The sequence below is a fragment of the Bacillus sp. 196mf genome, from assembly GCF_003217275.1.
GTDB lineage: Bacteria > Bacillota > Bacilli > Bacillales > Bacillaceae_G > Bacillus_A > Bacillus_A thuringiensis_S.
In genome coordinates this window covers 1-115,343 of the sequence record NZ_QJTG01000014.1, presented here as the reverse complement: position 1 = coordinate 115,343, position 115,343 = coordinate 1, and the positions used below count along the sequence as shown (strand labels likewise).

Sequence of the window (115,343 nt, the reverse complement as noted above, 5' to 3'; positions counted from 1 at the left end):
CATTCTTTCAGGCTACATATACATTTCAAGATAAAGAGATATCATATGGTCCACTGCAAACAAATGAAGTTGTTGTGCGGCAATGATAAAAAGGAACCTGTACAAAAGGTTCCTTTTTTAGTGAAGGTTGTGTTTTTTGAGTATTTTCTTTTGCTCTATTCCTTTTTTTCCTACATAGTTATTTTTGTAGCCAAAGTATAGAATAAATAAAAATGAAACAACATTTACAATTGCGTCGATTTGATCGTTTGTAATAAAGTGTATGCCGAAAGAGGTAAATAATAATTTTAATGATAATAGAAAACCAGCTAGTAAACGCATAGCATCTGATAGATTCTCTTTTTGTAGCATATAGATTACTCCTTTCTATAAAAGTTATATATTATATATATGAAATAGAGTAGGAAAGGTATACAAGCTTAAGCAGAAATGTACATTGCATATGTACATTTTTTATTTTGTAGAAAAACATTATTGATATAGAAACATATATTGGTATAAAAGGGGGAGAAGTATGAAACATAAAGGGAAAATTAGTGGATTATTACTTGGAAATACAGTGGCAGTTACAGAATGGATTGCACTTCAGGATGTAATTGCAAAACTGGATTCACGATCATTTTATACCGTCTTTATTATTTATATACTGCAAATGATACTAAGTTATTATTTTGGACATTGGTACGATAAAAGAGCGAACAAGCGTATGAATGTGGAAGTAGGAGGAATGGCAAGCAACGATTTTGTTGTTGATTTTTTTGGGAAAGTAGCCGCTTTATCTGAAAGAGATTCCCGTAATATTACAGTTTACATTCTTTCTGTAAAAGAATGGGAAGGATTAAAAGACACGTTGCAAGAAAAAAAATTGGGAGTGTTAGTACAAAAATTAGAGAGTACCATTGTAAAGACAATTCGGAAGGGAGATGTTGTTACAAAGTGGGATGAAAATAAGTATGTTATTGTAGCAATTGATAATGGTCATGAAACATCAACAATAACAAACAGATTAATGAAAAATATTGAAAGTGAAATAGAAGGTGATTTACTCAGTGTCACTCTTTTATTTGGAGCAGCTAGCTATCCAGTAGAAGGAAAAACGTTTGAAGAACTGTTGAGAAAGTCGCAAAATCAATTGTATCAGTATAGAAATTTGCAAGAAAATGAGTGAAGCTTCGATTTGAAGATATATGATAGGAAGAAGTTTTATTTGTAACATTTTTTTGACTTTTATTACAAAAAACGTTGCGTTTGTAATAAAAGTCTTTAAAAATATATGAAATAAGCATATAATTATGATGGTAGTGCCAATGCAATTTGCACAATGTGTTTTATTTTAAAAGTGTAGAGGAAAGCAAGCTCTACACTTTTCCTTTTTAGGAAATGAAAAGAATATTTGTAAGTTGTTGCGAGATATCGATTGTACTGTGTAAAATGAACAAAGAGATTATTTGATAGAAAGCTGGAAAGGGAATGATAGACGTGAGAGCGGAACGATCACCTTTTATCAGGTGAACTATTATAGTCTTATTAAGACTGAGGTGAAATTCTGTGGCCATTAAGGTAATACATAGTGTGAACAGGTTTTAAAAAACACGAAGAACTATACTTAAAGATGGATATGGAACTGCTAAATACTTCAAAAAGAATAATGTAATATTAAGTAATAATTCGTACAAACAATATTAATGATCTTCGTAAAAAAGATGCGAGTGTATAGAACAATTACATATTTTATAACTTTTTTATATTACACGATGGTCGTTTATAAATAGGAGGAAGAGATGTTGAAATATAGTAAATTAGCAATTATAACTGCATTATCAATGACTTTATTAGCCGGTTGTTTTGGACCGAAACCAGAAGAAGAATTATATGTAGCGTTTGAAAACGCTGCTAAACAAGAAAAAACAATGTTTGAAGATGCAAAAAAACTTGAGGCTTTAGAGAAAGAAGGACAAGAATTATATAACCAGATTGTGCAAGAAGGAAAAGATAATAATCAAACTGTTAAAGAAAAATTGAATCAAGCAGCAAAGAATACAACTGAACGAGAAAAAGTACTTACAAAAGAAAAAGAGGCTTTAAATAAAGCGCAAGAAGAAGTGAAGTCAGCTGATAAGTATGTGAAGAAAATTGAAGATAATAAGTTGAAAGATCAAGCTGATAAAGTGAAAAGCACCTATGAGAAACGACACGATTCATTTAATAAAATGTATGACAGCTATAATAAATCTTTAAAACAAGAAAAAGAGTTATACACAATGTTACAAGATAAAGGTACTAAATTAAAAGATATTAGTGAAAAAGTAAAAGTAGTAAATCAATCTTATAAGGATATTGAGTCAGAAAAAGATAAATTTAATGAATTCACAAAGTCTTATAATACAGAAAAAGTAGCTTTTTATAAACAAGCAAATATTAAAATTAAAGAAGAGAAAAAATAAAACAGTTTGGCCTACACTTGGCCAAACTGTTTTATTTTTTTGTATAAGTACGACTATACCATGGAACAGGTTCACTTAATTTTTTTTCTTGTTTCAATGCTTCAGGACCAATATAATCTTGAAGTGTTTTTTTTGCTACTGTTAAAGATAAGGTTGTTTTCGGATTTCGATAGGAGGATTCAAGATGACCAAGATGCGGTAGAATTCGAAAATCTTCTTTCGTAGGAGGGATGTGGAAAAAATAATCGCCTAAACGTATAAGGACATCAGATTGTTGTTGGCTAAAACGTGGGTTTCTAGAAAAATGTAATCCTTCTTTAATTGCTTTTTTTTCAGCAATCAAACGTTCTAAAGCTGTCTTTTTTAACCAGTATAAATATTTAGGATTAGTAGCTGCTTTAGCATGACGATTCACAACGAAAATAGATTGAGCTAGTCGATTAATAGAATGTTGGTTTTGTAATTGAGATTGTGGTTGTGAAGGTTTCATATTGAATCTCCTTTCAATTTTTCATTATTATACCATAAATAAAAGAGGTTTTTATTATATGCAAAAAGTGATTGTATATATTTTCAATATTAAAGCAATATTGTTACAAAAAACAACTATTTTGTATAATAGTAATAGAATATGTTTTTGAAATTTGATAATGAAAGAGTGAGAAGTTTGAAAGAAATATTAAAACAACAGTATGCCATTATAGATATTGGATCTAATACAATGCGTTTAGTTATTTATGAAAAGAAAAATGGAGGTTTTTATAAAGAGATTGAAAATACAAAAGTGGTTGCTAGGTTAAGGAATTACTTAATTGATGGTGTGTTGAATGAAGAGGGAATAGAAGTATTATTACAGACATTATTTCAATTTCAAGAAAGTACAAGGTTCCATCAGTTGCATCATGTACTTTGTGTTGCAACAGCAACAATTAGACAGTCTGAGAATCAAGAGGAAATTAAAAAGCTTATTGAAGGACAAACGGACTTTACTCTTAGAGTATTATCAGAGTATGAGGAAGCGCGTTACGGATACTTGGCGGTTATGAATTCTACATCGTTTTCAGAAGGAATAACGGTAGATATTGGTGGGGGAAGTACGGAAGTTACATACTTTAGAAATAGAGAGATTTTAGAGTACCATAGTTTTCCTTTTGGGGCACTTTCTTTAAAGCAACAATTTATTAAAGGTGATATTCCTACTAAAGATGAGTTAGAAGGAATGCAACGGTATTTAGAGTTTCAATTTCGAACGTTACCATGGTTAAGCAATAAGAAATTGCCTCTTATTGCAATTGGTGGTAGTGCGAGGAACTTAGTAAAAATCCATCAAAATTTAATATGTTATCCTATAGCAGGATTACATTTATACAAGATGAAAGAAGAAGATATTGAAAATGTAAAAGATGAATTAGGAAAATTGTCGTTCATAGAACTTCAGAAATTGGAAGGATTGGCAAAAGATCGAGCGGATACGATTATTCCAGCGGTTGAAGTATTTCATACACTTGTTCATGTTATAGAGGCACCGGCATTTGTATTAAGTAGAAAAGGGTTAAGAGAAGGTGTTTTCTATGAAGAGTTGACAAAAGATTTGGGGATTTCATATTATCCGAACGTAGTTGAAGAAAGTTTGCATTTACTATCACATGAATACGAAATGGATATGGAATTTGTAATTCAACTTATTAAACATGGAAGACTAATTTGCAAACAACTTGAGGAAATAGGGCTTATTTCTATGTCAATAAAAGACTGGGAAGTGTTCCATCAAGCAGCGAAAGTATTTAATATAGGCAAATATATAGACGAAGAAGCGAGCCGTTTACATACGTTTTATTTATTAGCGAATAAGACAATTGATGGCATGATGCATAAAGATCGAGTAAGGCTAGCACTTATTGCATCGTATAAATCAAAAATGTTATTTAAACAACATTTATCACCATTTGAAGGTTGGTTTGATAAAAGCGAACAAAAAAAAATCCGCCTGTTAGGAGCTGTTTTACAATTTTCAGCTACTTTAAATGTAAGGCAACGATCGCTTGTTGATACCATATCTATAACAGAAAACGAAGAAGGGTTAACGTTTAAAGTTTTATGCGAACAATCAGCATTAGCGGAAAAAGTGCAAGCTGAAAAACAAAAAAAACAGTTAGAAAGAGTATTAAAAACGAATATTAACTTGTTATTTGAACTAAAACATTAGGTTGTACGGATGTCTTTACAAAAAAATTATATTTTATAATATTGTAATTTGCTAAAATAAAAGTAACTAAATTATAGTAAAAAAGTTTCAAGGGGAAGTGTGAAGAGAATGGAATTATTGAAGGGGAATGCAGTAAATTTAAATGATACAGCTTATTACAATAATCGAGAGTTAAGTTGGTTAGCATTTAATGAACGTGTCTTACAAGAAGCGCAAGATGCAAATAATCCACTTTTGGAAAGATTGAAATTTATTAGTATTTTTAGTTCGAATTTAGATGAATTTTTTATGGTACGTGTAGCGGGATTAAAGGATCAAGTGAGTGCTGGATTTAATCAACCAGAAAATAAAGCTGGCTTAACACCAAAAAAGCAATTAAATAAAATTGCGATAAAAGCCCATGCACTAATGACAGTACAATATGATACATTTAAAAATTATGTATTACCAGCGCTTGAGTTAGAGGGAATTGAACGTTTAACATTCAATGATTTGACGAAAGAGCAGCGAGAATTTATAGAAGAGTATTTTGATGAGCAAATTTTTCCGGTGTTAACTCCTGTAGCTATTGATGCATATCGCCCATTTCCAATGTTATTAAACAAAAGTTTGAATTTGGCTACTCTTTTATATGATGAGAAGCAAGCGGAAGAAGAAAACAGGACGAAATTAGGAATTGTGCAAGTTCCTTCATTACTTGAGCGCTTCATAATTTTACCGAGCGAAGGGCAAAAGCATAAATTTATTTTATTAGAAGACGTAATTAGTAGCTTTACTCATAAATTATTTACGGGATATACAGTATCATCTGTTACTCGTTTCCGTATTACACGCAATGCAGATTTAACGATTCATGAAGAAGGTGCGAGAGATTTATTAAAGGTAATTGAAAAAGAATTAAAAAAGCGTAAGTGGGGGGCTGCTGTTCGTTTAGAGGTTGGGAAAGAACACATTGATGAAAGAGTATTAGCATTATTATATGAGGTTCTGGAAGTAAAAGATGAAGATGTATATATAATGGATGGTCCATTAGATTTAACATGTTTGTTTTCTTTATATAAAAAACTAGCTCCTTTATATGAACATCTTGTATATCCAGCTCTTATTCCGCAACCGCCTCAAGATTTAGGTGATGAAGAAGATGTATTTGAAAAAGCAATTGAGCATGATATTTTATTACATCATCCTTTTGAATCCTTTCAGCCGGTAGTTGATTTTGTTCGTGATGCGGCAGACGATCCGAATGTACTTGCGATTAAACAAACGTTATATCGTGTAAGTGGTGATTCACCGATTATTCAGGCGTTAAAGATAGCGGCTGAAAAGGGAAAACAAGTGACGGTATTGGTTGAATTAAAGGCAAGGTTTGATGAAGAAAACAATGTTCATTGGGCTAAAGAATTAGAACAGGCAGGCTGTCATGTTATTTACGGTGTAAGTCACTTGAAAACACATAGTAAAATTACGTTAGTTGTAAGAAGAAAAAACGGAAAAATTGAAAGGTTCGTACATCTTGGAACTGGAAACTATAATGATGCAACAGCGAAGTTATATACTGATTTTGGATATATTACATCAAGAAAAGACTTTGGGGTTGATGCAACCAATTTCTTTAATTATTTAAGTGGTTATACAACAAAGCCACATTTTCATCATTTATCGGTTGCTCCATTTGATATAAGAGAGCAATTTATGGATTTAATAGATGAAGAAATCCGTTATCATAGGCAATATGGAAATGGATATATTATCGCTAAGATGAATTCATTAACAGATAAACCATTAATTAAAAAAATGTACGAAGCATCACAAGCTGGAGTAAAGGTAGAGCTCATTGTTCGGGGAACATGTTGCCTACGACCTGGTATTCCAAATGTAAGTGAAAATATTCGTGTAGTTAGTGTTGTTGGAAGATATTTAGAACATAGCCGTATTTATTATTTCCATCATAATGGGGAGGAGAAAATATATTTATCTTCAGCTGATTGGATGACGCGAAATATGGAGAAGCGAGTGGAAATATCTTTCCCGATATTAGATATTGAAATGAAGGCACGAATTAAGGCGATTTTACAGCTTACATTAGCTGATAATGTGAAAACACGTGAACAAAATAAAGATGGTGATTACTATTATGTTATTAATGGTAGTACAGAAGAAATTGATAGCCAAGTGAAGTTGTTTAAGATGGCATATCAAAATACAGACGCTGAATAATGAAAAAAGTAAAAACCTCTTATGTCCATAAGAGGTTTTTACTTTTTTCTACTCATATGCTCCCAAAATGGAAGGCTGAGTAGAAACAATAGTTTTATTATAAGCGTGTAATAAGGTGGTTCGTTGAGAGAATAACATTTGAAAGAATCGTTATTTTAACTTAGTAATAGTATGGTTGCTGACATGGTCCACCGTAACAAGGATAAGGTGCTGGTGGCGGGAAAGGTGGTGGATAAGGTGGATAAAACGGTCGAGGGCCGAAAGCTAATGCTCCGCCGAGCAATCCACCAGCAATTCCAGCTAGAAAGGGAACGCCAAAAAACGGAAAGAAGCGTGAGTCGCCTACTGGACCAATAGGTGCTGAACGGACTGGGATTGGTTGATAATATGGATACATGAACATACCTCCTTTATTGGACTCACTTTCATCATATGGTAAATGAAACATGGATGAGCGCGTACAAGAAAGGATATGCAAGAAAATAGGCGAATTATTACGAATGTTGAAGTATAAAAAGTGTAATTTCAGGTTTTGACATAAAACGGAATGGGACACGTGTTCTTCCGAGGCCTCGATTGACATAGAGAGTTAAATCCTGAATTGTATAGAAGCCTTCAATATAGTCTTTGGCGAGTGCTGGTGTAATAATAGGTCCTAAAAAAGGAATTTGTACTTGTCCGCCGTGACTATGACCAGAAAGTTGCAAGTTGATTGGATATTTAGAAACTTTGGGCGCGATATCTGGTTCGTGAACAAGAACAATGTTATAAGTACTTTGCCGTGCATGCTCTAATGTTTTCTCTATTTTTGGTCTGCCTAGTAGTATATCATCGAGACCGAAAATAGAAATTTCACTATTATCCATTAAACGAATTCTTTTTTCACTATTTAGCAATAGTTCAAATCCAGATTCACGCATGATGTGCTCATAGTATTCAGTTCCATATCCACCGTGATCATGGTTACCATAAATAGCGAATTTACCGAAGGGGGCTTGTATATTTTTTAAAATGGATGCAACGAAAGGAGTGTCAGTATACGTTTGATAATTATCAATGAGATCTCCGGTAAAAAGGACAATATCTGGATTTACAGCATTAATTTTAGAAACAACTTTAGATAAATGTTGAAGCGAGAAATAGTATCCGAGATGTAAATCGCTGAATTGAAGAATTTTTATACCATGAAAACTTTTTGGGATGAGTTGTGATTTTAATGTGTGCTGTGTAAAAGAAATGAAATGGGGCTCTATATATTTAGCATAGTAGTATCCGATGCTACTGGTTATAAATGAATAGAGACAAGTACGCATACCAATTTTTAAAAAATTTCTTCTTGTAATGTGCTTCATAAAAATATGAGTATACCTCAATGTTTTTATTCCATTTATAGGCTACTCAAATCTCCTTTCAGTTTATTTAAAATATACTTTACATAATAAAAAAGTAGTATAGATTACGAAAAAAAATGAATAAAAAGAAAGTTCTTTACGCTAAAATATCAGAAAAGTTTAAAAATATAAAGATTTCTATTAAATAAAGTGATAAAATGAATGTGTATTCATTTTTTGGAGGGGATGTATGTGAAAGAAAAGGTAGTTATTATAACAGGTGGATCGAGTGGAATGGGAAAAGGAATGGCGACTCGTTTTGCAAAAGAAGGGGCACGAGTTGTTATTACAGGACGTACAAAGGAAAAACTAGAGGAAACAAAGTTGGAAATTGAACAATTTCCAGGGCAAGTATTACCTGTACAAATGGATGTAAGAAATACGGATGACATTCAGAAAATGATTGAACAGATTGATGAGAAGTTTGGTAGAATTGATGTTTTAATAAATAATGCAGCTGGAAACTTTATTTGTCCAGCAGAAGATTTATCTGTGAATGGCTGGAATTCAGTCATTAATATTGTGTTAAACGGTACGTTTTACTGTAGTCATGCTGTCGGAAAATATTGGATTGAAAAAGGTATAAAAGGGAATATCATTAACATGGTAGCAACGTATGCATGGGATGCAGGTCCAGGAGTGATTCATTCGGCTGCAGCGAAGGCAGGGGTATTAGCGATGACGAAGACGCTCGCTGTTGAGTGGGGGCGTAAATATGGAATACGAGTTAACGCTATCGCGCCAGGACCAATTGAACGTACGGGCGGTGCTGATAAATTATGGATTTCAGAAGAAATGGCTAAGCGTACGATACAAAGTGTTCCGCTTGGAAGGCTGGGTACGCCAGAAGAAATCGCTGGTCTAGCTTATTATTTATGCTCAGATGAAGCGGCGTACGTAAATGGAACTTGCATGACAATGGATGGAGGACAACATTTACATCAATATCCATTTTAAAAGGGATAAAAAATGAATGTTTGATTCATTTTTTATGGTTAAATGTGACGGAATTGTGACATATGAAAGAAAAGTGTTTACAAGAGGTCATATATACGTTATATTTAAGACCTCTTTTTTCTTCATAGTAGAATTGCTAATTCCCCTTAGCATTTTACCCCTCTAATCCCTTCAGGAAAACTGAAGGGATTTTTTATTATTTTTCCGTAAATATCATGTTATAATTTTTGAAAAGTAAAGGGAGGGAAGCACGTTGATAGATGCATTAGATGTAATGAGTAACTTGGATAAAGTCCTTCCTTATTATCAAGCTATTTTTAGTGCTGATGAGCATACTGTAATTGGATATGAAGTAGTAGGACGTATTCAAACAGAAGAGGGCATACAAAGTTTAGCTTCTTTCTTTCACGATGATTCGATTCCAAGTGAATTTCAACTGGAAGCGGATAATATTATAGTAGAAAAAGCTTTAAATCGTTATTTAGAAAGCGATCAAAAATTATTATTATTTATACATCGGAATGCTAATGTATTAATGAATGATGATGATGAAAGCTTGCTTCAACTTTTATTGAGGTATGAAGAACAAGGTTTAAATTTAAAACAAATTGTTTTAGAGATTACAGAGCATGAATGTAAAGAAGATATAGAGCAATTTAATCATTTGCTTATGTATTATCGTACATATGGTATTCAAATTTCGATTAATAAGGTCGGAACGGGCACAAGTAATTTAGAGCGTATTAGCGTGTTAGCACCTGATATTTTAAAAGTAGATTTAACGAACTTAAGGCAAACAGCACTTTTACAATCTTATCAAGATATTTTATATTCTTTATCATTACTTGCTAGAAGAATTGGTGCAACCTTGTTATATGAAGAAATAGATGCTTTTTATCAATTGCAATATGCTTGGAAAAACGGTGGAAGATATTATCAAGGTAATTATTTGAAAGAATGTTTACCTGATTTTATTGAAACGAATGTTTTGAAAGAGCGACTTGGTAATGAATGTCATCAGTTTATTCAGCATGAAAAGAAGAAGTTACAAAAAATTTATAATTTAACAGAGATGTTACGCGATCGAATTGGCGATGTTTTATCAAAACAAAAAAAGAATGAAGATATCAATGATTGGTTATTACAATTTAGTCAAAGTGTATCACAGTATAGTTTTCGCATATTTATTTGTAATGAAGATGGTTTCCAACAATCAGGAAATGTTATGAAAAAAGATGGAGAATGGATTGTGATGCCGGATTATTATATGAAGAACTGGAGTTGGCGCCCGTATTTTCTCGAGAATATCATGAAAATGCGTTTTGAGAATAAGGCAAGGCTTTCAGATTTATATGCAGATATCGAAACGGGCGAAATGGTACGAACATTTTCTTTTCCAATAGATGATGACAACTTTTTATTTATAGATTTATCATATGAGTATTTATATGAAGAAGATGTTTTATTTTAATGCACGAAGAGATTCGTGCATTTTTTGTTTGTTTTTATCATAAATTGGTAATAGTGAAAATGGTGATGAAAATGCTGTCTATCGTTGTAAAGATTTTACGAACGAAATCTGTCCTTTCTTTGCATAATCATTGTTACAATGAATACTACAAAGACAAGTTCTTTTAAAAGGAAGGTGAAAAAATGAGGAAATATGGAATATGGCTTGTTCTATTTGTATGTGTTGCCTTTCTAGTTGGTTATAGTGTTACGACTGTTTTAGGGAAAGAGGAAGTGGAAGTTGATCGGAAAGAAGTATTTACAACGATACAAAAAGGCTATGAAACCCAGTTTTCAATTCGTGGGAAGCATTTGCCGATGAATAAGATGATAGAGACGTTATCACCGTATTTTACAGATAATTTCCTTCAAGTATTTACAGATGAAAATAGCAGAAGTGATAAACAAAGTGGTGAATATTTACTTCCGGCAAAAGAAGCACCGTTTTCTTTTAATTCAGAAACGAAAATGTCGTATGATCAAGAGCATAAAAATTTATATGTATATGAGCGGACAAAAAGTGGACAATATCAAATTGTAACATTGAAAAGGGATCAAGATAAATGGAAGTTAGCAGGATATCATGAAAGTCAGGAACTTTTAACTGAAATAAAAAGGTTGCAACAATTATAAAGTGAAACTTTTAATTAGTGGGAGTTTTACTATCTACAAACAGCGGGATAAGAATAGGAATAGGTATTTACCTATTCCTATTCTATATTGAGTAGTTGTTGTAACTTTTCAATTTGAAAACCTGCAACTACTTCGCCATCAATTACGACTGTTGGAGTTGAATAGGAATCATAGTCGTTTAAAAGACGGTTGCGAGCAGCAGCGTCTTTTTTTACGTCAAATTCTTCATATGCAACGTTATTATGCTTCAAAAATTCTTTCACAATAACACATGGCGGACAATCAGGTTGTGTATAAACCTCAATTTTTTTCATTGTAATTCCTCCCTTTTTCTGTTTTTTATTATATTCTTCCAGTATAAAAACCGCAATAAAGAAGGGGAAATATGTTCTTTCTGTTTTTTCCTTCGCATTTCGACAAATTTTAGTTGAGTTTCTGGCTAATAACCTTTATCCTAGAGTGTGGAACATTTTTTCTGTTATGACGGATAGAATGAGTATAGCTGTAAAACCTATTGGTAGGAAGATCAGAGAAAGGAGAGATTTCATGTCTCTACTCCAAGGAATTTTAACTCGACTTGTTAGTCTACAAGAACAAGCTGAAAGCGGTGAAGTAGCACAACGCTATTTTGAAGTGAACGGTGAGCGCAAATGTAGCGTGAAATTTTTCGATAAAAGTGAAATGTATGAGTTAGAAGTGTATCAACAAGGTGAAAAACCTCAAGTGTACCAATTCGATAATATCGACATGGTTGCAATTGAGATTTACGATATCATTTCTTGATACATATAAAAAAGGTACTGCCATATGGCAGTACCTTTTTTAGTTCTATTACTTTCCAGCGTAATGTATAGAAGTTTTTTATTTTTCCTACAATGGTATTAAAATGAAAATTTAATCCGTGCAAGTTTGCTTATCCATGTGGATAAGTAGTCCCGTCAACCGGGTGAATATGTGAAGCTAAACTTCTCACAATTGCTGGGTTCTGCAAATAGCGGGAGAAATATAACTAGGAGGTTATCGTATGGAACGTTTACCAGTTGTGATTTGTCCTAATTGTCAAAGTTCTGCTGAGATTATTCATGTATTAACGGCTCAATCTAATCAAAATGTAATTTATACGTGTCAAGTTTGTCACTTTGTAATTCGAAATATTGAAACGAATAAAGGATAGGAAGTTATAATTTTAGTTTTTGTCCCATACAATGAGAATACGAAAAGTCTGTCTAATTGAAAGGACGTGACTCTGTGGACGGTGCACATAAATTTTACAATGTTTCAGAGAGACATTTAAATTTTGATATGGTCTTTAACCGTATTTGTAGTTTCATTGAAAAGGATCCGCGAAATTTGTATCGATTATCCATTGGGACAGACTCGCAAGCGCATCAAAAGGATACGAGGTTTATTACAGCAATCCATATTCATCGTGTTGGAAAAGGTGCCTGGGGTTGTTTACACCATAGATCAGTAAAAGATAAGCCAGCGACCTTACGTGAGAAAATATATTTAGAAACGCAGTTTAGTCAAGAAATCGCATGTCTATTTACGCCTACTCATATACAAACAATATGGGAGTTATTGCATCCTTATGCTCAAGATGGGGCTGGATTCATAATGGAAATTCATTTAGACATTGGGAATGATGGTTTAACAAGAGAATTTATTTTAGATATGACAGAAAAAATTCGAGCGATGGGATTAACTGCAAAAATTAAGCCGGATGCTTATGCGGCGTTTAGTTATGCAAATCGATATACGAAATGATTTTTTGTATGTTTATAATTGCTACATATCTTTTGGTAAAAACTGAATATTACATCTATTAAATAGGTTAAATTTTTTATATAATAAGAGTGAGTAACGATGCGAGTGTAAGGAGAGGGGTATATGCAAAGGGAAGTTGTTTTAACGAAGGAAGAAGAAAGTTTACTACTAGATATTTTATTTCAGCAAAATTATGCAAGTGAAATTTTAGCTGTGGAACTTACGGACATTGAGAATGGTTTGAAACAGACAGATGTGATGCAATATAAAAAAATCACAAGGTTATTTTACAGATTAAAAAATAAAGGGTATTAAGCGCTACCGGAATGGTAGTCTTTTTTTTGTGCTGTATGCTAAAATAGCTGTGTGATTGTATTTTTATTGAAATAAATTTAGGACAAAATAATAATGTGAAAACGCTGTCATAAAATGTGAATAGAGTTATGAACATAAGCAGGAAAAAGGGAAAATGGGGGATGTAATATGATTAGTATTCCGAAAGACGAATTTCAACAAATTCTTGTGAAGGATTTAATGATTTCATCGGAAAAAGTAGCTCATGTCCAAATTGGAAATGGTTTAGAACATGCTTTACTCGTTCTTGTGAAATCTGGATATTCGGCGATACCTGTCTTAGATCCAATGTATAAATTACATGGTTTGATTAGTACGGCCATGATATTAGATGGTATGTTAGGATTAGAGCGTATTGAGTTTGAAAGACTTGATGATATGAAAGTAGAGCAGGTGATGAAGGAAGATATACCTTTTCTTAAATTAGAAGATTCATTTGCAAAAGCTTTAGAAATGACAATTGATCATCCTTTTATTTGCGCTGTTAATGAAGAAGGCTATTTTGAGGGGATTTTAACACGTCGGGCTATTTTAAAATTGTTGAATAAGAAAGTAAGGCAACATAATCGATAACGTGAGAAAAGTGACTTCATAGAAACGAAGAAGTCACTTTTTTTCGTGCATATCACTTGTGTATGTATTATATTAAAAAAGACATAAAACATAAGGGAAGTTTGCGCTGGAAAATTGTATTTTCTGAATGAAAGCTTAATGGAATAAGGTGTATGGAAGCTAAGGAAAGAGGGAGAAAGTTGCAAATTGATGATTTTCAAATGATGGTTGTGTTAGCTCAGGAATCAAATATGAGAAAAGCGGCGGAACGTTTATTTGTTTCACAACCTGCGCTGAGTCAACGATTACAATCTATGGAGAAACAATGGGGAATGAAGTTTTTTATTCGCTCACAAAAAGGATTGACAATTACACCTGAAGGGGAAAAAGTTGCAAATTATGCCAAAGAAATGTTGCAAAAGGAAGAGGATATAAAAAGTGAGCTAGCTGTTTTTAGAACGGAAACTCATGGAACTTTAAAAATAGCTGTTGCATCAGTTATTGGTCAATATTGGCTCCCTCCTGTTTTGAAAAAGTTTGTGCATAAATATCCTTCTGTAAAGATATCGCTGTTTACTGGATGGAGTAGTGAAGTGCAAAAGCAGTTTTATGAAGGAGACGTTCATGTTGCTATACTGAGGGGAACACAAGAATATAAAGGTCAAAAGCAACAATTATTTGAAGATGAACTGTATTTAGTTGATAAAGAAATAAAAGATATTTCGATGCTAAAAGAAACAAATAGACCGTTCATTCAATTTAAAAGTGACTCAACTTATTATGGACAAATACAAAATTGGTGGTATGGTTTATTTTCTAATCCGCCTAAGCGAACGATTGTAGTTGACCAAATTGAAACATGCAAACAACTTGTTTTAAATGGTATAGGTTACGCCCTTTTACCTTCTACTGTTTTAAAGGAAGTACAGGAAAATATGTATAAAACACCTGTTCAACTGACGAGAGAAACATGGTTGTTAACAAGTGACTCGGCAAGGCAGTTGAAGCAAGTACAAGCATTTTTAGAAATTATAGAAGAAATTCAAAGGGAAAAATAAGATTATTATCTTGCTACTCGCTCTTTCGTTTGGTAGAGTAACATTATAAATGGATTTAGGAGGCAACAAGAATGAAAATGATGGACGCTAACGAAATTATTTCGTTTATTCAAAAAAGTGAAAAGAAAACTCCTGTAAAGGTATACATAAAAGGGGATTTAAAAGAAGTAACATTCCCTGAAACAGTACAAGCATTTGTGAATAAAAAATCAGGTGTATTATTCGGAGAATGGTCTGAAATTAAGACAATTCTTGATGAGAATAATAAGCACATCGTTGACTACGTTGTAGAAAACGATCGTCGTAATTCTGCAATTCCAATGCTTGATTTAAAAGGTATTAAAGCTCGCATCGAGCCAGGTGCTATTATTCGTGACCATGTTGAAATTGGTGACAACGCTGTAATTATGATGAATGCAACAATTAACATTGGTGCTGTAATTGGTGAAGGTTCTATGATCGACATGAACGCAGTACTTGGTGGACGTGCAACAGTCGGTAAAAACTGTCACGTAGGTGCAGGTGCTGTACTTGCAGGTGTTATTGAGCCACCTTCTGCAAAACCAGTTATCGTTGAAGATGATGTAGTAATCGGTGCAAACGTAGTTGTTTTAGAGGGTGTTACAGTAGGTAAAGGTGCAGTTGTAGCAGCGGGAGCTGTTGTAACAGAAGATGTGCCTCCATACACAGTTGTTGCAGGTACTCCAGCACGTGTAATTAAAGAAATTGATGAGAAGACAAAAGCAAAAACAGAAATTAAACAAGAGCTTCGTCAATTAAACCCAGAGAAATAAAAAGTAAAAAAAGCGTAAGAGCGTAAATGGGCTCTTACGCTTTTTATAGATAGAGGTGCAAAAATGACAGTAAGCAAATTTGTCCAAATTCGTAGAGATCTACATAGAATTCCAGAAATTGGATTTAAGGAATGGAAAACACAACAGTATATTTTAGATTATATAGGAACACTTTCTCTTGAATTTGTGGAAGTGAAGACATGGAAAACGGGTGTAATCGTTAAAGTAAATGGAAAAAATCCAGAAAAAATAATAGGTTATCGTGCAGATATAGATGGTCTGCCAATTACAGAGGAAACTGGATATGAGTTTGCTTCTATTCATGAAGGAATGATGCATGCATGTGGCCACGATGTACATACAACAATCGGTTTAGGCCTTCTAACGAAAGCTGTGAGCGAAAGAATAGATGATGACCTTGTATTTCTATTCCAGCCAGCAGAAGAAGGACCAGGCGGTGCTCTTCCTATGTTAGAAAGTGAAGAGTTAAAAGAATGGAAACCAAATATAATTCTTGGTCTTCATATTGCACCAGAATACGCTGTAGGGACAATTGCAACGAAAGAAGGACTGTTATTTGCTAATACTTCAGAATTATATATTGATTTAAAAGGGAAAGGTGGCCATGCTGCCTATCCGCATACTGCAAATGATATGATTGTTGCAGCGAGTCATCTTGTTACACAGCTTCAATCCGTTATTAGTCGCAATGTAAATCCTCTTGATAGTGCAGTAATTACAATCGGGAAAATTACAGGTGGTACGGTTCAAAATATTATTGCAGAAAAATCTCGTTTAGAAGGAACGATTCGAACATTATCAGTGGAATCAATGAAGCGTGTGAAAAGCAGAATTGAGGCAATTGTTGCAGGTATCGAAGCTTCTTTCCAGTGTGAGGTGATTATAGATTACGGAGCAATGTATCATCAAGTATATAACCATGAAGAGTTAACAAGAGAGTTTATGCAATTTGTACATAAACAAACAGATATGAATGTTATTACATGTACTGAGGCAATGACAGGTGAAGATTTTGGTTATATGCTTCGAGAAATCCCTGGATTTATGTTTTGGCTTGGAGTAAATTCAGAATATGGTTTACATCATGCAAAATTAAAACCAGACGAAGAAGTGATTGAAAAGGCAATTACATTTTTAAGCCAATATGTAAAGTGGAAAGGGAATAGAAAATAAAACTTCCGCTTTATTGAAGGTTCCAAAAAACTTTTTGTTATGAGGTGTAAGTAACGCTCGTATAGAGTGATTTTAGACATTTACATACAAATGAAAGAATAAAGTTAATTGGAGTGTTTTAATAATGAGCAGGGGGTTTTTAGCCACTGCTCATTATTAATTATGTGACTAACTTATATATGTTTACTTTTAGTATGAAAAGTGTGTAAAATCAATGTGAAACATAGAAAAAAGGGTGGGGAATTACGTGCAAATTAGCAGTGCGATTTTATGTTTCGTCTTATATGCGTATGTTATTATTGCGGCGGTTTATTTTGGGATAAGTTTTTATGCCTATCGTTTAGTAGATAATAATGAATATGACGAAACATACAAATGGGTGAAGAGATATTTATCACCTGTACTAGAAATTATGAATGGGTTTGTGCTCTTTTTATTTATTGGATTAATTGCTTTCTCAACGAGTTTAGTAGGGAATAAAACTACGTTATTTGTATTGGGTATCATTATTTTTATGTTGTTAGGAATAAGGATTGGTAATACGGTCTTTTGGAATGAAAGAAAAGTAGATGGTTGGACGGGAATGTTAATTCCATGCATGTTAGCTGCAATCGTGACAAATATAGAACATGAATATTATCAATTACATTTTTGGCTTATTATCGTTTTAACAATTCTTTCTGTTTTGTATATAAGCACAGTAGTACTAACATATATTGCACATGAAAAAGGTGATGTTAAAGGCACTCGTTTCTTTAGAGGACGGGCATTATTTTGGAGTGTGCCGACGATGGCAGTTATCGCGCTTATTGCGATATTAGTAAATGGATATCAATTTTCTAGTTGGCAACTATTTTTAGAAAATTGGTGGATCTTTATCTTTTCGTTTATTGCTTTTTTAGGTGCAACGCATTATTTATTCCATCAACATCATTACATATGGGCGTTGTTATTTGCATTCATACAGCTTCTATTTGCCTTTTTTGGTCAAGAAACATTATTATTCGTTTTTGAAACATTTAGTTCGTTTGGAAATATATTTGTATTTGCTATGTTACTTGTTGGTATCGCTTTTTACTTGCAACAATATTTTTATATACAAAAACAAAAATAAGAGCTAATTACAGTTTTTGTGACGCATATAAAGTGTGTTACACTGAAAATAAATAGTACTTGAAGTTATTGGAGGAATTCCTGTGGGTGAGAAAGAAAAAGAATTTGCTGTCATTGGACTTGGTCGCTTTGGTGGAAGTATTTGCCGAGAACTAGCTCAATTAGGTATGGAAGTAATGGCAATCGACTCAGATGAGGATAAAATTAATGAATTTGCAAATATAGCTTCGCATGCTGTAATTGCAGATTCAACAGATGAGATGGTATTAAAAAGCCTTGGTATTCGAAATTTTGATCACGTAGTCGTTGCTATTGGAGATAATTTAAATTCAAGTATTCTAACTACTTTGATTTTGAAAGAATTGGGTGTAAAAAATATTACTGTAAAAGCTCAAAATGATTATCATGAAAAAGTGTTAAGTAAAATAGGTGCAGATCATATTGTGCATCCAGAACGTGATATGGGAAAAAGGATTGCTAATAATATTGCATCAAGCAATGTGTTAGACTACCTTGAGCTTTCAGATGAGCATAGTATTGTAGAGATTATTGCGAATAAAAAAATTGATGGGCACTCTTTAATTGAATTAGATATTCGTGCGAAGTTTGGATTGAATATTGTAGCAATTAAACGAGGTAAAGAAGTTATCGTATCCCCTCGGGCTACGGAGAATATTCAAGCAGGAGATATATTAATTGTCATTGGTCATGACGATGAAGTGGATCGATTTAAACACTTTTTAAGATAAGAGAAAAGGACAATGCCTTCATAGCATTGTCCTTTTTCTTATATTTCCATAATGATTGGTAAAATCATTGGACGGCGTTTCGTTTTCTCATATAGGAATGGAGCTAATGTGTCTGTAATTTCATTTTTAATTTCAGACCATTGTGTTGTTTTACGCTCCATTACTTTTTCTAAATGAGTTGTAATTAATGTTTGTGCATCATTGATTAAATCGCTGCTTTCACGCATGTAAACGAAACCGCGTGAGATGATATCAGGTCCTGCTGCAACTTTAAATTCTTTCATATCAATGCTTACAACTACAATTACAAGTCCTTCTTCAGAAAGGATACGACGATCTCGTAATACGATATTGCCGATATCCCCAATACCGTTTCCATCAATGTAGACCGAACCAGATGGGATTTTTCCAGCTACGCTAGCTTCATCAGAACGTAAAGCAAGAACATCGCCATTATCCATAATGAAGCAATTTTCTTCAGGGATACCACAATCATTTGCTATGTTCATGTGCATACGCTGCATACGATATTCACCATGAATTGGCATGAAGTACTTCGGTTTAATTAGACGTAACATTAACTTTTGTTCTTCTTGTCCACCGTGTCCACTTGTATGGATATTTGAAAGTTTCCCGTGAATTACATCAGCGCCAGCGCGGTACAACATGTTAATTGTACGACTTACGCTAATTGTATTTCCTGGAATTGGTGAAGAAGAGAAAACAACTGTATCTCCAGGAATAATTTGAATTTGGCGGTGTGTACCGTTTGCAATACGTGAAAGTGCTGCCATCGGTTCACCTTGACTACCTGTACATAAAATAACAACTTTATTAGCTGGTAAGCGGTTTAGTTGAGATGCATCTATGAATGTATCTTTCGGGCAACGAATATAACCAAGGTTTTGTCCGATTTCAATCGCTGCTTCCATACTTCGACCAAACACAGCTACTTTACGGTTGTTTTCAACAGCAGCTTCAATAACTTGTTGTAAACGGTGAATATTTGATGCAAAGGTTGCGAATATAATCCGTCCGTCTACTTTACGGAAAATGTCTTGAATGCTATCACCAACGCGACGCTCAGACATAGTAAAGTTTGGAACTTCACTGTTCGTACTATCAGATAATAGACATAGCACGCCATCTTTACCGATTTCAGCCATTTTTGTTAAATCAGCTGGTTCACCAACTGGTGTGAAATCAAATTTGAAATCACCTGTATGAACAACTTGACCTTGAGGTGTTTTCACAACAACGCCGTACGAATCTGGAATACTGTGAGTTGTACGGAAGAAGGATACAGACGTTTTTTTGAATTTAATAACGTCATCTTCTTGAATTTCGTAAAGTTTTGCTTTACGAAGTAAGCCGTGTTCTTCCAATTTGTTTTTGATGAGTGCAATTGCTAATTTTCCGCCGTAAATCGGGATGTTCACTTGACGTAATAGGTAAGGGATTCCGCCGATATGATCTTCGTGACCATGTGTAATGAATAACCCTTTAATTTTATCTTCGTTTCGCACAAAATAAGTGTAGTCTGGTATTACATAATCGATTCCGAGAAGTTCGTCCTCTGGAAATTTAATTCCAGCATCAATTATAATAATTTCATCTTGAAATTGAACAGCGTATGTATTTTTACCGATTTCACCAAGCCCACCGAGAGCAAATACAGCAACTTGGTCGTTTTTTAGAAATTTCATATCGCTATACGATTTCCGCTAATGTTAAATCAGCGTTTTCTTTTTCATATTCAAGATGAGCGCCAGTAACAGACTGAACAAACTCGATATTATATGCGAACTTATTTAATTTTGTACGAACATCCTTTTCAGACGTAGCCTCTAAATATAAAACTTTTGTATTTTCACGTACTGGAACCTCAGTTAATTTTTCTTGATAAAATACTTTAAAAATCATTTGGAAAACCTCTCCTTGTCTATGTTTTGCATTATCTGTTACTTATTATAAAGCAAACAGTCACGATTTTCATGTTTTTTCGAATGAGAATGAAGAAAAAGCCCGAAATGGGCACAATTTAAGCGATTGTCTTTTTACGGACTAGACCGTTTAAATAACGCTTGAGCTTTTTCTTCAGCTTCTTCAGCATGATTACTCCTTCCTTTCCTTATTTTAAACATGCATATTACTAGTGAGAATTCTATCTCTGATATAAGAGATAGGACAAAAGTGAATGGTGAGTCTTGTCCTTTCCCATACAGTGAAAGTTATTCTATAGTAACGATTAGTAGCCGTTAGTTATAGGTATAGTATGAGGAAGAATGGAAAAGAAAATTCATCCGAACAAGTATCCACATGTTTTACTAATATATATATGCAAAGTTTACAAATAAGGTCAGAAAGGGAACGCTTTCTTCACAGATGTTTAATATGTTATACTTTTTTTTAGAATTTGAAAAGTGATATTCAAAATAGGAATATAGAGTGCCAGAAAGGATTTTGACAAATGAATGATAAAATTGTCTTTTTTGATATTGATGGAACATTATTAGATCATGATAAAAAAATTCCACAATCTACACGAGATGCAGTAAAACAGTTACAAGAAAAAGGTGTACATGTAGCAATTGCGACAGGGCGCGCGCCATTTATGTTCGAAGATATTCGTAAGGAACTTGATATACATAATTATGTTAGTTTTAATGGACAATACGTTGTCTTTGAAGATGAGGTAATATTTAATAATCCGTTACATCCAGATGCTTTACATAAGTTTACTCAGTTTGCAAAACAAGAAGGATATCCACTTGTATATCTTGACCATCAAGATATGAGAGCATCAGTGGAATATCATGATTATGTGAAAGAAGGCTTTGGAAGCTTAAACTTTGAGCATCCAGCATATGAGCCTAATTTTTATGAGGAACGTAATATTTATCAAACACTACTTTTTTGTGAAGTAAATGAAGAGGAAAAGTTTATTAATCATTATCCAGATTTTCATTTTATTCGTTGGCATGCATATTCAATGGATATCATTCCGAATGGTGGTTCTAAGGCAAAAGGAATTGAGAAATACATTGAAAAGTTAGGTTTTAATCGTGATCAAGTGTATGCATTTGGAGATGGTTTAAATGATTTAGAAATGATTGAAGCCGTTGGCACAGGTATTGTGATGGGAAATGGCCATGAAGACTTGAAAAAACTTGCAAATCATGTGACAAAGGATGTTAGTGAAGACGGTATATATCATGGACTAAAGTGGGCTGGATTGCTATAAGTGAATATGGAACCCATTTCATAATAAAGAGGCGGAAGTTAATCTTCCGCCTCTTTATTATTATCGCTCTAGAGGTTTGGAATCATCAGGAGCGGCAAAAGGATTTTCTTTATTGATATGGTCATAGAACATAACGCCATTTAAATGGTCAATCTCGTGTTGGAATACGATTGCTGGTAAACCTTTTAAACGCAATTTTACTTCTTCGCCGTTAATAGAAGTTGCTTTTACTGTAATTCTTGTATAACGAGGAACATAACCAGGTACTTCGCGGTCTACAGATAGACAGCCTTCACCACCCTGTAAATATGTACGTTCAACAGAATGGCTAATGATTTTTGGATTGAATAATGCATGGCTATATAATGTACCATCCGCATCGGTTACATGAACTGCAATCATTTTTTTGGAAACACCGATTTGCGGAGCCGCTAATCCGATTCCAGGGCGTAAACTATATTTTTCAGCCATTTCAGGATCTTGGCTATTTATTACGAATTCAATCATTTCTTTTAAGGTAGTTGTATCTTCTTCGCTTGCCGGTAATGACACCTCTTCTGCAACGTCGCGCAAAATAGGATCTCCTTCGCGAATAACATCTTTCATTGTAAGCATATGTAATCTCTCCTTTCCTCTTTAGTCTACCAAAGGAGAGGGAAAAAGTCATCGGCAAGAAAGGGTAGGCATTTTGGAAATCGTTCTATTATAGAGTAGTTATGTATGTGATAAACAGAAAAAGACGGCAAAGCCGTCTTTTTCTTTCCATAGTTGTTTCGTTTTACATTAGCGAATGCAAGCAGCACCAACGATAATTAAAAGAATAAACAACACAACGATTAAGGCGAAGCCGCGTCCAGACCCGCCACAAGAACCGCCATAACCGTAGGAAGGATATGAACAAGTTGGATAGCAATATGAGTATCCGTACATGAGATGACCTCCTTTATCATTTCCCGCTAATACTGCGGTTACTATAATGTATGGAAGAGGGGGTGGAAATGTATAGGTATTTACCTAAAAAAGGAAGAGTAGTTTGTATATTTTTGTTACGAAGAGAGAAAAACTAAAGAGAATTAAATCGTTTACATATTATTCTAAGAGAAAAAATAAGTGAAAAAGGGAATAATATAACAGTAGGTCAATGCTTACTAATACAGATGTAAAAAATAAAAACACGTTTGTGTAGTAGAAACCTGCATATTATTTATAAAAAAACGTATTCAAAGTAATTGACATCGTAATTAGAATAGTTGTAAACTAAAAAACGTGATCAAGATTGTATTAATATGTTTCTGAAAAAACATTAGTACAGATTGTTAGGTACACAAAATTATTCTCAACCGACAGACAAACATGTTGGTTTACATCGTTGCGCTTTTTAAACTGGAAAATAGCCAGTGAAAGCGTTTCAGAATATGGTTCAAGAGAGGAAGAGGTGAACGGAATGGGTACTAAAACAAAAAAGACCCTATTTAATGTTGATGAGCAAATGAAAGCTATCGCAGCTCAATTTGAAACATTACAAATTTTAAATGAAAACGGTGAAGTTGTGAATGAAGCAGCTATGCCTGAATTATCTGATGATCAATTAAAAGAATTAATGCGTCGTATGGTGTATACACGCGTATTAGATCAACGTTCTATTTCTTTAAACCGTCAAGGACGTTTAGGTTTCTACGCACCTACAGCTGGACAAGAAGCTTCTCAATTAGCGAGTCATTTCGCACTTGAAGCAGAAGACTTCATCTTACCAGGGTACCGTGATGTACCACAATTAGTATGGCACAGATTACCATTATACCAAGCATTCTTATTCTCTCGTGGACACTTTATGGGTAACCAAATGCCTGAGAATGTAAATGCATTAGCTCCACAAATCATTATCGGTGCGCAAATCATCCAAACTGCTGGTGTTGCGTTAGGTATGAAACTACGTGGTAAAAAATCTGTTGCAATTACTTACACTGGTGACGGTGGTGCTTCACAAGGTGACTTCTACGAAGGTATGAACTTTGCAGGTGCATTCAAAGCTCCAGCAATCTTCGTTGTTCAAAACAACCGTTATGCAATTTCTACTCCAGTAGAAAAGCAATCTGCAGCTAAAACTGTAGCACAAAAAGCAGTAGCAGCAGGTATTTACGGAATTCAAGTAGACGGTATGGATCCATTAGCTGTATACGCAGCAACTGCTTTCGCTCGTGAGCGCGCAGTAAATGGCGAAGGCCCTACTTTAATCGAGACTTTAACATTCCGTTACGGTCCACATACAATGGCTGGTGATGACCCAACTCGTTACCGTACAAAAGATATCGAAAACGAATGGGAACAAAAAGACCCAATCGTACGCTTCCGTAAGTTCTTAGAAGCTAAAGGCCTATGGTCTCAAGAAGTTGAAGAGACAGTAATCGAAGAAGCAAAAGAAGATATCAAACAAGCAATTGCTAAGGCTGACCAAGCTCCAAAACAAAAAGTAACTGATTTAATGGAAATCATGTACGAAAAAATGCCTTACAACTTAGCTGAACAATATGAAATTTACAAAGAAAAGGAGTCGAAGTAAGCCATGGCTCAAATGACAATGATTCAAGCAATCACTGATGCTTTACGCGTTGAAATGAAAAATGATCCTAACGTACTTGTATTTGGTGAAGACGTTGGTGTAAACGGTGGTGTATTCCGTGCTACTGAAGGTTTACAAGCTGAATTTGGTGAAGATCGTGTAATGGATACTCCACTTGCAGAGTCTGGTATTGGTGGACTTGCAGTTGGTCTTGCACTTGAAGGATTCCGTCCAGTTCCAGAAATCCAATTCTTCGGTTTCGTTTTTGAAGTAATGGATTCAATTTCTGGTCAATTGGCTCGTATGCGTTACCGTTCTGGTGGACGTTGGACTGCTCCAGTAACAGTTCGTTCTCCATTCGGTGGTGGTGTTCATACTCCTGAACTACATGCTGATAGCTTAGAAGGATTAGTGGCTCAACAACCTGGTCTAAAAGTTGTTATTCCATCTACTCCATACGATGCTAAAGGTCTTTTAATCTCTGCGATTCGTGACAACGATCCAGTTATCTACTTAGAGCATATGAAATTGTACCGTTCATTCCGTCAAGATGTACCAGAAGGCGAATACACAATTGATTTAGGTAAAGCTGATATCAAACGTGAAGGTACAGATGTATCTGTTATCGCTTACGGTGCTATGGTTCACGCTGCATTAAAAGCTGCTGAAGAACTTGAAAAAGAAGGTATCTCTTTAGAGGTTGTTGACTTACGTACAGTTCAACCATTAGATATCGAAACAATCATCGCTTCTGTTGAAAAAACAGGTCGCGTAGTTGTAGTTCAAGAAGCTCAAAAACAAGCTGGTATTGCAGCTAACGTTGTAGCGGAAATTAACGACCGTGCAATCTTAAACTTAGAAGCTCCAGTTGTACGTGTTGCAGCTGCTGATACAGTATTCCCATTCTCTCAAGCAGAGAGCGTATGGTTACCAAACCACAAGGATATTGTTGAAGCTGTAAACAAAGTAATGAACTTCTAATTTTTAGTTTTTCATGTGCAAAAGAAATCAGCACATGCTGGTTTCTTTTGTACATATTCCATAATAATGAAATGAATCAGGGGGCTGAATTCCGTGGCATTTGAATTTAAACTACCAGATATCGGTGAAGGTATCCACGAAGGTGAAATCGTAAAATGGTTTATTAAACCAGGCGATGAAGTAAATGAAGACGATGTACTTCTTGAAGTACAAAATGATAAAGCAGTAGTAGAAATCCCTTCTCCTGTTAAAGGTAAAGTACTTGAAGTACTTGTAGAAGAAGGAACAGTTGCAATCGTAGGAGATACATTAATTAAATTTGATGCTCCTGGATACGAAAACCTTAAATTTAAAGGTGACGATCATGATGAAGCTCCAAAAGCTGAAGAAGCAGCAGTAGAAGCTCCAGCAGCGGAAGCTACTCCAGCAGCAACTGCAGAAGTAGTAAATGAGCGCGTAATCGCTATGCCATCTGTTCGTAAATACGCTCGTGAAAAAGGTGTAGACATTCATAAAGTAGCTGGTACTGGTAAGAACGGCCGTATCGTAAAAGCTGACATCGATGCATTTGCAAATGGTGGACAAACTGTAGCAGCAACTGAGGCTCCAGCAGCAGTAGAAGCTACTCCAGCAGCAGCGAAAGAAGAAGCACCAAAAGCACAACCAATTCCAGCTGGTGAATATCCAGAAACTCGTGAGAAAATGAGTGGTATCCGTAAAGCGATTGCGAAAGCAATGGTTAACTCTAAACACACAGCTCCTCACGTAACATTAATGGATGAAGTTGATGTAACTGAGCTTGTTGCTCACCGTAAGAAGTTCAAAGCAGTAGCAGCTGACAAAGGTATTAAATTAACTTACCTTCCATACGTTGTTAAAGCTTTAACATCTGCATTACGTGAATACCCAATGTTAAACACTTCTTTAGACGATGCATCTCAAGAAGTAGTTCATAAACATTACTTCAACATCGGTATCGCAGCTGATACAGACAAAGGTCTATTAGTACCAGTTGTTAAAGATACAGATCGTAAGTCTATCTTCACTATTTCTAACGAGATCAATGATCTTGCTGGTAAAGCACGTGAAGGTCGTCTAGCTCCAACTGAAATGAAAGGTGCTTCTTGCACAATTACAAACATTGGTTCTGCAGGTGGACAATGGTTCACTCCAGTTATCAATCACCCAGAAGTAGCAATCCTTGGTATCGGCCGTATCGCTGAAAAACCAGTTGTGAAAAATGGTGAGATCGTTGCAGCTCCAGTATTAGCATTATCTCTAAGCTTTGACCATCGTTTAATTGACGGCGCAACTGCTCAAAAAGCGTTAAACCAAATTAAACGTCTATTGAATGACCCACAATTATTAGTAATGGAGGCGTAATAACAATGGTAGTAGGAGATTTCCCAATTGAATTAGATACAGTCGTTGTTGGTGCAGGTCCTGGTGGATACGTTGCGGCAATTCGTGCAGCACAATTAGGTCAAAAGGTAGCAATCATTGAAAAAGCTAACCTTGGTGGCGTATGCTTAAACGTTGGATGTATTCCTTCAAAAGCGTTAATCAATGCAGGTCATCGTTATGAGAATGCAATGCATTCTGATGACATGGGTATCACTGCAGAGAACGTAAAAGTTGACTTTACAAAAGTTCAAGAATGGAAAAACGGCGTAGTTAAGAAATTAACTGGCGGTGTTGAAGGCCTTCTTAAAGGTAACAAAGTTGAAATCATTCGCGGTGAAGCTTACTTCGTAGATGCTAATACATTACGCGTTATGACTGAAGATGCAGCTCAAACTTATACGTTTAAAAATGCTGTTCTTGCAACTGGTTCTACACCAATCGAAATTCCAGGATTCAAATACTCTAAACGTGTTATCAACTCTACAGGTGCTTTAAGCTTACCTGAAATTCCTAAAAAACTTGTTGTAATCGGCGGCGGTTACATCGGTATGGAATTAGGTACTGCATATGCTAACTTCGGTACAGAAGTTACTGTAGTAGAAGCTGGCGACGAAATCTTAGCTGGTTTCGAAAAAGCTATGAGCTCTGTTGTTAAACGTGCTCTACAGAAAAAAGGTAACGTAAATATCCATACAAAAGCTATGGCTAAAGGCGTTGAAGAAACAGAAACTGGCGTAAAAGTTAGCTTTGAAGTTAAAGGTGAAATCCAAACTGTAGAAGCAGATTACGTATTAGTAACTGTAGGTCGTCGTCCAAACACTCAAGAAATCGGTCTTGAGCAAGTTGGAGTTAAAATGACTGACCGCGGCATCATCGAAATCGATGAGCAATGTCGTACAAATGTACCAAACATCTATGCAATCGGTGATATCGTTCCTGGACCACCATTAGCTCACAAAGCTTCTTACGAAGGTAAAGTAGCTGTAGAAGCAATTAGTGGCCATGCATCAGCTATCGATTACATCGGAATTCCTGCAGTATGCTTCACTGATCCAGAATTAGCATCTGTTGGTTACACTAAAAAACAAGCTGAAGAAGCTGGAATGACTGTAACTGTATCTAAGTTCCCATTCGCTGCTAACGGTCGTGCATTATCATTAAACAGCACTGACGGTTTCCTACAACTTGTAACACGTAAAGAAGATGGTCTTCTTGTAGGTGCTCAAGTTGCAGGTGCAGGTGCTTCTGATATTATCTCTGAGATTGGTTTAGCTATCGAAGCTGGAATGACAGCTGAAGATATCGCTCAAACAATCCATGCTCACCCAACATTAGGTGAAATCACAATGGAAGCAGCTGAAGTTGCTCTTGGAATGCCAATTCACATTGTAAAATAATTTAAGTAATGTAAATAGCCCCTCTCTTATTGTAAGAGAGGGGCTATTTTTATTTTCATCAAATGACTTGCAAGGTCTTTAAACGTACTTGTCGAATGAATATATAATACTTTAACAAATGATTTAGGCGTAACTTACTTCAAAGGTAATATATATCATCCTATAATATGTAATTGATTCAAACTTAACCCCATATATTAATAAAATAGAGCATGTCAAAGGAGAAGGTTCCATGAAAATATTACATGTTATATTTTATCATTTACTACTATGGAGTGGCTTTTCCACTGTATTAACATTATCGAATGGTGATAAGTTTCATTATAAAGTTATTCTTTTTTTCGTATTCCTGTATTTAGCCTATGTAATAGCGTATTTTGTATTACACGTAAGAAAGCAAGCGTTATTTCTTACATGTTCGAATTGTATACTATTTTTAATCGTATTATTTATTTTTTAAATTAACGTTTATAAAAATACATTGTTCTTCCATTAAATAATTGTAACTCTCCTTCTAATTTCTTCGCTAAAAAACGGCAAAATTCATTTGCTTTCCCTTTGTCACCATATGTTGCATTAGGTGGTAAAGAAACTTGGATGAAAAATTGTTCATTTTCTATACCAACACCAATATAAATTGAGTCATACCGGTCGTGATTAGATTGAAGTTTTAATGTTGTTGTAGATGTATCTAAAATTTCATAAGGAAAAGCGGTATTTGTATACGTGTAATTAATTTGGGCACCAGTTTTAGAAGTAACTGTTTTATAATAATGAAAAAGTTGTTTTATATCATCTATTGAAACAGATTGTTGGTTGGATTTTGGTACAAGCGTAATAAAGGCGTGTTGCATATAAGTTCCCCCTAACTTAGTAGAATACTATCATTCTACATCCTACTGAATTTTTTGACAATTAAAAGGAGTATTACATGTTTTGTTTAATATACTATTAATGAAACGTGATGTAGAAAGGTGGAAACCAATGTTTGAAAAATTGTATGATGAGCATGAAAGTGTGAAGGTACGATTTTTAGGGTTTATGACACATGATACACGTTATGATTTTGGTGTTATTTATACAAATATGTTTTTTGGAAAACCGCTCATTGTTTGTATGCAAACAGGAAGGTCTACTTTACTCGGAAGAGATGATGTAGAGAATGTTCAATATATACAGGAGATTTTTAAATTAGGATCAGAAGAGGAAGCGAAGGAGTTAGCTCAGTTTTTCAAATTTCTAGTTCCGTCAACTTCTTTACATGCGGAATATGAAGAATAATTAATGTGAAACAGTCGTACTTATAAATATGGCTGTTTTTTATTTGAATATCGCATACTAATTAAAATTTAAAATATTTAATGTGTTATACTAAAAACCTATTGACGTAAAAAGTATAACATATTAAAATAAAGACAGAAAGTTAAGCGGTTACAAAAAAGTTTTTGGGATTATAAACTTAGGGGGAAATGAAAAATGGGAACAATCGTATGTCAAGATTGTGAAGGTACAATTGCACACTTCGAAGATGAGAAAGTAACGGTACTTTACGGGAAATGTGGATCTTGCGGATGTGATCACACAGAGCATACAAAAGCCCAATAATTGATAGGAAATGGACAGCTAAAAGTTTTTAGGACCATAAACTTAGGGGGAAATGAAAAATGGGAACAATCGTATGCCAAGTATGTGAAGGAACAATCGGACATTTTGAAGATGAGAAAACGACAGTACTTTACGGAAAATGTGGAACAAATTGTGACTGTGCTAGAAAAGATAATGCGAAAGCTTAATGATAGATAAATAGATTACTATTAAAACTCAGGGGGAAATGAAAATGGGAACAATCGTATGCCAAGTATGTGAAGGAACAATTGGACATTTTGAAGATGAAAAATCAACAGTCCTATACGGGAAATGTGGATCTCATTGCGAATGTGACCATAAAGAACATACAAAAGCTTAATAATAAGAAAAAGCGCCTACATGTGTAGGCGCTTTTTTAATAAATTGTAGTTGTATGGCCAACTGTTGCAACGATTGCATCATCTCTAATTGGAATAAAGCTTATGGATGTCTGTGGTGTACTAGAAGAAGCGTATTGGCTCATTATACGGCTATCTATACGGGTAATAGTATCGGTCAAGAAAGCTGAAATAAAAGCGTAAGGGACTCGTCGTTCATTTAATGAATAAATAATTTCTTCTTTTGTTTTTACACCTACGCCATGTCCGTAAAAAAAGAAATTTCCTAAATAGATTGTGTTTTCTCCTTGCCACTCAATCGTAGCTGGATTCACTTGTGGATTTTTAAAGTAAACGAGGTCACCTGGAACAAGATCGCCACCGTTTTTTGTTATGAGTCTTAGATCTTGATCGTAGTCCCATGTATAAAGTAAAAGGTTTGCAAATAGACGATTGAAAGTTTCTTCCTCATACAATGATAATAAAGCTTTATAAAAAATAATGATCATAGCGGTTGCGCATTCAGTTCCATATAGTTTTCCGTTTTTGAAAATATCTTGTATGGCAATAGAAGGTGGTATGTTTGGAAGAAGCTCGAATCCTCCAAGGGATGTTCTTTTCCAATACTGGGGGTTGCAAAAGGATTGTTGAAATGTGCGAAACTGAAATCCACTTTGAAAAAGTTCTAGTGCAGAGATAATAATATTAACTCGTAAATTGAGATCAAAGCTGAGTTCATCAGCTGTTCGGAAGGAATAAACTTCTTGATTTCCTGCCATTATTGATAAAATTTGTTGTTTCTCTGCTGCAAATGGCTCATATTCATTTGTAATATAAGGATGTACAATAGAACGGCCTATTACAATCATAATAGTATCCCCACCTATACGTTACATTCTTTAGTATCGTATGAAGAAAAGGAAAAAAGGTGAAAAAAAAGCCTATCAACTGATAGGCTTGTACTCTTTAATAACACGTAATGTTTGTAATGTCATATCTTCAGGACCTTGTACAGGTAAACCTGCTTCTAAGTTTTTACGAATATACTCTAAGTTTTCTTGTGTAATAATTTCCCCCGGAGTAAAGATTGGAATCCCTGGCGGATAAACCATAACAAAATCAGCTATAATACGACCCGCTGCATTTTCAAATGGAATGACTTCTGTTTCCGAATAAAAAGCATCTCGAGGAGAAAGTGCTAGCACTGGAATTTCTGGAATCTCTACTTGTACTTGAACACCTTTATCTGCCCTATTTCTAAATGTTGCTGCTAAATCTTGTAATGCTGCAATAAGTGTATTTGTATCACTTTCTGTGTCTCCTAAAGTGATAAGACATAGTATGTTGTATAGATCTGAGAGTTCTACTTCAATGTTATATTGCTCTCTAAGCCATACTTCAGCTTGGTGGCCGGTAATACCTAAATCTTTTACAGATACAATTATCTTTGTAGGATCATAGTTAAAGGTAGCATCTGTACCTAACATTTCTTTTCCAGGACAGTAAAGATGCTCAATAGAATTTATAGCATCACGAACATGTTCAGCTAATTGTATTGTTTGTTCTATGAGTGCTGTTCCTTCTGTAGCAAGACGTTTTCTCGCAACATCAAGTGATGCTAACAAGATGTAAGAAGTTGATGTAGTTGTAAGCATGCTAATAATAGATTGGACATGTTTTACATTCACCAAGCCTTCTTTCACATTAAGAATAGAACTTTGAGTTAAAGAGCCTCCTAATTTGTGAACACTTGTTGCTGCCATGTCTGCACCAGCTTGCATCGCTGACATCGGCAATTCATCGTGAAAATGAATATGAACACCATGAGCCTCGTCGACTAGTACAGGGATGTCATAAGAATGTGCTAATTGTACAATCTGTTCTAAGTCTGCAGCAAATCCAAAGTACGTTGGGTTAATAACAAGTAAGCCCTTTGCATCTGAGTGCTCTTCAAGTGCTTTTTTGACAGATTGAATTGTGATTCCATGAGAAATACCGAGTTTCGGATCGATTTCAGGATGCATGAAAATCGGTTTTGCACCTGAGAAAATAATAGCTGACATTACTGATTTATGCACGTTTCGTGGTACTAGGATTTTGTCACCAGGACCGCAAACGCTCATCACCATTGTCATAATAGCGCCACTTGTACCTTGAATAGAAAAGAAAGTATGATCTGCACCGAATGCAGCGGCTGCTAAATCCTGTGCTTCTTTAATCATACCTTTTGGATGATGTAAATCATCGAGTGGCGCAATATTAATTAAATCAATTGCTAATGCATTATGCCCAATAAATTCGCGAAATGTAGGATCCATGCCTTGTCCTTTTTTATGACCAGGAATATGGAATTGAATTGGATTTCGCTTACTGTGCTCAACTAAAGCGGTAAACAATGGTGTTTCGTATTGGGACAATCTATACACCCCTTCTTCTTCATAATATTTAATTTGTTTTATATAATCCTGCTCTAAAAAAGGTAAGTCCTTTTTTTAGAATGAGGCTTGTTTTTCTGCCATTCAAAAAATCGGTTTTGAGATGGTAGCTTCACTTTATTTTCTATAAAACAAAAGCATTATATCACCAATAATTATAGATGTATAGAAAAAAATATTTTTAAGATGAGTATGTTTAATAGTTAGCCTCAACTAATGAATGGAGGAAGACAATTCCATTAAAATGAATAAATAGTGTATAATGCAGAGTGGCTATAATGAAGAATAAAACATTCTCTTTAAGATAGCATAATGAAACAAGAAGAAATGATAAATGAGGTGCGAAATGGAATATCAATATCCGTTAGATTATGATTGGTCAAATGAGGAAATGGTTATTATTGTGAAGTTTTATGAAGCAATTGAGAAAGCTTATGAAAAAGGAATTATAAGAGAAGAATTAATGGGTTTATATCGTCGTTTTAAAGAGATTGTTCCATCGAAAGCAGAAGAAAAGAAAATTGATAAAGAGTTTCAAGAAGTAAGTGGATACTCTATATATCGTGCTATTCAAAGAGCAAAGGAAGTCGAAGAACAAAAGCTTGTAAAAATGTAAAAAATATTTTGAAAAATAAAAACTGAAGTGATATAATGTGATAACAACTAAAAACGGACAATATAAATTGTCCGTTTTCTACTATCGATTACAAAGTGCATATAAAGGAAGGAGTGATTGCATCGTAGATTCAATCTTAGCAAGGAATTGTTCGTTGGTCATTGCTGAAAACTCCTCTGGTGATATATGAATACCAACTAATAATTCTGCTTTTTTTACAGTAGCTAGTCGTTCAATCATCTTTTGTAAGTCTTCGGTTTCAAGTGTTTTATGTAATTTCACACTTGGTTTAGTATGGTCAATGGACCAAACGAAGTCATTTGGAATATTTGTTTTTAAATCATTTAAATGTTCTAAGAAGGCATGAGCCGTCTCAACTTTTTGTGGACACTCATAGATTAAACCAAAGTATATGAAGGCATGAGTACCCCATAAGCCGATTTGGAAATGCGGTAGCATTTTATATCCTCGTTTATTTGTTGAAAAAGCAACCCAAGTATCGTTTGGTGGATTGACTTTGCGACGTGCGTGTTTTGCAACATGATAAAAAAAGTTCTCATCAGTGTGTTGGGATAAGTATTCTGCAAATTGTTCCCCTAAAGCTTCTAGCTTAGGATGAATGTTCGTTTTAATTGCACTCATTCGTTCTTCGAGACCATCAACTGTAAAGACATCAAAATCAGTTGACTTGAATGTTTGTATTGTCATGATTGTTCCTCCAACTCCTATTTTGCTTTTATTTTAGCATAGCTTGTACTATTCATAAAAAAAACAGCACAAAAAAATTTAAATAAAAAAATATAATTTTGTTGCATAGATGATTTATCCAACATAGTATAGTATAAAACAAAAAATCAGAAAATTGAATTAATTCTAGTCCGAGGGCAGACGAATATTGGGAGGAGGCAAATAATATGAGACAGGTGATTAATGCGTTAAAGAGAACAGATGCCGAAAAGAGAATACCGGTGCTACGTTTGGAGCTAGATTATGAATTAGCAACTTTATATGATGCGATGATGGAAGATGATAAACAGAAAAAAGAAGAGTGTGTACAAAAGTTAGAAGTGTTAAGACTTGAAATGATTCGTTTAGAAGCGTAATAATAGTATATGTATAAAAAATTAGTTGGTGCGAACCTTATAAAGGGTTCGTTTTTTCTGTGAACAGTAAAGATCGGAGTGTTTAAACATGCAAGAAGTATGGAAAGACATCGATGCACACGCCAAACGGTGGATTCGGGATGCAGGAGAGCATTTAATAGCATCCATGAAAAAAGCACTTATTATAGAAACAAAATCCAATGCAGCTGACTTAGTTACAAATATGGACCGAGAGATAGAACAGTTTTTAATTGGGAAAATTAAAGAAACATTCCCGAATCATAATATTTTAGGAGAAGAAGGTTATGGAGACGAGATAACTTCTTCTGACGGGGTTGTTTGGTTAATTGATCCAATTGACGGCACGATGAACTTTGTTCATCAAAAAAGAAATTTTGCAATTTCAATTGGGATTTATGAGAACGGTATCGGAAAGATTGGACTTATTTATGATCCAGTACATGATGAACTATATCATGCAGTCAAGGGATCCGGAGCTTTTTGTAATGATATATCAATTCCTCCATTGGAAAAAGGAACTGTAGAGCAAGGTATTGTAGCTTTAAATGCGATATGGCTTACAGATAATCCATTGCTTAATATGGAAAGTATGATGGCACTTGTTAAGAAAGCAAGGGGCACGAGATCGTATGGCTGTGCAGCGTTAGAGATGGTGTACGTTGCAACAGGAAGAATAGATGCATATGTAACGCCGAGATTATCACCATGGGATTTTGGCGGAGGACAGATAATTGTAGAAGAAGTTGGAGGGAAGGTAACGACATTCTCTGGAGCGTCACTTTCTATCATAGAGAAGAGCAGTGTGCTAGTTGCAAAACCAGGAGTGTATGAAGAAGTGTTATCTTTTATATCAGAGCCACAAAAAAAGTAAGAGGCTATGTATAAGCTTCTTACTTTTTAGCGTTATTGTGATTTGCGCATTTTTCTTTTTGTTACAAAACCGTATCCAACTGCAACAAATGTACCGATAATGCAAATAATAATACCGATTGGACTATTTTCAGCAATCATAATGCCGATACCGATTAAGAAAATAACACCGATAATTGCGGTTAATAAAAAGCGATATTGAATGTGTTCCATTTCTTCACCCTCCAATCTCATTTTACTTTCACAAAAGTAAGAATACAACTATATTTTCATTCTTGCTTTTATTTTAATTGCTATTGTATCCCCTTCGCTCTTATAATAGAGAAGGATTAAAAAGACATTAGGAGTTGGACATGTTGAAAAAACGACAAGATTTACGTAATATAGCAATTATTGCCCACGTTGACCATGGTAAAACAACACTTGTTGACCAGTTATTACGTCAAGCGGGGACATTCCGTGCGAATGAACATATTGAAGAACGCGCAATGGATTCAAATGATCTAGAAAGAGAACGCGGTATTACAATTTTAGCGAAGAATACAGCGATTCACTATGAAGATAAAAGAATTAACATTTTAGATACACCAGGTCACGCTGACTTCGGTGGAGAAGTAGAACGTATCATGAAAATGGTTGATGGTGTTCTACTTGTTGTTGATGCATATGAAGGTTGTATGCCACAAACACGATTTGTTTTAAAGAAAGCTCTTGAGCAAAACTTAACTCCAATCGTTGTTGTAAACAAAATTGACCGTGACTTCGCTCGTCCTGATGAAGTAGTTGATGAAGTAGTTGACTTATTCATCGAACTTGGTGCAAACGAAGATCAATTAGAGTTCCCAGTTGTATTTGCATCAGCAATGAACGGAACAGCAAGCTTGGATTCAAATCCGGCAAATCAAGAAGAGAATATGAAATCATTATTCGATACAATTATCGAACATATTCCAGCACCAGTTGATAACAGCGAAGAGCCACTTCAATTCCAAGTAGCACTTCTTGATTACAACGACTACGTTGGACGTATTGGAGTTGGACGCGTATTCCGCGGTACAATGAAGGTTGGACAACAAGTTGCTTTAATGAAAGTTGACGGAAGTGTAAAACAATTCCGCGTAACGAAATTATTCGGTTACATTGGATTAAAACGTCAAGAAATTGAAGAAGCAAAAGCTGGAGATTTAGTAGCTGTTTCAGGTATGGAAGACATCAACGTAGGTGAAACGGTATGTCCGGTTGAGCATGAAGAGGCTTTACCATTATTACGTATTGATGAGCCAACGCTACAAATGACATTCCTTGTAAATAACAGCCCATTTGCAGGTCGTGAAGGTAAATTTATTACATCTCGTAAAATTGAAGAGCGTCTTCGTTCACAATTAGAAACAGATGTAAGTTTACGTGTAGATAATACAGATTCTCCTGATGCATGGATCGTATCTGGACGCGGGGAATTGCATTTATCTATCTTAATTGAAAACATGCGTCGTGAAGGTTATGAACTACAAGTATCTAAGCCTGAAGTAATTATTAAAGATATCGATGGCGTAAGATGTGAACCTGTAGAGCGCGTACAAATCGATGTTCCTGAAGAATACACTGGTTCTATTATGGAATCAATGGGTGCACGTAAAGGTGAAATGTTAGATATGGTGAATAACGGAAACGGTCAAGTTCGCCTTACTTTCATGGTTCCGGCACGTGGTTTAATTGGTTACACAACAGAATTCCTAACATTAACTCGTGGTTACGGTATTTTAAACCATACATTCGATTGCTACCAACCAGTACATGCTGGACAAGTGGGTGGACGTCGCCAAGGTGTTCTAGTTTCACTTGAAACAGGAAAAGCATCACAATACGGTATTATGCAAGTTGAAGATCGTGGTGTAATCTTCGTTGAACCAGGTACAGAAGTATATGCTGGTATGATCGTAGGAGAACATACTCGTGAGAACGACTTAACAGTTAACGTTGTGAAAATGAAACAACAAACTAACATTCGTTCTGCAACGAAAGATCAAACTTCAACAATGAAAAAACCACGCTTAATGACTCTAGAAGAGTCATTAGAGTACTTAAACGATGACGAGTTCTGTGAAGTAACTCCAGAATCAATTCGTTTACGTAAAAAGATTCTTGATAAGAGCGAACGTGAAAGAGCTGCTAAGAAAAAGAAATCTGTAGAAGCATAAAAAAACAGCTACCTTTAAGGTAGCTGTTTTTTTTATGTTTATTTTTTTAGAATATTTACTCTTTTTAGTGGACAGTATTTTTTTCGCAGGTTACTCTTGTATTAAGTACATAAAGAAATTTTGTTTTTTATGAGAAGGGGGGATAAATAGTGTTAGAAAGAATGTCTTTTTTTGCGAAATTATGTAAAGTTGATGAAAATCCAGAGTTAGGAATGTGGTTACTTTATGGGACGATTATTATATTAAGTGCTCTCGTCTATAATTTAGGATTTGCTAGAAAGTTGTCTGTACTAAAAAATATAGTAATATACATATCATTAGCAATTGGATGTACAGTATTAACCTTTTTTGCTGTATTTTTACCTGTTGGAGAAGGGCTTGTTGTAGCGGCAATTGTACTTGGAATTTATAGATTGCGTTTGCGTCAAGCGAAACAACAAAAAGCAGGGTGAGGGGGCGAAGTTTTATGCGTTCAGTACAAGATGCACTATATAATTGGTTAACAATTAAAACAGTTGCGGAAGCACGTCCGGATGATAGTGCTGCAAAAGAAACGTATTTGTTATTTCAAAATATGATATATGAAGAACATAAATTAAAAGATGTGGAAGTTAAAAAGAACGAGGAAATGTATTTAATTACATATGAAATGAATGGGGAAAGGAAATCTGCAAGGTTTCCGCTAGAAGCCATTGATTGTTTCTTGGATCAGATGAACCGCGAGCCAGAAAAATATAAATAAGTCCTTATCTATATGAGTAAGGACTTATTTACATTTTACCAATCGTCTTCGACTTTTTTATCACGATATAATCGGAAATTACCACTTGCATGACGTTCCATTGTACGCTCTGCAATTCGTTCCGAACATTCCATGCACATATATGTATGAATAGGGCGATTACGCAGTTTTTTTGCCGTAGGATTTTCATCATCTAACATATCTTTTTTATCACAAATCATACATTTGACTCTCATTTCGTCACCTCAATACGAATTCTATCAGTATAATTATATCATGGAAGTATAATGTTTTTGAATAATAGTGGGAAAAAATAATATTTTCGCAATTCGAAAAATAAGTTATGATAAGGATATACCAAGTATGTTTGGAGGTGAAAATATGGCGAATGTAGTAGAGCCTACTTTAACAGAGGGTTTAGTACAAACGTTGCGTAAAGAGTGTATTGTGATGATAGCAACGACAGATTTCGAAAAACAAGTTCCTAACGTAAGTGCTATTTCTTGGGTGTATGCAGTGAGCAAAACTAGTATTCGATTTGCAGTAGATCAACGTTCACGTATTGTGGAAAATATAAGGCATAATACAGGTGTAGTATTGACTATAATGGCGAATGAATCCGTATTTTCCATAAGTGGTGCAGGTGAAATTTTGACAGATAGAATGGAAGGTATTTCTTTGAAATTAACTGTAATAGAAGTTAATGTGCAAGAAGTACGTGATGTTATGTTTTATGGAGCGAAACTTGCAATTGAACCAACATATGAAAAAACATACGATCTTCGGGCGGCCAAAAAGCTGGATAACGAAGTGCTAGTAGGAATAAGAGAATTATAAATGTGCTAAATAAGAAATTCGTTTATTCACTTTTGTAATCGGTTATTGTGATTTAACGTTAATAATTATAATAAAAAGTAATATATTGAATAGAAATGAATAAAGAATAAATAAAAGGTTTAATGACTATGATTTTCGATTCTACCTCGTTTACACGGTACATATAATTATAACAATGGTTCGTCCATATTTTATGGATGAAACCCTTGTTCTACAAATTTAAAAGTGGAGTCAGGGGGTAACAGGTTGGATAAAATTTATGTGTTAGATACGAATGTACTTTTGCAGGATCCTTTATCTATTTTTTCATTTGAAACCAATGAAGTAGTGATTCCAGCAGTTGTATTAGAAGAGGTTGATTCGAAAAAACGTTATATGGATGAAGTAGGACGAAATGCTCGTTATGTATCTAAGTTAATAGATAAATTTCGTGAAATAGGAAAGCTGCATGAAAGTATCCCGCTAGAAAATGGCGGAACATTTCGTATTGAATTAAACCATCGTTCATTTGTGCAACTACAAGATATTTTTGTAGAAAAAACAAATGATAATCGAATTTTAGCTGTAGCAAAAAATCTATCTTTAGAAGAACAGGAAAAAGAGGACGGGAAGTCTGTTATTTTAGTAAGTAAAGATGTACTCGTAAGGGTAAAAGCTGATGCAATTGGTTTGAAGGCTGAAGATTATTTAAGTGATCGCGTAATTGAAGTAGAAAATATATATTCTGGCTTTTTAGAAGGATATATATCAAAAGAACAATTGGATTATTTTTATGAGAAAGGTGAATTGCCTCTATCTGAAATTGCGAATCACCCTTTTTACCCAAATCAATTTGTAGTAATGAAAGATGCATTAGGGGGCTCTAGTTCTGCGCTTGGCATTGTGGATCACTTAGGTAAGAAGGTAAAGAAACTTATTTTTCACAATGAACAAGTGTGGGGGATACGACCACGAAACGTGCAGCAAATTATGGGGTTAGAATTGTTGCTTCGTGAAGATATTCCGCTTGTAACATTAACGGGGAAAGCCGGCACAGGAAAAACGTTACTTGCGTTAGCTTCGGGACTTATGCAAACAGAAGACTTAGGGTTATATAAAAAATTACTCGTTGCAAGACCAATTGTCCCAGTCGGAAAAGATATCGGTTATTTACCAGGAGAAAAAGAAGAAAAGTTAAGACCATGGATGCAACCAATTTTTGATAACCTAGAGTATTTATTTAATACGAAAAAGCCAGGAGAGTTAGATGCTATTTTAGCTGGAATGGGTTCGATTGAAGTAGAAGCCCTTACTTATATACGCGGGAGAAGTATTCCAGATCAGTTCATTATCATTGACGAAGCACAAAATTTAACAAAGCATGAAGTGAAAACGATACTAACTAGGGTAGGGGAAAAGAGTAAGATTGTATTGATGGGAGATCCTCAGCAAATTGATCACCCATATTTAGATGAATATAATAATGGCTTAACGTATGTTGTAGAGAAGTTTAAAGAACAGCGCATTAGTGGTCATGTGAAGTTTGTTAAAGGGGAGCGATCTAATTTAGCTCAACTAGCAGCAGATTTATTGTAAAAAGGAGTGAGCTTAAGCTCACTCCTTTTCTTTAAATAATTGTAAATTTACGGATGTTCCGGATTGGATTTTGTCGATTAGATCCATCATTGAAATAGAGATGAACAGGTCCGTCTTCTTTTAATGGCTTTCCTTCTTTTGAAAAACCTAGTATAGCATTTTTGACAGTTTCTAATGGAAGTGTCATTGTATGATCTACAGTTTCAATTTCAACTTGCGTAGCGTCCTCTAAAATTTCAGCGTTAGCAAGGAATGGATGAAATGGTATACCAAATGTTCCAGTAATTAGCTGTTCTTTTTTATATTTCTTTACACTTTGTTGTATCGGCGGGAAGGCAGCACCATCACGAATTTCACGATCCCAATGTTCTGAAGTGTTTTTTAAATAAGTTTCTAGTTCAGACGTGTTTTCTCTAGTTTCATCAAAGTAAGTTGTCAAATCTACTTTTCGATCATCAAAGATCCAAACAGTTGGATCAATAGTGATTGGAAAACGTACTTTTCCGTTAATAAATAAAATTTCGCTCATTGTTGTTCCCCCATTTGTGTTATACTCCCACTTTTCAGTATAATAGCATTAGACACTGTTGTCACAAAAAATGTTTCTATTGCAATTTATTAAAACTATCGCTAATATTAATAGATAGGATAGAGGAGAGTAGGACGGAAACGGAGGGAATCAATTTGGCGTCTGAGACAGTAGCAAATCATCAGGAAAAGGCACTAGCCCTTCTACAAGCGGATGCAGAGAAGATTTTAAGACTTATTAAGGTGCAAATGGACCATCTTACAATGCCGCAATGTCCATTATATGAAGAAGTGTTAGACACACAAATGTTTGGACTATCCCGCGAGGTCGATTTTGCAGTTCGCCTTGGTCTTATTGCAGAAGAACAAGGGAAAGCAATGTTAGGTGAGCTCGAACGTGAGTTATCTGCACTTCATGAAGCGTTTACAAACAAACAACAATAACGGGTTCAAATAAGGGGGCTCAAACTAAATTAGTTTGAGCTTTTTATTTGTATAATAAAGCAGGAAGAATCAATGTACATATGGAATACAACAATAATTAAATTGAAACAGAAAGAGGAAATGAAATGAAAAAAGTATGGAAATCAATGGATTATTCATTGTTACTTCCTCTTGTTATCTTATGTGTGCTGGGAGTTATAATGGTATATAGTTCGAGTTCCATTGTTGCGATTTCGAGGCATAACTGGCCAGCAAATTACTTTTTTAAAAAACAATTAATAACTTTAGCTATTGGAACGGTATTGTTAGCAATTGTGGCTTCATTACCTTATAAGTTTTGGAGGAAACGAATAATTTTATCGGCAATGGGGCTAGGAAGTATTGCTTTACTAGCAGCAGCCTTGATTTTTGGTAAGGAAATAAATGGTGCAAAAGGTTGGATATTAGGTATACAGCCGGCTGAATTTGTTAAATTATCAATTATTATTATATTAGCTCGCTTTTTTGCAAGAAGACAAGAGACAAATACACCTGTTTTTAAAGGATCGGGACTTACACTTGGTTTTGTTGGAATGGCAATGTTTTTAATTTTAAAGCAAAATGATTTAGGTACCGATTTGTTAATTGCAGGAACAGTCGGGATTATGTTTCTTTGTTCAGGGGTACGGATTAACTTATGGATTAAACGAATTGTTTTAACTTCTATAGTATGGATTCCGGCGCTATATTTTCTGGCTAATTATAAATTAAGTGGTTACCAAAAGGCACGTTTTTCAGTTTTCCTTGATCCATTCAATGATCCTCAGAATGATGGATTCCAATTGGTAAATTCTTTTATTGGAATTGCTTCAGGAGGGCTAAATGGTCGGGGATTAGGAAATAGTGTGCAAAAATATGGATATTTACCAGAACCGCAAACAGATTTTATTATGGCTATTATATCTGAAGAGTTAGGTTTTATTGGTGTAGCTATTATTTTAATTTGCTTGCTACTTATTATTATTCGTTCATTCAGGATTGCTCAAAAATGTAAAGATCCGTTTGGAAGTTTAATTGCAATCGGAATTGCAAGTTTAATGGGAGTGCAAACTTTTGTTAATGTTGGTGGTATGTCTGGATTAATACCGCTTACGGGAGTACCTTTACCGTTTATTAGTTATGGCGGGAGTTCCTTAATAGCTAATCTACTTGCGATGGGAATACTACTTAATATTGCTAGTCATGTAAAACGAGAAGAAAAACAACAGAATAGTGTAATAAAAGAAAGAGAACAAAATGGACCACATCTTGTAGTTGTAAAATAAAAAAAACATCGTGCTTTAGAGCAGGATGTGTTTTTTATTTTCAAGTAGTTTTAAATATGATGTATTAATTTCTCTTTCAGTTAAAAGATATATCACATTCGTTTAAATGTGATATACAATTGAGTTGTTAGAAAAGGAAGAGGTATGCTATACTATTTTTGTGAAACAAATTGCACAGAAAACTTATCATTTGTTAAAAAATAAGGTATGATGGATAAAAATAAAGTGAAGCTTTCTAAGTATAATATAATGTGGAAAGTGAAGAACTTCACGCTTTTTAAGGTGTGTATATATTTTATCTCTAGAGTGGTAGGAAAGTAGAGGGGGAAAATCATGACAAAGCTGCAACGTATTCAAAAAGTATTGGTAGCTAACCGTGGAGAGATTGCAATTCGTGTGTTTCGAGCTTGTTCGGAACTTGGATTAAAAACAGTTGCAATCTATTCGAAAGAGGATAGTGGTTCTTATCATCGCTATAAAGCCGATGAGTCCTATTTAGTTGGGGAAGGAAAAAAACCAATTGATGCTTATCTAGATATTGAAGGCATTATTGAGATTGCAAAAAGTAATCATGTAGATGCAATCCACCCTGGATATGGTTTCTTGTCAGAAAATATTCAATTCGCGAAACGTTGCGAAGAAGAAGGAATTATCTTTATCGGTCCGAAAAGTAAGCATTTAGATATGTTTGGAGATAAAGTGAAAGCAAGAACACAAGCGCAGCTAGCACAAATTCCAGTTATACCTGGTAGTGATGGTCCAGTAGATTCATTAGAAGAAGTCGAAAAATTTGCTGAAAAGTATGATTACCCGATTATTATTAAAGCGTCCCTTGGTGGTGGCGGTCGTGGTATGCGTATTGTGCGTACTAGTGAGGAATTAGGAGAATCATATAATCGAGCAAAATCAGAAGCGAAAGCAGCCTTTGGTAATGATGAAGTTTACGTCGAAAAATTCGTTGAAAAACCTAAACATATAGAAGTACAAATTTTAGCAGATGAAGAAGGCAATGTTGTTCATTTATACGAGCGTGACTGTTCTGTACAACGTCGTCATCAAAAAGTTGTAGAAATAGCACCGAGTGTATCACTTTCAGATGATCTGCGTCAGCGTATTTGTGATGCTGCTGTGAAGTTAACGAAAAATGTAAACTATTTAAATGCAGGAACAGTAGAATTCCTTGTAAAAGATGATGAGTTTTACTTTATTGAAGTAAATCCACGTGTTCAAGTAGAACATACGATTACAGAGATGATCACAGGAGTCGATATCGTTCAATCGCAAATTTTAATAGCTGATGGACATGCATTACATAGTAAAATAGTAGGTGTTCCGAAGCAAGAGGAAGTGGTTGTACACGGATTTGCAATCCAATCTCGTGTAACAACTGAAGACCCACTAAATAATTTTATGCCGGATACAGGAAAAATTATGGCGTATCGATCAGGCGGTGGTTTTGGTGTGCGTCTTGATACAGGAAATAGCTTCCAAGGTGCAGTTATTACACCATACTACGATTCTTTACTTGTAAAAGTTACAACTTGGGCACTTACTTTTGAGCAAGCTGCTGCAAAAATGGAACGTAACTTAAAAGAATTCCGTATTCGTGGTATTAAAACAAATATTCCATTCCTAGAGAATGTAGTAAAACATAAAAACTTCTTATCAGGAGAATATGATACTTCGTTTATTGATGTGTCACCTGAACTATTCTTATTCCCGAAACGTAAAGACCGCGGAACGAAAATGTTAAATTATATTGGTTCAGTAACAGTAAATGGCTTCCCAGGAGTAGGGAAAAAAGAAAAGCCAATATTCCCAGATGCTCGTATTCCATGTTTAAAACATTCAGAGCCAATCCAAAATGGAACGAAACAAATTTTGGACGAGCGTGGAGCAGATGGATTAGTAAAATGGGTACAGGATCAAAACCGTGTACTTTTAACGGATACAACATTCCGTGATGCACATCAGTCATTACTTGCAACTCGTATTCGTACAAAAGATTTACATCAAATTGCAGAGCCAACAGCGAGAATGTTACCAAACCTATTCTCAGCTGAAATGTGGGGCGGTGCAACGTTTGATGTCGCGTATCGTTTCTTAAAAGAAGATCCATGGGAACGATTACTAGATCTTCGTGAAAAAATGCCGAACGTTTTATTTCAAATGTTACTACGTTCGTCAAACGCAGTTGGCTACAAAAACTATCCAGATAATTTAATTCAAAAATTTGTGGAGTGTTCTGCTCAAGCAGGCATTGATGTGTTCCGTATTTTTGATAGTTTAAACTGGGTAGAAGGTATGAGAGTTGCAATTGATGCTGTACGAGATACTGGTAAAATTGCAGAAGCAACAATGTGCTACACAGGAGATATTCATGATCCATTACGTAGTAAATATGATTTGAATTATTATAAAAACTTAGCAAAAGAGTTGGAAGCATCGGGAGCTCACATTTTAGGTATTAAAGATATGGCTGGCTTACTAAAACCAAACGCAGCATATGATTTAGTTTCAGCATTAAAAGAGACGGTATCGATTCCGATTCACCTGCATACGCACGATACGAGTGGAAATGGTATATTAACGTATACGAAGGCAATTGAAGCAGGTGTTGATATTGTCGATGTAGCAGTGAGTTCTATGGCTGGTCAAACGTCACAACCGAGTGCGAACACATTATTCTATGCACTAGGTGGAAATGAAAGACAACCAGATGTTAATATCGATTCTTTAGAAAAGCTATCTCATTATTGGGAAGATGTACGCAAATACTATGCACCGTTTGAAAGTGGTATGAATGCACCTCACACAGAGGTATATATGCATGAAATGCCAGGTGGACAGTATAGTAATCTTCAGCAACAAGCGAAGGCGGTTGGTTTAGGAGATCGCTTTGATGAAGTGAAAGTAATGTACCGTCGTGTGAATGACATGTTTGGAGATATTGTAAAAGTAACACCATCATCAAAAGTTGTTGGCGATATGGCGTTATTTATGGTTCAAAACCACCTGACAGAACAAGATGTTTTAGAGCGTGGACATGCTTTGGACTTCCCTGGATCTGTTGTTGAAATGTTCTCTGGTGATTTAGGTCAACCGTACGGTGGTTTCCCGAAAGAATTGCAAAAGATTATTTTAAAAGGGAAAGAGCCGTTAACAGTAAGACCAGGTGAACTACTAGAGCCAGTAGATTTCGACGCGTTAAAAGAAGAATTATTCCATAAACTTGGACGCGAAGTAACAATTTTTGATGTAGTTGCATATGCATTATATCCAAAAGTATTTATGGACTATGAAAAAGTTGCTGAGCTTTATGGAAATGTATCTGTACTTGATACACCGACATTCTTCTATGGTATGAGACTAGGTGAAGAAATTGATGTGGAAATTGAACAAGGTAAGACATTGATGGTTAAACTTGTATCAATTGGAGAACCACAGCCGGATGGAAATCGTGTCCTTTACTTGGAATTTAATGGTCAACCACGTGAAATTGTCGTGAAAGACGAGAGTGTGAAAGCAACAGTTGCACAACGTGTGAAAGGAAACCGTGAAAATCCAAATCACATTAGTGCAACAATGCCAGGAACGGTAATTAAAGTAGTTGTAAAAGAAGGCGATGAAGTGAAAAAAGGCGATTCTATGGCAATTACAGAAGCGATGAAAATGGAAACGACAGTTCAAGCGCCGTTCAATGGTAAAGTGAAAAAAGTATATGTTAACGATGGTGATGCAATTCAAACGGGTGATTTACTTATTGAATTAGATCACTAAAATAAAAAAAGAGCTGTGTAAATATACAGCTCTTTTCTTTATTGCAAAAAATCCCTTGCCGAATTGGCAAGGGATTTTAGTTTTAAATTATTTTGTTTGTTTAGAAGTTGATCCGGCTTCTTTTGCATTCACTTTACTTCTTGTTCCTAACATAACTAAATAGCATAGTACGGCAAACAAGCAAGAAATGAATAGAGAATGTAACAATGCCATTGCTAAACTAGCGTTTGTAAATACAACTAAAATTCCTACTACAGCTTGAAGTGTAACAAGGATAAATGAAATGATCCATCCCCAATATACTACAGGTTGCTGTTTGTAATGACGAATAGCGAGAATCATCGCGTAAAGTATCCAAGCGAAAATTAACATTGCTGCAACTCTATGGCCCATTTGAACCCATTCATGTAGTTGAGTTGGCATAGGTCTGTTTTTGCTACATAAAGGAAAGTCTGGACAGGCTAAGCTAGCTCTTTCGTGACGTACTAAAGCACCTGTGTAGACGACGATATAACTGTAAATTGTTACACCATAAATATGAAATTTCATTTTTTTGTCCATAATAAGAGAACGTGCATCAAATTTTTGGTCAATTTCAAAGATAAGACACGTTAATAAAATGACAGAAGCAAATGAAATTAAGGAAATACCGAAATGGATAGCAAGTACAGCTGGCATTTGTCCCCAAACAACTGCTGCTGCTCCCATTAATGCTTGTGCAACTAAAAATACGAAGGATAAAATTGCTAACGTTTTTGTTTCACGCACATGTTTATAATATTTCCAGGACAAAATACAAAGGAGAGTGACAAGAATTCCAGCTGATCCTGATGTTAATCGGTGGCTAAGTTCAATAATAGTTTCCATTGATAAATTAGATGGAACAAATTCACCGTTACAAAGTGGCCATGATTTACCACAACCTTGACCAGAACCTGTTTTTGTAACTAAAGCGCCTCCTAATAAAACTATTAATAAATCAAGGCTTGTAATGACTGCTAACCATTTAATAAAGCGTTGCAATCTCTTTCACCATCTTTCTGCTATGAAGTTATTGCGAAATATTTTCATTCCATTATGTATAGAATAAAACGCGCTAGTTCCTATGATATATAAAAAATAATAAAATAGCAAAGAAATGGAGGGGAAAGGAAAGGGGGAGAAAACAGGTGTAAAAACAGGGTTCCTAAGGAAAAAATTAGGTGAAAAATAGGCTATTTTGAAAAGAAATGGGGAGAATACGTGTTAAATAGGATAAAATAGTTTATTATAGAAGGTAACATCATGTTATGATAAGGACAAGTCAGAATGAAGTTTTTTATATTCGACACAAAAAGTTCATGTTTTCTTCACAAAATGTTCGGGAAATATGATTTAATATATTGGAGTATGGGCGTAGATTAGTAGTAGAATGGGTTAACAATGTTTCTACTGTAATAATATTGCTATATAGAAGCGAATTATTTCATTTGAAATAGGCGCAAAAAGAAAGATGAAAGTTTTAAGAGGGGGTTAGAGTGATGAACCATGCAACAAGTGAGCTGCATGATGAGTCCGCTGTTACAAGTGTACCGGAAACAACTCGGATACAAGATTTAAAAGCACTCGTTAAAATGGGGATTGTAAACTCAAATACACTTACTGTATTTACAGGATTTTGGTTGGCATTACACTTTAATGGATTAAGTGTAATGGACAATCTGGATAAGTTATTCTTTACAATCGTTGGTTCTGGATTAGTTATGGCAGGGGTATGTTGCTTAAACAACTACATTGATCGAGACATCGATCCATTAATGGAAAGAACAAAGACCCGTCCAACGGTTACTGGAAAATATAAACCAGGATTTGCACTTACATTTGGACTAGTCATATTACTTCTTGGTTTTGTATTTTTATTATTAACAACACCAATGGCAGTCTTAATGGGATTTATTGGTGCTTTCACATATGTTGTTCTATATAGTTTATGGACAAAGAGAAAGTATACACTAAATACTGTTGTAGGTAGTATATCTGGTGCAGTTCCACCTTTAATTGGATGGGCAGCAATCGATCCATCTTTAGGTCATCCAATTGCTTGGATGTTATTTTTAATTATGTTTATTTGGCAAATCCCACATTTCCTTGCATTAGCGATGAAACGTGTTGATGAATATCGAAATGCAGGAATTCCAATGCTTCCTGTAGTTCATGGATTTGAAATTACGAAACGCCAAATTATGATTTGGACAGTATGTTTATTACCACTACCATTTTATATGAGTGGACTAGGGATAACATTTATGGTAATTGCAACACTGCTTAACATCGGATGGATCGCTTTAGGATTTTATGGATTCCGTAAGAAAGATGACATAAAATGGTCTGTGCAAATGTTTGTTTATTCCCTAAATTATTTAACAATCTTATTTGTATCAATGATTGTAGTTACATTCTTCTAAGACAACGACATAATTGGATTTCTTTACGTTGAGATTTACTTTACTTAACTATAAAGTACAATCTAATTCACAAGGAAAGTGGGGGTTGTTTGTATGAAGAAACAGTGGCGACTGCTTTCGTTCGTTTCACTGCTGGCTTTACTGTTAGGGGGATGCGGTAAAGCCTTTCAATCTACTTTAATTCCGCAAGGAGAAGTAGCAAAAATGCAATATGATTTACTTCTACTGGCAAGTGCAATCATGGTAGGAGTAGTACTAGTAGTTACTATTATTTTCTTGTATGTAATTGTGCGTTTCCGACAAAAAAAAGGTCAGGAAGATTATATTCCAGAGCAAGTTGAAGGAAATCACAAGCTAGAAATTATATGGACAGTTATTCCGATTATTCTTTTACTAATCTTAGCTGTTCCAACGGTTACATATACATTCAAACTTGCTGATGTAAGTGCGATGGAGAAAAAGAATATTGATAAAGATACTATCGTTGTTGATGTAACAGCGAATCTTTATTGGTGGGAATTTTCTTATAAATCAGAAAAGATAGTAACTTCGCAAGATTTAGTCATCCCCACAGGTAAGAAAGTGTATTTAAATTTGAAGGGTGCCGATATTAAACACTCATTTTGGGTTCCATCTTTAGCTGGGAAAATGGATACAAATACAGACAATGTGAACAAAATGTGGTTAAAGGCAGATAAATCGGGCACTTATAATGGTTTTTGTACAGAATTTTGCGGCCCATCACATTCTTTAATGCAATTTAAAGTGAAAGCTTTAGATGAAAGCGAGTACAAAAATTGGCTTGCTGATATGAAGAAGATTGATGGGAAGAAAGAAGTAGCTTCAACAAAGGCGCAAGAGGGCCAAGAAATATTTAATAAAAGCTGTATTGGTTGTCACGCAGTTGGATCTAATGATAGTAGACCACCTTCCGCTCGTATCGCACCAAACTTAGCAAACTTTGCGGATCGCGATATGGTTGCCGGTATTGCCGAAAACAATGAAGAAAACTTAAAAAAATGGCTGAAAGATCCTGAAAATATGAAGCCAGGAAACAAAATGACTGGCAAATATGGCAACTTAACGGATGATCAAATTGATGCATTAAATGCATACTTACAAACGTTAAAAGTTGAAAAGTAAAGAGGGATTATTCGCGAAGGGGAGGTTGAAAACGTGAGTTCTGTAGCAAAAAAACAGGGGATGGGTGCTGTCATATGGGATTATTTAACGACAGTAGACCATAAAAAGATTGCCATTCTCTATTTAATTGCAGGTGGATTGTTTTTTGTAATAGGCGGAATAGAAGCTCTATTTATTCGCCTTCAATTAGCGATTCCTAACAACGCTTTTCTTGTTGGGGATGCTTATAATCAAGTATTGACGATGCACGGTACAACAATGATTTTCCTCGCAGCTATGCCACTCGTGTTTGCATTTATGAACGCCGCTGTACCACTTCAAATTGGTGCACGTGATGTAGCGTTCCCGTTTTTGAATTCACTCGGATTTTGGTTATTTTTCTTTGGTGGAGTATTTTTAAATTTAAGTTGGTTTTTAGGTGGAGCACCTGATGCAGGATGGACATCTTATGCATCTTTAGCTTTAGCCTCTAAAGGTCATGGTGTTGATTTCTATGTACTCGGTTTGCAAATCTCAGGTATTGGTACATTAATTGGAGGGATTAACTTCCTTGTCACCATTATTAATATGCGTGCGCCAGGAATGACGTATATGCGTATGCCGATGTTTACATGGACGACATTTGTAACATCTTCGCTTATATTATTCGCTTTTCCACCGTTAACTGTAGGATTAGGACTTTTAATGTTAGATCGTTTATTTGGAACAAGTTTCTTTAATCCAGCATTGGGTGGGAATACAATTATATGGGAGCATTTATTCTGGATTTTCGGTCATCCAGAAGTATACATTCTTATACTCCCAGCTTTCGGAATATTCTCAGAAATCTTCGCGACATTTTCGAAAAAACGATTGTTTGGTTATTCATCGATGGTGTTTGCGACTGTATTAATTGGATTTTTAGGATTTATGGTATGGGCGCATCATATGTTTACTGTTGGACTTGGTCCAGTTGCTAATGCTATTTTCTCAGTTGCAACAATGGCGATTGCGGTTCCGACTGGTATCAAAATATTCAACTGGCTCTTTACAATGTGGGGCGGAAATATTCGTTTTACGACACCGATGATGTGGGCAGTAGCTTTCATTCCATCATTCGTCATGGGTGGAGTTACAGGGGTTATGCTAGCATCTGCACCAGCTGATTATCAATTTCATGATAATTATTTCGTAGTAGCACATTTTCATTATGTAATCGTTGGCGGTGTTGTATTTGGTTTACTTGCAGGAGCTCATTATTATTGGCCACTGATGTTTAATAAAGTATTAAATGAAACATTAGGAAAGATAACGTTTTGGCTATTCTTTATCGGTTTCCATTTAACGTTCTTTATTCAGCATTTCCTTGGCTTGATTGGTATGCCGCGCCGTTACTACACATATCTTGAAGGGCAAGGGTTGGAAATGGGGAATATGATTAGTTCTATCGGAGCGGTGTTTATGGCTCTTGGGACGATTGTTCTTCTATTCAATGTAATTAAAGCGACAGTATCAAAAGAAAAAGCTGGTCGTGATCCGTGGGATGCACGTACATTAGAATGGACGATGCCAGCACCGACACCAGAATATAACTTTAAACAACTACCATTTGTTCGCGGATTAGATCCGTTTTGGATTGAAAAACGTGAAGGTAATAAAGAGATGACAGCAGCGGAACCAATTGGTGATATTCATATGCCAAATCCTTCGTTTTCACCATTTGTCATTTCTTTCGGATTGTTTATAGCGGCATTTGGTGCAATGTATATGCAGGGCGGAAAAGATAAGTTCTGGTTATTAGTAGCAATTATTGGTTTAATCATTACATTTGGCGCAATGTTCCTACGTTCAGTAATCGATGATCATGGATACCATATTCATAAGGAAGATTTAGATGATAAGGGGGGCAAGGCATAATGCATGTAGATGAAAAATTAACGAATGAAACATTTCCAGCAGAGCCTGAAAAAGCAACCCTTGAAGGGAAAAATAAGTTTGTCGGTTTTTGGTTATTTCTTGGAGGCGAAACAGTGTTGTTCGCTTCCTTATTCGGAACATATTTAGCATTAAAGAATTCTACAAATGGTGGACCAACATCTCAAGAAATGTTCCAAATGCCACTCGTTTTCATTATGACGATGCTTTTATTAACGAGTAGCTTAACAAGTGTATATGCGATGTATCACATGAAAAACTTTAACTTTAAGAAAATGCAACTTTGGTTACTAGTAACTGTATTACTAGGTTTAGGATTTTTAGGGTTTGAGATATATGAGTTTTATCATTATACACATGAATTTAAGCATACTATGAGAAGTAGTGCGTTTGGCTCTGCATTTTATGCTCTTGTTGGTACACATGGACTCCACGTATTGTTTGGGTTGTGTTGGATTTTAACATTAATCTTTAGAAATGCGAAGAGAGGTCTAAATTTATACAATGCACCGAAGTTTTATGTTGCATCAATTTATTGGCACTTTATTGACGTAGTTTGGGTGTTTATTTTCACTGTAGTATATTTAATGGGAATGGTGGGATAAACAATGGCGATAAAGCAAACAAATAATCCTAAAGTTGATCTTGTTTATCGGAAGAGAAAAAGTGCGGAGGAAATGAAGCATCAAGTTATTACGTTTGCATTAATGATTTTTTTAACATTAGTTGCATTTGTAGCAGTGGCGTATCCAAAAACTTTTAGTCCGACTTTCTCTGTGCCATTTATTTTACTATTAGCAGTGGTACAAGTAATTTTTCAATTGTATTATTTTATGCATATGAGCCATAAAGGACATGAAGCAGCAAGTTTCTTTCTTTACTCTGGCCTGCTAATAGGGTTAATTACAATTTTAGCTTTTATGACAATTGTGTGGATTTGAAAAGTGAAATATAAGGGAGCTTGTGTTGTCACAGCTCCCTCTTCATATTATGGGATAACCTTACGAAGGTAGGTGTGAAAATGAGTAACTTGTGGATATTTGGTTTTCAGGCTTTATGGAGTCCAATTTTTTTATTATTTATGCTTTCGATTCTTATTGGGTACTTCTTAATTATTGGACCTTATAGAATGCGATTTGAAAATGCGACGAAGGTAAGTAAGAAGCAAATTTTTTATTTTACGACTGGTATTGTTCTTTTGTATTTTGTAAAGGGAGGGCCTATTGATTTAATTGGCCATATTATATTTAGTGCTCATATGTTTGAAATGGCAGTCATGTATATTGCAGTTCCACCGTTACTGTTGCTTGGTATACCAACTTGGTTATATCGTTACATTACTTCTTTTAAGTTCGTTCAAATTATATTAAAGGTATTTGCTAAACCACTTATTGCGTTGTTTGTATTTAACGGCCTGTTTTCTTTTTATCATTTACCAGTTGTTTTTGATACGGTAAAACAAAGTCAAATTGCTCATCCTATTTGTCTCGCTATATTGTTTTTTACAGCAATCATGATGTGGTGGCCGATGTTAAATCCATTACCAGAATATCAAACGTTAAGTGATATAAAGAAACTTGGTTACATGTTTGCTAATGGTATATTATTAACGCCAGCTTGTGCGTTAATAATTTTTGCGACAGCCCCGTTATTTGCAACGTATACGGATCCGGCTGCTTGGATGAAAGCGATGGAACTATGTGTACCAGCGGGCACTTTATCAGATTTAAATATAACGGGACCGGAATTTTTGCACTGGATGCCAGTAGTACAAGACCAGCAAACTGGTGGTATCATAATGAAAATTGTCCAGGAAATAGTGTACGGTACAATTATAGGCTATGTATTCTTTAGATGGGCACGTAGAGAACGTGAAAAGGATAAGGAGCAGTTACAGCAATTGCCGCCGTATTTACAAACTAAGTAAAAAAAGTGTATGGGATTCCATACGCTTTTTCTTTTTTAGTTTTAGCTTTTTATAAAAGATTGAATTTTCTAATTATTTATGTTAAGTTTGTGTAGGCGTGTACTAAAAGTGGATATAAAATTTACTACTAGCTTTCATACGCAATAATTCCATATGTAGTGCAAGTTTTTTAGAGAGTTACAAATATATATTGTTATCTTTAATAAATACGAACTATTTTAAGGGGGAATTTAAATGGGTAGTAGTGGAAGTATGGTAAAGCCGATTAGTGGTTTTTTGACAGCGCTAATTCAATATCCAGTACCAGTAGTAGAGTCACGTGCAGACATTGATAAACAAATTCAACAAATCATAAAAACAATTCATTCGACCAAATCAGGTTACCCTGGATTAGAATTGATAGTATTTCCTGAATATAGTACACAAGGGCTCAATACAAAAAAATGGACTACAGAAGAATTTTTATGTACAGTGCCTGGGCCAGAAACAGACTTATTTGCTGAGGCATGTAAGGAATCTGAAGTATATGGTGTTTTTTCAATAATGGAAAAAAACCCTGATGGTGGAGAGCCATATAATACAGCAGTTATTATTGATCCACAAGGTGAAATGATTTTGAAGTATCGTAAGCTAAATCCTTGGGTGCCAGTCGAGCCTTGGAAAGCTGGAGATTTAGGCTTACCTGTTTGTGATGGACCTGGAGGAAGTAAATTAGCTGTTTGTATTTGTCATGATGGCATGTTCCCTGAAGTAGCTCGTGAAGCGGCCTATAAAGGTGCAAATGTCTTGATTCGTATTTCTGGGTATAGCACACAAGTTAGTGAACAATGGATGCTAACCAATCGTTCAAATGCATGGCAGAATTTAATGTATACATTGTCGGTAAACTTAGCGGGTTATGATGGTGTATTTTATTACTTTGGTGAAGGACAAGTATGTAATTTTGATGGGACTACTTTAGTACAGGGGCATCGAAATCCTTGGGAGATTGTTACTGCTGAAGTATATCCAGAACTAGCAGATCAGGCTAGATTAGGATGGGGATTAGAAAATAATATATATAATCTAGGTTCAAGAGGATATGTAGCAACTCCTGGTGGGGTGAAAGAAAATCCATATACGTTTGTAAAAGATTTAGCTGAAGGTAAATATAAGGTTCCTTGGGAAGATGAGATTAAAGTAAAAGATGGATCTATTTATGGATATCCAGTAAAAAAAACGATTCATTCTTAGGGGAGGGAAAAAACAAGCGCATCATATTGATGCGCTTGTTTTTGTTAATCAATAATTTGAAGTTCTTTTAACTCTTTTTCGACATTTTGTAGGAGTTGTTCACTTTTTTGAAGTACATTCGTTGGGAAAGTCTCATCATCGCCATATTCAACGCCGTGAGGATAATAATGTTTTCCTAATAAGGGAGGGAGTAGTTTTACTTCAGCGTGTCTACTGCCAATGTCACCTTCAACAGCAACGCCTTGCACTCGCAAATAATAAACATCCTTTAATATTTCAAATTTATAATCGTATGTAACCCGTTCATAATCCCACTGTCCAGCAAGTACGAAGTGGTTGTTTTCCATGATTTCAGTTAAAAGAGTTAATTCAACGACGGCTCCATTAAATTTCGTATTTGTAAATTGCATATAATACCTCCTTTTTTAATGTTACACCATTATTTTTATAATAGTATGAATAATAAGAAAGTGCAATTCATATTGAGAGAAAAGGGATAATCCAGACTTTTTTCACAAAAATATGATATAGTGAAAAGAGTACGGTACACACAAAAAGAAAGAAAAGGATTTGTGTATATCTCAATTTTATGTTTTGTTCAGGAGGTATATCGTTTGAAGAAATTATTGCGTATCGTAATGATTACAATTTTAATTTTAGCTGTTGATTTATACGGGAAATTACTCGTTTCACAATATATATTAACCCCATCTCAATCAAAGCAAGAAAATAAAATTGTGAAAAAGAAAAAGCAAATTAAGGAAGACTCCTCAGACACTGTTTTAAATATGATTGGTGAAGACTCTGAAAATTTATTAGCGAAGTGGGGAGAACCCTCTCGAATAGAGCCATCTGCATACGGATATGAATGGTGGGTATACAATCAGGATTTAACTCAGTATGTTCAATTCGGAGTTTCTGAACGTAAAGTTATAACGGCGTACGCTGCTGGTGAACAAGTTAAGGTTCCACCTTATTATATAAATGAAAAATATGAAGAAGTATATAAAAAAAGTCCGCTTTCGCATGAAATTTCATTAAAAAGAGGGAAAAATAGTTATCAATTTGAACTATCTGATACCGAAGTCATGGAACAACCGTTAATACCTGTAGAAGATGGATGGGCGCAATTGTATTTTGATCAATTTACACATGAGCTTGTGGGTGTTCGTTATATGGATGACGAAACTTTATTACGCCAAAGACCATATCAGCTCGTTTATTCAGGTGAATTAATAGCAGAACAACCACTGACTCCAGAAAAGATAAAACAAGTAGAAAATGGGAATATGCAACAAATTTTTGATTTAACAAATATCATTCGAAGTCGTCATAAATTACCATTATTAACATGGGATCAGGAAACGGCAGATGTTGCTGTTGGTCACAGTAAAGATATGAAAGACAATAATTATTTTTCTCATGACTCACCTACATTAGGTACGCTAGGAGATCGTTTGCAGCGCGGGAAAGTAGGATTTCAACTTGCTGGTGAGAACATAGCGGCGCAACATAGTGATGGAATTGCGGCAGTGCAAGGTTGGTTAAATAGTGAGGGGCATAGAAAGAATTTATTAAATGAACAATTTACAGGATTAGGTGTTGGTGTATATGATAAATTTTATACACAAAACTTTATTCGAAAATAAAGCGAAACTGTAAGCGGTGGGGTGTTACATCACCTAATTAGTTACTTCGTATTCACTGAATTGTAGGTGGGAATCTGACCGTATGCAAATAGCAGAAAAAAAGGTGCATGAATTGTCTAAAAATAGGCGAACCATGCGCCTTTTTTTTCTTACTATATAGTAGATATACATGGAGAGGTGAGGATTATGCCAACAACAAAAGGGCCGTTACATCCATCGGTTCAACAGTTTAAAGAATTTGTAAACCATCACCCTAAAATGGTTCATGAGGTTAGAAGTGGTCACAAAACTTGGCAACAATTTTATGAAGAATGGTACTTACTTGGTGAAGAAGATCCAATATGGGCAACTTATAGACCGGATGGAGCGCCTGCGTTTTCTTCGGTAAAAGAAAATAAAAAAGAAAAAGATAATCGAACTGAAGAGGAAAAAACTGCTGATGTGATGGGGCAAATGCTTTCTTTTTTTAAAAAGTTGGACGTGGAACAAATGCAGAACCATTTAGCTAATGTGACGAGTGCTATTGGGAGCGTGCAACAAGTTATTCAGCAATTTCAAGGTAACCGTACGCAGCAAGAACAAAGTACTTCAGAAAATAACCCGTTTTTCTTTCAAAAGGATTAGGGGGAAAGATGATGAGAGCAGAAATTATGGAGTTTATAAAGGCTAATGAGGATTTATCTCGCTATATTAGAGAGCAACCGTACTGGTATAGAAAATTAACACGAAATCCTGAAGAAAAAGAGGCTTTTGAGTTAGCGGCGATGCAACATTTCAAAAAAACAATACCAGATAAAGTGGAAAAATTTCAAAATCAATTGGCTGTTGCTTCGATCATGATTGATATGTTTCAGTATATGAAGCAACAAAATGCAACTTAATTACAAGTGAAAAATATGTCCGTCATGCAGAACTTTTGTTACAATAGAGATTGATTATTTAAAAAGGAGTTGCAGCATGACGGAAATTTGTTTAGTACGACATGGACAAACTGATTGGAATTTTCAAGAAATTATTCAGGGGCGAGAAGATATTCCGCTTAATGAAGTTGGTAAGAAGCAAGCGAGTCAAAGTGCAGCTGCTTTACAAGAAGAAACGTGGGATATCATTATAAGTAGCCCGTTAATTAGAGCGCAAGAAACGGCTAATGAAATCGCAAAGGCGGCTGGATTACAATCGATTTTATTAGATGATCGATTTGTTGAACGGAATTTTGGAGAAGCTTCAGGGAAGCCAGTTGCGACTGTTAGAGAGTTGATTGCTGAGGGTAAAGTAGAAGGTATGGAGCAAGATGAAGAGATTGTAGCTCGTTGCTTTGCTGCTTTAGAAGATGTTGCAACAACTCATTTTGGCAAACGTATTATTATTGTTGCTCACTCACACGCGATAAAAGCAATTTTACATGCCATTGAACCAGATGAAATTACATTTAAGACACCATTAAAAAATGCGTGTATTAGTTATGTGAAACAAAATAGTGGGAAATGGGATGTTCTTAAATATAATATAGCGGAACATATTACTGTATAAGTGTGTACGGATATAGTGTGAAAATAGTTTCATTATATCTTTCTTTTGAGTAAGTCACTTCAATTAGTAGTTCTAATCTAAATGTGGTATGATGGATACTCGGAGGTGTCTCTCATGATTGTAGCGACGCTAGAAAGCGTATTAATATTAGATAAGGCAGAGCAGCTTGCAAAAGCGATTATCTGTTCAGATATAGCAGAAGATTATCGTAAGTATTATAGAGAATTACATGAAGATATGGAACTTCAGACGTTAATTCAGCAATTTACAGCGATGAAAGAACGGTATGAGGAAGTACAGCGTTTTGGAAAATACCATCCTGACTACACTACCGTATCGATGAAAATGAGAGAATTAAAGCGTTCTGTGGACTTACATGATAAGGTTGCAGCTTTTAAAAGAGCAGAAACTGCTTTGCAGAAGTTATTAGATGAAGTTAGTGTAGCAATCGGTTCGGAAGTGTCTTCTTCCATTAAAGTGCCAACAGGGAATCCATTCTTTGATGCTGGTGGCTGTGGTGGAGGTTGTGGTACTGGCGGAGGTTGTGGTTGTAAAAAAACGGGGTGATGTACCCCGTTTTTTAGAAGTTGGAAGGAAACGTATACAGAGTTTGTCCTGTAATGTTATAAATTTCTGATTGGTTTTCATAGAATATAAAATATATGTTTTTAAAAGGAGAAGATGGAGAAGATTATGTTCGGGCAACGACAAAGTATGATTGTTTATTTACATTCATTGAAACATGCCAAGATTTTAAGGAAATATGGTAACATACATTACATATCAAAACGATTAAAATATGCTGTAGTATATTGTGACATGGAACAAATTGAGCATATGATGCATAAATTGAACAAACTTCCTTTTGTGAAAAAGATAGAACAGTCGTATCGCCCGTATTTAAAAACGGAATTTGAAAATTCCCGTCCTGATCGAGCAAAAGAATACGATTATAGCTAATAGAAAAAATCCCCTGCTAAATTTAGCGGGGGATTTTTTAATTGAAATAAAGTGTTATTTCATCGGAGGAATGAAATTGTTCATTCGTAAAATACCAATTAAATGATTAAAAAATAGTTCTTTTTCTGGGAAAGTTGTAGATGGCTTTACAGTAAAAGTAGCCACTTTTTTTCCGAGTTGCTCTGCCGTTTCTTCAAATAAAATGACACGTTTACTTTTTTTATTTTCAAATACAGGAATGCCTTCACGACATATGTATAATGGTTGGAAATCACCAGTAGTAGTTGGTTTTAATATTACAACAAGCGAACACACTTTTTTATCGTTTTTTATCGTTTCAAATTGTAACATATGTGCTATACGTTCTTGATTTGTTTTGGCAATTTCAAGTAATTCATATAAATCAGAGTAGCCTTCTCCGAGTTCTATAAAGCGTTGAATCATATTTTTTCCTCCTCTTTCTTTTACTGTACCATTTCACTTTTTAAATGAAAAGCACACAAAGAAAAAAACCCTGCATAGCAGGGCCCTTCTTATACTAGCATGTACTAGTAAGAAGGCAAAGGGAGAGGAGAAACCGGAGGAAGAACTTATGGGGAAACGTAAGTCTTCTCCGCGGTTGGCAACAACATCGAAGGTGATGTTGTTATAATTATTTATGTCCAATCTAAATGAAGATATACATAATGAAATTAAATTTTATGTCAGGCTTTTTATTTTTCTTTTTTTTATTTTGTGATAGGATAAAAAAGATAAAGTGGAACTAATATACATATTGGATTCATATTAGTGAATGATGAGATGAATACATAAAAATAATGAGTGGTTATTTGATGCTGAGTTTTCTAATATTTTGGTGAATGTAATTTGTTAACGGTTACCGAAGTGGGAATGGCTTTCTATAATCGCTCGATAGATTGAAATAAAGGTAGTGACAACAGATGAGAGTAGTTTCAGGAAAATGTAAAGGACACCCACTTAAAGCGGTTCCTGGTAATACAACACGTCCAACGACAGATAAAGTAAAAGAATCTATTTTTAATATGATAGGTCCTTATTTTGATGGTGGTATCGCCCTTGATTTATTTGGTGGTAGTGGTGGCCTTGGAATTGAGGCTTTGAGCAGAGGGATCGATAAAGCGATTTTTGTTGATAGGGATAGTAAAGCGATAAAAGTAATTCATCAAAATTTAGAAAGTTGTAGAATACAGGAACAAGCTGAAGTATATCGAAATGATGCGGAACGTGCAGTAAAGGCGCTTATAAAACGTGAAATGTCATTCGATCTTATATTAATAGACCCACCATATAAAGAGCAAAAAATTGTATCTTTAATTAGTGTAATGGATCAACATGGATTGCTACATAGTGATGGATTAATTATGGCAGAGCATGGTAATGATGTGGTTTTACCTGATTCAATAGGAAAGCTTGTAAAAGTACGAGCTGAGAATTATGGGATTACTGCAATATCGATTTATAAGTATGAAGGTGAGGGGACAGAATGACAAGTATAGCTATTTCTTCAGGAAGTTTTGATCCAATTACCCTTGGGCATCTGGATATTATTAAAAGGGGAGCAAAAGTATTTGATGAGGTGTACGTAGTCGTTTTAAACAATTCATCTAAAAAACCATTCTTTTCAGTTGAAGAGCGATTAGAACTAATTCGAGAAGCGACAAAGGATATCCCGAATGTAAAAGTAGATTCGCATAGTGGGCTGTTAGTAGAGTATGCAAAAATGCGTAATGCAAATGCAATATTACGTGGTTTACGAGCAGTTTCTGATTTTGAATATGAGATGCAAATTACTTCTATGAATCGAAAATTAGATGAAAATATTGAAACATTTTTTATTATGACAAACAACCAATATTCATTTTTAAGCTCGAGTATTGTGAAAGAAGTTGCGAGGTATGGAGGAAGTGTAGTAGATCTTGTGCCTCCTATTGTAGAGCGTGCTTTAAAAGAAAAGTTTCAAACCCCGTTAAAGTGAACGGGGTTTTTCTTTATACGTGCGAAAAAATAATAAAATAACATATAAATATAGACAAAATAATGTAAAAATTGGTCCGTAATGTATAAAAGATGTCCAAATTTCATGTAGTATAGAAGGATGCTTGGATAAAAATACAGGAATATCTTTTTGCATAGGTGAGAAAGAACTTACTTTCTCATAAAATGGTGTCCAAAATATAAATGTAAAAATAGGGGCAAGAATACTTTGAATAATTCGTGCGAAAAAATAGGGTTTAAATCGGATGTCTGTTTCAGCTAATATGCTAGCAACTTGTGCCTGAATAGAAAGACCGCTAAATGCTAAAATGAAGCTTGTTACCATAGCTTGTTGTAAGAGGGGTGTTTCATTTATTTGACTAATCATTTGGCTTCCGAGTGTCATTTCGAAAACACCTGATAATATAGGTATACTAAAATCTGTACTTAGTTGGAAGAATGATAAAATATGTTGCATAATAAAAGAAAGAGCTGCTGTAATGTGGAATACAGTAATCATTTTATTTAACACAGAGAATAAAATAATAAATCCGCCAATCATAAGTAATGTTTGAATAGAAGAAACGATAGCATCCCCAAGTAATTTACCGATTGGTCTTTTTTCTTGTAAGCGTGTCTCGTGAAGAATTAAAAAAGGGTTTTGAAAGCGGCGTTTTTTTGTAGTGTGTGTATTATTTTTGTAAGCGGTATTATGGCCGTAAAAACGCATAATTAATCCGACAGCAAAGTTACTTAAATAATGGGCAGCCGCTAATATAATCCCTAATTTTGGATTATTAAAAAAACCGATAGACACAGCACCGAAAATAAAAAGTGGATTAGAAGAATTTGTGAAAGAAACGAGGCGCTCCGCTTCAATCTGAGTTAAAAGGTTGCTTTTTCGTAGTCTAGCGCTTAGTTTGGCGCCTGCAGGGAAACCTGAAGCCATTCCCATTGCCCAAACGAATCCACCTATCCCTGGAACGCGAAAAAGTGGGCGCATGAGTGGTTCTAATATAACGCCAATAAATTTTACAACACCGATACTAATTAGAAGTTCCGCAATGATGAAAAACGGTAGTAGTGAAGGGAATACAACTTCCCACCATATATTTAACCCGCGAATAGAAGCTTGTAAAGCGGCTTGGGGGTGGAGTACAAGAGAAAAGGTTAAAAAAAGCGTTGATATGGTAAGGAAAGCGGTTTTCCATTTTTCATACATGTAAGTAAATCCCCCTTTGTCCCAAAAAACGTTCATTTCAGTATACGTGGATACGTAGTGAATTTAGACCATAAGTATGAAAAAGGAATGAAAAAAATTAAAGGGTGAGAAAAATGAAAGAACCAAAGATTGGTTTAGCACTTGGGTCTGGAGGAGCGAAAGGGTTTGCTCATATTGGTGTAATAAAGGTTTTAAGGGAAGCTGGTATCCCTATTCATATGATTGCAGGAAGTAGTATGGGGGCGCTAATAGGTACGTTTTATGCGGCAAGTAGTAACGTTGAAAGATTGTATAAATTGGCATCTGTTTTCAAGCGGAAGTATTATTTAGATTTCACGGTACCGAAAATGGGATTTATTGCTGGAAAACGTGTCAAAGATATGATTAAAATGTTTACATATAATAAAAATTTAGAAGAGTTAGATATCCCGACGGCTGTTGTGGCTACTGACATATTGAAGGGGGAAAAAGTGGTTTTTACAAGTGGACCAGTTGCAGATGCGGTGAGGGCTAGCATATCTGTTCCTGGAGTGTTTGTACCAGAAAAAATAGATGGACGATTATTAGTGGATGGTGGGGTTATTGATCGGATCCCAGTATCGGTTGTGAAAGAATTAGGGGCCGATATTGTTATCGCTGTGGATGTGTCTCCAATTAAGGTGAATGGCGATGTTACGTCCATTTATGACGTAATCATGCAAAGTATAGAAATTATGCAGCATGAGCTTGTAATGAATCGGCAAATTGCATCGGATTTAATGATGCGACCAGCTGTAGAGCAATTTAGTTCACGTGCTTTTACAAACATTGAAGACATTATTCGAGTTGGAGAAGTAGAAGCGGAAAAACATGTTTCAAATATTTATTTATTAATTGAGCAGTGGAAGGAGAAACATAATGTTTAAGCGTTTTCGGTTTATATATGCAATCTTAATAGGGGTTATATTGGCGATGTTACTTGTTTACGTGCGTTTACCGTATTATGTAACAAAACCAGGAATGGCTGCCAAATTAGAGCCTTACGTTCAAGTTGAGGGTGGAACGAAAGAATCTGGTGATTTTATGCTTGTTACGGTTTCAATGGGACCAGCAAATGTGGTGAATTTAATAGCGGCACAGTTTAATAAATATACACATATTTCAAAAGCGGAAGAAATATTGCAAAAAGGTGAGAGTAATGAAGAATATCAATTTCGCCAAAATTATGCGATGAAAGATTCACAAAATGCAGCAATTTATAATGCATATAAACGTGCAAATCGCTCCGTTTCTTTTGAAAATAAAGGTGTATTAGTTGCTGGTGTGGCAAAAGGAATGCCGTCAGAAGGAAAGCTTAAGCTTGGTGATGTTATTATAGCTGTTGATGGAAAAACATTTGAAAAGACGGAGCAATTTATTGAATATATGACTGGGAAAAAAGAAAGCGATGCTGTAAGTATTGAGTACATGAGAAATGGAAAACAATTGAAAGAAAATTTAAATGTAAAGAAGATTCCTAATGGGAATGGACGTGTCGGTATAGGTGTTTCTATCGTTACGGAAAGAGAATTAATGGTCGATCCGAAAGTGAAAATTAATTCTCATGAAATTGGTGGACCATCCGCAGGTTTAATGTTCACATTAGAAATATATAATCAACTTGTGGAAGAAGACTTAACAAAAGGACATGAAATAGCTGGAACAGGTACAATTAATGAAAAAGGAGAAGTTGGCCCGATTGGTGGTATAAATCAAAAAGTGGTGGCTGCTAGCGATGCTGGGGCTGAGGTGTTCTTTGCGCCAAATGAAAAAGGAGCGGAGAAATCGAACTATAAAGATGCACTTGAGACTGCAAAGGACATTAAAACAAAAATGAAAATTGTACCAGTGGATACGCTGGATGATGCGTTAACATATTTAGAAAAGATGGATAAGGAAAAAACCTCTCTGAAATAGAGAGGTTTTTTTATAGGAATTTTGTAGTTGTTTCATCATAGCGAATAGGATGGTGTGTTATATCCTGTTTTAATAGTTGCGTGCGTAACGGTTCGTGCATGATGGAGAAATATACAGAGTTTGCTTTTTTCTCTATATCTAAAGCAGCATGGTCAAATGTTTTTGTATGAGTAAGGATTGGAAGTTCGATTTTTTTCTTGTTTTTTGAAAGATAAGTTTGTCCTTTTTGTGACATGCCTAGCAGGCGGATATATGGTGCATGTTGTTCTATATTTGCACTACGTATTTCCTCTTTTGTTGTGTTTGTTAAAATGTGTGTACAAGCTCTTTGTAGTCTAGTCCATGTATAACGTTTTGTTTTTAATGCTTCCATGAATGAATAGAAGGAGGAACTGTTTTGTATTTTTGATAAAATACGATGCTCTAAACCTTCTTCTATTTCATATATATGTCGTAAGTCTCCTGAAGACATTGTCATGAGTTTATATTTAAAAAATGAAAAGTATTGTTCCCAATTATGTAATATCCCGTAGTTTTGTTTGTAATTTGCTAAAAGCGAAGTGGTTGCCTGTGGGAGAAAAGGTTCAATTGTTGTAAATGATCCTTCTTCGCTAAAGAGTTGTTTCCGAATGCTTGTCGCGCTTGCAATATGTTGGTCATTAAATGTTTCATCATGATAATGAGAGGCGAATCTTTTTATAGTTTGAGCTTGTATAGAGCTATTTTGTGACAGAATTGCTTTCATATATTGGAAGCCTAAAATATTATTTGGTTGTGACATATCTATGTTTTTTTCGGATGTTAAAATGTGTGAGAAAGCATCCGATGTTGCTTTTGCATAACTATTTCCAGCGTCCATGAATTGTTTTACAAGGCAGTTAAAAGTCTCTTCTTCGTTTTTTTGTACGGAGATGGTATTATAAAAATTTTCGATTTGTCCATCCTCACTACCGAAACAAATTTCAGAAACACGTAGGGCATTTAAAATGGAAATAGCACCATTTGCGAAGGTTTCAGCCTTTTGTGTTGCAAAGACGTATGGAAGCTCTACAACAAGGTCTACGCCGTTTGCTAAGGCCATTTTAGTGCGATACCATTTGGAAATGAGTGCGGGCTCACCACGCTGTAAAAAAGGACCACTCATAACGGCAATTATTATATCGGATTGTGTTAACTTTTTTGTCTCTTGCACATGATAAAGATGACCGTTATGAAAAGGGTTATATTCAACAACAATACCACCAGCTTTTATGGTAATCTCTCCTTTCGATGTAGCATCTTTTTGAAAAACGTGATACTCTATATATTATTTACTATGATGACTTCATTATAGTGTAAAGAAAAAACATTGACAAATATAAAATGGCTAGCTATAATTTTGTTTGTTGCCTTGAGGTGATATGATATGAAATGGTCCATCCATCAATTGAATAAATTGAGAAATAAAGGATTGACATTGGATGAGATGGTAGATGTAAGTGAGCTAAAAGAGGTCGAGAAAGATATTCGTGAAATTAATCCTGTTCATGTAACGGGAAGAGTTGATTTTGGCTCCGGTAAGTTTACGTTTCATCTACATATAACTGGAAGCATGGTTTTACCATGTTCTCGCTCTTTAGTAGATGTGACATTACCATTTGACATTAAAACAACTGAGGTGTTCCAAACTTCACAAGAAGAATTTGAAACTGAAGCTGAAATTCATTGTTTAGAAGGAGAAGTACTTGACTTACTGCCCGTAATCAAGGAAAATATACTTTTGGAGATTCCAATGCAAATTTTCAGTGATGATGTTTCTGGTGGAGCACCGACGCAAGGTCAAGACTGGCAAGTGATTTCGGAAGAAGACAAAGAAAAGACTGTTGATCCAAGATTGGCAGGACTTGCAAAGTTTTTTGACAAATAATCGGAAGACTGGTTCAGGCCTTCATATGAAAATAACTATTTCTTTTAAGGAGGTGGGAAGAATGGCTGTACCTTTTAGAAGAACTTCTAAAACAGTAAAAAGAAAGCGTCGTACGCATTTCAAATTATCAGTACCTGGTATGGTAGAGTGCCCAAGCTGTGGTGAAGCGAAATTAGCTCACCGTGTATGTAAAGCATGCGGTACTTACAAAGGTAAAGAAGTAATCAGCAAGTAATTGCAGGAAAATAAACGCAGAAGATATCTTCTGCGTTTATTTTTTTTTGTCTTAATCTTTAGTTGTTGTATTCTATCTTTTCTAGTAACTGCATATGCTTAATAAAAAATGCATAGGGAGGACTAGAGAAATGGCGACAACAAGACAAGATGCTTGGACTGATGATGAAGATTTGCTTCTGGCAGAAGTAGTACTCCGGCATATTCGAGAAGGTGGAACACAACTTTCTGCCTTTAAGGAAGTGGGGAAAAATTTATCTCGTACACCAGCAGCATGTGGATTTAGATGGAATTCTTACGTAAGAAAGCAATATAAAGAACGTATTGAGGAAGCGAAGCAACTTCGTAAAGTAGAAAATTATGAAGTGAAAGAGACAAAAGTGTTAGAACCTACGTCAATTACGTTGAATGATGTTATTGATTTCTTGCAAAATTATAAAGATGAAAACTCTTTAACGGTGTTGCAACAACAAGTTGAATCATTACAAACAGAAAGAGAGCGTCTTCTGGAGCGATTATCAGTATATGAGGAAGAGTATAGAACATTGCTTGATTATATCGATCAAAAAAGAAGTGTAATGGTAGCGGAAAGAAACAATGCTCGCTCGACTGAGAAGTTAGAGAAGCTTAAGAAATAAAAAAACAGCTGTTATACAGCTGTTTTTTTTATTTCTTAAGCCGATTCTTCATTTGTAACCGCATTCAAATTTGTTTCTGGATGCCAAATATAAAAATCTCCATCAGTTACTGATACGGGGCTGAAATTTAATTTATCCCAAAAACCAGCTGAATGAATACGCGCTATCGTTTTAATAGGAAATTGCAGTTGTTTCGCATGATTTACAAGCATTTGTCCGAATCCTTGTTTTTGAAAAGTTGGTAATACTTCAAGTTTATAAAGTTCTAGGTAAGGACCTGTAATTTCGAATGGTTCTCCGCCGTTTCTTTTCATATATAGACTCATACGTGCGATTAGTGATCCGCCATAATAAATACCGTAAAATGGAGATTCACTGTCGTTTTCAATAATGTTTGCTTGCAATTCTTCCAGCATAGATAGTTCCTGGGCTCCGCACCCTTTAAATTTTTTGAATTCATCTAACGTTTTATAATTGATGAGCAAGCGCTCAACTTTTGGGAATCCCATTACATCACATCCTTTTCTTATCTCGTTGAATGCAGAAAAGTAAAAATATTTATAATAATAGTATAACTCATTTTTTTATTTTTATGAAGAAGATAGTATATTTCTTTTATTATTTTTTTGAGGATTTGCTAAACTAAGAGTATAAGTGTATTAATAGGCAGTATATACATAGTGAAAAATGAGAGTTTATTTGTTTGGCAGAGGACAACGAAATTATAGGGCGTGCTCATGTACTTTAAAAAGATATGAAAAAGGGGGGAGGCAAGGGCACTTAATGTGAATCCCTTGTGTGAAAATGAAAATTGGAATTGTCGGACCAGGTGCTATTGGTCTATTGTATACATTTTATTTACAAAAAAGTAACCAAGATGTTACGTTGTTTACAAGAACAGCTAAGCAGGCTGAAGAATTAAATGAAACAGGTGTAACTTGTATTAGAGATGGAAGATGGGAAACAGTATATCCGCCTGTTTTACCGATAGAAAGTATGGTAGCGCAAAATTTAGATTATATATTTATTGCTGTGAAGCAATATCATATAGATGACATACTACCGTTTGTGGAAGGTGCATCATCATTAATCTTTTTGCAAAACGGAATGTCGCATCTCCCAAAGATGCTGCAAATAGGGAGTGAAAATATAGCTGTTGGTATTGTAGAACATGGTGCGAAAAAAGAGGGAGGGCACATCGTTCATCATACTGGAGTAGGTGTAACGAGATTTGGAGTGGTTTGTGGCCAATCTATACATTTTAAAAAAATATTTCATTCTTTTCCTGTTGCTTATTTTCCAGTTCAAATAGAAACAGATTGGGAAGAGATTATGCGCAAAAAATTAGTAGTAAATGTATGTATCAATCCGTTGACAGCGTTATTGGGAGTAAAGAATGGTGAATTAATCAAGAATCGTTTTTTTTATCAAATGATGGAGCAAGTGTTTCAGGAGGTCGCATTTCTTATTAGAGGAGAAAAAGAAATGGTATGGCAAATGGTACGAAATGTGTGTGAAGGAACGTCTTGTAATACATCCTCTATGTTAGCGGATGTAAGAGCGAATAGACAGACGGAAATTAATGCGATTGTTGGGTATGTATTAGAAGAGGCTAAGAAACAGCAACGACCAGTTCCGACACTTCAATTTTTGTTCGATGCAATAAAGGGGTTAGAAACAAGAGTATAAGTGTTATTCTTTGCTTTTAAGTGAAACATTGACTACAATGTGGATTGGTGAGAGAACTGGATACGAAAGGAAGAATTATATGGAGATAAAAGAAATCTCTGTTCCGCAACAAGGTGTTGTAGCGGACTATATGAACGGTAAAAAAGAGATACAGTCATGTTTTGATTATATGTTAACAGAAGATGCTTTTAAACAACGTTTACATGATTTGCGTGAAAGGGAGTTTTTCCGCCAAGATTTAGTAGCGCATTTATTAGAATATAATACAAAATTACAAGCGGGAGAATCTACACTTCAAAATGTAAAAGCGCTTGGAGATGAAAATACATATGTTGTTATAGCTGGACAACAAGCGGGGTTATTAACTGGACCGCTTTATACAATTCATAAAGTTATTTCAATTTTACAGCTTGCAAAGGAAAAGGAAGAAAGTTTAGGAGTTAAAGTTGTCCCTGTCTTCTGGATTGCGGGTGAAGATCATGATATGGATGAGATTAACCATACTTTTGTAGCAAAAAATAAAAAGATGAAAAAAACTATTTTTTATGATCGTAATCCGAAAAAGGCGAGTGCTTCTGAGTCTGAACTTTCTGTTGAAGATTGTAGAAGTTGGATTGAAGAGATTTTTAAAACATACCCAGAAACAAATTTTACAAAGGATGTATTAAAATTTGTTGATGATGCTTTGAAAAAATCGAATACGTATGTAGATTTCTTTGCTCATCTTATTACGAAAATCTTTGCTAATTCTGGTTTAATCCTTGTTGATTCACATCATCCTGAATTAAGAAAGTTAGAAATTCCATTTTTTAAGCGAATTATAGGTAAGTATAAAGAGGTGCAAGAGGGGCTTCGTAATCAGCAGGAAGTAATTAAAGAACTAGGATACAAACCGATTATTGAAACGAAGTCTCATGCAGTGCATATATTCATGGAAATAGATAATGAACGAGTATTGCTTGAAGAGCATCAAGGTAAGTTTGTTGGAAAGGATGGGGCGCATTCCTTTTCATATGAAGAGTTGATTGAAGAAATGGAGAGAAATCCGGCACGTTTTAGTAATAATGTTGTAACGCGTCCTCTTATGCAAGAGTATGTATTTCCTACGCTCGCATTTATTGGAGGTCCAGGGGAATTAGCTTATTGGAGTGAATTACAACAAGTATTCCATACTGTCGGTTTTCAAATGCCACCTGTCGTTCCTCGTCTTACAATTACTTATGTGGAGAGAGATATAGCGACAGATTTATTCGATCTGCAATTGAGAGAAAGTGATCCGTTTTTAAATGATGTCGATAAACTGCGTGAAAACTGGTTGTCTAATCGAGTAGAGGAACCGATTGATGATCATTTTGAAAAGGCGAAAAAAGAAATTGCCGATATTCATATATCTTTACAGCAATTTGTAAAGAAAATAGAGCCAGGATTAGGTGCGTTTGCAGGGAAAAACGAATTGAAAATTAATGAACAAATTGAACTGCTGGAAAGAATGTTGAAAAGAAATGTTGAGAAAAAGTATGAGGTTCAGCTAAATAAATTCCGCCGTATACAATTCGCACTTCGTCCATTAGGTGCGCCGCAAGAACGTGTGTGGAATGTATGTTATTATTTAAATCAGTTTGGTTTGGATTTCGTTGATCGTGTAATGGAAAACCCTTTTTCTTGGGACGGAAAACATCATGTTATAAAACTATAAAATCTTGCTCTTTGGAGCAGGATTTTATTTTTATTCCGTTGAATTTACTGTGAAGTGATTTTTTTCTGAATTATCAATCAAAAAGTGTTGGATATGGTAATTGTGTTGGATACTTAAATATATGACAAAATAGCACAAAATGTAAACGTATTATTCGCTTTTTCGACAGTTTTTTATTTAAATTCCCGCAAAAGATGATAAAATTTAGTATATAATAAAAGAAAATAGCGATTTGTATAGTATGTTGCCTTTGTTGGTAAGTTAAATGAGTCGTTCTTTCGTATTATTTCATTCTCTAAGCGTGAAATATGTGCTTAGAGGAAGGGATACATTCAACATAATTAATTGGAAAAAGAGTAGGTGCAACAATGTTTAAACACGTAACAGTGCTTTTAAAGGAAACAGTAGACGGCTTAGATATAAAGCCAGATGGTACATATGTAGATTGTACACTGGGGGGAGGAGGACATAGTTCTTATTTATTATCCCAATTAACTGAAGGTGGAAAATTAATAGCGTTTGATCAAGATGAGATAGCGATTCAAAACGCGAAAGAAAAGTTCTCTTCATACGGTGAACAGTTTATAACAGTAAAGAGTAACTTCCGTTATTTAGCTGAAAAACTGCAAGAAATAGGTATAACAGAAGTAGACGGTATTTTATTTGATTTAGGTGTTTCATCCCCACAATTAGATACACCAGAACGAGGCTTTAGTTATCATCATGATGCACCGCTAGATATGCGGATGGATCAAGATGCCCCATTAACAGCGTATGATGTTGTAAATAGCTGGTCATATGAACAACTTGTAAGGATTTTCTTCCAATACGGTGAAGAGAAATTTTCAAAACAAATTGCAAGAAAAATTGAAGCTTATCGTGAGAATAAAGCTATTGAAACGACAGGAGAATTAGTAGAGCTAATTAAAGAAGGTATTCCGGCTCCTGCTCGTAGAACGGGTGGGCATCCTGCTAAGCGAGTGTTTCAGGCAATTCGTATAGCTGTAAATGATGAATTAAAAGTATTTGAAGAAGCATTGGAATCTGCTATTGAGGTGGTTAAGCCAGGTGGAAGGGTTAGTGTTATAACATTCCATTCATTAGAAGATCGTATTTGTAAAACAACGTTTAAGCGAAATAGTACAACGCCACAATTGCCGCCAGGATTACCGATTATTCCTGAAGAATTTAAGCCGAAATTAAAGCTTATTACAAGAAAACCGATTTTACCTTCTGATATAGAGTTAGAAGAAAATAATCGTGCGCGTTCTGCGAAGTTGAGAATCGCTGAAAAACGATAAAAGGGAGAGAGAGGTATGACTAATTTAGCTGTAAAGTACAAACAACAAGCGCAAGAAGAGGTGCAAATTCAAACGCCCCCACAGCAGATGGCTAAGCCGAAGGTTAAAGCGAAAATTACAAGAATCGAAAAACTGTTGTATGTAGCGTTTATTGGCTTTTTATTGTATGCCTGTGTCGCGTTTATTGGAAATAAAGCAGGCCTTTATCAAGTTAATGTAGAAGCAGCGACGATAGAAGAAAAAATTGTACAGCAGCAAAAAGAAAATCAAGAATTACAAGCTGAAGTAGAGAAGTTAAGTCGCTATGAACGAATCGCTGAAGTTGCAAAAAAACATGGGCTAGAAATTAATGCGAATAATGTGAAAGGCCTCAAATAAGGCAATAGGTGTGAAGGAACGATGAAGAATATGACTAAATTTCATACCAATAAGGGAGCAGGTTATTTTATGATATTTTTCCTCCTGCTCTTTTTGCTGTTATTAGCCCGATTTTTTTACATACAATCAACAGGAACAGTTCATAATCAGGATTTAGATGCACTTGCTAAACAAAAGCATAGTAAAACAGGAGTTCTTGAAGCGAACCGAGGAACCATTTATGATCAAAACGGTCATGTGTTAGCGCAAGACGCAAACTCTTACAAAATGGTAGCTGCACTAAAAGGTGCTAACTCAGTTGAGAATAAAGAAGATACTGCAAAGAAAATTGCAGGAGTACTTGGAAAAGGCGAAGAGGATATTTTAGCCACGTTAAATAAAGATAAAAGTCAAGTGGAATTTGGGAAGATAGGTAAGGGCTTGACGAAAGAAAAGAAAGAACAAATAGAAGCATTGAAATTGCCAGGGGTTTCTTTTATTACCGAAAATGCGAGAGTTTATCCAAATGGTGATTTCGCATCTTATGTTATAGGGCATGCGAAACCGAATGAAGATGGAATTGCAGTAGGTCAATTTGGATTAGAAAAAAGTTTGGATAAATATTTAGGAGCTTCAAATGGAGAGGTAGCTTATACAGGTGATCGTAGGGGGGTATCTCTTGACGGTGGGAAAGTGAATGTGAAGGCACCTAAAAATGGAGATAATGTATATTTGACAATGGATCAACGTATTCAAAGTTATTTAGAAGACGCGATGAAATCGGCGAGTCAACATTATGAGCCGGAAAGTTTAATTGGAATTGTGGCGGATCCGAAAACGGGGAAAATATTAGCAATGTCTAGTAAACCTAGTTATGATCCGAACATAGAGAATAATAAATATTTTTATAATGACGCAATTGCCAATGCATTTGAACCGGGATCAACAATGAAAATTTTCACGTTAGCGGCAGCTATTAATGAAGGTGTGTACAAAGGGCAAGATTATTATCAGTCCGGGACATATCAAGTCGGAAATAGGAAAATAAAAGATCATAACGGTGGTGCTGGTTGGGGCTCTATCACGTTTGATGAAGGGGTAGAGCGTTCTTCAAACGTAGCGTTTGCAATTTTAGGAGATCAAAAACTTGGTCCAGAACGTTTCCGAAAATATATTCATAGTTTTGGATTAGATGAAAAAACGAACATTGATTTATCAGGTGAAGGATCGAATACAATTTTATTTGATCAGCAAATACAACAAGTGACAACAGCTTTTGGACAAGGTTCCACTGTAACACCAATTCAGCTTGTACAAGCTGCAACGGCCATTGCAAATGATGGGAAAATGATGAAACCTTATGCAATTGATAAAATTGTAGATCCAATAACAGACAAAGTAAAATTAGAACATAAGCCAGAAGAAGTAGGAAAACCTGTTACAAAGGAAACAGCAGCGCAAGTAAGACAGTTATTAGAACGTGTTGTTACATCTCCGAAAGGTACAGGGACAGCTTATAAAATTGATGGATATTCAGTTGGTGGTAAAACAGGTACAGCGCAAATTCCGGATGGAAAAGGCGGCTATATGACAGGAAGACAGAATTATATATTCTCATTCTTAGGTATGGCACCAATGGACGATCCACAACTTGTTGTGTATGTAGCTGTTAAACAGCCGAAATTAAAAGATGATGAGAACGGCGCACAACCTTTAGCTGATATTTTTAAATATGTAACAAAAAATAGTTTAGAGTATTTAAAGATTAAGCCAAATGAAGTGAAAGATCCGAAAAAACATCTGAAAGAACAACAAACTACTGTTCCAGATGTAACTGGTAAAACGATGGCTGAAGCGGGGAAAGCGATTGATAAAGCAAAACTTCGTCCAATCGTACTAGGTGAAGGGAAAGTACAGCAACAAGTACCAAAAGCGACTGAACAAACATTAAAAGGCGACCGAGTCTTCTTGGTAGGAGATAAGCCTACAATGCCAAATATACAAGGATGGGCACTGCGTGATGTTATGAATTTAGCGAAGACATTACAGCTTAACTTGAAACCTTCTGGTACAGGATACGTAACAGAACAAAGTGTGGCGGAAGGAACATTATTACAACCTGGTACAGAATTAGGTGTCACACTCGTACCGCCACTCGAACCACAACAAGAAGCAGAAAAGCCGTAATGGTAAAAGAGAAGAAGTTCTAATTAAATAAGTACAAGCATATATTGGAACAAGCTAGGCGTAAGGGAGGCTTGTTCCGATATGCGTGTATCAAATGTAACAGTTAGAAAACGACTTATTTTTATACTTATATCAGGTATACTTATTTTCACTATTATCGATATTCGTCTTGGATATGTGCAATTTTTTCTTGGGAATATGTTAACGGATCGTGCGAAAGATTCATGGAGTCGTAATATTACTTTTGAACCCGAACGTGGGAAAATTTTAGACCGAAATGGTGTGGAACTTGCCACGAATAAAAGTGCTCCAACTGTCTTTGTTGTACCAAGGCAAATTGAAAAACCAGCAGAGACTGCAGAGAAGTTAGCTGCAGTATTAGGTGTGGAAAAAGATGAGATTTATAAAAGAATTACAAAAAAAGAATCGATTGTAAGGTTAGATAAAGGCGGAAGGAAAATATCACATGACAAAGCGAAAGAAGTACGAGGATTAAGTTTGAAGGGCGTGTATATCGCAGAGGATTCTATCCGGTACTATCCATTTGGAAACTTTTTATCACATGTATTAGGTTTTGCTGGTAGCGATAACCAAGGTCTTATGGGACTAGAAAAATATTATGATAAAGAGCTAAATGGAGACAAAGGTCATGTGCGTTTTTTTGCAGATGCGAAAGGGCAAAGGATGCCTAATGTTGGTGATGATTTCAAAAAACCAGAAGCCGGTTTAAATTTAGGATTAACAATCGATGCGCGTATTACAAGGATTATGGAAAGAGAAATGAATATTGCGGAGTCAACTTATAATCCAGACGGTATGATTGCAATTGCAATGAACCCTAAAAATGGTGAAATTTTAGGGATGTCTAGTCGGCCGAGTTTTGATCCAGCGGATTTTCAAAGTGTCTCTCCAGAAGTGTATAACAGAAATCTACCTGTGTGGAGTACGTATGAGCCTGGTTCAACATTTAAGATCATTACCCTAGCTGCAGCATTGAATGAAAATTTAGTAGACTTAGAGAAGGATACGTTTTATGATGATGGAGCAGCTGAAGTCGGTGGAGCTAGATTGAAATGCTGGAAAGCAGGAGGTCATGGCAGTCAAACGTTTTTAGAAGTCGTTCAAAACTCATGTAACCCGGGATTTATTGAACTTGGTGATCGCCTTGGTAAAGACCGATTATTTAAATACATTCGTAATTTTGGTTTTGGGCAGAAGACTGGGATTGACTTGCAAGGTGAAGGCAGTGGGATTTTATTTAATTTAGATAAAGTTGGTCCAGTAGAGCAAGCGACAACTTCATTCGGCCAAGGGGTTTCTGTTACACCAATTCAACAAGTAGCAGCTGTAGCGGCGGCTGTAAATGGTGGAACATTGTATCAGCCGTATATAGCTAAGGAGTTTATTGATCCGAAAAATAATCAAGTTGTTAGTAAAAAGACACCTGTTGAGAAAAGAAAAGTTATTTCCAAGGAAACTTCAGAAAAAGTTCGTTATGCATTAGAGAATGTTGTAGCGAAAGGTTCTGGTAAAGGTGCTTATATTGATGGATATCGTGTAGGTGGAAAAACGGGTACTGCTCAAAAGGTGAAAGATGGTAAATATTTAGAGAATAATTATATTGTATCTTTTATCGGATTTGCTCCAGCGGATGATCCAGAGATTGTTGTGTATGTTGCTGTTGATAATCCAAAAGGGGTTACACAGTTTGGTGGAGTGGTAGCAGCTCCAATTGTCGGGAATATCCTTCGAGATGCGCTTCCTGTTATGGGAGTGAAACCGAGAAAAGAACAAGTTGAAAAAGAATATAAATGGGGCGATACACCAACTGTGGAAGTTCCGAATTTAATTGGAATGAAAAAGAAAGATTTACAAACACAACTCGTCGATTTGCAGCTTGATATAAGTGGAGATGGAGAGAAAGTAATTAAGCAATCACCAGAAGCGGGAGCTAAAGTAAAAGAAGGCTCAAAAATTAGAATTTACTTCGGGAATTAAAGGTAACATAGTACGTTTTATGGTACAATTGGTGGAAGTGAGTTCTTTATAGAACAGTTACTTAACTTGAGACAATAAGTGTCTCAGTCATAAATAGGCCAGTAGCAATTACCTCCTTATATAGGAGGTAATGTGTTGCTTACTGAAAAAAAGATAAATAAACAATGTAGAGAGGGTTTAGTGAAATGAAGTTGCATACACTTTTATCATGTTTGCATGATTTTCCAGTTGTTCCAAAAGAAAATCCAGAAATCACATCTATAGAAGCTGATTCACGTAAAGTGAAAGAAGGAAGCTTATTTGTATGTATGAAAGGATATACGGTTGATAGCCATGATTTTGCTAAGCAAGCAGCGGCACAAGGAGCGGCTGCTATTGTTGCGGAAAGACCAATTGATGTTGACGTTCCAGTTGTACTTGTGAAAAATACTTTTCGTTCGTTAGCGGTTTTAGCTGATTATTTTTATGGTCAACCGACACACAAGTTACATTTAATCGGAATTACAGGTACAAATGGAAAGACAACAACATCGCATATTATGGATGAGATTATGCGAGCACATGGTCATAAAACAGGGCTAATTGGAACGATTAATATGAAAATCGGTGATGAAACATTTGAGGTGAAAAATACAACACCAGATGCACTAACACTTCAACAGACGTTTTCAAAAATGGTTGAACAAGGTGTGGACAGCACGGTAATGGAAGTTTCGTCACATGCGTTAGATCTTGGTCGTGTACACGGATGTGATTACGATGTAGCGGTGTTTACGAACTTAACACAAGATCATTTAGACTATCATAAAACGATGGAAGAATATAAACATGCAAAAGGGTTACTATTTGCACAGCTTGGCAATAGTTATAATCATAATCGTGAAAAGTACGCTGTGCTGAATAGCGATGATAATGTAACAGAAGAGTATATGAGAAGTACTGCAGCAACTGTTGTAACATATGGTATTGATACAACAAGTGACATTATGGCAAAAAATATCGTTATGACGAGTGGCGGAACTACATTTACCCTTGTCACACCGTATGAAAGTGTAAATGTTACGATGAAATTAATAGGTAAATTTAATGTGTATAACGTACTTGCAGCAACAGCAGCAGGACTTGTTTCGGGTGTGAAATTAGAAACAATCATTGCTGTTATAAAGGAACTAGCTGGGGTTCCAGGGCGTTTTGAAGTTGTTGATGGAGGACAAAATTATACAGTTATTGTTGATTACGCACATACGCCGGATAGTTTAGAAAATGTATTAAAAACTGCAAAACAATTTGCAAAAGGTGATGTGTATTGTATCGTTGGTTGTGGTGGCGATAGGGATCGAACGAAGAGACCGATAATGGCAAGTGTTGCAACAAAATATGCAACTCATGCAATTTACACATCAGATAATCCAAGAAGTGAAGATCCAGCGGCTATTTTAGATGATATGGTACATGGTGCAAGTGGAAATAATTATGAAGTGATTATTGATAGAAAAGAAGCGATACACCATGCAATCACTAAAGTAAAAGCAGATGATATCATTATTATTGCTGGTAAGGGTCATGAAACGTATCAAATTATTGGTAAAGAAGTTCATCATTTTGATGATCGAGAAGTTGCGAAAGAAGCAATTACAGGGCGTTTAAACAACGAAGAGTAACAACGTGAGAGGAGGACTACATGTGCTTGAGCAAGGTTTATTAGTAACGGCTGGGGTAGCATTCTTAATTTCTGTTGCCCTTTCGCCATTGTTTATTCCATTTTTAAGAAAATTAAAGTTCGGACAGAGTATTCGTGATGAGGGACCAAAGTCACATCAAAAAAAATCAGGGACACCGACAATGGGTGGTATCGTCATATACGTATCTATGATGGTAACTTCACTTATTATGGCGATTAAGTTTAATTATTTAGGTGCAGAGGTTTCGTTATTACTATTAGTGACGTTTGGTTACGGATTAATCGGATTTTTAGATGACTACATAAAGGTAGTTAAGAAGAGAAATCTTGGTTTAACATCAAAACAAAAATTAGTAGGGCAGCTTGTTATTGCTATTGCATTCTTTTTAATTGGAAAAGGGCAAGCGTTCCACACATACATTATGATTCCGGGAACGGATGTTAAGTTTGAATTAGGTTGGGCGTATTTTGTACTTGTACTATTTATGCTTATTGGTGGATCAAATGCAGTTAACTTAACTGACGGTTTAGATGGTTTATTATCAGGAACAGCTGCTATTGCATTTGGAGCATTTAGTATTATTGCTGTGGCACAAGAGCAATTTGGAGTAGCGATATTCTGTATGGCAGTGGTAGGAGCTGTACTTGGATTTTTAGTATTCAATGCGAATCCAGCAAAAGTGTTTATGGGAGATACAGGTTCATTAGCTTTAGGTGGAGCCATTGCAGCTGTAGCGATTTTATTAAAACAAGAATTGCTACTTGTAATTATTGGCGGAGTATTCGTCATGGAAACTTTATCGGTTATTATTCAGGTCATTTCATTTAAAACAACAGGAAAACGTGTCTTTAAAATGAGTCCATTACACCATCATTATGAATTATGTGGTTGGTCAGAGTGGCGTGTTGTTGTGACGTTTTGGTCTGCAGGATTTTTATTAGCTGTGTTAGGAATTTATATCGGGGTGTGGATGTAATTGAAAACTGTAACTGAATTTCAAAATAAGAATATTCTTGTATTAGGCATTGCAAAAAGTGGTTATGCAGCAGCTACATTGTTACAAAAGTTAGGGGCGAATGTCATTGTAAATGACGGAAAGCCTTTAGCTGACAATGTACTTGCTGCAGAATTACAAGCAAAAGGAATGGACGTTGTATGCGGTGGCCATCCTTTAGAATTATTAGAGAGAAATATTTCTCTTGTCGTTAAAAATCCAGGAATCCCGTATTCTAATCCAATATTAGTTGCTGCGAAAGAAAAGCAAATTCCAATTGTTACGGAAGTTGAATTAGCATATCGTATTTCAAAAGCGCCATTTGTTGGAATTACAGGATCTAATGGTAAAACGACGACAACAATGCTGACATTTGAAATGTTAAAAGAAGGACAAAAGCATCCTGTTATTGCAGGGAATATAGGAACTGTAGCTTGTGAAGTAGCACAGGATGCAAAAGAAAATGAAGTTGTAGTTACAGAACTTTCATCGTTCCAATTGATGGGAGTAGAATCGTTCCAGCCTAAAATTGCAGCGTTCTTAAACTTATTTGAAGCCCACTTAGATTATCATGGGACGAAGAAGGAATATGGTTTAGCAAAAGCAAATGTTTTTAAAAACCAAACAGAAAACGATTATAGTGTAATAAACGCGGATGATGCAGATGTGATGGCTTTATCTGCGGATACTAAAGGTCAAAAAATCTTGTTTTCGACAACGAAAGAAATTGAAGATGGCGCGTGTATAAAAGATAACGCTCTTTATTTCAAAGGTGAAAAAGTTGTTGAAGTAAGCGATATCGTTTTACCTGGTCAACATAATCTAGAAAATATTTTAGCTGCGATGAGTATTGCGAAATTATTAGGTACTTCTAATGAAGCAATTACGGTCGTGTTAAAACGTTTTACGGGTGTAAAACATCGTTTAGAATATGTAACAACGATTAACAACCGTAAGTTTTATAATGACTCAAAAGCAACGAATATGTTAGCGACTGAGAAAGCACTATCTGCGTTTACACAACCGATTGTGTTACTAGCAGGTGGGCTTGACCGCGGAAATGAATTCGATGATTTAATTCCGTATTTCAAAAATGTAAAAGCGATTGTAACATTTGGACAAACAGCTCCCAAACTAGTAAGAGCGGCAGAAAAAGCGGGATTAGATATAATTGAAAGTGTCGATACTTTAGATGAAGCAGTGGTGAAAGCTTATGCTCATTCTAAAGAAGGTGATGTTGTTCTTCTTTCTCCAGCGTGTGCAAGCTGGGATCAATTTAAAACATTTGAAGAAAGAGGAGACATTTTTATACAAGCTGTGCATAAACTTATATAAAGTAAATCAAAACATCAGTAGGCTAACACCTACTGATGTTTTGTTACATAGGGCAAAAGGTTCTGCCTAAAGAGGTGGTGTTTGTGGGTAATGAAGAAAACGCCTGATTTTATGCTCATCATCGTAACACTTTCATTGTTGACAATCGGAATGATTATGGTTTATAGTGCGAGTGCAGTTTGGGCCTCTTATAAAATGGGGGACTCATTCTTTTTTGCAAAAAGACAATTACTGTTTGCGGGTCTTGGTGTAGTAGCTATGTTTTTTATTATGAAAATTGATTATTGGGTGTGGCGTACGTATTCAAAAGTAATTTTGCTAGTTTGCTTCATTCTTCTTATTCTCGTTCTTATTCCTGGAGTAGGTCTTGTTCGAGGAGGAGCACGAAGTTGGATTGGGATCGGAGCATTTTCGATTCAACCATCAGAATTTATGAAGTTTGCGATGATTATTTTCTTGGCGAAGTTTTTAGCGGAACGGCAAAAATTGATCACATCTTTTAAACGTGGTTTATTACCGGCTCTTAGTTTTGTGTTTCTTGCTTTTGGGATGATTATGTTACAGCCAGACCTTGGGACAGGAACGGTAATGGTTGGGACATGTATCATTATGATATTTATTTCGGGAGCGAGGGTCTTTCACTTTGCAATGTTTGGTTTGATTGGTGTAGCGGGATTTGTAGGATTAATTGCATCAGCACCGTATCGAATGAAACGCATTACATCATATTTAGATCCGTGGTCAGATCCGCTTGGAAGTGGATTTCAAATTATCCAATCATTACTCGCAATTGGACCTGGTGGATTATTTGGGCTTGGACTTGGACAAAGTAGACAAAAATTTCTTTATTTACCTGAACCACAAACTGACTTTATATTTGCGATCTTATCCGAGGAATTAGGTTTTATTGGTGGTTCATTTGTGTTATTATTATTTAGTCTATTATTATGGCGCGGGATTCGTATCGCATTAGGAGCGCCAGATTTATATGGTACGTTTTTAGCAGTAGGTATTGTGGCGATGATTGCGATTCAAGTAATGATTAATGTTGGTGTTGTAACAGGACTGATGCCTGTTACGGGTATTACCTTGCCGTTTTTAAGTTATGGTGGATCAAGTTTGACATTAATGTTAATGGCAGTAGGTGTATTATTAAATATAAGTCGCCATTCTCGCTACTAAACCCTGTTTATAAGACAGGGTTTTTCGTATGTGTGTAAAAATGCAATATGTATATAGAAATAAATATAATGGAAATAAGAAAAGAGAAGCGGAGGAGTTAGTAGTGCGTGTATTAGTTAGTGGTGGGGGTACTGGTGGTCATATTTATCCAGCTCTTGCTTTAATTAGAGAAATAAAAAAGTTAAATCCAGAAGCAAGATTTTTATATATTGGTACGGAAAATGGACTAGAGAGTACAATCGTTCCAAAAGCAGGTATACCATTTCAGTCTATTGTTATAAGTGGATTTAAACGAAAAATATCATTAGATAATGTGAAAACAGTAATGCGTTTTCTAAAAGGTGTACAGGATAGTAAACGATATATTCGTCGTTTTAATCCGGATATCGTAATTGGAACGGGTGGATATGTATGTGGACCAGTTGTATACGCTGCAGCCAAATTAGGTATTCCAACTATTGTACATGAACAAAATAGTGTACCAGGTGTAACGAACAAATTTTTAAGTCGTTATGTTGATAAAGTTGCTGTTTGTTTTGAAGCAGCTACAGAGCATTTTCCAGAGTCAAAAGTGGTAATGACAGGTAATCCGCGAGCATCAGAGGTAATGGATCAAAATGGAATGAAAGGGAAACGTTCAGTTGGGCTTTCTCTTCCTAAAAAGTCTGTACTTATATTTGGTGGAAGTCGTGGAGCTAGACCGATTAACGATGCCTTCGTTGAAGCAATTGAACAGTTTGGGAACAAAAGCTACGAAATACTATATGTAACAGGTGAAGTACATTATGACAAAGTGATGGAAGCCGTGAAGCAAAAAGGGAACCCGAACAATGTTATTATTAAGCCGTTCATTCATAATATGCCAGAGGTACTAACTGGTGTAGACCTTGTTGTTTCAAGGGCTGGGGCAACAACACTTGCAGAATTAACAGCGTTAGGAAAACCAAGTGTGTTAATACCGAGTCCGTACGTAACAAATAATCATCAGGAAAAGAATGCACGTTCAGTTGTTGATAAAGGAGCGGCAAAAATGTTACTTGAAAAAGATTTAACAGCTGAAACGCTTATTCGTGATATTGATGAGATTTTATTGGATGCACAAACATTACAAAATATGAAGCTAGCTGCTAAGCAACTAGGTATTCCAGATGCAGCAAATAAGCTGTATGAAGTAATGAATAAGCTTGTAAAAAAATAAAGTGAGGCTTTAATCGGTGGGGAGTGATTCTTTCTCGTTGATTATTACCTTTCACTAATCGGATGTTTACTGGCATCCCGATTCTCGCCTAACTTCTTTGTTACCGCCGAATTTTGATTTAGGAGCTGTACTGCCCGTAAATAGAGGGATAACGTTAGGTGAACGCCCTGCATATTATTGTCATAAGGAGACTTAATATGGGGGAGATTGTCTATGGAACAATTAGTAAATGAGCTTATAGAAGCAGACGTTGGTCATGTTTTAGTTAACGAGTCGTTAGCACGTTATACAACTATGAAAATAGGTGGACCAGCGGATATTTTAATTGTGCCAAAGCATGTAGCCGGTATTGAAAAAACATTACAGTTAGTAAAGCAATACAAAACGAAGTGGACTGTAATTGGGCGCGGTTCAAACCTTCTTGTATCTGATCAAGGCATAGAAGGTGTTGTTATTCGTTTAGGAGAAGGATTAGATCACTTAGAGGTCGAAAAACATAAGGTAAGAGTTGGTAGTGGATATCCTCTTATTAAATTGTCAACTTTACTTAGTCGTCAAGGGTTAGCTGGATTGGAGTTTGCAAGCGGTATTCCAGGAAGTGTCGGTGGTGCAGTATATATGAATGCAGGTGCACATAAATCGGATATATCGAGTGTATTATCGAAGGCTCTCATTCTGTTTGAAGACGGTACAATTGACTGGTTAATGAATAAAGAACTGGAGTTTTCTTATCGGGCATCTGTATTGCAAACGAAACGTCCTGGTATTGTTTTAGAGGCGGAGTTTCAATTACAGGCGGGAAAACGTGAAGAAATTGTACGTAGCATGCAAAATAATAAAGATTACCGCCGTGAAACGCAACCATGGAATCACCCGTGTGCAGGAAGTGTATTTCGGAATCCAATCCCACATTTTGCAGGAGATTTAGTAGAAAAAGCAGGGCTTCGTGGTTATAGGATTGGTGGAGCTCAAATTTCTGAAATGCATGGCAATTTTATTGTTAATACCGGGGGAGCTTCAGCGCAAGATGTATTGTCCTTAATTGAATTAATAAAACATACAATTAAGGATAAATTTGATGTAGATATGCATACAGAAGTAGAAATCATTGGAAGATAACGGTTATTCGTTCCGCTCATTATCATTTATGTTATAATAAGAAGATAAGAACGGCATGAGGAACATGCCGTTCTTTATGTTACATAGGGGGATCGTACATGAATAATAGTAAAGTGATTAAACTACAAGATCGTGTACCAAAATTGAAAAATCAAAAGAAAAAAAACAAAAAAAATGTTAATCATCGATTGATTTTATACATATCAATTTTATTTTTATTAGTGCTCTTTTTAATTTATTTTCGGTCTCCGCTTAGTAATATAAAAAAGATTAGTGTGTTTGGAAATCACTATATGACGGATGAGCAAGTAATGAAGGATTCAGGCGTGACATATGATACAAGTTATTTCCGAGTGACAGCACATAAAGCTGAAGAAAACTTAACGAAGCGAAAAGAAATTAAAGCAGTAAATGTAAAAAAACGTTTTCCAAACAAGATTGATATTCATATCGAAGAATATTTAACGATTGGTTATATAAATAAAGAGGGAAAATTACAACCGTTATTAGAAAATGGAAAAACGCTTGATGTACTACCTAATGGAAAACTTCCTGTTGCAGCACCGATTTTCGAACCTTTTAAAGAAGAGAAAATGAAGGAGTTAATCGCTGAACTAGAAAAATTAACACCAGCTATTTTAAAATCTATTTCGGAGATTCGCTATTCACCAACGAATGCGAATGAAGATCATCTTACTTTATATATGAATGAAGGTTATGAAGTGAGCACTACGATTCAAAATTTTGCAAAACGTATGGAAGCCTATCCGCTTATTTTAAAAACAATTGAGCCAGGTAAGAAGGTATTAATTGACTTAGAAGTAGGTGCATATACGAAAGAATTAGGTGCGGAAGAAAAAAAAGAATAGAATGGTAGTTTTCGTTGATTATAGCAGAAAAAACAAAACGAATGTTCTATTATATGTATACGAATTTAGAAGAATGGTTTATTTGATGAAAAATATGTAAAAATTCTTAGATTCATACTAGTATTGGTACAAGTTTCACTTTTCTATGAGTACATCTTAGTGTAGACTTATACTTGGCGGTAAACTTTACACTCGAAATAGAATTATTTCAAGATAAGCAGTTATTCATAGTTTACTGCGATATTCTTAATTGAATGCTAAATAAAAATAAGAAAAATATAGGGTTAAAAAAGGGAAACGTATAAAGACGTTGAATATTTTTCTTATAAATAGTAAAGTTGCGATTGTTGTTCCATATATTGAGTTGTATGGTATAAATAAAGAAGGAGGTGCCAAAGAATGAACAGCAATGAAATATATGTTAGTCTTGACATCGGTACATCCAATGTTAAAGTCATCATTGGTGAAATGGTTAATGACAGCTTAAACATTATTGGTGTTGGAAATGTAAAATCAAATGGTTTAAAGAAGGGATCGATAGTTGATATAGACGAGACTGTTCGATCAATTAAAAAAGCAATTGAACAAGCTGAGCGCATGGTGGGAATCCACATTGAGCAAGTTGTAGTAGGTGTCAATGCAAACCAGGTACAGCTACTTCCTTGTCACGGAGTAGTCGCTGTTTCAAATGAAGATCGTGAAATCGGGAATGAAGATGTCTTACGCGTTCTAGATGCAGCACAAGTTGTGTCAATTGCTCCAGAACGTGAGTTTATTGATGTGGTACCTCGACAGTTCATCGTAGACGGTCTTGACGAGATTAACGATCCACGCGGGATGATCGGTGTAAGATTAGAAATGGAAGGTACACTTATTACAGGCTCGAGAACTTTACTACATAACCTACTTCGTTGTGTAGAAAAAGCAGGTCTTGAAATTGTTGATATTTGTCTTCAACCTTTAGCGGCTGCAACAGTTGCTATATCTTCAGATGAAAAAAATAGAGGAGTAGCCCTTGTTGATATGGGGGGAGGATCTACAACTTTATCTATTTTTAAAGATGGAGAGTTACAAGCGACGAGCGTATTACCATTAGGTGGAGACCATATAACGAAGGATATTGCGATTGGGTTGAAAACTTCAACAGAAAATGCAGATCAAATTAAGTTGAAATATGGACATGCTTTTTATGATACAGCATCTGAAGAAGAGATGTTTACGGTTCCTATTATGGGAAGTGATCAAACAGAACAATATTCTCAGTTGGAATTATCGGATATAATAGAGGCTCGTGTAGAGGAAATTTTAATGTTTGTTCAAGATGAAGTGCGTAAGTTAGGAGTAAAGCAAGTGGCTTCTGGTTATGTACTAACTGGTGGAATTGCTTCTATGCCAGGTGTTCTTGACCTTGCATATGATATTTTACATGAAAATGTTCGTGTAGCAACTCCTGATTATATTGGTGTGCGTGAGCCCCAATATACAAGTGGAGTTGGATTAATTAAACATTCTTATCAAAAAGCTAAATTACGTGGGAAAAATGTGCAGGAAAAGCAAGAGCATTTTGAACCAGTACCAGCACCAGCACCAACGCCGGTACAACAGCAACCTGCAAAACAAAAAACTCGTAATCAAAACAATAATAATCAAAATGATGACCGCATGATGTCAAAAGTAAAACGTGTATTCCGTTATTTATGGGATTAAAATTGGACACGAAAAATGAGGTTCTAGGGGGATTTCGACATGTTAGAGTTTGATACTACTCAAGATCAATTAGCGAATATAAAAGTTATCGGTGTCGGCGGTGGCGGAAACAATGCTGTAAACCGTATGATTGAACACGGTGTACAAGGTGTAGACTTTATCGCTGTGAACACTGATGCACAAGCATTAAATCTATCAAAAGCTGAAACGAAAATGCAAATTGGTGGAAAATTAACGCGTGGACTTGGTGCAGGCGCAAACCCTGAAGTAGGGAAAAAAGCTGCAGAAGAAAGTAAAGAACAGATCCAAGAAGCACTTCGTGGTGCGGATATGGTCTTCGTAACTGCCGGTATGGGCGGTGGAACTGGAACTGGTGCAGCTCCAGTTGTTGCTCAAGTTGCAAAAGAATTAGGTGCTTTAACAGTTGGTGTTGTAACACGTCCATTTACTTTTGAAGGACGTAAGCGTGCGACGCAAGCAGCATCTGGTATTGCAGCATTTAAAGAAAATGTAGATACTCTTATTGTAATTCCAAACGATCGCTTATTAGAGATTGTTGATAAAAATACGCCAATGTTAGAAGCATTCCGTGAAGCTGATAACGTATTACGTCAAGGTGTTCAAGGTATTTCGGATTTAATTGCAACGCCAGGTTTAATTAACTTAGACTTTGCAGACGTAAAGACAATTATGTCTAATAGAGGTTCTGCTTTAATGGGTATTGGTTCTGGTAACGGGGAAAATCGTGCTGCAGAAGCTGCGAAAAAAGCGATTTCTAGTCCATTACTAGAAACATCTATTGATGGAGCTCAAGGTGTTATCATGAACATTACGGGTGGCGCTAACTTAAGCTTATATGAAGTACAAGAAGCGGCAGATATCGTAGCTTCAGCTTCAGATCCAGAAGTAAATATGATCTTCGGTTCTGTTATTAACGAAGGATTAAAAGATGATATCGTTGTAACTGTAATTGCAACTGGTTTTGATGATAGCATTGCAACTCAACCACCAAAACCAATTATTCGTCCGAATGCGAACCACACGCAACAACAGCAACAACCAGTAGCTCAACCTTCAAAACAACGTGAAGTAAAACGTGAAATGAAGCGTGAAGAGCCAGTTGTACATGAGCGTCATTCAGATTCAGATGATATCGATATTCCAGCATTTTTACGTAACCGTCGTAGACGATAAAAAAAGGAGCTTTCATGCTCCTTTTTTGTTTTTTAAATGGAAAAGACCTGCTAAGCAGGTCTTTTTTTATTTCGTATATTTCAATATATTTTGTTGGTGAAAATAAGAGTATATCATTCTATGAATTTGTACTTTTATTTTTTACCGACAGATTATGTCTAGAAATCACAAAATAACAAAAAAACACCTCCGCAAATTGACACACTTTCCTATTGGATATGCATTATACTAGTCTCAACTTGAAAAAAGAGGTGAATTGTTTGGTTGTTTACGCCGACGTTGTTTGGTTGTTAAACGCCTGCATTGATTTTCTTTTGCTTTTATTAACAGCTACCGTGTTAAAAAAGAAGATCAAAAGATGGAGGCTTGTGTTAGGGGCATTTATAGGTTCAACTATTGTTATTTTTGCCTTTACTCCTTTTGCTTCTATGATGACACATCCAATTATGAAACTACTGTACTCGTTACTTATTGTGTATACAGCATTTGGGTTTACAACATTTAGAAATTATGCACAAACTGTTTTTACTTTTTACTTTGTAACCTTTATGGTTGGCGGAGGATTAATTGGAACTCATTTCTTTTTGCAAACGAATGAAATGGTAAATGGATTGGTTCAATCTCAGTCAATTTCTTACGGCGATCCAATTAGTTGGTTATTTGTTATTTTTGGTTTTCCGGTAATTTATTATTTTTCTAAAAAGCGTATTGAAAGCGTAGAGGTCACGAAAATACACTATGACCAAATTGTGAAAGTAAAAATTCAATTAGCGGAAGAAGAACTAGAACTGGCAGGTCTTATTGACAGTGGGAACCAACTTTACGACCCATTAACAAAAACACCCGTTATGATTATGCATGTTTCATCATTAGAACATTGCTTACCATCTTGGTTAACAGAACAAATTTATTCCAAAACAGAAATTCCTCAAATACCAGAAAATGATTCTGGTTGGGCGACAAAATTACGTTTAATTCCTTTCCGTGCAGTAGGAGTAGAAAGTAAATTTTTGTGGGCAATTAAGCCTGACAGTGTGCAAGTTGATCATGAAGGTAGTTCTATTGTTGTAAACAAAGTATTAATTGGATTAAATACACAACAACTGTCTACTAATGGGGAGTATCAATGTATTGTGCATCCAAAAATGTTGATTTCACAAAAAATGGTGATCGCTTAATAATGAGAGGCGGGATAATATGATGAAATTAAAATTTTATTTAGTATACCTTTGGTATAAAGTATTGCTGAAATTAGGAATTAAGACCGATGAAATTTATTATATTGGTGGAAGTGAAGCGTTGCCACCACCGTTAACGAAAGAAGAAGAGGAAGTTCTTTTGAATAAATTGCCAAAAGGAGATCAGGCAGCAAGGTCATTACTTATTGAACGCAACTTAAGGCTCGTTGTATATATAGCAAGAAAGTTTGAAAATACAGGGATAAATATTGAAGATTTAATTAGTATAGGAACAATCGGCCTTATTAAAGCGGTAAATACATTTAATCCAGAAAAGAAAATAAAATTAGCAACATATGCATCGCGTTGTATAGAAAATGAAATTTTAATGCATTTACGTCGGAATAACAAAAATCGTTCGGAAGTTTCTTTTGATGAACCGCTAAACATTGATTGGGATGGGAATGAACTATTGTTGTCTGACGTGTTAGGTACAGATGATGATATTATTACAAAAGATTTAGAAGCTACTGTAGATCGTCACCTTTTAATGAAAGCATTACACCAATTAAATGATCGTGAAAAACAAATTATGGAACTTCGGTTTGGGCTTGCTGGAGGAGAGGAAAAGACGCAAAAAGATGTGGCGGATATGCTTGGGATTTCACAGTCATACATTTCGCGTTTAGAAAAAAGAATTATAAAAAGATTACGAAAAGAATTTAATAAAATGGTGTGAAGAATAGGACCAGCCGTTATGTAGGCTGGTCTTATTCTATTTAGTTGTATTAGGAAAGATAATTTAAATGAAAAATCGTGAAAAAACCATATGCATAAAATCCCCTTCAAAGGAAATACTTTACACTGTACAGCAACTCCCGATAGGAGGGAACACTTTGACGAGAAACAAAGTAGAAATTTGCGGTGTTGATACAGCTAAACTTCCAGTATTAAAAAATGAAGAGATGCGTAAATTATTTCGTGAAATGCAAAGTGGAGAGATAAGCGCAAGAGAAAAATTAGTGAATGGAAACTTACGTCTTGTACTGAGCGTCATCCAAAGATTTAATAACAGAGGAGAATATGTTGACGATTTATTCCAAGTTGGTTGCATCGGACTTATGAAATCAATTGATAATTTTGATTTAGGCCAAAATGTAAAATTTTCAACGTATGCTGTGCCGATGATTATTGGGGAAATACGCAGATATTTGCGTGATAATAATCCGATTCGCGTATCGCGCTCATTGCGAGATATTGCGTATAAAGCTTTGCAAGTAAGAGAGAAGTTAATTGCAGAAAATTCAAAAGAACCAACAGCAATGGATATTGCAAAAGTACTAGAAGTAACTCATGAAGAGATAGTATTTGCTTTAGATGCAATTCAAGATCCAGTTTCATTATTTGAACCGATTTATAATGATGGAGGAGATCCTATCTTTGTTATGGATCAGTTAAGTGATGAAAAACAAAAGGACGAGCAGTGGGTTGAAGAACTAGCATTGAAAGAAGGAATGAAGCGTTTAAATGATCGAGAGAAAATGATTATTAGAAAACGTTTCTTCCAAGGAAAGACACAGATGGAAGTTGCAGAAGAAATTGGGATTTCCCAAGCTCAAGTATCACGTTTAGAGAAGTCAGCCATTAAACAAATGAATAAAACGATTCAAGGATAAGGTCTCACCAATTATGGTGAGACCTTTTTATATGTAATATGGTTTGTGCTCATAGTAGGGGATTAGTGTTCATATAATGAAACTAGCATGGTGTTTCGTATAGGTGGCTTCCTGTAAATATGAGAAACAGCTTCCAATTCGTCATATAAGGGAGAGGGTAAAAATGGTGATACGAATTTCAGAGTTACAGATGAAGGATGTTATAAATATTTCAGATGGAAAAAGGATTGGGAATATTGGAGATATTGAAATTGATATGAACACAGGGCAAGTTTGTTCTGTTATTATTTCCAAACAGACACGTATGCTAGGTATTTTTGGAAAAGATGTTGAGATTGTAATTCCTTGGAAGGAAATTGTGAAAATTGGGGAGGATGTCATACTTGTAAGAGTAGATCCTGTTAATACTGTAACAGAATCAATACAAACACCGACAATTTCATAAAGAATATTACAAATTCCTCTTTTTTTTCTGTTAGGATTATGAAAAAATAAAAGTATGGTAAAATAGACAGGAAGTACCATGCTTTTTTCTGTTATTTTAATTAAAAGGAGCCGCTTTATTATGAGAGAACCATTTAAATATGTGGACGGTATACTGTATTTACAAGCTTGGAAAGAACTTGGAAACATTACTGCTGGATTTACGACAAAAGATGGTGGGATAAGTACGGGCTCCTTTCATGCGATGAATTTAGGATTACATGTGAATGATATCGTGGAGAACGTTCATGAAAACAGACGCATTTTAGCAAATAAGTTACAAAAACCATTAGAAAACTGGATTTGCTCTGAACAAGTTCATGATCATCATGTTGAAAAAGTAGGGCAACAGGAAAAAGGAAGTGGCGTTTATTTATATGAGGACGGCATTTCAAAAACAGATGGCATTTATACGAGTAATGAAGATGTTCTGTTAACGTCTTGTTACGCGGATTGTGTTCCGCTCTATTTTTATGCACCATCACATGGTATGATAGGACTTGCGCATGCTGGATGGAAAGGCACTGTACAAGAGATTGCAAAGGAAATGATTCAAAAGTGGAATGCAGAAGGTATTTCATGTGATGAAATTCATGTTGCAATTGGACCGTCGATTGGATCTTGTTGTTATGTTGTGGATGATCGTGTATTAACAGCAGCACAGAAAGTAATTAACGGTGCTGTTCCTCATCAAAAAATTTCTGACGGGCAGTACGCAATTAATTTAAAAGAAATTAATCGTATATTATGTGTACAAGCAGGCATAAAAGAAGAGCATATTGTAATGTCATCTCTTTGTACAAGCTGTGAAGAGCAACTATTTTTCTCTCATCGTCGTGATCAAGGTAAGACAGGAAGAATGTTGAGTTTCATAGGTTTTAAGGAGGAAGGAAGCAAGTGACAGTACAAGAAAATTTAGTAATTGTAAACGAAGCTATTAAAGAATCTTGCGTTCGAGCTGGACGTTCGTTGCAAGATATTAAACTTGTTGCAGTGACAAAAACTGTAGGGATTGAAAAAACAAACGAAGTAATTGAAACTGGAATTATCGATTTAGGTGAAAATAGAAATGAAGGTTTCTTACAGAAATATGAGCATTTCGGTTCAAAAGTTAATTGGCACTTTATTGGCTCATTACAAACGAGAAAAGTAAAAGAAATCATTAATGAAATTGATTATTTACATTCGTTAGATCGTCTTTCCCTGGCGAAAGAAATTCAGAAACGTGCTGATAAGAAAGTGAAATGCTTTATTCAAGTGAAAACCTCATCTGAAGAATCGAAGCAAGGATTAGCAATAGAAGAGGTTGTTTCTTTTATTCAAAGTTTGCAAGAATTCGATAAAATTGAAGTGGTTGGACTAATGACGATGGCTCCATTTACAGAAGAAGAGGAAGAAATCAGACGCTGTTTTAAGGAATTACGTATGTTGCAAACAAAGGTGCAGGAGCTAGAGTTATTACATGCGCCATGTAAAGAATTATCAATGGGAATGTCCAACGATTACACGATTGCAATTGAAGAAGGGGCTACATATATTCGTTTGGGAACGATTTTAGTAGGAAAAGCGTAAAAGGAAGGAGAATCTTATTATGAGTTGGTCAAAAGTAAAATACTTCTTTTTTGATACACCGGAAGAAAAAGAAGCAGCTCAATATGGTTATGAAAAGGAGCAAACAGACATGAAAAAGCAGCAAGATCCACCAGAACAACAAGATGTTACGTTTCCAAAAGCGCAACCGAAGCAAAATGTTGTGAGTATTGAAACAGCAAAACAATCTTCAAAAGTTGTTTTATTAGAACCACGCACATATTCGGAAGCACAAGGGATTGCGGACCACTTAAAAGGTAGACGAGCTGTTGTAATTAATTTGCAGAGAATGTCTACTGATCAAGCGGTACGTATCGTTGACTTTTTAAGTGGTACTGTATACGCTATAGGCGGGGACATTCAAAAAATAGGACCGAAAACATTTATGTGTACACCTGAAAATGTTGATATTGTTGGTGCAATTTCAGAGTTATTCGGTGAAGAAGAAGAAACAAATATAAAGAGGTGGTAATACGCCATGACAACAGTTTTAATGGTGTTAAGTTCTGCTATCGAGATTTACTCGTGGGCACTGATTATTTACATTCTCCTATCATGGTTTCCTGGTGCAAAGGAATCATCTTTTGGAGAGTTCTTGGCGCGAATTTGTGAACCGTATTTAGAACCATTCCGCAGATTTATTCCGCCGCTTGGTATGATTGATATTTCTCCACTCGTTGCGATTTTTGCGTTAAAACTTGCTAAAAGTGGTTTGTTCAGTTTGTTCAGCTATTTCTTATAGTAAGAGGTTAAATACATGAGCATTTACGAACATTTTAGGCCTGATGAAGAGGTCTTTGTAGATAAAGTGCTGGAGTGGAAGCGAACAGCGGAGTACCATCAAGTGAAATTAACAGATTTCCTTGATCCAAGACAGCAACAAATTGTTTCTATGGTAATTGGACAAGGAGATGTCGCTGTGCAATTTGGTGGTGCAACGCCTAATGCAGAGCGTAAAAGAGCACTCATTTATCCAGACTATCTAGAATTAAATGAAGAAGAATTTCAAGTAGAAGTATTAGAAATTGACTATCCTTCCAAGTTTTATACGCTAGAACATAGGCAAATATTAGGTACATTTATGTCTCTTGGTTTAACGAGAGAAAAATGTGGTGATATTTTGCTGCAAGAAAATCGTGCCCAAATTGTAGTTGCGAAAGAAATCGTATCGTACATTGAGATGAACTTACAAGCAATAGGAAAAGTAAAAGTCTCCTTATCAGCAGTGCAAGGAGAACAAATTCTACAAATACATGAAACGTGGGGGGAGAAATCTGGAACGGTTTCTTCACTTCGTTTAGATGTTATGTTAGCTGAAATGTTACATTTATCTAGACAGAAAGTACAACCTTTCATAAAAAATGGTTTAGTAAAAGTCAATTGGAAAACAGTGGAGCAAACTTCTTATGAATGTTATCCAGGAGACGTTTTTTCTGTTAGAGGATATGGCCGAAGTAAATTATTTTCTGTAGAAGGTAGAACAAAACGCGACAAATGGAGAATTTTGTATGGTATACTAAAATGATTGGTTTTTTAGAAGGAAATCCTCCTATTTTGTCGAAGAAAAGATATAATTGAAAGAGGAAATTTAGATAACTACTTGGAGGTGGCGTTGTGCCGTTAACACCATTAGATATTCATAACAAAGAATTTGGTCGCGGATTCCGTGGCTATGATGAAGATCAAGTAAATGAGTTTCTTGATCAAATTATCAAAGATTATGAATTGGTCATTCGTGAGAAAAAAGCTTTAGAAGAAAAAGTTGCGCAGTTAGAAGGGAAGTTAGATCATTTCTCTAATATTGAAGATACGTTAAACAAATCTATCGTTGTTGCGCAAGAAGCAGCGGAAGAAGTAAAACGTAATGCGCAAAAAGAAGCGAAATTAATTGTGCGTGAAGCTGAAAAGAATGCTGATCGTATTATTAACGAAGCATTAGTAAAATCAAGAAAAGTTGCTTTTGATATTGAAGAGCTAAAGAAACAAGCGAAAGTATTCCGAACTCGTTTCCGTATGTTATTAGAAACACAGCTTGAAATGTTAAACAACGATGATTGGGATAAACTAATTGAGTTAGAAGACGAAGTAGATGAACTGTTGAAAAAAGAAGAAACAGTGTAAGCTTGACGTTTTTCTCATTATTACATATAATTTTAAACAACATATTTATTAAGAAAAACGAAGATAGGGATAAGTACCTTTTCAAACCTTATATAGCGAACTGAGGATGGTGTAAGCTCAGGATAAGGAGATAGTGGGAATATCACCCTGGAGTTCCGCGCTGAACAAATAGAGTAAGCGTAGGCGTGTATTCGCGTTAAGAATATAAAGAGGATTCTATACATATGTATATGATCTACTAGGGTGGTACCGCGGGAGACTTTCTCGTCCCTTTTTGGGATGAGAAAGTCTCTTTTTTATTCCGTTTTTTAAGTATTTCTTTTATACATGTAAGGAGGAATTGAGCATGGAGTACAAAAATACATTACTGATGCCGAAAACAGAGTTCCCAATGCGTGGGAACTTACCAAAACGTGAGCCTGCAATGCAAGAAAAATGGGCTGAAATGAATATTTACGAAAAAGTACAAGAACATACAAAAGGTCGTCCTTTATTTGTATTGCATGATGGACCTCCATATGCGAATGGTGACATTCATATGGGACATGCATTAAATAAAGTATTAAAAGACTTTATTGTTCGTTATAAATCAATGACTGGTTTTAGTGCGCCATATGTTCCAGGATGGGATACGCACGGTTTACCAATTGAACAAGCTTTAACAAATAAAGGCGTAAAACGTAAAGAAATGACAGTTGCTGAGTTCCGTAAGTTATGTGCAGAGTATGCATATGAACAAGTAGAACGTCAACGTGAACAATTTAAGCGTTTAGGTGTACGTGCAGATTGGGATAATCCATATATTACTTTAGAGCCAGCTTATGAAGCACAACAAATTAAAGTGTTTGGTGACATGGCGAAAAAAGGTTATATCTATAAAGGTCAAAAACCAGTTTACTGGTCTCCAACGAGTGAATCTGCTTTAGCAGAAGCTGAAATTGAATATCAAGATAAAAAATCAGCATCTATTTACGTAGCATTCCCTGTAAAAGATGGAAAGAATGTATTAGAAGGTGATGAAAAGTACATCATTTGGACAACAACACCTTGGACATTACCTGCAAACTTAGGTATTTCTGTTCACCCAGAGCTTGAATATAGTATTGTAAAAGTAAATGATGAGAAATATATCATTGCTTCTGAGCTGTTTGAGACAGTTGCAAAAACGTTAGAGTGGGAAAATGCTGAAGTTGTGAAAACAGTAAAAGGTAGCGAACTTGAGTACACAGTTGCAAAACATCCATTCTACGATCGTGATTCATTAGTTATGCTAGGAGATCACGTAACAACAGATGCAGGTACAGGTTGTGTTCATACAGCACCAGGACACGGGGAAGATGACTTCGTTGTTGGTAAAAAGTATGGATTAGAAGTACTTTGCCCAGTCGATGATAAAGGTGTATTAACAAATGAAGCACCTGGATTTGAAGGCTTATTCTATGATAAAGCTAACAAGCCAATTACAGAAAAATTAGAAGAAGTAGGCGCGTTACTGAAACTAACATTCATTACACATTCATACCCACATGATTGGAGAACGAAAAAACCAATTATTTTCCGTGCGACAGCACAGTGGTTTGCATCTATTGAAGCATTCCGTAAAGAATTAATAGAAGCTGTAGCGGAAACGAAATGGGTACCAGCATGGGGAGAAACTCGTCTTCATAATATGGTTCGTGACCGTGGTGACTGGTGTATTTCTCGTCAGCGTGCATGGGGTGTGCCAATTCCGGTATTCTATGCTGAGAATGGTGATCCAATTATTACGGATGAAACAATTAACCATGTAGCAGATTTATTCCGTGAACATGGTTCTAACGTATGGTTCGAGCGTGAAGCGAAAGATCTATTACCAGAAGGATTTACACATCCGGGTAGCCCAAATGGCGAATTCCGTAAAGAAACAGACATCATGGATGTATGGTTCGATTCAGGTTCTTCTCACCAAGCGGTATTAGAAGAGCGCGAAGATTTACAGCGTCCAGCTGATTTATATTTAGAAGGATCTGACCAGTATCGTGGTTGGTTTAACTCTTCATTATCAACAGCAGTTGCTGTAACAGGTAAAGCTCCATATAAAGGCGTATTAAGTCACGGTTTCGTACTAGATGGTGAAGGACGTAAAATGAGTAAGTCGATTGGAAACATCGTCGTACCGAAGAAAATTATGGATCAATTAGGCGGAGACATTTTACGCTTATGGGTATCTTCTGTTGACTATCAATCTGACGTACGTATTTCAGATGATATTTTAAAACAAGTAGCAGAAGTGTATCGTAAAATCCGTAACACATTCCGTTTCTTATTAGGAAACTTAGACGACTTTAAGCCAAGTGAAAATGCAGTAGCTGTAGCTGAACTTCGTGAAGTAGATCGTTACATGTTAGTGAAATTAAATGACTTAATTACAAAAGTTAAAGAAGCATATGAGACATACGAATTCGCTGCTGTGTATCATGCAATTCATAACTTCTGTACAATTGATTTAAGTTCATTCTACTTAGACTTTGCAAAAGACATTTTATACATTGAAGGTGCAAATCACGAAGATCGTCGTGCAATTCAAACTGTATTATATGATGTTCTTGTTGCGTTAACAAAACTTGTAACACCAATCTTACCGCATACAGCTGATGAAGTATGGCCATACATTCCAGGCGTAACAGAAGAAAGTGTACAATTAACTGATATGCCAGAAGCTGTACAATTAGATGACGCGGAAGCGTTAAAAACAAAATGGGATGCATTTATGACATTACGTGATGACGTGTTAAAAGCACTAGAAGTAGCTCGTAATGAAAAAGTAATCGGTAAGTCATTAAATGCAAGCATTACGCTATATCCAACTGCAGAAATGAAAGCTATGTTAGAGTCTATTAGCGAAGACTTAAAGCAATTATTCATCGTTTCTGAGTATAAACTTGGTGGTATGATGGATGAAGCGCCAGCAGATGCACCGAAGTATGAACATACAGCGGTTGTTGTTGCTCAAGCAACTGGTGAAACATGTGAACGTTGTTGGGTAGTTTCAGAAACAATTGGTAAAGATGCTGAACATGAAACATTATGTGAGCGTTGTGCAACAGTTGTTAAAGAAAACTATGTAAAATAATAAAAAACTGACTGCTATTCATGCAGTCAGTTTTTTTGTTGATGGCATATCAAAAAAACTTTTCAGACTCTTTCCTGTGAAGGAAAAATGTGTGTGAGGTAAGCAAATAAATTTCGGACACACTAACTGTACATTACAGCTAGGAGGAATGTACACGTGAATGAAATTTACATGGAAATAAAAGAAGAATTGCAATTGATGAGAAAAGAGTTGCAAGAGAGACTAGCTAAAGAAGTAATGCACAAATATGATGTCGAGTTCAGCCAAGAGCTTGGATATGAAATTAAGGAAGAGATAAAGAAAAAATTGCTATTACATGATATAAAAGAGGATTTAAAGGATGTAGAACGCGCATTATTTAAAATGGAAATAGACATGTACGGTATTTGTGAAGAGACGGGGAGATTAATTTCGACAAAGCAAATGAAGACAATGCCGACTGCTCGTACGATTCATGAATTCTTCTATGAAAAGGTAAATGTATGAATACGCACAACGATATTATATTACCTTTTTTTAATTTATTTTATTCTTCTATAAAGGTTCATTGTGAAAAGGTAGCAGCTATGCTAAAATTTTGAGGTACACTGTCTTTGTGGGGGAAATGAAAATGATATATTATGTAATAGCGTTATTTGTCATTGCTATCGATCAAATATCGAAGTGGTTAATTGTAAAGAACATGGAATTGGGTACGAGTATTCCGATTATCGACAATGTATTATACATAACATCACATCGAAATAGAGGCGCTGCTTGGGGTATTTTAGAAAATAAAATGTGGTTCTTCTACATTATTACAGTTGTTTTTGTAGTGTTTATCGTATTTTATATGAAAAAGTATGCGAAAACAGACAAGCTTCTAGGTATTTCGTTAGGTCTAATTTTGGGCGGGGCAATTGGTAACTTTATTGATCGTGTATTTAGACAAGAAGTAGTGGATTTCATTCACGTGTATATTTTCTCGTACAACTATCCAGTATTCAATATAGCTGATTCAGCATTATGTATTGGTGTTGTATTAATTATTATTCAAACATTATTAGAAGGCAAGAAAGCGAAGGAGTAATTGAATGAGTGAAGTAGTACAAGTAACAGTTGCAGCAGAGCAAAAAAACGAGCGAATTGATAAATTCGTTACAGGGATAAATAACGAATGGTCACGTTCACAAGTACAGCAATGGATTAAAGATGATGTTGTGACAGTGAACGGGAAAGCAGTAAAAGTGAATTATAAAGTAAAAGAAGAAGATGAAATTACAGTAACGATTCCTGAGCCAGAAGCGCTAGATATTCAACCAGAGGATTTAAATTTAGAAATTTATTATGAAGATGCAGATGTGCTTGTTGTAAATAAGCCACGTGGCATGGTTGTACATCCAGCACCAGGGCATACAAGTGGTACACTTGTAAACGGCCTTATGCACCATTGTACAGACTTATCAGGCATTAACGGTGTAATGCGTCCAGGTATCGTGCATCGTATTGATAAAGATACATCTGGACTATTAATGGTTGCTAAAAATGATATGGCACATGAATCGCTTGTAAATCAGCTTGTAGCCAAAACAGTAACGAGACGTTACAAAGCGATTGTACACGGTGTGATTCCGCATGATAAGGGAACTATCGATGCACCAATTGGTCGTGATAAGAAAGAGCGTCAAAGTATGACAGTTGATGAAAATGGTAAGAACGCTGTTACACACTTCCAAGTGTTAGAACGTTTTAAAGACTTTACACTTGTAGAATGTCGCTTAGAAACGGGACGTACGCACCAAATTCGTGTTCATATGAAATATATTGGCTATCCACTTGCAGGAGATCCGAAGTATGGTCCGAAGAAAACGTTAGATATGAATGGACAAGCACTTCATGCGGGTATTTTAGGCTTTGATCATCCTCGTACTGGTGAATATATTCAGTTTGAGGCACCGATTCCAGAAGTGTTTGAAGACGCATTAAATATTTTACGAAAATAGTATTGACAAATCATAAGAAAACTGAGATAATGACAACAGTTAAATAATGATCCTTTAACACAGCCCCGTGAGGTTGAGAAGGTAACGGTTTGAAATACTTAGGGTATGTTGTACCCTTTTTTCAAAAGTCCTCTCGCACACGCTGAGAGGACTTTTTTTATACCATTACTCTCACGCAAGAAAAAAAGCTTGGAGGTGTAGAGCATGCAAGAGAAAGCTGTCGTTTTAGATGACCAAATGATTCGCCGCGCTTTAACACGAATTAGTCATGAAATCGTGGAACGAAATAAAGGTGTCGATAATTGTGTTCTTGTCGGAATTAAAACTCGTGGAATTTTTATTGCACAACGTTTGGCAGAACGAATTGGTCAAATTGAAGGAAAAGAAATGGAAGTTGGAGAGTTAGACATTACGTTATATCGTGATGATTTAACACTACAATCCAAAAATAAAGAACCACTTGTAAAAGGTTCTGATATCCCTGTAGATATTACGAAGAAAAAAGTTATCCTCGTTGATGACGTATTATATACAGGAAGAACAGTTCGAGCAGCAATGGATGCTCTTATGGATTTAGGTAGACCATCTCAAATTCAATTGGCGGTTCTTGTTGATAGAGGTCATCGTGAATTACCAATTCGCGCTGATTATGTAGGAAAGAACATTCCAACATCAAGTGAAGAGCGTATCGAAGTTGATTTGCAAGAGACAGATCAACAAGATCGAGTAAGCATATACGATAAGTAAAGCCCTTTTAAATGTAGTCCTGTGAGGCTGCCAAAGGGTCTTGGCTTTCATATGTCAAATTTGGCATACGAAAGTATAGGACTCTTTGTGCACAGGCACAAAGAGTTTTTTTATTGCAAAGATTTAAACTGAAGGAGGATGTAACAATGGAACAAAAGCCAGTGTTAGACGTTAATGAAGTACCGAAACCGGGAAAATGGTTATTTTTAAGTATACAACATTTGTTCGCGATGTTTGGATCAACAGTGCTTGTTCCGTTTTTAACAGGATTGAATCCATCAGTAGCATTAATATCAAGTGGATTAGGAACGCTAGCGTTTCTTCTTATAACGAAAGGTCAAGTACCAGCATATTTAGGATCATCATTCGCCTTTATCGCACCGATTATAACAGCGAAAACGGCAGGTGGGCCGGGAGCAGCAATGCTTGGTGGTTTACTAGCAGGGCTTGTGTACATCTTAATCTCACTCGGAATTAAGAAATCAGGATCAGAGTGGATTATGAAACTACTACCACCAATCGTAGTTGGTCCAGTAGTAATGGTAATCGGTCTAGCTTTAGCACATACAGCGGTTAACATGGCGATGAACGGTGCGGATGGCAAATACAGCTTTACACATTTTTCAGTAGCATTAGTAACATTAGCAATTACAATCATTTGCTCGATATTCGGAAGAGGATTTTTCAGTATCATACCAGTGTTACTTGGCATTATCGGCGGATATATCTTCGCTTACTTCCAAGGGCTAGTAGACTTAAAGCCGGTAGCTGAGGCAAAATGGTTTGTTGTACCAGATTTCACAGTACCATTTGTAACATACACACCAGAGTTTACATGGAAGATTGTACTCTTGATGGTACCAGTTGCACTAGTAACAATATCAGAACATATCGGACATCAAATTGTACTTGGAAATGTTATTAAAAGAGATTTAATTGAAAAACCAGGTTTACACCGTTCGATCTTCGGTGACGGAGTAGCAACATTAATTGCATCACTAATCGGTGGGCCACCGAATACAACGTATGGTGAAAACATCGGTGTGCTAGCAATTACGAGAGCATACAGTGTATACTTATTCATCGGTTCAGCAGTATTCGCAATCATGTTCGGATTTATCGGTAAGATTTCTGCACTGATTCATTCGATCCCAACACCAGTTATGGGCGGGGTATCAATCTTACTATTCGGTGTAATCGCATCAAGCGGATTACGCATGATGGTAGATGATAAAACAGATTTAAGTGACAAACGAAACTTAATGATTGCATCAGTAATACTAGTAATCGGTATTGGTGGAGCGGTACTTCACGTAGGGGATTCATTCCAAGTCGAAGGAATGGCGCTTGCAGCAATTGTAGGTGTACTGTTAAATCTACTACTACCAGAAACAAAACAAGAAAAACATACAAAACAATCTAAGCAGATTGCTTCATAAAAATAACCTTTTAATTCAGTCCTGTGAGACAGAAAAGGGTGGCTCCTTCCTTGCACCCTAGTCTTACATGACTAGGGTATTTTTATGCAAAGGTTGTTATAAAAATACAAAAGTGGTAACATAAAAATCAGAAAGATGAGGGATGACGATGAGCCATTTGTTAACGATGAGTGAATTATCGGAAGTAGAAATTTCAGAAATCCTAAAAGATGCAGAAGATTTTGCGAATGGAAAAGAGAGCAAAACGACAGAGCAAACTTTTGTTGCAAACTTGTTCTTTGAGAATAGTACGAGAACGAGATTTAGCTTTGAAGTTGCTGAGAAGAGATTAGGACTAGATGTTTTAAACTTTTCAGCTGATGCATCTAGCGTACAAAAAGGAGAAACTTTATACGATACGATAAGAACACTAGAATCAATCGGAACAAAAGCAGTGGTCATCCGCCATGAGCAAGATCGCTACTTCGATGAACTAAAAGATCAGGTGAATATCCCGATCTTAAACGCTGGAGATGGATGTGGAAACCACCCAACACAGTGCCTACTCGACCTTCTTACAATTAAACAAGAGTTTGGAAGATTTGAAGGTTTGAAGATTGCAATAGTAGGAGATGTTCGTCATAGCCGAGTAGCACGTTCTAATGCAGAAGCATTAACGAAGCTTGGTGCAACAATTTACTTTGCAAGTCCAGAAGAGTGGAAAGGTGAAGACAACACATTTGGAACATACAAACCATTAGATGAACTTGTTCCAGAAGTGGATGTAATGATGTTACTCCGTGTACAACATGAGCGTCATGATCATTATGAAACAGACATTATGAAAGAATATCATGAGAAACACGGATTAACAGTAGAAAGAGAAAAGCGTATGAAAGAAGGAAGCATTATTATGCATCCAGCTCCCGTAAACCGTGATGTTGAAATTGCAAGTGAACTTGTTGAGTGTGAGCGTTCACGCATATTTAAACAAATGGAAAATGGAGTTTACGTAAGAATGGCTGTACTAAAACGCGCCTTACCAAATGTATTAGGAGGAATGAAACATGAATTACTTGTTTAAAAATGGTCGTTATATGAATGAAGAAGGAAAAATTGTAGCAACAGATCTTCTCGTACAAGACGGTAAAATCGCTAAGGTAGCAGAAAATATTACGGCAGATAATGCTGAAGTAATCGATGTGAACGGAAAGTTAATCGCACCTGGATTAGTAGATGTACACGTACATCTTCGTGAACCAGGTGGTGAACATAAAGAAACAATTGAAACAGGTACACTAGCAGCGGCAAAAGGTGGATTCACTACAATTTGTGCAATGCCAAATACACGTCCAGTACCAGATTGCAGAGAACATATGGAAGACTTGCAAAATCGTATTAAAGAAAAAGCACATGTCAACGTACTACCATACGGAGCAATTACAGTACGTCAAGCTGGTTCTGAAATGACAGATTTCGAAACATTAAAAGAACTTGGAGCATTTGCTTTCACAGATGACGGCGTAGGCGTACAAGATGCGAGCATGATGTTAGCGGCTATGAAACGTGCAGCAAAATTAGATATGGCAGTAGTTGCGCACTGTGAAGAGAATACGCTTATTAATAAAGGTTGTGTACATGAAGGGAAGTTTTCTGAGAAACACGGATTAAACGGTATCCCATCAGTATGTGAATCTGTACATATTGCAAGGGATATATTGCTTGCGGAAGCAGCAGATTGTCACTATCACGTATGTCACGTAAGTACGAAAGGTTCAGTACGTGTAATCCGTGATGCGAAACGCGCTGGAATTAAAGTAACAGCAGAAGTAACACCACATCACCTAGTGTTATGTGAAGATGATATCCCATCAGCTGATCCTAATTTTAAAATGAACCCACCGCTTCGTGGAAAAGAAGACCATGCAGCATTAATTGAAGGTTTATTAGATGGAACGATCGATATGATCGCAACTGACCATGCACCGCATACAGCGGAAGAGAAAGCACAAGGAATTGAAAGAGCACCATTCGGAATTACTGGTTTTGAAACAGCATTCCCGCTTCTATACACAAACCTTGTGAAAAAAGGAGTTATTACGCTAGAACAATTAATTCAATATTTAACAGAAAAGCCAGCTGATACATTCGGCTTAGAAGCAGGTCGCCTGAAAGAAGGTAGAACAGCTGATATTACAATCATTGATTTAGAACAAGAAGAAGAGATTGATCCAACAACATTCTTATCAAAAGGAAAAAATACACCATTCGCAGGTTGGAAATGCCAAGGATGGCCGGTAATGACAATCGTTGGTGGTAAGATCGCATGGCAAAAGGAGAGTGCATTAGTATGAAAAGACAACTTATCTTAGAAGATGGAACAGTATTAATTGGAAAAGGTTTCGGAGGAGAAATCGAAAAGTCAGGTGAGGTTGTATTTACAACAGGAATGACTGGATATCAAGAAACATTATCTGATCCATCATATTGCGGTCAAATCGTAACATTCACGTACCCATTAATCGGAAACTACGGCATTAACCGTGACGATTTCGAATCGATTCACCCATCTGTAAATGGTTTAATCGTAAACGAAATTTGTGATCATCCATCAAACTTCCGTAATGAAATTTCGTTAAATGATTACTTAAAAGAAAGAAACATCCCGGGATTAGCAGGAATTGATACGAGAAAATTAACGAGAAAAATTCGTCAATACGGTACATTACGCGGACGCCTTTGTAACATGGATGCAGATGTAGAATACATCGTGAGCCAATTAAAAGCGACAGTATTTACAGATCACGTGAAACGCGTATCAACGAAAGATCCCTACCCAAGTCCAGGACGCGGACACCGAGTTGTACTTGTAGACTTCGGAATGAAACATGGTATTTTACGAGAATTAAATAAGCGTGACTGTGATGTAATTGTAGTTCCTTACAACACAACAGCAGAAGAAATTTTACGCCTTAGCCCAGATGGAATTATGTTAAGTAACGGACCTGGGGATCCAAAAGATGTACCAGAAGCAATTGAAATGTTAAAAGACATTATCGGTAAAGTTCCTTTATTCGGAATTTGCCTAGGACATCAATTGTTCGCTCTAGCATCTGGTGCAAATACAAGTAAGTTGAAATTCGGTCACCGTGGTTTAAACCACCCAGTAAAAAATCTTGCAACTGGAAAAGTAGCAATTACATCTCAAAACCATGGTTACGCAGTAGAAGAAGAATCAGTTGAAAATACAGAGCTTGAAATTACACATGTTGCTTTAAATGATGGAACAGTAGAAGGTCTTCGTCATAAGAAGTTCCCAGCATTTACAGTACAATACCATCCAGAAGCTTCAGCAGGACCTGAAGATGCAAATGATTTATTCGAAGATTTCTTAGCAATGATTGAAAACTTCAAGAAAGAAGGGGAAGAGTTATGCCAAAACGCCTAGACATTAACACAATTTTAGTAATCGGATCAGGACCAATTGTAATTGGGCAAGCAGCGGAGTTTGACTACTCTGGTACACAAGCTTGTCAATCTCTAAGAGAAGAAGGTTACAAAGTAATCCTTGTTAACTCTAACCCAGCAACAATTATGACAGATACTGCAACAGCAGATAAAGTATATATCGAACCATTAACATTAGAATTCGTAAGCCGTATTATTCGTAAAGAACGTCCAGATGCAATCTTACCAACATTAGGTGGTCAAACAGGGTTAAATATGGCTGTTGAACTTGCGAAATCAGGCATACTTGAAGAATGCGGAGTTGAAATTTTAGGAACGAAATTATCAGCCATCGAGCAAGCGGAGGATCGCGATTTATTCCGTACATTAATGCAGGATTTAAATGAACCAATTCCATCTAGTACGATCATTCATACGCTGGAAGAAGCACATGAATTTGTAAAAGAAATTGGTTATCCAGTTATTGTTCGCCCAGCATTTACAATGGGAGGAACAGGTGGCGGAATTTGTAGTAATGAAGAAGAACTAATTGAAATCGTATCCGGTGGATTAAAACATAGTCCAGTAACACAATGTTTATTAGAAAAGAGCATTGCTGGTTGTAAGGAAATTGAATATGAAGTAATGCGTGATTCGAATGATAACGCGATTGTAGTATGTAACATGGAAAACATCGATCCAGTTGGGGTTCACACAGGTGATTCTATCGTAGTAGCACCAAGCCAAACATTAAGCGACCGTGAATATCAAATGTTACGAAACACTTCATTACGAATTATTCGTGCATTAGGAATTGAAGGTGGATGTAACGTTCAGCTTGCACTAGATCCACATAGCTTCCAATACTATGTAATCGAAGTAAACCCACGTGTAAGTCGTTCATCTGCACTAGCATCTAAAGCGACTGGATATCCAATTGCAAAATTAGCAGCGAAAATTGCAGTCGGCTTAACATTAGATGAAATCATAAACCCAGTAACACAAAAAACTTACGCTTGCTTCGAGCCAGCATTAGACTATGTTGTTTCAAAAATTCCACGCTGGCCATTTGATAAGTTTGAATCAGCAAACAGAACACTTGGTACACAAATGAAGGCAACTGGTGAAGTTATGTCAATCGGACGTAACTTAGAGCAATCATTATTAAAAGCGGTTCGTTCTTTAGAGCTTGGCATTTATCACTTAGAATTAGACCACTTAAAAGAACTTGATAAAGAAACAATGAAAAAACGCATTATTAAAGCAGACGATGAGCGACTGTTTATTGTAGCAGAAGCAATTCGTCAAGGTGTAACGAAAGAAGAAATCAACGAATGGTGTGAAATGGACTTCTTCTTCTTACAAAAAATTGAAAACATCGTAAATATGGAACGCGAAGTAAAAGCGAATGTAGGAAATATGGAAGTACTACAAGCTGCGAAAGAAATGGGCTTCAGTGATCACTACATTGCAGCTGCTTGGAACAAAACGGAGCGTGAAATTTACGATATGCGTAAAGAAAGCAATATAACTCCTGTTTATAAAATGGTAGATACTTGTGCGGCAGAGTTTGAATCTGCAACACCATACTACTACAGCACATATGGTGATGAGAATGAATCGGTGATAACAGATCGTAAGAGTGTTGTTGTACTAGGGTCTGGTCCAATCCGTATCGGTCAAGGGGTTGAGTTTGACTATGCAACAGTTCACTCTGTATGGGCAATTAAAGAAGCTGGATATGAGGCAATCATTGTTAATAACAATCCAGAAACAGTTTCAACAGACTTCAGTATTTCTGACAAATTATACTTTGAACCATTAACAATTGAAGATGTAATGCACATCATTGATTTAGAAAAACCAGAAGGCGTTATTGTTCAGTTCGGTGGACAAACGGCAATTAACTTAGCGGCGAAATTAGAGGCTCACGGTGTGAAAATCTTAGGAACATCACTTGAAGACTTAGACCGTGCAGAAGATCGTGATAAATTTGAAGCTGCTTTAACAAAACTTGGTATCCCGCAACCAGTTGGTAAAACAGCAACGACTGTAGAACAAGCGGTAGCAATCGCAGAAGAAATTGGTTATCCAGTATTAGTAAGACCATCTTACGTACTAGGTGGACGTGCGATGGAAATCGTATATCGTCAAGAAGAACTGCTGCACTACATGAAAAATGCAGTTAAAGTTCATGCAGATCACCCAGTATTAATCGACCGTTACATGGTTGGTAAAGAAATTGAAGTAGATGCAATTTCAGATGGTGAGAATGTATTCATTCCAGGTATTATGGAACATATTGAACGCGCTGGAGTTCACTCTGGTGACTCAATTGGAGTATATCCACCACAAAGTTTATCTGAAAAACTAAAAGAACAAATCATTGAACATACAATTGCACTTGGAAAAGGATTAAACATTGTTGGATTACTAAATATCCAGTTTGTAGTATTCAAAGATCAAGTGTACGTAATTGAAGTAAACCCACGTGCAAGCCGTACAGTACCGTTCTTAAGTAAAATTACAGGCGTACCGATGGCGAATGTTGCAACGAAAGTTATTTTAGGGCAAGACCTAGTAGAGCAAGGATACGGAACGGGCTATCACCCAGAAGAGAAAGAAGTATATGTAAAAGCTCCGGTATTCTCATTCGCGAAACTACGTTCAGTTGATACAACATTAGGACCTGAAATGAAATCAACAGGGGAAGTAATGGGTAAAGACTTAACGCTTGAAAAAGCATTATATAAAGGATTAGTTGCTTCAGGAATTAATATCCCAACGCACGGATCAGTAATCATTACTGTAGCGGATAAAGATAAAGAGGAGGCGATGGAAATTGCAAAACGTTTCCACGAAATCGGCTATAACTTATTAGCAACAGCTGGAACAGCACAATCATTAGAAGAGCAAAATATCCCAGTACAAGTTGTAAACAAAATTGATTCTGAAGACTACAACTTACTAGATATTATCCGTCAAGGAAAAGCACAGTTTGTAATTAACACATTAACAAAAGGTAAACAACCAGCGCGTGATGGTTTCCGCATTCGCCGTGAATCAGTAGAAAATGGCGTGGCTTGCTTAACATCACTTGATACAACAAGAGCAATCTTACGAGTATTAGAATCTATGACATTCTCAGCTCATTCAATGAAAGAAATTACGCAAACAAAGCGTCACGAGGTGGTACATGCATGATGCAAAAGCAAAATATGATCGTCGTTAATCAAAAAGAAATCGCAAAAAACATTTACGAGTTAGTGCTTCAAGGAACTTTAGTACAGCAAATGAACGAACCAGGGCAGTTTGTACACATTAAGGTAGCAGAGGGCATTGCGCCCCTTCTGCGCCGCCCGATTAGTATTTGTAATGTAGATCAAGAGAAGAACGAATTTACAATGCTATATCGTGCGGAAGGACAAGGGACAAAAACATTAGCAACTAGAAAACAAGGTGAAATGGTAGACGTACTAGGACCACTAGGACACGGTTTTCCTGTAGAAGAAGCAGAAGCTGGTCAAACAGCTTTACTAGTAGGCGGGGGGATTGGTGTACCACCACTTTATGAACTATCACAGCGCCTCGTTGCAAAAGGTGTACGTGTAATTCACATCTTAGGTTTTCAAACGAAAGATGTAGTTTTCTATGAAGAAAAATTTGCAGAACTTGGTGATACGTACGTTGCGACAGTAGATGGTACACACGGTACAAAAGGATTTGTCACAGATGTAATTGATAATTACGGAATTGACTTTGATATTCTTTATTCATGTGGTCCGTTAGCGATGCTTCGTGCATTAGAAGGACGTTACAAAGAGAAAAAAGCCTATATTTCATTAGAAGAACGTATGGGCTGCGGTATTGGAGCTTGTTTCGCATGTGTATGCCACTTACAAGAAGATCCAAGTGGACATTCTTACAAGAAGGTGTGTAGCGACGGACCAGTATTTCCAATCGGGGAGGTTGTACTATGAACAGATTGCAAGTTGAATTACCAGGATTATCATTAAAAAATCCAATTATACCGGCATCTGGATGCTTTGGATTTGGTCGTGAATATGCACAGTTTTACGATTTAAGTGTACTAGGATCAATCATGATTAAAGCGACGACAGAACAACCACGCTATGGAAATCCAACACCTCGTGTTGCTGAAACACCGGGCGGCATGTTAAATGCGATCGGACTTCAAAACCCAGGGTTAGAAAAAGTAATGAATTCTGAATTACCATGGTTAGAACAATTTGACCTTCCAATCATTGCTAACGTTGCAGGCTCACAAGCTGAGGATTATGTAGCGGTTGCAAAGGAAATTTCTAAAGCGCCTAATGTCCATGCACTAGAATTAAATATTTCTTGTCCGAACGTAAAAACAGGTGGTATCGCCTTTGGTACAAATCCTGAAATTGCTGCTGATTTAACGAAGCGAGTAAAAGAGGTTTCTGAAGTACCTGTATACGTGAAGTTGTCACCAAACGTGGCAAACATAGTGGAAATTGCAAAAGCGATTGAAAATGCAGGTGCAGATGGTTTAACGATGATTAATACATTGCTTGGTATGCGTTTAGATTTAAAAACAGCTAAACCAATTTTAGCAAACCGTACAGGCGGATTATCAGGTCCTGCGATTAAGCCAGTAGCAATTCGTATGGTATATGAAGTAAGCCAAGCGGTTAACATTCCAATTATCGGAATGGGTGGTATTGAAACAGCGGAAGATGTAATTGAATTCTTCTACGCTGGCGCAAGCGCAGTTGCAGTAGGTACAGCGAACTTTATCGATCCGTTCGTATGTCCGACAATTATTGAAGAGTTACCAGCATTACTAGATGAATTAGGATTTGATCATATTTCGGAATGTCAAGGAAGGAGCTGGAAGCAAACATGTCACAGTCGTTAATCGTTGCACTAGATTTTCCAGGGAAACAAGATGTAGAACAATTCTTGCGCCACTTTGAAGGGGAAGAGTTATTTGTCAAAGTTGGTATGGAGTTATTTTACAAAGAAGGCCCTGCAATTATTACGTACTTAAAAGAAAAAGGACATAAGATTTTTCTAGATTTAAAACTTCATGATATTCCGAATACAGTAAAAAGCGCTATGCGTAGCCTAGCTAGTCTAGATGTTGATATGGTAAATGTTCATGCTGCTGGGGGAAGCAGCATGATGAAAGCTGCGATTGAGGGATTAGAGGAAGGTAAGCAAGAAGGAAAAGAGAGACCGATTTGTATTGCAGTTACACAACTAACAAGCACTTCGGAAGCTATGATGAAAAAAGAGATTGGCATTGAGAAGACGTTAGAAGAAGCGGTTGCTCATTATGCAAAACTAACGAAAGAAAGTGGACTTGATGGCGTTGTTTGCTCAACGCTTGAAGTTCCAAAATTACGTGAAGTATGCGGGAATGAATTTGTAACAGTAACACCGGGGATTCGTCTTGCAAGCGATGATGTAAATGACCAGGTGCGCGTAGCAACACCGAAACGTGCGAGGGAACTTGGCTCAAGCTACATCGTAGTTGGACGTAGTATTACAAAAGCAGAAAATCCGCTTGAAGCGTATAAAACAGTAAAACAACAGTGGGAAGGTGTAACAGTATGAAAAAAGAAATCGCATCGCATTTATTAGAAATTGGAGCAGTATTTTTACAACCGAATGATCCATTCACATGGTCTTCAGGTATGAAATCACCAATTTATTGTGATAACCGTTTAACTTTATCTTATCCAAAAGTACGTCAAGCGATTGCAGCTGGATTAGAAGAGTTAATTAAAGAGAACTTCCCAACTGTAGAAGTTATTGCAGGAACAGCAACTGCTGGTATTGCGCACGCTGCATGGGTAAGCGATCGTATGGATTTACCAATGTGCTACGTACGTAGTAAAGCAAAAGGCCACGGTAAAGGGAATCAAATTGAAGGAAAAGCTGAAAAAGGTCAAAAAGTTGTAGTAGTAGAAGACTTAATTTCAACTGGCGGAAGTGCAATTACATGTGTAGAAGCACTTCGCGAAGCTGGCTGTGAAGTATTAGGAATCGTATCAATCTTCACATACGAGCTAGAAGCAGGAAAAGAAAAGCTAGAAGCAGCTAACGTAGCATCATATTCTTTAAGTGATTACAGTGCATTAACTGAAGTTGCAGCAGAAAAAGGTATGATCGGACAAGCTGAAACGAAAAAATTACAAGAGTGGCGTAAAAATCCAGCTAACGAAGCTTGGATCACAGCGTAACATGAAAAAAACGACCGCGGGGGAACGCGGTCGTTTTTTATATTATTGTTAAAACTTCAAGTAAAGTTCCATCAATATCAAAGAAAATCATATTACAATCTCCTTAACTACTTAGCGCTTTCTGCAAGCTCATATCCTCTTACAAACAATAAAGTCATATAAGAAACAATAAATGAGAAGATGCTGTACATGCCAACCCAAAAGAAAAATTTTGGAGTAAAGGCGATAACACCTATTATTAAAAAACTAGCAAACGTTACAATCGGCATTACGTAATACGTTTTCGTCTTGCGCGTTCCAATAACAGAAACGATAAAGATAAGTAATGGACAAATTAATAAGACGAAAATCAATTCATTCATAGGTATGTCCCCTTTTCTAATTGCAGTAATCTGTTTCTCGTAAACGTTTTGAAATAATTACTCTCCTAATATAATTTCGCTAAGTAATAACGAATCCCTCTTGAAAACTGATAATTCATGATGAATTTTACAAGCAAAAAACGTAAGCAAGAGAACACTTGCTTACGTTATAGAATAAACATCGCAACGATCGTGGTGACAATTAAACCGATAACAACCGGTAAAAAGTTTCGGCGTGCAAGTTCAAATGGATCGACTTTACAAATCGCAGCAGCAGGAATAAGTGCCCAAGGAATTAACGTCCCGCCCCCGGTCCATATAGCTGCAATTTGCCCGAGTGCTGTTAATGTAGCTGTTCCATGGCCAAGTGCTGTTCCAAAAAGATTGGCAATGGAACCAGCAAGTGATATACCTGAAAAACCTGATCCATCTAAGCCGGTAATGACACCAACGATGGTTAATGTCCCTGCCGATACATATTGATTTAAAGGAACAGTTTGAGATAAAGCGATGCCTAAGTCGTTAATGATTCCGTGTGAACCTTTCGGTAAATAGTCCCCGATAATTTTCACAAAGCCACTATCTCCTAAATAAAAGAGTGCAGCGATAGGAATAACTGGTCCGAAAATTTTAAAGCCAAATTGGAGCCCTTCTATGAAATAATCGGTCGTTTTATTCAGTCCATTACCTTTGTAGGCGATGAGAGAAATGATGATAATCATAATAACAGTTGTTCCGCCGATAAGTGCAGTTGCGTCGCTTCCTTGTAGTTGAAATTGAATCATGCAAAGGATATCAATGATATATACGATAGGGATACAAATAGCGAGCCATTTCTTTGTGCGAGGAGATAATGAAGTGAGCGTTTTAGAAGACTCAGTTGATAGAATAGATTCTTGTATAGCTAAGCCTGTATGAAACTCTTTTCGTAAGAAGAAAAAAGCGACGGAAGTTGTCACAACGCCCATAACGATAACGAGTGGAACACTTGCAGATACGACGCTGGAAACAGGGAGACCAGCAGCGTCTGCGGTTAATTTTGGTGCGCCTTGTATAACGAAGTCGCCGGATAAAGCAATCCCATGACCGAATAAGTTCATAGCAATTGCTACTCCAATTGGGGGGAGACCTACGCGTACAGCAACCGGTAATAAAATAGCTCCCATTAATGCAACAGCGGGAGAAGGCCAAAAGAAGAAAGAAATTGTCAATCATCAAAAGGCCAATAATCCAGTAGGCGAGGGTAGGGGTACGGATCATCTTTGTAAATGGTGAAATCATTGTATCATTTATACCGGTATGAACGAGTAAATTGCTCATGGATACAATAATAGAAATGATTAATATAGTTGGTAATAGCTCAGTAATGGCGTAAATAAAACTTTGAAAAATGCCGCTAACGGCAAGAGGGATAGAACTTGTAGCAGTTAATGCTAATAAAAAGATAAAAACGATACAAATAATTGTAGTATCTTTCCGGAGAATAAAAAAGGTAATAATAGTGAGTAAACAAATAACATAGAGAGCGTGTAATAGCGTTAATTCAACTCCCATAACATTCACATCCTTAGGCAATCGTGTAGTTTATTGTATGAAAGTAGGGAAAGTATGTGAGTATAAGAAACAGAAAAAAAGGTAAAATTTCATGTACTGCAATGGTAAGGATAGAAAATGGATGTTACAATACAATTAATCCTAAAAATGGAATTCGAGGAGGGCTTATGCACAAAAAAATTGGATTTTGGGGGTTTATCATATCTTGTAGTCTATTAATCATTTTAAAGCTATTTACAAACAATGAATGGATAAGTATTATACTTGTTTTCGGGTTTGTATTTATACTTTTATATAACTGGGATGGTATGAAACAATATAGTAAGAAAAGTATTGGAATTATGATAGGTATCATTGTTGTTTGCTCATTGTTCGCAGGGGTTATTTTAATAGAGGGTCAGAAACAAATGGAGAAAATGTCTATTTTTCAAGAATGGATGTCTTCTGCAAACGGTCTTTATCTTGTAATTATAGTTGTTATTTTTCTAAGAATTGTTATAAGTATAGCAAGTTACATATTAAAGGAGAAGTAGAATGGGGGAGTACGAATGAGAGAAAAAATAGGATATTATGGTGTGCTAGTTTGTTTACTATTATCAGTTATTTCAGGACAATTTCTTAACAGTGAATGGGTACCAGTTATATTATGTATAGGAGTATTGATTTTTGCTCCTATGTATCGCTGGAATGAATGGAAAGCATATAGTCGAAAAAAGAAAATGGTTTTCAGCATCGAATTTGTCATTATAATCAGTACAATTCCGTTTTTGTTATGGAAAGGAAATGAGATAATAGATGGAATTGTAATGTTTCAAGGGTGGTTGTTTATTGCGAAAATGCTATATTTAATATGCATTTTAATGTTGGTAGTGGTAGTCATTAAAATAGTAAACGAAAAGCTATATAAGTTGAATTTAAGCTTTACAATTGAACGCACAATCGATTAATCACTTTTTCAGGTGTGCGATTTAACTCCTGGATAAAAGCCTGTACATTTTTTTGAATCTCGTAGACCGATGAATAAAAAACGTTATGGATGACGTCAGATTTGAGCCATTTCCATAATCCTTCAATTAGATTTAAATCCGGGCTGTAGGGAGGTAAAAATACCAATTCTAAGCGATGCAGATGTCTACTTAAAAACGGTTGGATGAGCTTCGCATGATGAATACGCGCATTATCAAGAATTATGGCTATCTTCCCGTTGGGATAGCGTTCAAGTACCTTTTGAAGAAAACGAAGAAAGGTATCCGCATCA

Annotated in this window: 124 protein-coding genes, 1 pseudogene and 1 other annotated feature (1 of these 126 running past the window's edge); of the genes and pseudogenes, 100 read left to right on the top strand and 25 right to left on the bottom strand. The window is 35.8% G+C overall.

Going from position 1 to position 115,343, the window contains the following annotated elements; all coding sequences use genetic code 11:
• A protein-coding gene (locus tag ATL10_RS19325) for a hypothetical protein (protein WP_000708119.1) crosses the window boundary here: on the top strand, positions 1-86 show its 3' portion. 415 nt of this gene lie to the left of the window's left edge; the window shows 86 of its 501 coding nt (coding positions 416-501); the start codon falls outside the window, past its left edge; it ends in the stop codon at positions 84-86.
• 31 nt (positions 87-117) lie between these two features.
• Here ATL10_RS19325 and ATL10_RS19320 read toward each other — a convergent pair whose 3' ends face one another.
• Positions 118-351: an SPP1 phage holin family protein gene (locus ATL10_RS19320; RefSeq protein ID WP_000939446.1), complete on the bottom strand. Its 234-nt coding sequence runs from the start codon at positions 349-351 to the stop codon at positions 118-120.
• A 163-nt stretch (positions 352-514) separates the two neighbouring features.
• Here ATL10_RS19320 and ATL10_RS19315 point away from each other — a divergent pair, with 163 nt between their 5' ends.
• Together ATL10_RS19315 and ATL10_RS19310 are read left to right on the top strand one after the other, a co-directional pair.
• Positions 515-1,168, top strand: a complete 654-nt coding sequence (locus tag ATL10_RS19315) for a diguanylate cyclase domain-containing protein (RefSeq protein ID WP_053563727.1) — start codon at positions 515-517, stop codon at positions 1,166-1,168.
• A gap of 613 nt (positions 1,169-1,781) precedes the next feature.
• Positions 1,782-2,444: a YkyA family protein gene (locus ATL10_RS19310; protein WP_000922465.1), complete on the top strand. Its 663-nt coding sequence runs from the start codon at positions 1,782-1,784 to the stop codon at positions 2,442-2,444.
• Positions 2,445-2,475: 31 nt separating this feature from the next.
• Here the strand turns inward: ATL10_RS19310 and ATL10_RS19305 are convergent, their stop codons facing one another.
• On the bottom strand, positions 2,476-2,934 hold the full coding sequence (locus ATL10_RS19305; protein ID WP_000804864.1) for a YkyB family protein: 459 nt from the start codon (positions 2,932-2,934) through the stop codon (positions 2,476-2,478).
• Between the two features lie 141 nt (positions 2,935-3,075).
• Here ATL10_RS19305 and ATL10_RS19300 point away from each other — a divergent pair, with 141 nt between their 5' ends.
• Together ATL10_RS19300 and ATL10_RS19295 are read left to right on the top strand one after the other, a co-directional pair.
• Entirely contained in the window at positions 3,076-4,650 is a 1,575-nt protein-coding gene (locus ATL10_RS19300) for a Ppx/GppA family phosphatase (protein WP_071713521.1), read from the top strand.
• Between the two features lie 108 nt (positions 4,651-4,758).
• Positions 4,759-6,867: a polyphosphate kinase gene (locus ATL10_RS19295; RefSeq protein WP_053563730.1), complete on the top strand. Its 2,109-nt coding sequence runs from the start codon at positions 4,759-4,761 to the stop codon at positions 6,865-6,867.
• Between the two features lie 160 nt (positions 6,868-7,027).
• Here ATL10_RS19295 and ATL10_RS19290 read toward each other — a convergent pair whose 3' ends face one another.
• Positions 7,028-7,264 carry a hypothetical protein gene (locus tag ATL10_RS19290; protein WP_000283738.1) on the bottom strand — a complete coding sequence of 79 codons (237 nt, stop codon included), beginning with the start codon at positions 7,262-7,264 and terminating at the stop codon, positions 7,028-7,030.
• A 97-nt stretch (positions 7,265-7,361) separates the two neighbouring features.
• Positions 7,362-8,219, bottom strand: a complete 858-nt coding sequence (locus tag ATL10_RS19285; protein ID WP_097946062.1) for a metallophosphoesterase — start codon at positions 8,217-8,219, stop codon at positions 7,362-7,364.
• 231 nt (positions 8,220-8,450) lie between these two features.
• Between ATL10_RS19285 and fadH the strand changes: the two genes are divergently transcribed.
• The 3 genes from fadH (at position 8,451) to ATL10_RS19270 (ending at position 11,357) form a co-directional block, all read left to right on the top strand.
• On the top strand, positions 8,451-9,215 hold the full coding sequence (fadH, locus tag ATL10_RS19280; RefSeq protein ID WP_098235791.1) for a 2,4-dienoyl-CoA reductase: 765 nt from the start codon (positions 8,451-8,453) through the stop codon (positions 9,213-9,215).
• A gap of 253 nt (positions 9,216-9,468) precedes the next feature.
• The gene (locus tag ATL10_RS19275) at positions 9,469-10,686 is read left to right on the top strand and encodes an EAL domain-containing protein (RefSeq protein WP_000564307.1); all 1,218 of its coding nucleotides are present in this window, start codon (positions 9,469-9,471) and stop codon (positions 10,684-10,686) included.
• 182 nt (positions 10,687-10,868) lie between these two features.
• Positions 10,869-11,357: a DUF3993 domain-containing protein gene (locus tag ATL10_RS19270; protein ID WP_001233805.1), complete on the top strand. Its 489-nt coding sequence runs from the start codon at positions 10,869-10,871 to the stop codon at positions 11,355-11,357.
• Between the two features lie 77 nt (positions 11,358-11,434).
• Here the strand turns inward: ATL10_RS19270 and ATL10_RS19265 are convergent, their stop codons facing one another.
• Positions 11,435-11,671, bottom strand: coding sequence for a glutaredoxin family protein (locus ATL10_RS19265; RefSeq protein WP_000717873.1), 237 nt, complete (start codon positions 11,669-11,671; stop codon positions 11,435-11,437).
• A 232-nt stretch (positions 11,672-11,903) separates the two neighbouring features.
• Between ATL10_RS19265 and ATL10_RS19260 the strand changes: the two genes are divergently transcribed.
• The 10 genes from ATL10_RS19260 to ATL10_RS19215 all read left to right on the top strand — a co-directional run bounded on the left by ATL10_RS19260 (position 11,904) and on the right by ATL10_RS19215 (position 18,938).
• Positions 11,904-12,140: a YkuJ family protein gene (locus tag ATL10_RS19260; protein WP_000055151.1), complete on the top strand. Its 237-nt coding sequence runs from the start codon at positions 11,904-11,906 to the stop codon at positions 12,138-12,140.
• 241 nt (positions 12,141-12,381) lie between these two features.
• Complete coding sequence (locus ATL10_RS31325) at positions 12,382-12,531, top strand: hypothetical protein (protein ID WP_000440540.1); 150 nt, start codon at positions 12,382-12,384, stop codon at positions 12,529-12,531.
• A 74-nt stretch (positions 12,532-12,605) separates the two neighbouring features.
• Complete coding sequence (locus ATL10_RS19250) at positions 12,606-13,124, top strand: ribonuclease H-like YkuK family protein (RefSeq protein WP_000348490.1); 519 nt, start codon at positions 12,606-12,608, stop codon at positions 13,122-13,124.
• 123 nt (positions 13,125-13,247) lie between these two features.
• Positions 13,248-13,439, top strand: coding sequence for an antirepressor AbbA (abbA, locus tag ATL10_RS19245; protein ID WP_001188692.1), 192 nt, complete (start codon positions 13,248-13,250; stop codon positions 13,437-13,439).
• Between the two features lie 168 nt (positions 13,440-13,607).
• The gene (gene cbpB / locus ATL10_RS19240) at positions 13,608-14,051 is read left to right on the top strand and encodes a cyclic-di-AMP-binding protein CbpB (protein WP_000623573.1); all 444 of its coding nucleotides are present in this window, start codon (positions 13,608-13,610) and stop codon (positions 14,049-14,051) included.
• 152 nt (positions 14,052-14,203) lie between these two features.
• A complete protein-coding gene (locus ATL10_RS19235; protein WP_002094125.1) occupies positions 14,204-15,088 on the top strand; it encodes a LysR family transcriptional regulator in 885 nt (294 codons plus the stop codon).
• A 71-nt stretch (positions 15,089-15,159) separates the two neighbouring features.
• On the top strand, positions 15,160-15,882 hold the full coding sequence (dapD, locus tag ATL10_RS19230; protein WP_000783241.1) for a 2,3,4,5-tetrahydropyridine-2,6-dicarboxylate N-acetyltransferase: 723 nt from the start codon (positions 15,160-15,162) through the stop codon (positions 15,880-15,882).
• A gap of 63 nt (positions 15,883-15,945) precedes the next feature.
• On the top strand, positions 15,946-17,076 hold the full coding sequence (locus ATL10_RS19225; RefSeq protein WP_110497336.1) for an N-acetyldiaminopimelate deacetylase: 1,131 nt from the start codon (positions 15,946-15,948) through the stop codon (positions 17,074-17,076).
• Positions 17,077-17,323: 247 nt separating this feature from the next.
• Positions 17,324-18,190 (top strand): hypothetical protein, encoded by an 867-nt coding sequence (locus ATL10_RS19220; protein ID WP_001167322.1) that lies wholly within the window; start codon positions 17,324-17,326, stop codon positions 18,188-18,190.
• Positions 18,191-18,272: 82 nt separating this feature from the next.
• Complete coding sequence (locus ATL10_RS19215; RefSeq protein ID WP_000504032.1) at positions 18,273-18,938, top strand: potassium channel family protein; 666 nt, start codon at positions 18,273-18,275, stop codon at positions 18,936-18,938.
• 38 nt (positions 18,939-18,976) lie between these two features.
• Here the strand turns inward: ATL10_RS19215 and rnjA are convergent, their stop codons facing one another.
• Together rnjA and ATL10_RS19205 are read right to left on the bottom strand one after the other, a co-directional pair.
• Positions 18,977-20,644, bottom strand: coding sequence for a ribonuclease J1 (rnjA, locus tag ATL10_RS19210; protein ID WP_000670375.1), 1,668 nt, complete (start codon positions 20,642-20,644; stop codon positions 18,977-18,979).
• Positions 20,645-20,648: 4 nt separating this feature from the next.
• On the bottom strand, positions 20,649-20,861 hold the full coding sequence (locus ATL10_RS19205; RefSeq protein ID WP_000576435.1) for a DNA-dependent RNA polymerase subunit epsilon: 213 nt from the start codon (positions 20,859-20,861) through the stop codon (positions 20,649-20,651).
• A gap of 547 nt (positions 20,862-21,408) precedes the next feature.
• Between ATL10_RS19205 and ATL10_RS19195 the strand changes: the two genes are divergently transcribed.
• The gene (locus tag ATL10_RS19195) at positions 21,409-22,182 is read left to right on the top strand and encodes a Cof-type HAD-IIB family hydrolase (RefSeq protein ID WP_000998269.1); all 774 of its coding nucleotides are present in this window, start codon (positions 21,409-21,411) and stop codon (positions 22,180-22,182) included.
• Positions 22,183-22,242: 60 nt separating this feature from the next.
• On the opposite strand, the gene def is transcribed toward ATL10_RS19195, so the two are convergent.
• A complete protein-coding gene (gene def, locus ATL10_RS19190) occupies positions 22,243-22,797 on the bottom strand; it encodes a peptide deformylase (RefSeq protein ID WP_000957039.1) in 555 nt (184 codons plus the stop codon).
• Between the two features lie 168 nt (positions 22,798-22,965).
• Positions 22,966-23,112 (bottom strand): YjcZ family sporulation protein, encoded by a 147-nt coding sequence (locus ATL10_RS19185; protein ID WP_000274562.1) that lies wholly within the window; start codon positions 23,110-23,112, stop codon positions 22,966-22,968.
• A 514-nt stretch (positions 23,113-23,626) separates the two neighbouring features.
• Here ATL10_RS19185 and pdhA point away from each other — a divergent pair.
• The 5 genes from pdhA to ATL10_RS19160 all read left to right on the top strand — a co-directional run bounded on the left by pdhA (position 23,627) and on the right by ATL10_RS19160 (position 28,984).
• Positions 23,627-24,742, top strand: a complete 1,116-nt coding sequence (pdhA, locus tag ATL10_RS19180) for a pyruvate dehydrogenase E1 component subunit alpha (protein WP_110497334.1) — start codon at positions 23,627-23,629, stop codon at positions 24,740-24,742.
• 3 nt (positions 24,743-24,745) lie between these two features.
• On the top strand, positions 24,746-25,723 hold the full coding sequence (pdhB, locus tag ATL10_RS19175; protein ID WP_000068163.1) for a pyruvate dehydrogenase complex E1 component subunit beta: 978 nt from the start codon (positions 24,746-24,748) through the stop codon (positions 25,721-25,723).
• A gap of 93 nt (positions 25,724-25,816) precedes the next feature.
• A complete protein-coding gene (gene pdhC / locus ATL10_RS19170; RefSeq protein WP_000863420.1) occupies positions 25,817-27,106 on the top strand; it encodes a pyruvate dehydrogenase complex dihydrolipoyllysine-residue acetyltransferase in 1,290 nt (429 codons plus the stop codon).
• 5 nt (positions 27,107-27,111) lie between these two features.
• Complete coding sequence (gene lpdA, locus ATL10_RS19165) at positions 27,112-28,524, top strand: dihydrolipoyl dehydrogenase (RefSeq protein WP_000260104.1); 1,413 nt, start codon at positions 27,112-27,114, stop codon at positions 28,522-28,524.
• A 232-nt stretch (positions 28,525-28,756) separates the two neighbouring features.
• The gene (locus ATL10_RS19160) at positions 28,757-28,984 is read left to right on the top strand and encodes a hypothetical protein (RefSeq protein WP_000697470.1); all 228 of its coding nucleotides are present in this window, start codon (positions 28,757-28,759) and stop codon (positions 28,982-28,984) included.
• 1 nt (position 28,985) lies between these two features.
• Here the strand turns inward: ATL10_RS19160 and ATL10_RS19155 are convergent, their stop codons facing one another.
• Positions 28,986-29,378: a DUF1885 family protein gene (locus ATL10_RS19155; RefSeq protein ID WP_001163297.1), complete on the bottom strand. Its 393-nt coding sequence runs from the start codon at positions 29,376-29,378 to the stop codon at positions 28,986-28,988.
• Between the two features lie 130 nt (positions 29,379-29,508).
• Between ATL10_RS19155 and ATL10_RS19150 the strand changes: the two genes are divergently transcribed.
• From ATL10_RS19150 to ATL10_RS19135, 4 genes are all read left to right on the top strand, one after another.
• Complete coding sequence (locus tag ATL10_RS19150; protein WP_000462038.1) at positions 29,509-29,805, top strand: DUF3055 domain-containing protein; 297 nt, start codon at positions 29,509-29,511, stop codon at positions 29,803-29,805.
• 195 nt (positions 29,806-30,000) lie between these two features.
• On the top strand, positions 30,001-30,129 hold the full coding sequence (locus ATL10_RS19145; protein ID WP_000536778.1) for a GapA-binding peptide SR1P: 129 nt from the start codon (positions 30,001-30,003) through the stop codon (positions 30,127-30,129).
• A gap of 59 nt (positions 30,130-30,188) precedes the next feature.
• Positions 30,189-30,317, top strand: a complete 129-nt coding sequence (locus ATL10_RS19140; RefSeq protein ID WP_000536803.1) for a GapA-binding peptide SR1P — start codon at positions 30,189-30,191, stop codon at positions 30,315-30,317.
• A 44-nt stretch (positions 30,318-30,361) separates the two neighbouring features.
• Positions 30,362-30,490 (top strand): GapA-binding peptide SR1P, encoded by a 129-nt coding sequence (locus ATL10_RS19135; RefSeq protein ID WP_000536796.1) that lies wholly within the window; start codon positions 30,362-30,364, stop codon positions 30,488-30,490.
• Between the two features lie 36 nt (positions 30,491-30,526).
• Here the strand turns inward: ATL10_RS19135 and ATL10_RS19130 are convergent, their stop codons facing one another.
• Both ATL10_RS19130 and speA read right to left on the bottom strand, forming a co-directional pair.
• Complete coding sequence (locus ATL10_RS19130; protein WP_000635337.1) at positions 30,527-31,357, bottom strand: protein-glutamine gamma-glutamyltransferase; 831 nt, start codon at positions 31,355-31,357, stop codon at positions 30,527-30,529.
• A gap of 75 nt (positions 31,358-31,432) precedes the next feature.
• The gene (gene speA, locus ATL10_RS19125) at positions 31,433-32,905 is read right to left on the bottom strand and encodes an arginine decarboxylase (RefSeq protein ID WP_000084899.1); all 1,473 of its coding nucleotides are present in this window, start codon (positions 32,903-32,905) and stop codon (positions 31,433-31,435) included.
• A gap of 364 nt (positions 32,906-33,269) precedes the next feature.
• Between speA and ATL10_RS19120 the strand changes: the two genes are divergently transcribed.
• Complete coding sequence (locus tag ATL10_RS19120) at positions 33,270-33,539, top strand: UPF0223 family protein (protein WP_000456546.1); 270 nt, start codon at positions 33,270-33,272, stop codon at positions 33,537-33,539.
• 81 nt (positions 33,540-33,620) lie between these two features.
• Here the strand turns inward: ATL10_RS19120 and ATL10_RS19115 are convergent, their stop codons facing one another.
• The gene (locus ATL10_RS19115; RefSeq protein WP_000155318.1) at positions 33,621-34,247 is read right to left on the bottom strand and encodes a YktB family protein; all 627 of its coding nucleotides are present in this window, start codon (positions 34,245-34,247) and stop codon (positions 33,621-33,623) included.
• Between the two features lie 206 nt (positions 34,248-34,453).
• On the opposite strand from ATL10_RS19115, the gene ATL10_RS19110 reads away from it, so the two are divergent.
• Positions 34,454-34,642 carry a hypothetical protein gene (locus ATL10_RS19110; RefSeq protein WP_001250164.1) on the top strand — a complete coding sequence of 63 codons (189 nt, stop codon included), beginning with the start codon at positions 34,454-34,456 and terminating at the stop codon, positions 34,640-34,642.
• An 88-nt stretch (positions 34,643-34,730) separates the two neighbouring features.
• Positions 34,731-35,534, top strand: coding sequence for an inositol monophosphatase family protein (locus ATL10_RS19105; protein ID WP_001158700.1), 804 nt, complete (start codon positions 34,731-34,733; stop codon positions 35,532-35,534).
• A gap of 32 nt (positions 35,535-35,566) precedes the next feature.
• Here the strand turns inward: ATL10_RS19105 and ATL10_RS19100 are convergent, their stop codons facing one another.
• A complete protein-coding gene (locus tag ATL10_RS19100; protein ID WP_000400123.1) occupies positions 35,567-35,746 on the bottom strand; it encodes a DUF5325 family protein in 180 nt (59 codons plus the stop codon).
• A 140-nt stretch (positions 35,747-35,886) separates the two neighbouring features.
• Here ATL10_RS19100 and typA point away from each other — a divergent pair, with 140 nt between their 5' ends.
• The 3 genes from typA to ATL10_RS19085 all read left to right on the top strand — a co-directional run bounded on the left by typA (position 35,887) and on the right by ATL10_RS19085 (position 38,473).
• Positions 35,887-37,731 (top strand): translational GTPase TypA, encoded by a 1,845-nt coding sequence (typA, locus tag ATL10_RS19095; protein ID WP_000914752.1) that lies wholly within the window; start codon positions 35,887-35,889, stop codon positions 37,729-37,731.
• A gap of 149 nt (positions 37,732-37,880) precedes the next feature.
• Positions 37,881-38,183 (top strand): YlaH-like family protein, encoded by a 303-nt coding sequence (locus ATL10_RS19090; RefSeq protein WP_000893662.1) that lies wholly within the window; start codon positions 37,881-37,883, stop codon positions 38,181-38,183.
• A 14-nt stretch (positions 38,184-38,197) separates the two neighbouring features.
• Positions 38,198-38,473 carry a hypothetical protein gene (locus ATL10_RS19085; protein WP_001258136.1) on the top strand — a complete coding sequence of 92 codons (276 nt, stop codon included), beginning with the start codon at positions 38,198-38,200 and terminating at the stop codon, positions 38,471-38,473.
• 35 nt (positions 38,474-38,508) lie between these two features.
• Here ATL10_RS19085 and ATL10_RS19080 read toward each other — a convergent pair whose 3' ends face one another.
• Positions 38,509-38,709, bottom strand: coding sequence for a YlaI family protein (locus ATL10_RS19080; RefSeq protein ID WP_002093346.1), 201 nt, complete (start codon positions 38,707-38,709; stop codon positions 38,509-38,511).
• A 145-nt stretch (positions 38,710-38,854) separates the two neighbouring features.
• Between ATL10_RS19080 and ATL10_RS19075 the strand changes: the two genes are divergently transcribed.
• Both ATL10_RS19075 and ATL10_RS19070 read left to right on the top strand, forming a co-directional pair.
• Positions 38,855-39,310, top strand: a complete 456-nt coding sequence (locus ATL10_RS19075) for a pyridoxamine 5'-phosphate oxidase family protein (RefSeq protein WP_000024600.1) — start codon at positions 38,855-38,857, stop codon at positions 39,308-39,310.
• 246 nt (positions 39,311-39,556) lie between these two features.
• Positions 39,557-40,885, top strand: coding sequence for a PhoH family protein (locus ATL10_RS19070; protein ID WP_000358083.1), 1,329 nt, complete (start codon positions 39,557-39,559; stop codon positions 40,883-40,885).
• Positions 40,886-40,916: 31 nt separating this feature from the next.
• Here ATL10_RS19070 and ATL10_RS19065 read toward each other — a convergent pair whose 3' ends face one another.
• Positions 40,917-41,414: a molybdopterin-binding protein gene (locus ATL10_RS19065; protein WP_001289810.1), complete on the bottom strand. Its 498-nt coding sequence runs from the start codon at positions 41,412-41,414 to the stop codon at positions 40,917-40,919.
• A 155-nt stretch (positions 41,415-41,569) separates the two neighbouring features.
• On the opposite strand from ATL10_RS19065, the gene ATL10_RS19060 reads away from it, so the two are divergent.
• The 3 genes from ATL10_RS19060 (at position 41,570) to pyc (ending at position 46,941) form a co-directional block, all read left to right on the top strand.
• On the top strand, positions 41,570-41,857 hold the full coding sequence (locus tag ATL10_RS19060) for an Fpa/YlaN family protein (protein ID WP_000135694.1): 288 nt from the start codon (positions 41,570-41,572) through the stop codon (positions 41,855-41,857).
• 125 nt (positions 41,858-41,982) lie between these two features.
• The gene (locus tag ATL10_RS19055) at positions 41,983-43,161 is read left to right on the top strand and encodes an FtsW/RodA/SpoVE family cell cycle protein (protein ID WP_000758407.1); all 1,179 of its coding nucleotides are present in this window, start codon (positions 41,983-41,985) and stop codon (positions 43,159-43,161) included.
• Positions 43,162-43,494: 333 nt separating this feature from the next.
• Positions 43,495-46,941 (top strand): pyruvate carboxylase, encoded by a 3,447-nt coding sequence (pyc, locus tag ATL10_RS19045; RefSeq protein WP_000164055.1) that lies wholly within the window; start codon positions 43,495-43,497, stop codon positions 46,939-46,941.
• A gap of 87 nt (positions 46,942-47,028) precedes the next feature.
• Here pyc and ctaA read toward each other — a convergent pair whose 3' ends face one another.
• Positions 47,029-47,964, bottom strand: coding sequence for a heme A synthase (ctaA, locus tag ATL10_RS19040; protein ID WP_001188740.1), 936 nt, complete (start codon positions 47,962-47,964; stop codon positions 47,029-47,031).
• 497 nt (positions 47,965-48,461) lie between these two features.
• Between ctaA and ctaB the strand changes: the two genes are divergently transcribed.
• The 7 genes from ctaB to ATL10_RS19005 all read left to right on the top strand — a co-directional run bounded on the left by ctaB (position 48,462) and on the right by ATL10_RS19005 (position 55,602).
• Complete coding sequence (ctaB, locus tag ATL10_RS19035; RefSeq protein WP_001015053.1) at positions 48,462-49,385, top strand: protoheme IX farnesyltransferase; 924 nt, start codon at positions 48,462-48,464, stop codon at positions 49,383-49,385.
• Between the two features lie 93 nt (positions 49,386-49,478).
• Entirely contained in the window at positions 49,479-50,528 is a 1,050-nt protein-coding gene (gene coxB / locus ATL10_RS19030; protein WP_000745273.1) for a cytochrome c oxidase subunit II, read from the top strand.
• Between the two features lie 60 nt (positions 50,529-50,588).
• Positions 50,589-52,424 (top strand): cytochrome c oxidase subunit I, encoded by a 1,836-nt coding sequence (gene ctaD, locus ATL10_RS19025; protein ID WP_181419332.1) that lies wholly within the window; start codon positions 50,589-50,591, stop codon positions 52,422-52,424.
• Entirely contained in the window at positions 52,424-53,047 is a 624-nt protein-coding gene (ctaE, locus tag ATL10_RS19020; protein ID WP_000557861.1) for a cytochrome c oxidase subunit III, read from the top strand. The genes ctaD and ctaE overlap by 1 nt, the downstream gene beginning before the upstream one ends.
• Positions 53,048-53,050: 3 nt before the next feature.
• Positions 53,051-53,383 carry a cytochrome c oxidase subunit IVB gene (gene ctaF, locus ATL10_RS19015; RefSeq protein ID WP_000985703.1) on the top strand — a complete coding sequence of 111 codons (333 nt, stop codon included), beginning with the start codon at positions 53,051-53,053 and terminating at the stop codon, positions 53,381-53,383.
• An 80-nt stretch (positions 53,384-53,463) separates the two neighbouring features.
• On the top strand, positions 53,464-54,369 hold the full coding sequence (gene ctaG, locus ATL10_RS19010) for a cytochrome c oxidase assembly factor CtaG (RefSeq protein ID WP_000069031.1): 906 nt from the start codon (positions 53,464-53,466) through the stop codon (positions 54,367-54,369).
• Between the two features lie 234 nt (positions 54,370-54,603).
• Entirely contained in the window at positions 54,604-55,602 is a 999-nt protein-coding gene (locus ATL10_RS19005) for a formamidase (protein ID WP_065229293.1), read from the top strand.
• A 44-nt stretch (positions 55,603-55,646) separates the two neighbouring features.
• On the opposite strand, the gene ATL10_RS19000 is transcribed toward ATL10_RS19005, so the two are convergent.
• On the bottom strand, positions 55,647-56,012 hold the full coding sequence (locus tag ATL10_RS19000) for a YugN family protein (RefSeq protein WP_001160948.1): 366 nt from the start codon (positions 56,010-56,012) through the stop codon (positions 55,647-55,649).
• A gap of 204 nt (positions 56,013-56,216) precedes the next feature.
• Here ATL10_RS19000 and ATL10_RS18995 point away from each other — a divergent pair, with 204 nt between their 5' ends.
• The 6 genes from ATL10_RS18995 (at position 56,217) to ATL10_RS18970 (ending at position 59,741) form a co-directional block, all read left to right on the top strand.
• Positions 56,217-57,251 (top strand): CAP domain-containing protein, encoded by a 1,035-nt coding sequence (locus ATL10_RS18995; RefSeq protein WP_000735387.1) that lies wholly within the window; start codon positions 56,217-56,219, stop codon positions 57,249-57,251.
• 186 nt (positions 57,252-57,437) lie between these two features.
• The gene (locus ATL10_RS18990) at positions 57,438-57,875 is read left to right on the top strand and encodes a YlbD family protein (protein ID WP_001143346.1); all 438 of its coding nucleotides are present in this window, start codon (positions 57,438-57,440) and stop codon (positions 57,873-57,875) included.
• A gap of 11 nt (positions 57,876-57,886) precedes the next feature.
• Positions 57,887-58,132: a YlbE-like family protein gene (locus ATL10_RS18985; protein WP_098235796.1), complete on the top strand. Its 246-nt coding sequence runs from the start codon at positions 57,887-57,889 to the stop codon at positions 58,130-58,132.
• Positions 58,133-58,208: 76 nt separating this feature from the next.
• Positions 58,209-58,781: a histidine phosphatase family protein gene (locus ATL10_RS18980; protein ID WP_053563739.1), complete on the top strand. Its 573-nt coding sequence runs from the start codon at positions 58,209-58,211 to the stop codon at positions 58,779-58,781.
• 114 nt (positions 58,782-58,895) lie between these two features.
• The gene (locus ATL10_RS18975) at positions 58,896-59,348 is read left to right on the top strand and encodes a YlbF/YmcA family competence regulator (RefSeq protein ID WP_000634366.1); all 453 of its coding nucleotides are present in this window, start codon (positions 58,896-58,898) and stop codon (positions 59,346-59,348) included.
• A gap of 126 nt (positions 59,349-59,474) precedes the next feature.
• Positions 59,475-59,741, top strand: coding sequence for a YlbG family protein (locus ATL10_RS18970; RefSeq protein ID WP_002082261.1), 267 nt, complete (start codon positions 59,475-59,477; stop codon positions 59,739-59,741).
• 54 nt (positions 59,742-59,795) lie between these two features.
• Here ATL10_RS18970 and ATL10_RS18965 read toward each other — a convergent pair whose 3' ends face one another.
• Positions 59,796-60,185 (bottom strand): DUF7147 family protein, encoded by a 390-nt coding sequence (locus ATL10_RS18965; protein WP_000616017.1) that lies wholly within the window; start codon positions 60,183-60,185, stop codon positions 59,796-59,798.
• A 497-nt stretch (positions 60,186-60,682) separates the two neighbouring features.
• Between ATL10_RS18965 and rsmD the strand changes: the two genes are divergently transcribed.
• Both rsmD and coaD read left to right on the top strand, forming a co-directional pair.
• On the top strand, positions 60,683-61,249 hold the full coding sequence (gene rsmD, locus ATL10_RS18960; protein WP_001266976.1) for a 16S rRNA (guanine(966)-N(2))-methyltransferase RsmD: 567 nt from the start codon (positions 60,683-60,685) through the stop codon (positions 61,247-61,249).
• Positions 61,246-61,737 carry a pantetheine-phosphate adenylyltransferase gene (coaD, locus tag ATL10_RS18955; RefSeq protein ID WP_000200601.1) on the top strand — a complete coding sequence of 164 codons (492 nt, stop codon included), beginning with the start codon at positions 61,246-61,248 and terminating at the stop codon, positions 61,735-61,737. Before rsmD ends, coaD begins: the two co-directional genes overlap by 4 nt.
• Here the strand turns inward: coaD and ylbJ are convergent.
• On the bottom strand, positions 61,729-62,958 hold the full coding sequence (gene ylbJ, locus ATL10_RS18950) for a sporulation integral membrane protein YlbJ (protein ID WP_000273089.1): 1,230 nt from the start codon (positions 62,956-62,958) through the stop codon (positions 61,729-61,731). The genes coaD and ylbJ overlap by 9 nt on opposite strands.
• Before the next feature lie 113 nt (positions 62,959-63,071).
• Here ylbJ and ATL10_RS18945 point away from each other — a divergent pair, with 113 nt between their 5' ends.
• Both ATL10_RS18945 and ATL10_RS18940 read left to right on the top strand, forming a co-directional pair.
• Complete coding sequence (locus ATL10_RS18945; protein WP_000662590.1) at positions 63,072-63,863, top strand: patatin-like phospholipase family protein; 792 nt, start codon at positions 63,072-63,074, stop codon at positions 63,861-63,863.
• On the top strand, positions 63,856-64,893 hold the full coding sequence (locus tag ATL10_RS18940) for a SepM family pheromone-processing serine protease (RefSeq protein WP_098235797.1): 1,038 nt from the start codon (positions 63,856-63,858) through the stop codon (positions 64,891-64,893). Before ATL10_RS18945 ends, ATL10_RS18940 begins: the two co-directional genes overlap by 8 nt.
• A 10-nt stretch (positions 64,894-64,903) precedes the next feature.
• Here the strand turns inward: ATL10_RS18940 and ATL10_RS18935 are convergent, their stop codons facing one another.
• The gene (locus tag ATL10_RS18935) at positions 64,904-66,085 is read right to left on the bottom strand and encodes a nucleotidyltransferase (protein WP_069356137.1); all 1,182 of its coding nucleotides are present in this window, start codon (positions 66,083-66,085) and stop codon (positions 64,904-64,906) included.
• 213 nt (positions 66,086-66,298) lie between these two features.
• Here ATL10_RS18935 and ATL10_RS18930 point away from each other — a divergent pair, with 213 nt between their 5' ends.
• The 3 genes from ATL10_RS18930 to ATL10_RS18920 all read left to right on the top strand — a co-directional run bounded on the left by ATL10_RS18930 (position 66,299) and on the right by ATL10_RS18920 (position 67,671).
• On the top strand, positions 66,299-66,799 hold the full coding sequence (locus tag ATL10_RS18930) for a YceD family protein (RefSeq protein WP_000872146.1): 501 nt from the start codon (positions 66,299-66,301) through the stop codon (positions 66,797-66,799).
• Between the two features lie 61 nt (positions 66,800-66,860).
• The gene (rpmF, locus tag ATL10_RS18925; protein ID WP_001984764.1) at positions 66,861-67,034 is read left to right on the top strand and encodes a 50S ribosomal protein L32; all 174 of its coding nucleotides are present in this window, start codon (positions 66,861-66,863) and stop codon (positions 67,032-67,034) included.
• 130 nt (positions 67,035-67,164) lie between these two features.
• Positions 67,165-67,671 (top strand): RsfA family transcriptional regulator, encoded by a 507-nt coding sequence (locus ATL10_RS18920; protein WP_000246469.1) that lies wholly within the window; start codon positions 67,165-67,167, stop codon positions 67,669-67,671.
• A 35-nt stretch (positions 67,672-67,706) separates the two neighbouring features.
• Here ATL10_RS18920 and ATL10_RS18915 read toward each other — a convergent pair whose 3' ends face one another.
• The gene (locus ATL10_RS18915; RefSeq protein ID WP_000506690.1) at positions 67,707-68,180 is read right to left on the bottom strand and encodes an N-acetyltransferase; all 474 of its coding nucleotides are present in this window, start codon (positions 68,178-68,180) and stop codon (positions 67,707-67,709) included.
• Between the two features lie 295 nt (positions 68,181-68,475).
• On the opposite strand from ATL10_RS18915, the gene panE reads away from it, so the two are divergent.
• The 39 genes from panE to pyrE all read left to right on the top strand — a co-directional run bounded on the left by panE (position 68,476) and on the right by pyrE (position 112,169).
• The gene (panE, locus tag ATL10_RS18910) at positions 68,476-69,360 is read left to right on the top strand and encodes a 2-dehydropantoate 2-reductase (RefSeq protein ID WP_142669978.1); all 885 of its coding nucleotides are present in this window, start codon (positions 68,476-68,478) and stop codon (positions 69,358-69,360) included.
• 79 nt (positions 69,361-69,439) lie between these two features.
• Complete coding sequence (gene bshC / locus ATL10_RS18905) at positions 69,440-71,056, top strand: bacillithiol biosynthesis cysteine-adding enzyme BshC (RefSeq protein ID WP_069356136.1); 1,617 nt, start codon at positions 69,440-69,442, stop codon at positions 71,054-71,056.
• Positions 71,057-71,424: 368 nt separating this feature from the next.
• Positions 71,425-72,357: a 16S rRNA (cytosine(1402)-N(4))-methyltransferase RsmH gene (gene rsmH, locus ATL10_RS18900; RefSeq protein ID WP_097924697.1), complete on the top strand. Its 933-nt coding sequence runs from the start codon at positions 71,425-71,427 to the stop codon at positions 72,355-72,357.
• Positions 72,358-72,372: 15 nt separating this feature from the next.
• Positions 72,373-72,735: a cell division protein FtsL gene (gene ftsL / locus ATL10_RS18895; protein ID WP_000182804.1), complete on the top strand. Its 363-nt coding sequence runs from the start codon at positions 72,373-72,375 to the stop codon at positions 72,733-72,735.
• Between the two features lie 30 nt (positions 72,736-72,765).
• Positions 72,766-74,901 carry a penicillin-binding protein gene (locus ATL10_RS18890; RefSeq protein ID WP_435051922.1) on the top strand — a complete coding sequence of 712 codons (2,136 nt, stop codon included), beginning with the start codon at positions 72,766-72,768 and terminating at the stop codon, positions 74,899-74,901.
• Positions 74,902-74,982: 81 nt separating this feature from the next.
• Entirely contained in the window at positions 74,983-76,899 is a 1,917-nt protein-coding gene (locus tag ATL10_RS18885; RefSeq protein WP_001266235.1) for a stage V sporulation protein D, read from the top strand.
• Positions 76,900-77,084: 185 nt separating this feature from the next.
• Positions 77,085-78,560 carry a UDP-N-acetylmuramoyl-L-alanyl-D-glutamate--2,6-diaminopimelate ligase gene (gene murE, locus ATL10_RS18880; protein ID WP_000766289.1) on the top strand — a complete coding sequence of 492 codons (1,476 nt, stop codon included), beginning with the start codon at positions 77,085-77,087 and terminating at the stop codon, positions 78,558-78,560.
• Between the two features lie 22 nt (positions 78,561-78,582).
• Positions 78,583-79,557 (top strand): phospho-N-acetylmuramoyl-pentapeptide-transferase, encoded by a 975-nt coding sequence (mraY, locus tag ATL10_RS18875; protein WP_000893060.1) that lies wholly within the window; start codon positions 78,583-78,585, stop codon positions 79,555-79,557.
• The gene (gene murD / locus ATL10_RS18870; protein WP_000860103.1) at positions 79,558-80,910 is read left to right on the top strand and encodes a UDP-N-acetylmuramoyl-L-alanine--D-glutamate ligase; all 1,353 of its coding nucleotides are present in this window, start codon (positions 79,558-79,560) and stop codon (positions 80,908-80,910) included. It abuts the gene before it with no gap.
• A gap of 90 nt (positions 80,911-81,000) precedes the next feature.
• Positions 81,001-82,092 carry a stage V sporulation protein E gene (gene spoVE, locus ATL10_RS18865; protein WP_000753524.1) on the top strand — a complete coding sequence of 364 codons (1,092 nt, stop codon included), beginning with the start codon at positions 81,001-81,003 and terminating at the stop codon, positions 82,090-82,092.
• A gap of 103 nt (positions 82,093-82,195) precedes the next feature.
• Positions 82,196-83,290, top strand: a complete 1,095-nt coding sequence (murG, locus tag ATL10_RS18860) for an undecaprenyldiphospho-muramoylpentapeptide beta-N-acetylglucosaminyltransferase (RefSeq protein ID WP_024927913.1) — start codon at positions 82,196-82,198, stop codon at positions 83,288-83,290.
• A gap of 213 nt (positions 83,291-83,503) precedes the next feature.
• A complete protein-coding gene (murB, locus tag ATL10_RS18855) occupies positions 83,504-84,409 on the top strand; it encodes a UDP-N-acetylmuramate dehydrogenase (RefSeq protein WP_090977174.1) in 906 nt (301 codons plus the stop codon).
• A gap of 98 nt (positions 84,410-84,507) precedes the next feature.
• Complete coding sequence (divIB, locus tag ATL10_RS18850) at positions 84,508-85,278, top strand: cell division protein DivIB (protein WP_001065789.1); 771 nt, start codon at positions 84,508-84,510, stop codon at positions 85,276-85,278.
• 399 nt (positions 85,279-85,677) lie between these two features.
• Complete coding sequence (gene ftsA / locus ATL10_RS18845) at positions 85,678-86,985, top strand: cell division protein FtsA (protein WP_001087557.1); 1,308 nt, start codon at positions 85,678-85,680, stop codon at positions 86,983-86,985.
• 39 nt (positions 86,986-87,024) lie between these two features.
• Positions 87,025-88,179 (top strand): cell division protein FtsZ, encoded by a 1,155-nt coding sequence (gene ftsZ / locus ATL10_RS18840; protein WP_000888984.1) that lies wholly within the window; start codon positions 87,025-87,027, stop codon positions 88,177-88,179.
• 260 nt (positions 88,180-88,439) lie between these two features.
• Positions 88,440-89,357, top strand: a complete 918-nt coding sequence (gene spoIIGA, locus ATL10_RS18835; RefSeq protein WP_142669976.1) for a sigma-E processing peptidase SpoIIGA — start codon at positions 88,440-88,442, stop codon at positions 89,355-89,357.
• Positions 89,358-89,376: 19 nt separating this feature from the next.
• Positions 89,377-90,096 carry an RNA polymerase sporulation sigma factor SigE gene (sigE, locus tag ATL10_RS18830; RefSeq protein WP_000976948.1) on the top strand — a complete coding sequence of 240 codons (720 nt, stop codon included), beginning with the start codon at positions 89,377-89,379 and terminating at the stop codon, positions 90,094-90,096.
• Positions 90,097-90,253: 157 nt separating this feature from the next.
• Positions 90,254-91,033, top strand: a complete 780-nt coding sequence (gene sigG, locus ATL10_RS18825; protein WP_000197755.1) for an RNA polymerase sporulation sigma factor SigG — start codon at positions 90,254-90,256, stop codon at positions 91,031-91,033.
• Between the two features lie 163 nt (positions 91,034-91,196).
• Positions 91,197-91,478, top strand: a complete 282-nt coding sequence (locus ATL10_RS18820) for a YlmC/YmxH family sporulation protein (protein WP_000236749.1) — start codon at positions 91,197-91,199, stop codon at positions 91,476-91,478.
• Between the two features lie 120 nt (positions 91,479-91,598).
• Positions 91,599-92,417, top strand: coding sequence for a peptidoglycan editing factor PgeF (gene pgeF / locus ATL10_RS18815; protein WP_110497328.1), 819 nt, complete (start codon positions 91,599-91,601; stop codon positions 92,415-92,417).
• A complete protein-coding gene (locus ATL10_RS18810; protein WP_000218011.1) occupies positions 92,414-93,088 on the top strand; it encodes a YggS family pyridoxal phosphate-dependent enzyme in 675 nt (224 codons plus the stop codon). The genes pgeF and ATL10_RS18810 overlap by 4 nt, the downstream gene beginning before the upstream one ends.
• A gap of 19 nt (positions 93,089-93,107) precedes the next feature.
• Positions 93,108-93,578, top strand: a complete 471-nt coding sequence (locus ATL10_RS18805; protein WP_000119129.1) for a cell division protein SepF — start codon at positions 93,108-93,110, stop codon at positions 93,576-93,578.
• A gap of 6 nt (positions 93,579-93,584) precedes the next feature.
• Complete coding sequence (locus ATL10_RS18800; RefSeq protein WP_000214324.1) at positions 93,585-93,848, top strand: YggT family protein; 264 nt, start codon at positions 93,585-93,587, stop codon at positions 93,846-93,848.
• A gap of 15 nt (positions 93,849-93,863) precedes the next feature.
• On the top strand, positions 93,864-94,631 hold the full coding sequence (locus ATL10_RS18795) for a YlmH family RNA-binding protein (protein ID WP_000029713.1): 768 nt from the start codon (positions 93,864-93,866) through the stop codon (positions 94,629-94,631).
• An 89-nt stretch (positions 94,632-94,720) separates the two neighbouring features.
• Positions 94,721-95,227: a septum site-determining protein DivIVA gene (gene divIVA, locus ATL10_RS18790; RefSeq protein ID WP_001131611.1), complete on the top strand. Its 507-nt coding sequence runs from the start codon at positions 94,721-94,723 to the stop codon at positions 95,225-95,227.
• A 51-nt stretch (positions 95,228-95,278) separates the two neighbouring features.
• Positions 95,279-95,502, top strand: a binding site (T-box leader).
• 71 nt (positions 95,503-95,573) lie between these two features.
• Positions 95,574-98,339 carry an isoleucine--tRNA ligase gene (gene ileS2, locus ATL10_RS18785; protein WP_110497326.1) on the top strand — a complete coding sequence of 922 codons (2,766 nt, stop codon included), beginning with the start codon at positions 95,574-95,576 and terminating at the stop codon, positions 98,337-98,339.
• A 156-nt stretch (positions 98,340-98,495) separates the two neighbouring features.
• Positions 98,496-98,825: a TraR/DksA C4-type zinc finger protein gene (locus ATL10_RS18780; protein WP_001002956.1), complete on the top strand. Its 330-nt coding sequence runs from the start codon at positions 98,496-98,498 to the stop codon at positions 98,823-98,825.
• A 124-nt stretch (positions 98,826-98,949) separates the two neighbouring features.
• Positions 98,950-99,408 (top strand): lipoprotein signal peptidase LspA, encoded by a 459-nt coding sequence (gene lspA, locus ATL10_RS18775; RefSeq protein WP_000642180.1) that lies wholly within the window; start codon positions 98,950-98,952, stop codon positions 99,406-99,408.
• 4 nt (positions 99,409-99,412) lie between these two features.
• Positions 99,413-100,321 carry an RluA family pseudouridine synthase gene (locus tag ATL10_RS18770; RefSeq protein ID WP_000005832.1) on the top strand — a complete coding sequence of 303 codons (909 nt, stop codon included), beginning with the start codon at positions 99,413-99,415 and terminating at the stop codon, positions 100,319-100,321.
• 204 nt (positions 100,322-100,525) lie between these two features.
• On the top strand, positions 100,526-101,068 hold the full coding sequence (pyrR, locus tag ATL10_RS18765; RefSeq protein ID WP_001156491.1) for a bifunctional pyrimidine operon transcriptional regulator/uracil phosphoribosyltransferase: 543 nt from the start codon (positions 100,526-100,528) through the stop codon (positions 101,066-101,068).
• 146 nt (positions 101,069-101,214) lie between these two features.
• Positions 101,215-102,507: a uracil permease gene (gene uraA, locus ATL10_RS18760; protein WP_139213262.1), complete on the top strand. Its 1,293-nt coding sequence runs from the start codon at positions 101,215-101,217 to the stop codon at positions 102,505-102,507.
• A gap of 148 nt (positions 102,508-102,655) precedes the next feature.
• Positions 102,656-103,570: an aspartate carbamoyltransferase gene (pyrB, locus tag ATL10_RS18755; protein WP_000018860.1), complete on the top strand. Its 915-nt coding sequence runs from the start codon at positions 102,656-102,658 to the stop codon at positions 103,568-103,570.
• A complete protein-coding gene (gene pyrC / locus ATL10_RS18750) occupies positions 103,554-104,840 on the top strand; it encodes a dihydroorotase (RefSeq protein ID WP_001108371.1) in 1,287 nt (428 codons plus the stop codon). The genes pyrB and pyrC overlap by 17 nt, the downstream gene beginning before the upstream one ends.
• The gene (locus ATL10_RS18745) at positions 104,837-105,934 is read left to right on the top strand and encodes a carbamoyl phosphate synthase small subunit (protein WP_000828670.1); all 1,098 of its coding nucleotides are present in this window, start codon (positions 104,837-104,839) and stop codon (positions 105,932-105,934) included. The genes pyrC and ATL10_RS18745 overlap by 4 nt, the downstream gene beginning before the upstream one ends.
• Positions 105,919-109,137, top strand: a complete 3,219-nt coding sequence (gene carB, locus ATL10_RS18740) for a carbamoyl-phosphate synthase large subunit (RefSeq protein ID WP_001126128.1) — start codon at positions 105,919-105,921, stop codon at positions 109,135-109,137. Before ATL10_RS18745 ends, carB begins: the two co-directional genes overlap by 16 nt.
• On the top strand, positions 109,134-109,913 hold the full coding sequence (gene pyrK / locus ATL10_RS18735; RefSeq protein WP_000983359.1) for a dihydroorotate oxidase B electron transfer subunit: 780 nt from the start codon (positions 109,134-109,136) through the stop codon (positions 109,911-109,913). Before carB ends, pyrK begins: the two co-directional genes overlap by 4 nt.
• Positions 109,910-110,839 carry a dihydroorotate oxidase B catalytic subunit gene (pyrD, locus tag ATL10_RS18730; protein WP_110497324.1) on the top strand — a complete coding sequence of 310 codons (930 nt, stop codon included), beginning with the start codon at positions 109,910-109,912 and terminating at the stop codon, positions 110,837-110,839. The genes pyrK and pyrD overlap by 4 nt, the downstream gene beginning before the upstream one ends.
• Entirely contained in the window at positions 110,824-111,540 is a 717-nt protein-coding gene (gene pyrF, locus ATL10_RS18725) for an orotidine-5'-phosphate decarboxylase (protein ID WP_000083496.1), read from the top strand. The genes pyrD and pyrF overlap by 16 nt, the downstream gene beginning before the upstream one ends.
• On the top strand, positions 111,537-112,169 hold the full coding sequence (gene pyrE / locus ATL10_RS18720) for an orotate phosphoribosyltransferase (protein ID WP_053563751.1): 633 nt from the start codon (positions 111,537-111,539) through the stop codon (positions 112,167-112,169). Before pyrF ends, pyrE begins: the two co-directional genes overlap by 4 nt.
• Positions 112,170-112,276: 107 nt before the next feature.
• On the opposite strand, the gene ATL10_RS18715 is transcribed toward pyrE, so the two are convergent.
• Both ATL10_RS18715 and ATL10_RS18710 read right to left on the bottom strand, forming a co-directional pair.
• Positions 112,277-112,531, bottom strand: a complete 255-nt coding sequence (locus ATL10_RS18715; RefSeq protein WP_001003933.1) for a YbeF family protein — start codon at positions 112,529-112,531, stop codon at positions 112,277-112,279.
• 167 nt (positions 112,532-112,698) lie between these two features.
• Positions 112,699-114,085 (bottom strand): annotated as a pseudogene (locus ATL10_RS18710) (hypothetical protein).
• Positions 114,086-114,186: 101 nt separating this feature from the next.
• On the opposite strand from ATL10_RS18710, the gene ATL10_RS18705 reads away from it, so the two are divergent.
• Together ATL10_RS18705 and ATL10_RS18700 are read left to right on the top strand one after the other, a co-directional pair.
• On the top strand, positions 114,187-114,618 hold the full coding sequence (locus ATL10_RS18705; RefSeq protein WP_072940569.1) for a YoqO family protein: 432 nt from the start codon (positions 114,187-114,189) through the stop codon (positions 114,616-114,618).
• 15 nt (positions 114,619-114,633) lie between these two features.
• Positions 114,634-115,032 carry a YoqO family protein gene (locus tag ATL10_RS18700; RefSeq protein WP_110497323.1) on the top strand — a complete coding sequence of 133 codons (399 nt, stop codon included), beginning with the start codon at positions 114,634-114,636 and terminating at the stop codon, positions 115,030-115,032.
• On the opposite strand, the gene ATL10_RS18695 is transcribed toward ATL10_RS18700, so the two are convergent.
• The coding region (locus ATL10_RS18695; RefSeq protein ID WP_110497321.1) for an IS630 family transposase at positions 115,007-115,343 on the bottom strand (337 nt) is incomplete at its 5' end. The two genes, ATL10_RS18700 and ATL10_RS18695, sit on opposite strands and share 26 nt — an antisense overlap.

What these genes read in the sequence shown, in the direction of transcription:
- ATL10_RS19320 (WP_000939446.1), bottom strand. Translation starts at nt 351, where the DNA reads ATGCTACAAAAAGAGAATCTATCAGATGCTATGCGTTTACTAGCTGGT.
- ATL10_RS19315 (WP_053563727.1), top strand. Translation starts at nt 515, where the DNA reads ATGAAACATAAAGGGAAAATTAGTGGATTATTACTTGGAAATACAGTG.
- ATL10_RS19310 (WP_000922465.1), top strand. Translation starts at nt 1,782, where the DNA reads ATGTTGAAATATAGTAAATTAGCAATTATAACTGCATTATCAATGACT.
- ATL10_RS19305 (WP_000804864.1), bottom strand. Translation starts at nt 2,934, where the DNA reads ATGAAACCTTCACAACCACAATCTCAATTACAAAACCAACATTCTATT.
- ATL10_RS19300 (WP_071713521.1), top strand. Translation starts at nt 3,076, where the DNA reads ATGTTTTTGAAATTTGATAATGAAAGAGTGAGAAGTTTGAAAGAAATA.
- ATL10_RS19295 (WP_053563730.1), top strand. Translation starts at nt 4,759, where the DNA reads ATGGAATTATTGAAGGGGAATGCAGTAAATTTAAATGATACAGCTTAT.
- ATL10_RS19290 (WP_000283738.1), bottom strand. Translation starts at nt 7,264, where the DNA reads ATGTATCCATATTATCAACCAATCCCAGTCCGTTCAGCACCTATTGGT.
- ATL10_RS19285 (WP_097946062.1), bottom strand. Translation starts at nt 8,219, where the DNA reads ATGAAGCACATTACAAGAAGAAATTTTTTAAAAATTGGTATGCGTACT.
- ATL10_RS19270 (WP_001233805.1), top strand. Translation starts at nt 10,869, where the DNA reads ATGAGGAAATATGGAATATGGCTTGTTCTATTTGTATGTGTTGCCTTT.
- ATL10_RS19265 (WP_000717873.1), bottom strand. Translation starts at nt 11,671, where the DNA reads ATGAAAAAAATTGAGGTTTATACACAACCTGATTGTCCGCCATGTGTT.
- ATL10_RS19260 (WP_000055151.1), top strand. Translation starts at nt 11,904, where the DNA reads ATGTCTCTACTCCAAGGAATTTTAACTCGACTTGTTAGTCTACAAGAA.
- ATL10_RS31325 (WP_000440540.1), top strand. Translation starts at nt 12,382, where the DNA reads ATGGAACGTTTACCAGTTGTGATTTGTCCTAATTGTCAAAGTTCTGCT.
- abbA (WP_001188692.1), top strand. Translation starts at nt 13,248, where the DNA reads ATGCAAAGGGAAGTTGTTTTAACGAAGGAAGAAGAAAGTTTACTACTA.
- cbpB (WP_000623573.1), top strand. Translation starts at nt 13,608, where the DNA reads ATGATTAGTATTCCGAAAGACGAATTTCAACAAATTCTTGTGAAGGAT.
- ATL10_RS19235 (WP_002094125.1), top strand. Translation starts at nt 14,204, where the DNA reads ATGGAAGCTAAGGAAAGAGGGAGAAAGTTGCAAATTGATGATTTTCAA.
- dapD (WP_000783241.1), top strand. Translation starts at nt 15,160, where the DNA reads ATGAAAATGATGGACGCTAACGAAATTATTTCGTTTATTCAAAAAAGT.
- ATL10_RS19225 (WP_110497336.1), top strand. Translation starts at nt 15,946, where the DNA reads ATGACAGTAAGCAAATTTGTCCAAATTCGTAGAGATCTACATAGAATT.
- rnjA (WP_000670375.1), bottom strand. Translation starts at nt 20,644, where the DNA reads ATGAAATTTCTAAAAAACGACCAAGTTGCTGTATTTGCTCTCGGTGGG.
- ATL10_RS19205 (WP_000576435.1), bottom strand. Translation starts at nt 20,861, where the DNA reads ATGATTTTTAAAGTATTTTATCAAGAAAAATTAACTGAGGTTCCAGTA.
- ATL10_RS19195 (WP_000998269.1), top strand. Translation starts at nt 21,409, where the DNA reads ATGAATGATAAAATTGTCTTTTTTGATATTGATGGAACATTATTAGAT.
- def (WP_000957039.1), bottom strand. Translation starts at nt 22,797, where the DNA reads ATGCTTACAATGAAAGATGTTATTCGCGAAGGAGATCCTATTTTGCGC.
- ATL10_RS19185 (WP_000274562.1), bottom strand. Translation starts at nt 23,112, where the DNA reads ATGTACGGATACTCATATTGCTATCCAACTTGTTCATATCCTTCCTAC.
- pdhA (WP_110497334.1), top strand. Translation starts at nt 23,627, where the DNA reads ATGGGTACTAAAACAAAAAAGACCCTATTTAATGTTGATGAGCAAATG.
- pdhB (WP_000068163.1), top strand. Translation starts at nt 24,746, where the DNA reads ATGGCTCAAATGACAATGATTCAAGCAATCACTGATGCTTTACGCGTT.
- lpdA (WP_000260104.1), top strand. Translation starts at nt 27,112, where the DNA reads ATGGTAGTAGGAGATTTCCCAATTGAATTAGATACAGTCGTTGTTGGT.
- ATL10_RS19160 (WP_000697470.1), top strand. Translation starts at nt 28,757, where the DNA reads ATGAAAATATTACATGTTATATTTTATCATTTACTACTATGGAGTGGC.
- ATL10_RS19155 (WP_001163297.1), bottom strand. Translation starts at nt 29,378, where the DNA reads ATGCAACACGCCTTTATTACGCTTGTACCAAAATCCAACCAACAATCT.
- ATL10_RS19150 (WP_000462038.1), top strand. Translation starts at nt 29,509, where the DNA reads ATGTTTGAAAAATTGTATGATGAGCATGAAAGTGTGAAGGTACGATTT.
- ATL10_RS19145 (WP_000536778.1), top strand. Translation starts at nt 30,001, where the DNA reads ATGGGAACAATCGTATGTCAAGATTGTGAAGGTACAATTGCACACTTC.
- ATL10_RS19140 (WP_000536803.1), top strand. Translation starts at nt 30,189, where the DNA reads ATGGGAACAATCGTATGCCAAGTATGTGAAGGAACAATCGGACATTTT.
- ATL10_RS19135 (WP_000536796.1), top strand. Translation starts at nt 30,362, where the DNA reads ATGGGAACAATCGTATGCCAAGTATGTGAAGGAACAATTGGACATTTT.
- ATL10_RS19130 (WP_000635337.1), bottom strand. Translation starts at nt 31,357, where the DNA reads ATGATTGTAATAGGCCGTTCTATTGTACATCCTTATATTACAAATGAA.
- ATL10_RS19120 (WP_000456546.1), top strand. Translation starts at nt 33,270, where the DNA reads ATGGAATATCAATATCCGTTAGATTATGATTGGTCAAATGAGGAAATG.
- ATL10_RS19115 (WP_000155318.1), bottom strand. Translation starts at nt 34,247, where the DNA reads ATGACAATACAAACATTCAAGTCAACTGATTTTGATGTCTTTACAGTT.
- ATL10_RS19110 (WP_001250164.1), top strand. Translation starts at nt 34,454, where the DNA reads ATGAGACAGGTGATTAATGCGTTAAAGAGAACAGATGCCGAAAAGAGA.
- ATL10_RS19105 (WP_001158700.1), top strand. Translation starts at nt 34,731, where the DNA reads ATGCAAGAAGTATGGAAAGACATCGATGCACACGCCAAACGGTGGATT.
- ATL10_RS19100 (WP_000400123.1), bottom strand. Translation starts at nt 35,746, where the DNA reads ATGGAACACATTCAATATCGCTTTTTATTAACCGCAATTATCGGTGTT.
- typA (WP_000914752.1), top strand. Translation starts at nt 35,887, where the DNA reads ATGTTGAAAAAACGACAAGATTTACGTAATATAGCAATTATTGCCCAC.
- ATL10_RS19085 (WP_001258136.1), top strand. Translation starts at nt 38,198, where the DNA reads ATGCGTTCAGTACAAGATGCACTATATAATTGGTTAACAATTAAAACA.
- ATL10_RS19080 (WP_002093346.1), bottom strand. Translation starts at nt 38,709, where the DNA reads ATGAGAGTCAAATGTATGATTTGTGATAAAAAAGATATGTTAGATGAT.
- ATL10_RS19075 (WP_000024600.1), top strand. Translation starts at nt 38,855, where the DNA reads ATGGCGAATGTAGTAGAGCCTACTTTAACAGAGGGTTTAGTACAAACG.
- ATL10_RS19065 (WP_001289810.1), bottom strand. Translation starts at nt 41,414, where the DNA reads ATGAGCGAAATTTTATTTATTAACGGAAAAGTACGTTTTCCAATCACT.
- ATL10_RS19055 (WP_000758407.1), top strand. Translation starts at nt 41,983, where the DNA reads ATGAAAAAAGTATGGAAATCAATGGATTATTCATTGTTACTTCCTCTT.
- pyc (WP_000164055.1), top strand. Translation starts at nt 43,495, where the DNA reads ATGACAAAGCTGCAACGTATTCAAAAAGTATTGGTAGCTAACCGTGGA.
- ctaB (WP_001015053.1), top strand. Translation starts at nt 48,462, where the DNA reads ATGAACCATGCAACAAGTGAGCTGCATGATGAGTCCGCTGTTACAAGT.
- coxB (WP_000745273.1), top strand. Translation starts at nt 49,479, where the DNA reads ATGAAGAAACAGTGGCGACTGCTTTCGTTCGTTTCACTGCTGGCTTTA.
- ctaD (WP_181419332.1), top strand. Translation starts at nt 50,589, where the DNA reads ATGGGTGCTGTCATATGGGATTATTTAACGACAGTAGACCATAAAAAG.
- ctaE (WP_000557861.1), top strand. Translation starts at nt 52,424, where the DNA reads ATGCATGTAGATGAAAAATTAACGAATGAAACATTTCCAGCAGAGCCT.
- ctaF (WP_000985703.1), top strand. Translation starts at nt 53,051, where the DNA reads ATGGCGATAAAGCAAACAAATAATCCTAAAGTTGATCTTGTTTATCGG.
- ctaG (WP_000069031.1), top strand. Translation starts at nt 53,464, where the DNA reads ATGAGTAACTTGTGGATATTTGGTTTTCAGGCTTTATGGAGTCCAATT.
- ATL10_RS19005 (WP_065229293.1), top strand. Translation starts at nt 54,604, where the DNA reads ATGGGTAGTAGTGGAAGTATGGTAAAGCCGATTAGTGGTTTTTTGACA.
- ATL10_RS19000 (WP_001160948.1), bottom strand. Translation starts at nt 56,012, where the DNA reads ATGCAATTTACAAATACGAAATTTAATGGAGCCGTCGTTGAATTAACT.
- ATL10_RS18990 (WP_001143346.1), top strand. Translation starts at nt 57,438, where the DNA reads ATGCCAACAACAAAAGGGCCGTTACATCCATCGGTTCAACAGTTTAAA.
- ATL10_RS18985 (WP_098235796.1), top strand. Translation starts at nt 57,887, where the DNA reads ATGAGAGCAGAAATTATGGAGTTTATAAAGGCTAATGAGGATTTATCT.
- ATL10_RS18980 (WP_053563739.1), top strand. Translation starts at nt 58,209, where the DNA reads ATGACGGAAATTTGTTTAGTACGACATGGACAAACTGATTGGAATTTT.
- ATL10_RS18975 (WP_000634366.1), top strand. Translation starts at nt 58,896, where the DNA reads ATGATTGTAGCGACGCTAGAAAGCGTATTAATATTAGATAAGGCAGAG.
- ATL10_RS18970 (WP_002082261.1), top strand. Translation starts at nt 59,475, where the DNA reads ATGTTCGGGCAACGACAAAGTATGATTGTTTATTTACATTCATTGAAA.
- ATL10_RS18965 (WP_000616017.1), bottom strand. Translation starts at nt 60,185, where the DNA reads ATGATTCAACGCTTTATAGAACTCGGAGAAGGCTACTCTGATTTATAT.
- rsmD (WP_001266976.1), top strand. Translation starts at nt 60,683, where the DNA reads ATGAGAGTAGTTTCAGGAAAATGTAAAGGACACCCACTTAAAGCGGTT.
- coaD (WP_000200601.1), top strand. Translation starts at nt 61,246, where the DNA reads ATGACAAGTATAGCTATTTCTTCAGGAAGTTTTGATCCAATTACCCTT.
- ylbJ (WP_000273089.1), bottom strand. Translation starts at nt 62,958, where the DNA reads ATGTATGAAAAATGGAAAACCGCTTTCCTTACCATATCAACGCTTTTT.
- ATL10_RS18945 (WP_000662590.1), top strand. Translation starts at nt 63,072, where the DNA reads ATGAAAGAACCAAAGATTGGTTTAGCACTTGGGTCTGGAGGAGCGAAA.
- ATL10_RS18940 (WP_098235797.1), top strand. Translation starts at nt 63,856, where the DNA reads ATGTTTAAGCGTTTTCGGTTTATATATGCAATCTTAATAGGGGTTATA.
- ATL10_RS18930 (WP_000872146.1), top strand. Translation starts at nt 66,299, where the DNA reads ATGAAATGGTCCATCCATCAATTGAATAAATTGAGAAATAAAGGATTG.
- rpmF (WP_001984764.1), top strand. Translation starts at nt 66,861, where the DNA reads ATGGCTGTACCTTTTAGAAGAACTTCTAAAACAGTAAAAAGAAAGCGT.
- ATL10_RS18920 (WP_000246469.1), top strand. Translation starts at nt 67,165, where the DNA reads ATGGCGACAACAAGACAAGATGCTTGGACTGATGATGAAGATTTGCTT.
- ATL10_RS18915 (WP_000506690.1), bottom strand. Translation starts at nt 68,180, where the DNA reads ATGGGATTCCCAAAAGTTGAGCGCTTGCTCATCAATTATAAAACGTTA.
- panE (WP_142669978.1), top strand. Translation starts at nt 68,476, where the DNA reads ATGAAAATTGGAATTGTCGGACCAGGTGCTATTGGTCTATTGTATACA.
- bshC (WP_069356136.1), top strand. Translation starts at nt 69,440, where the DNA reads ATGGAGATAAAAGAAATCTCTGTTCCGCAACAAGGTGTTGTAGCGGAC.
- rsmH (WP_097924697.1), top strand. Translation starts at nt 71,425, where the DNA reads ATGTTTAAACACGTAACAGTGCTTTTAAAGGAAACAGTAGACGGCTTA.
- ftsL (WP_000182804.1), top strand. Translation starts at nt 72,373, where the DNA reads ATGACTAATTTAGCTGTAAAGTACAAACAACAAGCGCAAGAAGAGGTG.
- ATL10_RS18890 (WP_435051922.1), top strand. Translation starts at nt 72,766, where the DNA reads ATGACTAAATTTCATACCAATAAGGGAGCAGGTTATTTTATGATATTT.
- ATL10_RS18885 (WP_001266235.1), top strand. Translation starts at nt 74,983, where the DNA reads ATGCGTGTATCAAATGTAACAGTTAGAAAACGACTTATTTTTATACTT.
- murE (WP_000766289.1), top strand. Translation starts at nt 77,085, where the DNA reads ATGAAGTTGCATACACTTTTATCATGTTTGCATGATTTTCCAGTTGTT.
- spoVE (WP_000753524.1), top strand. Translation starts at nt 81,001, where the DNA reads ATGAAGAAAACGCCTGATTTTATGCTCATCATCGTAACACTTTCATTG.
- murB (WP_090977174.1), top strand. Translation starts at nt 83,504, where the DNA reads ATGGAACAATTAGTAAATGAGCTTATAGAAGCAGACGTTGGTCATGTT.
- divIB (WP_001065789.1), top strand. Translation starts at nt 84,508, where the DNA reads ATGAATAATAGTAAAGTGATTAAACTACAAGATCGTGTACCAAAATTG.
- ftsA (WP_001087557.1), top strand. Translation starts at nt 85,678, where the DNA reads ATGAACAGCAATGAAATATATGTTAGTCTTGACATCGGTACATCCAAT.
- ftsZ (WP_000888984.1), top strand. Translation starts at nt 87,025, where the DNA reads ATGTTAGAGTTTGATACTACTCAAGATCAATTAGCGAATATAAAAGTT.
- sigE (WP_000976948.1), top strand. Translation starts at nt 89,377, where the DNA reads ATGATGAAATTAAAATTTTATTTAGTATACCTTTGGTATAAAGTATTG.
- ATL10_RS18820 (WP_000236749.1), top strand. Translation starts at nt 91,197, where the DNA reads ATGGTGATACGAATTTCAGAGTTACAGATGAAGGATGTTATAAATATT.
- pgeF (WP_110497328.1), top strand. Translation starts at nt 91,599, where the DNA reads ATGAGAGAACCATTTAAATATGTGGACGGTATACTGTATTTACAAGCT.
- ATL10_RS18805 (WP_000119129.1), top strand. Translation starts at nt 93,108, where the DNA reads ATGAGTTGGTCAAAAGTAAAATACTTCTTTTTTGATACACCGGAAGAA.
- ATL10_RS18800 (WP_000214324.1), top strand. Translation starts at nt 93,585, where the DNA reads ATGACAACAGTTTTAATGGTGTTAAGTTCTGCTATCGAGATTTACTCG.
- ATL10_RS18795 (WP_000029713.1), top strand. Translation starts at nt 93,864, where the DNA reads ATGAGCATTTACGAACATTTTAGGCCTGATGAAGAGGTCTTTGTAGAT.
- ileS2 (WP_110497326.1), top strand. Translation starts at nt 95,574, where the DNA reads ATGGAGTACAAAAATACATTACTGATGCCGAAAACAGAGTTCCCAATG.
- lspA (WP_000642180.1), top strand. Translation starts at nt 98,950, where the DNA reads ATGATATATTATGTAATAGCGTTATTTGTCATTGCTATCGATCAAATA.
- ATL10_RS18770 (WP_000005832.1), top strand. Translation starts at nt 99,413, where the DNA reads ATGAGTGAAGTAGTACAAGTAACAGTTGCAGCAGAGCAAAAAAACGAG.
- pyrR (WP_001156491.1), top strand. Translation starts at nt 100,526, where the DNA reads ATGCAAGAGAAAGCTGTCGTTTTAGATGACCAAATGATTCGCCGCGCT.
- uraA (WP_139213262.1), top strand. Translation starts at nt 101,215, where the DNA reads ATGGAACAAAAGCCAGTGTTAGACGTTAATGAAGTACCGAAACCGGGA.
- pyrB (WP_000018860.1), top strand. Translation starts at nt 102,656, where the DNA reads ATGAGCCATTTGTTAACGATGAGTGAATTATCGGAAGTAGAAATTTCA.
- pyrC (WP_001108371.1), top strand. Translation starts at nt 103,554, where the DNA reads ATGAATTACTTGTTTAAAAATGGTCGTTATATGAATGAAGAAGGAAAA.
- ATL10_RS18745 (WP_000828670.1), top strand. Translation starts at nt 104,837, where the DNA reads ATGAAAAGACAACTTATCTTAGAAGATGGAACAGTATTAATTGGAAAA.
- carB (WP_001126128.1), top strand. Translation starts at nt 105,919, where the DNA reads ATGCCAAAACGCCTAGACATTAACACAATTTTAGTAATCGGATCAGGA.
- pyrK (WP_000983359.1), top strand. Translation starts at nt 109,134, where the DNA reads ATGATGCAAAAGCAAAATATGATCGTCGTTAATCAAAAAGAAATCGCA.
- pyrD (WP_110497324.1), top strand. Translation starts at nt 109,910, where the DNA reads ATGAACAGATTGCAAGTTGAATTACCAGGATTATCATTAAAAAATCCA.
- pyrF (WP_000083496.1), top strand. Translation starts at nt 110,824, where the DNA reads ATGTCACAGTCGTTAATCGTTGCACTAGATTTTCCAGGGAAACAAGAT.
- pyrE (WP_053563751.1), top strand. Translation starts at nt 111,537, where the DNA reads ATGAAAAAAGAAATCGCATCGCATTTATTAGAAATTGGAGCAGTATTT.
- ATL10_RS18715 (WP_001003933.1), bottom strand. Translation starts at nt 112,531, where the DNA reads ATGAATGAATTGATTTTCGTCTTATTAATTTGTCCATTACTTATCTTT.
- ATL10_RS18705 (WP_072940569.1), top strand. Translation starts at nt 114,187, where the DNA reads ATGGTAAGGATAGAAAATGGATGTTACAATACAATTAATCCTAAAAAT.
- ATL10_RS18700 (WP_110497323.1), top strand. Translation starts at nt 114,634, where the DNA reads ATGAGAGAAAAAATAGGATATTATGGTGTGCTAGTTTGTTTACTATTA.